General features: G+C 56.1%; 69 protein-coding genes, 1 tRNA gene and 5 pseudogenes (1 of these 75 cut by a window edge). 21 read left to right on the top strand and 54 right to left on the bottom strand.

The window, feature by feature from the left end; translation table 11 throughout:
- Positions 1–470 precede the first annotated feature (470 nt).
- The 24 genes from RYC18_RS18400 to RYC18_RS18285 form a co-directional block, all read right to left on the bottom strand.
- A complete protein-coding gene (locus RYC18_RS18400) occupies positions 471–1,352 on the bottom strand; it encodes a T6SS immunity protein Tli4 family protein (protein ID WP_003349576.1) in 882 nt (293 codons plus the stop codon).
- Between the two features lie 118 nt (positions 1,353–1,470).
- Positions 1,471–3,171 (bottom strand): alpha/beta hydrolase, encoded by a 1,701-nt coding sequence (locus RYC18_RS18395; protein ID WP_316886574.1) that lies wholly within the window; start codon positions 3,169–3,171, stop codon positions 1,471–1,473.
- A 54-nt stretch (positions 3,172–3,225) separates the two neighbouring features.
- Complete coding sequence (locus RYC18_RS18390; protein ID WP_316886573.1) at positions 3,226–5,925, bottom strand: type VI secretion system Vgr family protein; 2,700 nt, start codon at positions 5,923–5,925, stop codon at positions 3,226–3,228.
- 47 nt (positions 5,926–5,972) lie between these two features.
- The gene (locus RYC18_RS18385; protein WP_003372352.1) at positions 5,973–6,839 is read right to left on the bottom strand and encodes a hypothetical protein; all 867 of its coding nucleotides are present in this window, start codon (positions 6,837–6,839) and stop codon (positions 5,973–5,975) included.
- Positions 6,823–7,815, bottom strand: coding sequence for a DUF2515 family protein (locus tag RYC18_RS18380; protein WP_316886572.1), 993 nt, complete (start codon positions 7,813–7,815; stop codon positions 6,823–6,825). The genes RYC18_RS18385 and RYC18_RS18380 overlap by 17 nt, the downstream gene beginning before the upstream one ends.
- The gene (locus tag RYC18_RS18375) at positions 7,812–8,969 is read right to left on the bottom strand and encodes a hypothetical protein (RefSeq protein WP_003372348.1); all 1,158 of its coding nucleotides are present in this window, start codon (positions 8,967–8,969) and stop codon (positions 7,812–7,814) included. The genes RYC18_RS18380 and RYC18_RS18375 overlap by 4 nt, the downstream gene beginning before the upstream one ends.
- 10 nt (positions 8,970–8,979) lie before the next feature.
- On the bottom strand, positions 8,980–9,234 hold the full coding sequence (locus RYC18_RS18370) for a PAAR domain-containing protein (protein WP_005730232.1): 255 nt from the start codon (positions 9,232–9,234) through the stop codon (positions 8,980–8,982).
- A gap of 33 nt (positions 9,235–9,267) precedes the next feature.
- Positions 9,268–10,356 carry a type VI secretion system protein TssA gene (gene tssA / locus RYC18_RS18365; protein ID WP_003372345.1) on the bottom strand — a complete coding sequence of 363 codons (1,089 nt, stop codon included), beginning with the start codon at positions 10,354–10,356 and terminating at the stop codon, positions 9,268–9,270.
- A 104-nt stretch (positions 10,357–10,460) separates the two neighbouring features.
- Entirely contained in the window at positions 10,461–10,979 is a 519-nt protein-coding gene (locus RYC18_RS18360; protein WP_005730234.1) for an Hcp family type VI secretion system effector, read from the bottom strand.
- 147 nt (positions 10,980–11,126) lie between these two features.
- On the bottom strand, positions 11,127–13,622 hold the full coding sequence (tssM, locus tag RYC18_RS18355) for a type VI secretion system membrane subunit TssM (protein ID WP_316886570.1): 2,496 nt from the start codon (positions 13,620–13,622) through the stop codon (positions 11,127–11,129).
- A gap of 2 nt (positions 13,623–13,624) precedes the next feature.
- Positions 13,625–14,542 carry a type VI secretion system-associated protein TagF gene (tagF, locus tag RYC18_RS18350; RefSeq protein WP_005746631.1) on the bottom strand — a complete coding sequence of 306 codons (918 nt, stop codon included), beginning with the start codon at positions 14,540–14,542 and terminating at the stop codon, positions 13,625–13,627.
- A 34-nt stretch (positions 14,543–14,576) separates the two neighbouring features.
- Positions 14,577–18,470: a type VI secretion protein IcmF/TssM N-terminal domain-containing protein gene (locus RYC18_RS18345; RefSeq protein ID WP_316886569.1), complete on the bottom strand. Its 3,894-nt coding sequence runs from the start codon at positions 18,468–18,470 to the stop codon at positions 14,577–14,579.
- A gap of 27 nt (positions 18,471–18,497) precedes the next feature.
- Positions 18,498–19,211, bottom strand: a complete 714-nt coding sequence (gene icmH / locus RYC18_RS18340; RefSeq protein WP_005746633.1) for a type IVB secretion system protein IcmH/DotU — start codon at positions 19,209–19,211, stop codon at positions 18,498–18,500.
- Positions 19,208–20,551: a type VI secretion system baseplate subunit TssK gene (gene tssK, locus RYC18_RS18335; RefSeq protein WP_005746634.1), complete on the bottom strand. Its 1,344-nt coding sequence runs from the start codon at positions 20,549–20,551 to the stop codon at positions 19,208–19,210. Before tssK ends, icmH begins: the two co-directional genes overlap by 4 nt.
- A complete protein-coding gene (gene tssJ, locus RYC18_RS18330) occupies positions 20,548–21,258 on the bottom strand; it encodes a type VI secretion system lipoprotein TssJ (protein WP_003372332.1) in 711 nt (236 codons plus the stop codon). The genes tssK and tssJ overlap by 4 nt, the downstream gene beginning before the upstream one ends.
- A 79-nt stretch (positions 21,259–21,337) precedes the next feature.
- Positions 21,338–23,941: a type VI secretion system ATPase TssH gene (gene tssH / locus RYC18_RS18325; protein ID WP_005746635.1), complete on the bottom strand. Its 2,604-nt coding sequence runs from the start codon at positions 23,939–23,941 to the stop codon at positions 21,338–21,340.
- The gene (gene tssG / locus RYC18_RS18320; protein WP_005734093.1) at positions 23,938–25,008 is read right to left on the bottom strand and encodes a type VI secretion system baseplate subunit TssG; all 1,071 of its coding nucleotides are present in this window, start codon (positions 25,006–25,008) and stop codon (positions 23,938–23,940) included. Before tssG ends, tssH begins: the two co-directional genes overlap by 4 nt.
- Entirely contained in the window at positions 24,972–26,804 is a 1,833-nt protein-coding gene (gene tssF, locus RYC18_RS18315; protein ID WP_044299854.1) for a type VI secretion system baseplate subunit TssF, read from the bottom strand. The genes tssG and tssF overlap by 37 nt, the downstream gene beginning before the upstream one ends.
- Positions 26,804–27,286, bottom strand: coding sequence for a type VI secretion system baseplate subunit TssE (gene tssE / locus RYC18_RS18310; protein ID WP_005734095.1), 483 nt, complete (start codon positions 27,284–27,286; stop codon positions 26,804–26,806). Before tssE ends, tssF begins: the two co-directional genes overlap by 1 nt.
- Before the next feature lie 31 nt (positions 27,287–27,317).
- A complete protein-coding gene (gene tssC / locus RYC18_RS18305) occupies positions 27,318–28,820 on the bottom strand; it encodes a type VI secretion system contractile sheath large subunit (RefSeq protein WP_005746638.1) in 1,503 nt (500 codons plus the stop codon).
- 14 nt (positions 28,821–28,834) lie between these two features.
- Positions 28,835–29,368, bottom strand: coding sequence for a type VI secretion system contractile sheath small subunit (gene tssB / locus RYC18_RS18300; protein WP_005734097.1), 534 nt, complete (start codon positions 29,366–29,368; stop codon positions 28,835–28,837).
- Positions 29,369–29,436: 68 nt separating this feature from the next.
- Complete coding sequence (locus RYC18_RS18295; RefSeq protein ID WP_003401916.1) at positions 29,437–30,186, bottom strand: hypothetical protein; 750 nt, start codon at positions 30,184–30,186, stop codon at positions 29,437–29,439.
- Between the two features lie 484 nt (positions 30,187–30,670).
- Positions 30,671–30,850, bottom strand: coding sequence for a hypothetical protein (locus RYC18_RS18290; RefSeq protein ID WP_125856974.1), 180 nt, complete (start codon positions 30,848–30,850; stop codon positions 30,671–30,673).
- A 500-nt stretch (positions 30,851–31,350) separates the two neighbouring features.
- A complete protein-coding gene (locus RYC18_RS18285) occupies positions 31,351–32,172 on the bottom strand; it encodes a hypothetical protein (protein WP_005746639.1) in 822 nt (273 codons plus the stop codon).
- A 175-nt stretch (positions 32,173–32,347) separates the two neighbouring features.
- Between RYC18_RS18285 and RYC18_RS18280 the strand changes: the two genes are divergently transcribed.
- Positions 32,348–34,276, top strand: a complete 1,929-nt coding sequence (locus RYC18_RS18280) for a RecQ family ATP-dependent DNA helicase (protein ID WP_316886568.1) — start codon at positions 32,348–32,350, stop codon at positions 34,274–34,276.
- Positions 34,277–34,334: 58 nt separating this feature from the next.
- Here RYC18_RS18280 and RYC18_RS18275 read toward each other — a convergent pair whose 3' ends face one another.
- From RYC18_RS18275 to yrfG, 5 genes are all read right to left on the bottom strand, one after another.
- Positions 34,335–34,796: a glycine zipper domain-containing protein gene (locus tag RYC18_RS18275; protein ID WP_002551428.1), complete on the bottom strand. Its 462-nt coding sequence runs from the start codon at positions 34,794–34,796 to the stop codon at positions 34,335–34,337.
- A gap of 209 nt (positions 34,797–35,005) precedes the next feature.
- A complete protein-coding gene (locus RYC18_RS18270) occupies positions 35,006–37,342 on the bottom strand; it encodes an FdhF/YdeP family oxidoreductase (protein ID WP_005734100.1) in 2,337 nt (778 codons plus the stop codon).
- Positions 37,339–38,175, bottom strand: coding sequence for a formate dehydrogenase accessory sulfurtransferase FdhD (gene fdhD / locus RYC18_RS18265; RefSeq protein ID WP_002551429.1), 837 nt, complete (start codon positions 38,173–38,175; stop codon positions 37,339–37,341). Before fdhD ends, RYC18_RS18270 begins: the two co-directional genes overlap by 4 nt.
- Positions 38,176–38,278: 103 nt before the next feature.
- Entirely contained in the window at positions 38,279–39,160 is an 882-nt protein-coding gene (locus RYC18_RS18260; protein ID WP_002551430.1) for a LysR family transcriptional regulator, read from the bottom strand.
- A gap of 41 nt (positions 39,161–39,201) precedes the next feature.
- Entirely contained in the window at positions 39,202–39,879 is a 678-nt protein-coding gene (yrfG, locus tag RYC18_RS18255) for a GMP/IMP nucleotidase (RefSeq protein ID WP_316886567.1), read from the bottom strand.
- Positions 39,880–39,975: 96 nt separating this feature from the next.
- Between yrfG and nudE the strand changes: the two genes are divergently transcribed.
- Positions 39,976–40,542, top strand: coding sequence for an ADP compounds hydrolase NudE (nudE, locus tag RYC18_RS18250; protein WP_005734101.1), 567 nt, complete (start codon positions 39,976–39,978; stop codon positions 40,540–40,542).
- Complete coding sequence (gene cysQ, locus RYC18_RS18245) at positions 40,539–41,381, top strand: 3'(2'),5'-bisphosphate nucleotidase CysQ (protein WP_057404879.1); 843 nt, start codon at positions 40,539–40,541, stop codon at positions 41,379–41,381. Before nudE ends, cysQ begins: the two co-directional genes overlap by 4 nt.
- Positions 41,382–41,550: 169 nt before the next feature.
- On the opposite strand, the gene RYC18_RS18240 is transcribed toward cysQ, so the two are convergent.
- The 5 genes from RYC18_RS18240 to rfbB all read right to left on the bottom strand — a co-directional run bounded on the left by RYC18_RS18240 (position 41,551) and on the right by rfbB (position 47,083).
- The gene (locus RYC18_RS18240; RefSeq protein ID WP_005759662.1) at positions 41,551–42,024 is read right to left on the bottom strand and encodes a YiiD C-terminal domain-containing protein; all 474 of its coding nucleotides are present in this window, start codon (positions 42,022–42,024) and stop codon (positions 41,551–41,553) included.
- Positions 42,011–43,396, bottom strand: coding sequence for a sigma-54-dependent transcriptional regulator (locus RYC18_RS18235; RefSeq protein WP_005781662.1), 1,386 nt, complete (start codon positions 43,394–43,396; stop codon positions 42,011–42,013). Before RYC18_RS18235 ends, RYC18_RS18240 begins: the two co-directional genes overlap by 14 nt.
- Entirely contained in the window at positions 43,393–45,210 is a 1,818-nt protein-coding gene (locus RYC18_RS18230; RefSeq protein ID WP_054996741.1) for an ATP-binding protein, read from the bottom strand. The genes RYC18_RS18235 and RYC18_RS18230 overlap by 4 nt, the downstream gene beginning before the upstream one ends.
- A 164-nt stretch (positions 45,211–45,374) precedes the next feature.
- A complete protein-coding gene (gene rfbC / locus RYC18_RS18225) occupies positions 45,375–45,920 on the bottom strand; it encodes a dTDP-4-dehydrorhamnose 3,5-epimerase (protein ID WP_004654097.1) in 546 nt (181 codons plus the stop codon).
- 80 nt (positions 45,921–46,000) lie between these two features.
- Positions 46,001–47,083 (bottom strand): dTDP-glucose 4,6-dehydratase, encoded by a 1,083-nt coding sequence (gene rfbB / locus RYC18_RS18220; protein ID WP_054098430.1) that lies wholly within the window; start codon positions 47,081–47,083, stop codon positions 46,001–46,003.
- Between the two features lie 240 nt (positions 47,084–47,323).
- Between rfbB and RYC18_RS18215 the strand changes: the two genes are divergently transcribed.
- From RYC18_RS18215 to RYC18_RS18195, 4 genes are all read left to right on the top strand, one after another.
- A complete protein-coding gene (locus tag RYC18_RS18215; RefSeq protein WP_316886566.1) occupies positions 47,324–50,236 on the top strand; it encodes an aminotransferase in 2,913 nt (970 codons plus the stop codon).
- A gap of 424 nt (positions 50,237–50,660) precedes the next feature.
- On the top strand, positions 50,661–51,539 hold the full coding sequence (aguB, locus tag RYC18_RS18210; protein WP_004654103.1) for an N-carbamoylputrescine amidase: 879 nt from the start codon (positions 50,661–50,663) through the stop codon (positions 51,537–51,539).
- Positions 51,540–51,544: 5 nt separating this feature from the next.
- Positions 51,545–52,651 (top strand): agmatine deiminase, encoded by a 1,107-nt coding sequence (gene aguA / locus RYC18_RS18205; protein WP_316886565.1) that lies wholly within the window; start codon positions 51,545–51,547, stop codon positions 52,649–52,651.
- A gap of 671 nt (positions 52,652–53,322) precedes the next feature.
- Positions 53,323–54,597, top strand: a complete 1,275-nt coding sequence (locus RYC18_RS18195; RefSeq protein WP_004667253.1) for an OprD family porin — start codon at positions 53,323–53,325, stop codon at positions 54,595–54,597.
- Between the two features lie 33 nt (positions 54,598–54,630).
- On the opposite strand, the gene RYC18_RS18190 is transcribed toward RYC18_RS18195, so the two are convergent.
- A complete protein-coding gene (locus RYC18_RS18190; RefSeq protein ID WP_004667254.1) occupies positions 54,631–55,125 on the bottom strand; it encodes a hypothetical protein in 495 nt (164 codons plus the stop codon).
- Between the two features lie 159 nt (positions 55,126–55,284).
- Between RYC18_RS18190 and RYC18_RS18185 the strand changes: the two genes are divergently transcribed.
- From RYC18_RS18185 to RYC18_RS18170, 4 genes and pseudogenes are all read left to right on the top strand, one after another.
- Complete coding sequence (locus RYC18_RS18185) at positions 55,285–55,833, top strand: GNAT family N-acetyltransferase (RefSeq protein WP_316886564.1); 549 nt, start codon at positions 55,285–55,287, stop codon at positions 55,831–55,833.
- A gap of 101 nt (positions 55,834–55,934) precedes the next feature.
- Positions 55,935–56,408: a GNAT family N-acetyltransferase gene (locus tag RYC18_RS18180; protein WP_316886563.1), complete on the top strand. Its 474-nt coding sequence runs from the start codon at positions 55,935–55,937 to the stop codon at positions 56,406–56,408.
- 163 nt (positions 56,409–56,571) lie between these two features.
- The gene (locus tag RYC18_RS18175) at positions 56,572–56,811 is read left to right on the top strand and encodes a type II toxin-antitoxin system RelB/DinJ family antitoxin (RefSeq protein ID WP_002551444.1); all 240 of its coding nucleotides are present in this window, start codon (positions 56,572–56,574) and stop codon (positions 56,809–56,811) included.
- Positions 56,801–57,043 (top strand): annotated as a pseudogene (locus RYC18_RS18170) (type II toxin-antitoxin system RelE family toxin); the annotation flags it as partial. The gene RYC18_RS18175 and the pseudogene RYC18_RS18170, both read left to right, overlap by 11 nt.
- Before the next feature lie 44 nt (positions 57,044–57,087).
- On the opposite strand, the gene RYC18_RS18165 reads toward RYC18_RS18170, so the two are convergent.
- From RYC18_RS18165 to RYC18_RS18155, 3 genes are all read right to left on the bottom strand, one after another.
- The gene (locus tag RYC18_RS18165) at positions 57,088–57,825 is read right to left on the bottom strand and encodes a hypothetical protein (protein WP_005746662.1); all 738 of its coding nucleotides are present in this window, start codon (positions 57,823–57,825) and stop codon (positions 57,088–57,090) included.
- A gap of 143 nt (positions 57,826–57,968) precedes the next feature.
- Positions 57,969–59,054 (bottom strand): type I restriction endonuclease, encoded by a 1,086-nt coding sequence (locus RYC18_RS18160; RefSeq protein WP_005746663.1) that lies wholly within the window; start codon positions 59,052–59,054, stop codon positions 57,969–57,971.
- A 551-nt stretch (positions 59,055–59,605) separates the two neighbouring features.
- Positions 59,606–60,028: a DUF1493 family protein gene (locus RYC18_RS18155; RefSeq protein WP_005746664.1), complete on the bottom strand. Its 423-nt coding sequence runs from the start codon at positions 60,026–60,028 to the stop codon at positions 59,606–59,608.
- A gap of 189 nt (positions 60,029–60,217) precedes the next feature.
- Between RYC18_RS18155 and RYC18_RS18150 the strand changes: the two genes are divergently transcribed.
- Both RYC18_RS18150 and RYC18_RS18145 read left to right on the top strand, forming a co-directional pair.
- Positions 60,218–60,559 (top strand): DUF5713 family protein, encoded by a 342-nt coding sequence (locus RYC18_RS18150; protein WP_005746665.1) that lies wholly within the window; start codon positions 60,218–60,220, stop codon positions 60,557–60,559.
- A gap of 103 nt (positions 60,560–60,662) precedes the next feature.
- Positions 60,663–61,277 (top strand): histidine phosphatase family protein, encoded by a 615-nt coding sequence (locus RYC18_RS18145; protein WP_005746667.1) that lies wholly within the window; start codon positions 60,663–60,665, stop codon positions 61,275–61,277.
- A 229-nt stretch (positions 61,278–61,506) separates the two neighbouring features.
- On the opposite strand, the gene RYC18_RS18140 is transcribed toward RYC18_RS18145, so the two are convergent.
- Entirely contained in the window at positions 61,507–62,073 is a 567-nt protein-coding gene (locus RYC18_RS18140) for a nucleotidyltransferase family protein (RefSeq protein WP_005781643.1), read from the bottom strand.
- 1,063 nt (positions 62,074–63,136) lie between these two features.
- On the bottom strand, positions 63,137–63,883 hold the full coding sequence (locus RYC18_RS18135) for an NADPH-dependent F420 reductase (protein WP_005741056.1): 747 nt from the start codon (positions 63,881–63,883) through the stop codon (positions 63,137–63,139).
- 124 nt (positions 63,884–64,007) lie between these two features.
- Here RYC18_RS18135 and RYC18_RS18130 point away from each other — a divergent pair, with 124 nt between their 5' ends.
- Positions 64,008–64,406, top strand: coding sequence for a helix-turn-helix domain-containing protein (locus RYC18_RS18130; protein WP_316886562.1), 399 nt, complete (start codon positions 64,008–64,010; stop codon positions 64,404–64,406).
- A 403-nt stretch (positions 64,407–64,809) separates the two neighbouring features.
- Here RYC18_RS18130 and RYC18_RS18125 read toward each other — a convergent pair whose 3' ends face one another.
- Both RYC18_RS18125 and RYC18_RS18120 read right to left on the bottom strand, forming a co-directional pair.
- Positions 64,810–65,613 carry a YopT-type cysteine protease domain-containing protein gene (locus tag RYC18_RS18125; protein WP_160309133.1) on the bottom strand — a complete coding sequence of 268 codons (804 nt, stop codon included), beginning with the start codon at positions 65,611–65,613 and terminating at the stop codon, positions 64,810–64,812.
- A 239-nt stretch (positions 65,614–65,852) separates the two neighbouring features.
- Positions 65,853–65,984: pseudogene (locus RYC18_RS18120) on the bottom strand (integrase); the annotation flags it as partial.
- On the opposite strand from RYC18_RS18120, the gene RYC18_RS18115 reads away from it, so the two are divergent.
- From RYC18_RS18115 to RYC18_RS18105, 3 genes and pseudogenes are all read left to right on the top strand, one after another.
- Entirely contained in the window at positions 65,985–66,695 is a 711-nt protein-coding gene (locus RYC18_RS18115) for a hypothetical protein (RefSeq protein WP_029240923.1), read from the top strand.
- Positions 66,668–66,892: pseudogene (locus tag RYC18_RS18110) on the top strand (hypothetical protein); the annotation flags it as partial. The gene RYC18_RS18115 and the pseudogene RYC18_RS18110, both read left to right, overlap by 28 nt.
- 595 nt (positions 66,893–67,487) lie before the next feature.
- Complete coding sequence (locus RYC18_RS18105) at positions 67,488–67,967, top strand: hypothetical protein (RefSeq protein ID WP_005781639.1); 480 nt, start codon at positions 67,488–67,490, stop codon at positions 67,965–67,967.
- 116 nt (positions 67,968–68,083) lie between these two features.
- Here RYC18_RS18105 and RYC18_RS18100 read toward each other — a convergent pair.
- The 3 genes and pseudogenes from RYC18_RS18100 to RYC18_RS18090 all read right to left on the bottom strand — a co-directional run.
- Positions 68,084–68,311, bottom strand: a pseudogene (locus RYC18_RS18100) (DNA-directed DNA polymerase); the annotation flags it as partial.
- 21 nt (positions 68,312–68,332) lie between these two features.
- The gene (locus RYC18_RS18095; protein WP_316886561.1) at positions 68,333–68,731 is read right to left on the bottom strand and encodes a S24 family peptidase; all 399 of its coding nucleotides are present in this window, start codon (positions 68,729–68,731) and stop codon (positions 68,333–68,335) included.
- A 1,125-nt stretch (positions 68,732–69,856) separates the two neighbouring features.
- Positions 69,857–69,932, bottom strand: a tRNA-Thr gene (locus RYC18_RS18090).
- Positions 69,933–70,084: 152 nt separating this feature from the next.
- On the opposite strand from RYC18_RS18090, the pseudogene RYC18_RS18085 reads away from it, so the two are divergent.
- The 3 genes and pseudogenes from RYC18_RS18085 to RYC18_RS18075 all read left to right on the top strand — a co-directional run bounded on the left by RYC18_RS18085 (position 70,085) and on the right by RYC18_RS18075 (position 72,461).
- Positions 70,085–70,280, top strand: a pseudogene (locus tag RYC18_RS18085) (hypothetical protein).
- A gap of 411 nt (positions 70,281–70,691) precedes the next feature.
- On the top strand, positions 70,692–71,705 hold the full coding sequence (locus RYC18_RS18080) for a J domain-containing protein (protein WP_060404420.1): 1,014 nt from the start codon (positions 70,692–70,694) through the stop codon (positions 71,703–71,705).
- A gap of 432 nt (positions 71,706–72,137) precedes the next feature.
- Positions 72,138–72,461, top strand: a complete 324-nt coding sequence (locus RYC18_RS18075; RefSeq protein WP_016981244.1) for a DUF6124 family protein — start codon at positions 72,138–72,140, stop codon at positions 72,459–72,461.
- Positions 72,462–72,756: 295 nt separating this feature from the next.
- On the opposite strand, the gene RYC18_RS18070 is transcribed toward RYC18_RS18075, so the two are convergent.
- The 5 genes from RYC18_RS18070 to RYC18_RS18050 form a co-directional block, all read right to left on the bottom strand.
- Complete coding sequence (locus tag RYC18_RS18070) at positions 72,757–74,028, bottom strand: methyltransferase (protein WP_316886560.1); 1,272 nt, start codon at positions 74,026–74,028, stop codon at positions 72,757–72,759.
- A 1-nt stretch (position 74,029) separates the two neighbouring features.
- Positions 74,030–74,719, bottom strand: a complete 690-nt coding sequence (locus tag RYC18_RS18065; protein WP_002555785.1) for an ABC transporter permease — start codon at positions 74,717–74,719, stop codon at positions 74,030–74,032.
- Entirely contained in the window at positions 74,716–75,411 is a 696-nt protein-coding gene (locus RYC18_RS18060) for an ABC transporter permease (protein ID WP_003318319.1), read from the bottom strand. The genes RYC18_RS18065 and RYC18_RS18060 overlap by 4 nt, the downstream gene beginning before the upstream one ends.
- Positions 75,412–75,477: 66 nt before the next feature.
- A complete protein-coding gene (locus tag RYC18_RS18055) occupies positions 75,478–76,242 on the bottom strand; it encodes an ABC transporter substrate-binding protein (RefSeq protein ID WP_002555783.1) in 765 nt (254 codons plus the stop codon).
- 13 nt (positions 76,243–76,255) lie between these two features.
- Complete coding sequence (locus RYC18_RS18050; RefSeq protein WP_005745036.1) at positions 76,256–77,029, bottom strand: ABC transporter ATP-binding protein; 774 nt, start codon at positions 77,027–77,029, stop codon at positions 76,256–76,258.
- A gap of 525 nt (positions 77,030–77,554) precedes the next feature.
- Between RYC18_RS18050 and gabP the strand changes: the two genes are divergently transcribed.
- Positions 77,555–78,946, top strand: coding sequence for a GABA permease (gabP, locus tag RYC18_RS18045; protein ID WP_016981247.1), 1,392 nt, complete (start codon positions 77,555–77,557; stop codon positions 78,944–78,946).
- 47 nt (positions 78,947–78,993) lie between these two features.
- On the opposite strand, the gene RYC18_RS18040 is transcribed toward gabP, so the two are convergent.
- From RYC18_RS18040 to RYC18_RS18025, 4 genes are all read right to left on the bottom strand, one after another.
- Complete coding sequence (locus RYC18_RS18040) at positions 78,994–79,479, bottom strand: hypothetical protein (RefSeq protein WP_316886559.1); 486 nt, start codon at positions 79,477–79,479, stop codon at positions 78,994–78,996.
- Positions 79,480–79,620: 141 nt separating this feature from the next.
- Positions 79,621–80,967: a PAS domain-containing methyl-accepting chemotaxis protein gene (locus RYC18_RS18035; RefSeq protein ID WP_316886558.1), complete on the bottom strand. Its 1,347-nt coding sequence runs from the start codon at positions 80,965–80,967 to the stop codon at positions 79,621–79,623.
- Positions 80,968–81,279: 312 nt separating this feature from the next.
- Positions 81,280–81,558, bottom strand: a complete 279-nt coding sequence (locus tag RYC18_RS18030; RefSeq protein ID WP_004655093.1) for a hypothetical protein — start codon at positions 81,556–81,558, stop codon at positions 81,280–81,282.
- A gap of 179 nt (positions 81,559–81,737) precedes the next feature.
- Positions 81,738–81,880, bottom strand: the 3' end of a protein-coding gene (locus tag RYC18_RS18025) for a helix-turn-helix domain-containing protein (protein ID WP_003372222.1). The gene runs 301 nt beyond the window's last position; only the last 143 of its 444 coding nucleotides appear in the window; its start codon lies off the right edge, out of view; its stop codon occupies positions 81,738–81,740.

Genomic DNA, 81,880 nt, shown 5'->3' with positions numbered 1-81,880 from the left:
GCAGCAGGCGTCCGCTCTGGCTGAGGGCGGTACCGAATGTCAGATCCATGGTGTAGCTCCCCTACCTGGAATGGTCTCGAATCCCTGATCTAACATGGATTGTCGTCCATGTGTTTCTTTTAGATGGATGTCTTTGCCTTTATCGTCATTATAAGCATCGAAACCGCCTGGATGAAAAAGTAGCATGCCACGGGCATGAGAAAGTCGTAATTGCCACGTGTCGCCAAGTATAAGAAAAATGCGCAAAAAGCAGCGATGAAAGACAAGACGCATGAGATGAAACACTGATATCGCAAAATGTGGTTTAGTGGGTTTTTGCCGTTTACCAGAAACGTCAGTATTTTGAACGGTGCATAGCAAGCTCCGTAGAGTGGCAATGCTAGGGTTAGAGCAATTAGTATATAGCCTATAAAGTCGGGCATTAAATTGTTCCATTTATTTTATTTTTTATTGCTGTATAGATAGCCAAGTCAGGGAAGCGGTTTCAGGCTGTCTACTACCTTATCCCAAAAGGCCAAAGCTTCTTCGTCGGATTTAAAGTCGCTTCCAACTTCATGTGTGCCCAGTCTTAGATCTATAAATGGACGAATATTTGATTTTATCTGTCCCTCGTATTCGATCTGAAAAGTGTAAAATCGTTTTCCATCTATTAATGTTGTTACAGCGACTTCTTCTGCTTTAAAATCACCAATCATACGTGTCCTTTTCCTAAGCGTTTTTGTTTTACTCAATAGTTCTGCCATACCTGGAATAAGGCCGCCGCTTTCATTTTCAAAACGTTTTATTAACGTGTCATCATGTTCAACGATTCGTTGGGTCAGTAGACTAACAAACGTTCCTGGGTGCGTTGAGATTTGTGCTCCCATGTAAATACCTTCCAAGGATTGGGTTGTCCCTAGTGTGGTATAACCTGCTTCTAAAGCAAAAGCGCCTTGGGGTGGAGCGTCTTGTGGTCGCCTAAAAAATATGGATTCACTTATTAACCGGGTTTTATTGATGGCGCCATCTATTCCTTTAGCTGAAATTGACTTTACTAGCATCCGATAAAGTGTGTTCTTTGATGTAAGTAGATAGGCATGAAACGTATAGAGCTTATCTAGTTTGGAAAGTATTAACACGCTACCATTACTAAGGGGTATGGTTTTTTCATATCTGCTTGATGTCCCATAAGCAGTTCCTTTTTTTAGTTCTTCAATTGTTTGATCGACAAACGAGCTCAAATCAGACTTTCCATTTTTGCTAACAAGCTCTACTTTTTCGTTGTAGAGCTTGTAGTCAGCAACAATTTCAGAACTCGTTGGTAGATCTAGTTGGAATCTGCCAAAATAATGGGTAGTCAGCTTGTTGTTCATTTCCTTTCCTTCAATGGGTAGTGCCAAGGATAGTGGAGAGTAAAGTGCGAAAATTGTTAGGGCATAAGTTAGCGCTTTTGTTAAGGTTGGAATGTTTTTCATGATCTGCCTTAGATGCTTAACTATTTTCTGATAGCCTGACTAAACTATATAGGGTTGCATAAAGTGTTCTGCCCTTCTCGTCGGTATAAGCATCTTGATGCTTGTACCCAACGGAGTTATTGTATTTACCTTTTTTGCAATAATTGATGAGTTTTCCTGCATTTTCTGCATTTTGTCCATGAGCGAAGGCTCCTTTTACCCCCGGCTTTCCACGTGGTGCAGCGCCAGAGTAAACCGGCACTGTTCCATCCCCAGGGTGGTATTTTTCTCCTACGGTTAACACATATTTTCCATTTAGCTGTAGTTCGGAGTCTAGATTGTCACTGGTCAGACTTGCGGTTTCAGGGTCTAATCCTTCGACGCTTTTGGAGGACCATTCAAGATTGCCCCATGTAAAAAACTTCTCCGATTTTGCCTCTACGCAATAGTGTACGTATGTTTTATCGTAATACTTATTCTCTATATCTTCGTGAAAATTTTTGACCGAATCTATTATTCCAAAAAAAGTATTTTTAAGTGAGTTCTCTTCGCTACTTTCCATCGAAACATCATCGTCGGTTTTAGTGCCGATTATTTTCGCAGGATCAAGCAGTTTGTCATTGGTATCTGGGATGAGAGCCCACCACTTATCGGATTTGTAGATCTCGGTATAAGGGCAGGTTTTCGGAAGAGTAAATACTTTTTTCCCAGTAGTACGATCTCTTAAAAAAAGCCACGGTTGTGCGTCGTTATAGTCTCTTGATGGCAGTAGTTCTAGCAGTCCCTGCGCAAAGGCCATAACTGCTACAGCGTCAGCCGCATCCCTGCTTAATATTTTCTTTTCGCCAAAATCTTCAAAGCCACCCCTTACACGCTTATAGCTCGCAGGGGCGCCAGTTGCAGGCATTGCGCCGTGTACAATACCGTACAATTTGCTAAACCCACGGCAAGCAACCATAGCTCTTCCTACAAGTCCTCCCATGGAATGGGTGACAATTATTACTTTTTCTGCTTTGCCGTTGTAGTGAGGTATTACAGTTTTATTGATGTAATTTATTATGTCGGCGGCAGAGTCTTTGTTTGATTGCAACCAATTATAGCCAGCTGGCCAAACTTCGTATTGAATATCTGCTGCTTTCATTAAGCCGCTTGCATCTCCAAGTGCTGATAAGCTTGGATTTTCTTCCCAGTCACCCCAGTCCGCAGGTGCTTGTTGTACACGTTCTTTCCATTCTCCTTGAGGATTGCCAGCTATCATGATGCTGTTCATTTGGCGTTGCATTTCGTTCATAATTGGGTGATATGAGGTTCGCATGATGGAGCCCCACTTTCGAGTACGTAACTCTTCCTTGGAAAGTCCGCTCTCGCCGCCATCAATTTCTCCGTCTTCATAGATGCCTACAGCGCCAGGCCTAGGATCAAGCTCAAGTTGACGTCGTTTGGGTGACTTGAACCAGCTTCCGAGAAGGAGTCCTACCGTTTTTAATACTGGAAATACTCCATCCATGTTTGGCGCCGCCCAAGCCCGTTCTCTGGTTTTCATATTCATCAGGTTAGTACCCATCACCCCTGGTATGAAAATAATCGGCACAACTTTCCCGCTTTTACACGGAACAGACTTTTCCACTGGGTCGTTTGACCGTGACATGGTCGTAGTGGCCATTAGCTCGCCGTCTGCATCATGTTCCTGAGCCAGATGGAGCGTATTGTCAGTTGAGTGTGAGCTGTTATTGCCCATGGTTGGCCTCCATGCATTGGTTTGTCTGGGCGACGAAGAAAGAGGAATCAGGCATTAGGCTTCTCCCAGCACTTTGATTTTTACAAATTCTGCAATCTGACTTTGCTGAAGCGGTATCTTCCCAGCGGCATCAGAAACGTACTGCATGACACTCCCATCCGCGCGGGTCACTTCGACTTTCATACCAGCAGCAGGTTCTCCAGTGCTCTGTTTGCGAACCACATAAGGGTCCGCGAAGTCGGTCTTGGGCATCTCGTTATAGCTGTGCGACAGACTGGTCGGCCCGCTAAACGTCTTCTTCGCCCCTTTGACATCAATCGTCCCCGGCGCATGAATCTCGATATTCCCGTCCTTGATGCGGATGTAGCCGCCACCGCTGGTAAGGAGGATGCCTTCCTGGGCGGCGATTTCTATTCCGGCAGCGGTTGAGGTAATCATCACCTTCTGCTGCGCCGTTAGCTCCATCGCATCACTTTGCGCCTGTAGCTCAATCTTGCCCTTGGCAGCAAACAACTTGGCCCCGGCGTTCTGCGCAAACAGGCTGATGCTTTGCGCGACGCTGGCCAGCAGGGATTTGCCGCTGGCGATGCTGACGTCTTCGCCAGTGCTCAGGGTCAGGTGTTTGCCGCTGTGCAGGTGCGTGCTTTTCGGCGTGGCAGTGGCGATGTCGGCAGGGGAGGAGGCGATCAGCAGAGGTTGCTGGTAACCCGGTGTCTTGCCGCGTCCGCCGCTGCGGATTGCCCAGGCGGTGTCGCCGCCGTTGCGTTGTTGCTCGCCGGGGCCTTGGCTCGGGGTACCGTCGTCGCTGCCGTAAGTGACGTCGGCATCGCTGTTGAGCTGGGTGAGGCTATCCAGGCCTTCCTGCATGGGCAGGGCATTGTGCTGTTGCGCGGTGTCGGACAAGGTCTTGACGCGCTGTTCGCTATTTTTCAGTTGCTGCTGCGCTTCGCTGGCATCGATCTGTGCGCCCTGGGCGCCGCTGCGTTTCCAGGTGCTGAGGTACAAACCCTGCTGGGCGCGCAAAGCACCGTAAGCATCGGTGCGCAATTCAAACCCGGTACCGCGCAGGCCGCCACGGTTGTTGCCGCGCTGGTCGATCAGGTAACCAAGGTTGAGCTGGGTATGCCCGTGACTGCTGTGGATCTGGGTGCGGACCTGGCCGGTCGAGTCGTCCATCACCCACTGGTTGAAACCACCGCCGCCGACTTCCTTGCTTTTGTAGCCTGCCATCAGACCGCTGGAGTGCCAGGCGGGTTTGTGACCGCCGTAGACCTGGCCCATGACCAGTGGCCGATCAATGTCGTTATCCAGGAAGGTGATAACCACCTCTTCACCGGCACGCGGCACATGTACGCTGCCCCAGTCCGGTCCGCTGCTCGGTTGCATCATGCGCAGCCAGCAGGAACCCAGTTCGCCCTCTTGGGAAAGCCGGTCCCAGTGGAAGCGTACGCATACCCGGTTCAGAGTGTCGGTAAACACCTCATGACCGTTGGGCGTGACCACCACGGCGGTCTGCGGGCCGGGATTATTCGGCTTGAAATGCTCGGCCGGGCTGCGGAACGGCACGCTGTGCAACTGGCCTTCAAAGCGATTGAGGAAGAAACCGTGGCTGCCCACGCCCAGTGAATCGGCCACACCGGTCAACGCTGATGGCTCAGGACGAACAGATCTGAACAGCGCCGCCAAGCTCCCCGGCACTTCGCGTCTCTCCTTGGCCAGCGGCAGGTTGCTCTCGGCGAACATTTCGACTTCGATCAGCAAAAACTGGCGCTCTTCAGCCGCCTTGCGTTCGTACAGCGGATGCTGGGTCAGCTCGAACCAGCGTCCGGCTTCCATCTGCCGCACGCCGCTTTGACCTTGCACGCGACGAGCCTGCGACTCACGCTGTTCGATCTGTACGCGGCTCAGCCACTCGCCCCGGTCCTGCTTCTGCCAGCCGTACTGGCCCTGATACTCGTAACGCTCCAGCGCCTGCGGGGCCGAAGCGGCCTGTAGGGCAGGCATCACGGTTTCGCGTGGCTGGCCGTGGGCCAAGTAATCGACGCTGCGCCAATGCAGCTTGCCGCTGAGCAACTGCGAGCCACTGCTCCACTGGGTAATGCCGTCCTGTTTCTCTGTGGCGTTCTGGGTGTGAAAGCGAATGCTCTGCGGTGCCAGCGTGGGCAGGGTGTCGACGGTGTCAGTGAAGACGATGCAATGCTTGTCCGCCGTGTGCTCGACGTACCAGAAAAGACCTTCCTGCTCGCACCAGCGCTGCACGAAGTTGGCATCACTTTCATTGAACTGGGTAACGTAGGACAGCGGGGCGTATTCACGTCGCAGGTCCAGGCGATAATTGCCCTTGGCCTGCTCGTACATCGAGAAAACGGCTTCCAGAATTGTCGGCAGATTCTTGTCCTGCCAGATGCGGCAGTCGAGTCGGTATTCGAGCAGGCTGAACCAGGGCGCGAAGACCAGTTGCCAGTCATGCAGACCGCCGTCATTGCCCAGATAGCGCACGCTCTCGACCAGGCCATGACGTTGCGCGGGAGAACCGTCATCGCAGAGAATCGCCAGGCTGACCGGCTGGCCGATGAGTTTTTCAGGATCGTATTCGGTGTCCTGCACCACCGCGTCGAGGGTGTAGCGAGGAACGCGCCCGATGCGCTCGACCCCATGCATGCGCAGGGCCTGAAGCTGATGCTCGCCCAGCGGCGTGGTGAGTTGCAGCAGGCGTCCGCTCTGGCTGAGGGCGGTACCGAATGTCAGATCCATGGTGTAACTCCTTTACCGCTTGAATCGGTTTGCGACGTATCTTTGGTTTAACCCGCTTCTACGGGAGGTTTGGCATCTTTATAGTTTTCATCGATCTTTATGCCCATTTTTTTCAGTTGCGCCTCTGTCTTCTGCCGCTCTTTCCCCATTCGGGTTAATTCGGCAGGCAGAAGTTCTCTCCAGCGTGCGCGATCTTCGCCTCTCACGAATTCGGCGTAGAACTCACTTTCTGATTTGAACGTCCATGTAAACAAGTAAGATCCACGGTTCTGCGGGTCGTCTTTGCTGTTCTCGCGCTGTACCATCAGATCAAGATACTCGTGACCGCTGTAGAACATCCACGTGTTGATCATAGGCAATGAGACCCATACCTGCTTCGTAAGCTTGAGATTTGGGTCCATCCAGGGACCTGTACCAACATTTTTACCTAGCACTTCATTTAAGTTGGTAAATTTGTCGGCTTCTGTACCGGGTATTCTCGCTTCATTAGGGAAAATGTAACGCTGCCATCCCGCAGCGTCTAGATTCTGTACTTGTTGATAAAAGTACGCCATTGCGTCTTCATGTTTCGCATGGGTTGATACTCCTGCTACATACACGTCTATATCTGTAATAAGCCCTAGGGGATTGGTGACGATAGTGGTTGAGCTAACGTTCTCAATCGCTAATATGGTGGATGCTGAGCGTACCTTTACAGTGATCAGTTCAGAGGATTTTGACGGCACTATAAATTGGTAGAGACACATCGTATCATCGCAGTCTTTTCGCAGTTTTACAGATGTTGAAGCCAAGACAGTATCAATTGATACTCCAAGAGAGAGTTCGATCTCACGATTTTTTGTATTCATATCCGAATCCTCACAACCGGTCAGCAGTATGAAAGCCGCTATCATATATTTAAGTAGTGCGTTCATTCCACGTCCCTATCGTCATAATTGCCTTTTCCATCTCAACATTTTTTCTTTGCATTCTCCGATGATACGTAGAGGCAATTGTTGTAATAAAAATCATTCTGTCCTCGGCGTCGTACAGCTCGCCATCGGACATGATGACATCCTGCTCCGGGTCGCCTGTATCGCATTCAACACTCAGGGACGCCAGTCGGCGCGGAACATCTCCGTACCCCTCAACCCACGTTTGCATGTACAACAGTGCCCTGAAGCTTTTATCCTCGTATATCAACGGTTGCAATATCATCAGTTGTTCATGTTTGGCAATTGCCAGGAGGGACTGAAATTTGTATTTTTCACGCAGTGTACCTGCCGGCTCCTTCTCTACAGCCGATATCAACTTGAAGCCGCTTACCAGATAATCAGTTACCTTCAGGTTGTTTATTTTGGGCAGTGCATCATCAATCCATGGCAGTTGCGCAAAGCTTTGCTTGAATCGTGGGTCATGCGTACTAAAGTCCCGAGTCTTTATGCACTCATTGAACTGCTGTGGATAATTAATATAAAACCAGTGCCAGACGAAGATGTCCTGGAATAACCAGAAGTTTCCCTTGCCCAAAAATATCTTGGTAATCTCCAAGGGCGGTACGGCGGGTGGCAAATAGCGCATCTTTGTGTTACTGGAATAATCCAATGCACACATGACCTGTTTGCTTGCAAACGCCGCTAACCCTGTCCAGTAAAACCGTCCTTTTTGTTCGGGCTGGCCGTTGTGCTCTTGCTCCAGGTAAATACGTGCGTAATTGCCTGCGATACGCGCAGCCCGCGTACTGAAGTCCTTGAGCAGTTCATACCTGGCCGGTTGCTTGTATTCGGCGCGGGTCTTCACGCACAAGCGCCTGATAGCCACTTGCTGGCCAAGTGTCCACATTTCGACACAGCCCGGATTCAGATCATTGATCGAGCAGGATTTTGGATTGAAATCAAAATTTTCCTTCATGAGTCTTTGCTCTGTCCGTCGTGTTCAAGCCCGCGGTGTTCGGCTACCTCATCGCCAGCTTGCGCAGTCGTCTTGCCGGTACTCAGCAACCAGGCTTGAGTCTGAGTAGAGGCGTGTCTATCAAATATCAGCACCGATCCCTGCCTCGCCCTGCCTGCGTGAAAAGCAAGTGCGAGTGACGTTAGTTGAGTCGCGCTCCTTCCTCGCTCGCCTGCCAGTAATGCCTGCCCAGCGACATGCTCCGCTACCACCAGGTTTGGCAGTTGGGTACTTGCGTAATGAGAGAGCTGCTCTAGACGTCTGTCATGAAGATGACCGTCGATGACGAGTGCCTGGATGTCGTTCGGTTGAATACCCCTCTGCTCGCAAAGGGCCTCTGCCAGCTGTTGCAGATCGGCGCTGCTTTGCCTTGGCTGCGATGCACGCGGAGAGTGTTCGCGGGTCATGGCTGGATAGAGTTGCCAGGTATTTTCCTCGTCGGGGTTGGCGTGGTCTACACGCCGCAGGTGCACGATCGAGATGCTTTCACCGACCATGGCGTCGCTGGGCAGAGCGCCAGCCCGGTCTTTCGTTGCCCAGGTGTCTATGCTGACGCACAGCAGGCAAGACGCTTCCGTATCGTTTTGAAGCGCCCAGGGCAACCATTCATCAAAGTTCAGCGAAGGAGTGTCGAAGCCCTCGCCGGGGAGGTAATCAAACGGCCAGATCGGCAAAGCATGATTCTCCCATGCTGATGGGGCGATGCCCGACGGCGCAAACAGTACTACCTTCGTGTTTTCCCAATCGACGCTGGCTGCGAAATCAGCCCATTGTGCGAGCATGGCCTCAAGCAGTTGAAGCGTACGTGGCAACGTATCGATTTCCGGTTTGTGCTGGGGCAGGCGAATGCGACGCAGGTTATAACGGTGGCCCGATGGACTGACCAATCTTGGATCGTGTTCAAAATCTCCGTTAACGGCTCCAAGCCATGTCCCTGACGCAGCTTGAGCAGGTTCGAGGTTCGGCAGCCACAGCCAGGCGTTGTCAATTTTGACGCGTGTGAGGTCATAGTCTGCTGGCTGACGTGCCGGAGTAGCCTGACGTTGTTCCTGTTCGCGTCGCTCACCAATGACATCCCATAAAGAGCGATGACCTTGGCCATAGGGCTTCAACATGCTGTCGTCCTTAAAATATGCCACAGTCACTGTTGGTGGCGATGAGACTGGAGCCACACGCAGTCTTGTCGCCATGGCGGGCAACCGGCCGGCCATCTACCAACGTTGACGTGTCACCTGTCGCGATTGCACAGACCCCATGCGGGCACATGACTTTATCGCCGACTCTGGCCACCAGTCGACCATTGACCAGAGTGGTCGGAGATCCTTCGACAACAACCCCGGCCCTGTCGGTCGGATCGTTCAGCAAAATGATCGGGCGCATGTTGATACTCCTTGTGGTTGGCTGTCAGAGCTTTTAATCGCGCTGCGGCAGAGTGCCCAGCAGATCGCGAATGCCATCGACGACGCTACCGTCCTTGATCACGTCGCTCAGCCAGCTTTCCAGCGGCATATTGCCCCATTTGATGGCGCGCTCTACCAGATAGGGCACCGGACTATGGGGTTCGGTCTGCTTGAAAAATTGTGCTACGCCTTGCAGCAGGGCAAACGCTTCGTCCCGGGTCAGTGGCACGGTGCGCATGGGCGCGCTGGCTGCCGGGTTGTCGACTCGAGTTACAGGCCGCTCGCTGACTGGTTCGACTTCAGCTTCATCTTTTGGTTGGTTAGCGGGTGCTGCCACCTCGACACCCCGGTCCTTGAGCAATCGCTCAACCAACTGCCGGGCGTGGGTAAGTACGTCATTGAGTGCGAGGAAGCTGGGTACGTCGCGCTCAAAGACGCTGTCGATGGTCGACTGCAATTGTTTGCAGGCAACCAGGCACTCACTCATCTCCGCGTATTTACGGTTCAGGTGATCGGTATCGGTAAGCACGACCGAGCGCTGGAACAATTCAGCGTTGATCTTGCCTTCTTCGAGAGCCTGGTTCATTGCCGACGAGTTCTGTCGAGCCAGGTTTTCAACTTGTCGAGATTCATCATATTTGAACAGGCTGTAGCCCTGTCCCTGGGTAATCGGTAGCGTACGGACCACTTCGGCCAAGGTTGTATTCAACCACCCCAAGCGAGCAGAACGCTCTTCGGTGCCGTCTTCCAGAGAAGGGAACAGGGTGTCCCAGAAATCTTCCAGCATGGCTTGAGCCACTGCCAGCGCGAAACGGATACCGCGGAAATGATATTTGTGCGCCAGACCTTCACCTAGCCATGCGACCAGCATTAAGTCTTTACTCTGTTCTGCAATCCCGGCGCTGGCCAGTTGCACAACCTGCTCCCAGTCGGCCTGTTTCAGATCGGTTTGCCAGTCGCCCTGAGTCAGATAGTCGACATCGGCGCGGCGTGCCTCCTTGATCTGATCGAACAGGCTGGAAAAACTCAGGTCGTCGCCCGCGCCACCCTGAATGGGAGTACGCAATGTAGCCAGCGAAAGGTCTTCGAGGATGTCAGACATGGACGGCTCTGCATTCAAAGGTGAAAAGAGAAGGCCTCCGCGCCCATACAGGCGCGGGACCCTCGGTTGAGCGGCCGAACAACGTCAGTCGCCCTAGGCCTTACTCAGGAGTAGACCTTGTTCAACGAGCGGTCCCAGCCGCCTGCAACCTTACCGCCGCCTGCGCCATCAGAACGCTTCTGCTGGGTATAGGCGATTTTGATGCGAGAGAAGTTGAACTTGATCTCTTCCAATGGCAGATCGCTCTCCGCCTTGGTTTCGCCAGCCACAGGCATGTTGCCCAGGAAGGTGACAGAAGAGATGACCACTTCTTCCAGCGTGATGGTCATGTAGGTCAGCTTGTCGCCGCCGGCACGGTTAAGGTTGAGGACAACTTCCTTGATGTGCTGGCCTTTGCAGCATGACTCGAAGGCTTTGGGAGAAGCCTTGTCGACATACTTGATAACCGTGAAGTCGCTCAGGTTAACGCGCTCGGAAGAAGCGCCTCCAGACGAACTGGCAGTCGCCGAAGTCGCCTGTGTAGCGCCGTGCGTGTAGCTCAGGATTTCGATCCAGTCCTTGAACTTGTCGTCCAGACTTTCACCCGGGATGCCGTCAATTTTGAGGAATGCGTCAAATGCCATTTTTCATTTCTCCTTAAAAGGGCTTTCATGTGATCCACATGTTGGATCGCCCCGTGTTTGACCCTGCCACATAGTGGCTGGGCCGTTCTAAAGCCATGCATGCCGAAGCAGGCCACACATGGCGATCGTTTTTACCTCGGGCGCGACTCAGTTAAGCGCGCGCACCTCGATTTCCACTCGTCTGTTGGGCTCAAGGCAGTGAATCAGCTCGGCGCGCGGCATCTGCATGTCGCAATGCACCAGTGGCTTATTGCTGCCCTCGCCGACCGCGTCGACCAATTCGCTTGGTAGGCCTTTACCCACCAGGTAGGTTTTGATGGTCTGAGCACGCTGTTTGGAAACCTGCAGGTTGCTCTGCGCATCGCCAATCTGGTCGGCGTGGCCAGTGATCACGATCTTGCCCACGTTTGGTGTGTTCAGCAGTTTTCCGGCGATGGCGCTCAACTGACGTTGTCCGGCAAGCTCAAGACTTTGAAAGTCAGCGCGGCCAAACGCGAACAAGGTGTCGGACTCCAAAGTGATGGTTTCGATAGCGCGCAGGGACTGCGAAAGCAGGCTGTTTATGTAATTGCGTGAACTGGAGATCAGAAACGCGTTGTTGAGGATGCGGGGTACGTCAAGCTCGCGAATCTGATCGCTGTAGAACGCTATCTGACGCCCGGCAAACTGATAGTCATCAACCTCGCCAGCGGCTTGAGCGGACATGCCTGTGTCGTGTGGAACCTGCTTGTAGATCGCTGGATACCAGTAATCTGGTATTCGTGCCTTGAGCACCGCAGGGTCGGCTTGCTCACGTTGCGCCTTGGACAGCATCAAGTAAGTGTCCAGGGTAGTCTTGCCAAAGGTCGCAACTGACTGGGCGCGGTTATCCACAGGCAACGCGCGCGGTTCTACGCTATCTATTCCTGTGACGGTTGTCAGTGTCGGCGCGTTGCGCTGGTATATCTTGATGCTGCTCAGCAGGTAGAGCGAGCGAGTCAGGTTATCTGCAGTCGGCTTGAGCATTACGCTTTCAAGGCGTGTGAAATAACGTTGACGTACATAGGGCTCCACGTCATAGCCTTTGTACAGACCCAAACGCATGCTCAGCGGTACGCCGCCGCCGTGGTGGCGAGCATAAAGGTCTGCTGAAGTCTGCCGCAGTTGGTCCAGAGTCTGCCATTGCGTGTACTGGCCGCTGGTTTGTTGGTCTTTCTGCTGCGCAGCAGCTAAGCCGCTGGAAATTGCCTGGATAGCTGCCTTGTTATTGCCGTAGGAAACTACCCATCCTACACAGAGCAACAAGCCTGCCAATGCGGCAGCGCCAATCCATATCCCTTTGCGTCGGGTTTCGCTGCGATTACTGGTATACAGCGCCACAAGATGTTGGTCAGGGATAATGACTTTCTGGAACAGGCTGTTGATAAACATCGGCTGAGCCTGCTCTACAACTGGCAACCCGGTTGACGAATCAGCCAGCGCGAAGCGCTCGGTGACATGTCGGGCGTACAATCCCTGCGTGGCTTTGTCAGCGTCGAGCGCGCTGGTGAAATAGAATCCGCGGAGTAATTCTGCGCTCTGGTAGGGATTGGCTCGAAGCAAGTCGGTGACGAAATTCTCCAGCAATGGTTTGAGTGCTATCAGTTCGAGTGGAAAATGATAAACAGCCGGATCCTGCCTCGTTAGCTGGATATCCTGCTGCACCAATTGCTGATCGGCAATTTGCTGCCAGTGGTCTACCAGTTCGCCCATCGCTACAGTGAAGCGCTTACCCCAATCGGACTGCCTGAAACCTTCGTGCGCAAACGTCTTGCCCATCACTTCGCCACGAGTCTGGTTATCGAGCTGGCGATAGAAGTGAGTGAAACCCGGTATAAGGTCGCACTTGGTGAACACCAGATAGATAGGCAGGCGTAGCTCAAGCAGATCATGCGCTTCCTGAATGCGTTCGCGCAGGCGCTTGGCAAGGCGCTCAAGACTATCGGGCGTTGACTTCAGAACGTCCTCTACGCTTACTGCCACGATCAGACCGTTAAGCGGGCGCCGCTGCCTGTGTTGTCGAAGCAGACTTAAAAACGCACGCCATTTGCCAGCCTCTTCCTGGTTATCCATATAACGGCCAGCGGTGTCCAGTAACACTGCTTCGGAACTGAAAAACCAGTCACAGTTACGTGTACCGCCCAATCCTGCGACTCTTGCGCCTTCACGCTCTGCATACGGAAAATTCAGTCCCGACTGATACAGCATGGTGCTCTTGCCGGACGCAGGCTGGCCGATCACCAAGTACCAGGGGAGGGCATAGAGTGCGTCTTTATTGGATGCGTTTTTCCCTGCATTGCCCTGCAGACGCTCGATGCTTTGCAGCAAGCGCTCACGTAGCAAGCTGACTTCCTCACGGTCCTGTGGACTGGAGTTCAACACCGCCTGATCGGCATCATCACGTAGCAGGGCTTCCAGATCGTGGCGCGGAGCATTGCTTCGCCCCATGAAAAGGACATAGCCAGCCGACAGCAAGAGGAAAAGCCCTATTCCCATCAGCAGGCTATGAAGGGATGAAAAGCCTATCGCCACACCTATCGACCAGACCAGAAAAATGGCCAGGAAGAACGCAACCCCCAGAACATATGGCTGGTACTTGAGAAAGTAATATTTGAGCCTGTTCATCACTACTGTTCATCCCGAGCGCTTACAAAACGCTCAATAAAGTCGTTCAATGCGAGGTGGTCGGCAGGCAGCACGAGCGAGGCGGCAGACGTGGGTTCCAATAACGGATCCAGCAGGTTGTAGCGGTCCTCGGGTGCAGCGATACCTGTCAGCATCCGGTACATTTCACTATTTCCTCGCGACGGAAAGCACAGCAGTCCCGGTCGCATAAAGCTGTCTACCAGCACGCTGACATCCGGCATGCCCGTTTTGCCGCGAAGACGTGAAAGCAATGTGCACCACAAATCAGCCATCGGGCGTTTCAGGCCGCTCTCTGCCGGCAGAGGAAGGCTTATTGCGGCCGGCTCATTGTCGCTCATGGCCTTGCGCAGCTTGTAAAGACTCGCCAGCCCAGACTGAGTGCCGAACTCCGGGTAGCTGTGGCGCAACGGGCGCGACACGTCGCGCAGGTTGAAGTCCATCAAAAACTTTTCATGCACACGCCGATAAAGGTCCAGATCCTTGGAGGTCCACAGGCGCATGGTTCTGAGTCGAGCAAAAATCTGCTCTATGTCAGCTCCTTGTGCGCCTTGCATGAGAAGTGGCTTGATTTGTCCGGCGAACAACTCGCACAGCGTGTGCGGATTGATGAACGGATCGCTGGAACCCACTTTTATGCTTTGGAACACCATAAATGGATAACGTCTGCCACTGGCATCCCGCGAGCTTATGAATCCCCCCAGCAGCCATTGTCCATTGCGGCTGCGGTACGAGAAAAAACACACGGGCAACTCATCAAACAGTTCGCGCCAGTCTTCACGCATCTGCATGCGCCCAAGGCTGGTTTGTAACCACAGGTCGAACTCACATACCTCCGGCATGGCTCCGTTCAAACTGATGAAGTCGGCACTCGCGGGCACTTTGCCAAAACATCCAATCATCAGCCTGTGCCCCCTCTGTGATGGCTTCCCATAATCAGTTTTTCTGCCCGGAGTCGTTAAGCACGCTTAATGATTTGACCTGTGCGAGATCTGTCATCTTGACGCCGCCATAGTTACGAACGACCAGACTTACCGGCCCGGCAGCCGACTGCCAGGCGAAACGTTGCTGAACCGTGTCCAGGTCGGTGACGCGAGCACTGTCGTTCATCTTCAGCAGGCCCCAACGGCCTGGGTAGTCGAAAACAGTGATGCGTTGGCCTTCCAGAGTCACTACGTCCAGGCGTGCCCCCGGTGCGTTGGAGGTACCCGGCCAGGAGAACCGATTCCAACTGGTACGACCGTTTCGATAATGCTGTTCCTGTCCATCGAGCGTGAAAATGATGTCGGTGTAGCGAGCCGATGGCTCCAACATGATTTCGAAGCCGTTTTCACGATCCGACAAACTGGCGATGACTTGTCCTACCGAGCTGGCCTTGTCGATGCTGTCAATCATTCGTGTATTGACCAGAGGCGCAGCATTACCGCCTGTACCCATGCCCAATCCTTCGCCGCCGGCGAGGTTGCCGATTTCGTTGCGTTTGAACGCGGGCAGCAAACCTGTTTCAGGATCGACGAAACGCTGCAAATCCTTGACCGATGCCTCGTTTTCACTGCCTGCCACAATGGGATAACGGTAAGCCATGACCTGTTTCCAGGGTCTGGCGACATCCTGTGACCAGGCTTTTGCGATTTGTTGGCCAGCCGGGTCGCGAAGTGTTTCCCAGGCATACTGCAGTGGCGAGTTGAACAGGCGTTGCAAGGAGTTCGAGAGCCCTCCTTCGCTGGTATCGACGCTGGTCTCGATGTAGTTGCGTACCTGTGTAACTTCAGAAGGCTGTCCTTCCAGTGTTTCGCTGATCAACAGCTTGCTGTTCTTGCCGACATCCTGCGATCGCTGAATATTGGTCAAACGCACTTTGAGCTTGCGTAACGCTGCCAGATATCGATCCATCACCGTGCTGTCCGCGCCCTCTGCATTTTGCGTGGCGAACAGGCGTGCGACGGGTTCGAAGCGTTTTGCCAGACTCCCATCGTCAACACGTGGCAATGTCACTACCAGGCTTTCGGCTTGCTCGCTCTGGGTACTGAAAGTGCCTTTGATGCCGCTCCAGAACCCGTCGTCCGCTTTATTCGGAGACGCCGCAGAATTGACTTTGGGCAAGTCCCACGACGTGTTCTGGTTCACGGCGTGCAACAGACTCTTGACGGGGGAGTTCTGCACGTCGCTAAGCACTGATAGGCGCTCGGTAGCATTGGCCATGTCGGTGAAATGACGTACACCTACGCCTCTGAGCATCCTGAACCAGGCATCTGCGTAGTCGGCTTTGTAGCGAGCCATCAGCTCACGCACGAAGTTGGCTTTCTGAACCATGGCATTGCTGCCTTCGCTATCGAGTACCCAGTCACTGTCGTTGCGCAGATTGCCTGACAGCAACTTGATCAGTTCGGGCTGCAGGAACTCTTCCCAACCTTGTCGGGTGTAAATGGCAGGTACTGCTTCCGCCGAAAATAACTGATCACGTCCGGCTGCGGGCACCATGTCCGATAGCGTAAGCGACGGGAACTGACGGCTCGACTCCAGCTGAAGGCGCAGATACTCACGATCAACCAGAGAGCTGGCAATCATGAAGGAGCGCAGACTTTGCCGTGTTTCGTTGACCAGTTGTTCATTGCGTCGCAGCGCTGGCGCGGTGCCTTGTTGCAGGTAGCGCACATACATCGCGGTATTGGCTTCAATCAGTGCCGGACTGATTTCCTGGCCCTCGGCCTGCGCCGCCAGTGCCCAGGCTTGAGGAAGTTCGTCAGCGACGAATTCGGCATCGCGGTGCTCATCCGGACGCGACAGAATCAGATAAAGCTTAAGGGCACTGTAAGCCTTGATCACGGACGACACTTGTTGCTCCGTCAACCGGCTGAGACTGTCTTCCGACAGTGACAACCCGGCAGTCAGTGCGGTGTCTTCGGCTAGATCCGTGGTTGATTCGGATTTGGCGTTATCGCGAAGAGCATCCAGCGTTCTGCGGCGTCCAGCCTCGCTTGCTTCGTTGACAACCGAGCGTAGCTGGCCGGTCAGGTCTGTACCATTACGCGGCAAACTGACCGTTGCTTTCAGCGCACCGATGTTCTGTGTTTTTGCAGATGTCCTCGCCGGAGACTTGGTCGAGCGACGTTTATCAGTCGGTGCCAGCGGGCTTCGATCCACCGTCTGAGCAAACTGGTTCAGCTCGCGAAGTTGCACTTGCAAGTACTTGCCAATGGGCTCAAGCGCTTGGGTGCGTAGCTGCTGCAGGTAAGCCTCACGCAGCGGGATAAGTAGGTCATCGCCGCTGTATAGTCCGGCTCCCAAAGCAAAGGGCACACCGTGGCTGCCGTAGCCCTCGAACTCGGTAAGGTAAACACGCAATGTTTCCATCGCCTGTCCTGACCGCAAGCGTTCTGCCTGATCGGGTGCAGTTTCAAGCTGCGTTAATTCGTTTGCGATGCCCGCAAGCATTTCACGGTTTTTGTTATAAGAAACCGCCTCCCAGGCTATCAGGGATATTCCCGCTAATGCAGCCACTGCAATCAACGTAGGGGTCAACGACCGGGTGCGACCCAAGCGTGAGTAGTAAAGGCTCAGGTTGCGATCCGGGAACACTACCTGGCGAAATGTCTCAGTAATGAAATAGCTTTTGTCGCCTATCTTTTTGCTTGTAGCGCTTTGTGCGGGATGCTCTTTAGGTTCAAGCGCGTAGTAGCTCCCAAGAGCGTCCTCATAAACAGGTGGCAACTGCTCATCTGTCTGCAGGGCGCTGGTGAAGTAGACCCCTCGCACAATGGGGGGCGTATGCCCTTGCGCCGAGCGTTCAAACTGATCCAGAAAATCGGAGATAACGGTCGACAGCTCGGCAAAGTAATTTGGAAATTGCAGCAGTTCGGCGCTGTCGGTTTTGCCCCCGATAATGAGCTGAGTGTCTACATGGTGTCTTACGCTCTCCAGCAAATGGGCAAACTTGTTTTCCACAACGGCGCGCAGGCCTTTAGTCCGTACATCCGACAAGGCAAACGTCATGCCCAGAGGCTGCTGGCGTTGTGCAGTGTCCATACCTTCAAAGGCTTGGTTGAAGCCTGGCAACAGATCGGTTTTGCTGAGCATCAGGTAAAGAGGAGGGTTGACGCCCAGGCATTCACTGTATTCGTCGATCCGAGATACCAGGCGTGCAGCCAGAGCTTCGCGCTCGGCCAGTGTGGCGGAGACGATCTCTGGCAGGCTTACCACCAGAATCAATCCATTCACGGCAGGCTTGGCTCGTTGCTTGCGCAGTAGCTTGAGGAAGGAGGCGAACTCGCTGGCTGATTGATCATCCCGCAAATAACGGCCCGCAGTATCAATCAATACTGCATCGGGGCTGAAATACCAGTCGCAGTGCTGGGTCCCGCTGTCCATGCCACTGGCCTGAGCTCCCGCGATGGTCGCTGACAGGCCTGAACGTGTCAGCAGTGAGGTTTTTCCCGACGCTGACATGCCTATGACCAGATACCATGGCAGATCAGAAAGCGCAGACGCGCCACCCCCGCCTGCTGAGCGAGAGGAGCGCAGCATCGAGATCGCGTGCTTGAGGCGCTCGCGCAATACGTGTTGGTCGCGGAACTCGCTCTCGGCCCCTAGCGATCGGTCTACCTCCAGTTGCACCAGGCTTTCGATATTTTGTTCGGCGCGAATTCTGCGGTACTGACGCAGGACAATAAGCAGCAGGCAGAAAGCACTGATCAGCGCCATTGCCACATAGATGTTCTCCCGCGTGAAATTCCAGCGCGGGAGTGCCAGCCAGCAGGCCAGCAGACCGACGGTCCACAGCAGGGCCAGTGCAAACCAGAAATTTTTCAAACAACGCAATAATGCTTTCATGTCTTCCTGACCGGATCCGTAACTGAATTAAACGCCGAACAGCTGACGGACCTGTTCGGCCAGTGCTGCTACCTCTTTGCCCAGAAGCCAGTCCAGGGTCAGATAAACGGCACCGCATATCAGTGCAATGAGTACCAGATAAAGCCATAGGGGGACTTCATAACGGAACATCTGAGACACTTGATCAGGCAGCGCCCAGTCAGGGGAAAGCGCCTTGCGCGGAGTTCGATAACGAGCGATGTCCTGGCCAAGGGTATTGGCGATGTAACGAAGTTGATCTTTTTTCTCAAGGCTGTATTTGCCTTCAAAGCCCAATGCCAGGCACAGGTGATAAACCTCGAGTACATCAAGGTTGCGCTTCACGTCGGTACGCAATGCTTCAAGTTTCTCGAAGAAACCCTGGCCAGCCAGGTGCACACCAAAGTACTGAAATTGCAACGGATTGACTTCAATCTGATTGCGGATTTCACTCTGCCCGGCGTTCAGGACACTTTCATCCAGAAACGCGCACAGAGCGTATTGCGCATCCCGGACTTGTTCGACGCTGTAGTTGGCGCGACGCGCATCCCGCTCAAGCGCGGGAAAGAACTGGTCCACGCTAGCACGCAGACGGCTGACGTCACGTACTTTGTTGCCGCGGCGAATCATCAACGCCATGGTCATGAAATCCTTGACCATATCCTTAAGTGTCAGTGTTTGCACCGGGGCACTAACGCCGCCTTGCATCACGGCATCATTCATTTGAGCACCGCCATCAGTTCAAGCTTGAGATTTTTAAATGCGCTGGGTACATAGAACGCGATGGCGTTAGCTTTCATCATGCGTTCGTAGACCCGGCCATGGGGTTCGATCGAGAAGTATTGGTTGTCCAGGCGTACGGGAATAGCATTTGGTGTTCGCACGCAGTGGCTGAGTGCCGCCCCCGGCATTGCCGTATTGACCACTACTTCAATGTCTTCCGGCGAGCCAACCTTGAAGGCTCGTGGTACCAGTTCAAGAACCTGAGCACCTGGCATGTCTGCATGAACCGCAATGTAAAAGTCAGCCTCACTCAAGCGTGGATCGTTCAGGCGGCCAACAAAATAGGACGTGCGAGTCTGTTCCAGGCTGATCGGAATATATTGGTTAGGCACAACACTGTTGAGCAGTTCGCGAACCAGCCTGTCGAGCTTGATCATGGCAGTGGCCGGGTCATGATGATCATAGGCAGGAATGTCATTGAGCTGTGCGCTCAGGGAAAAAGTCAGCAGGCTGCCCGCCAGCTCAGCCAGAAAACGATACAGTTGTTCTGGATGCAGCCTCGGGTGCTGAAGCAGGTGAGCAAGTCCCGGATACGCGCGATTGACGGTATATAACAACCAGAACAGGCTGACATCGCTCGACCCGAATTCAGCGATCTGATCTGCTCTTTCCCTGCGGCGGCCAGACAGTGTTTCGCTCTTGCTCTGCAGAAGCGCGAGCAGGCGCTGGGCAATTTTCAGCAAGGTTTCATGCGACCCTATGTGCAGGGCGGGATGAATGAACTGATTGTCCAGGCTAAATCCATTAATGTTATTGCGCTGTAGCAGGGTCAGAGGGCAGTAGCTGTAGCCATCGAGTGAATCACCATCGATAAGCAGCACCACATTCAGACGCAAACTGGTAATTTCGTTTTCCAGCTCGCCCTCATTGATATCAGGCAACATATCGAAGGCTTTGCGATACCGACGCGCGCCTTTGCGCTCTTCACCTTCGTCGAGGTAATTGGCGCTGTACGGTTCAGCCAATTTCAACGCCGCATATACTTTCAGCTCCGAACCGTGCTGCACATCTTTCAAATCGCGCGCAGCAGGCAGAGGGTCGTGTTGCGGTGCGTCAAAAAGCGAGCCGTCAGGAAAAACTATCTGTAGCCGCTTGAGCTGCAGCACTCCATTTATCAAGGCTTGCTCATCCACTTCCAGAAGCTGCACGCCCCAATGAAATGGTGACGAGCGCAGCGTTGCCTGAGCCAGCTGGTTCTGGTGGAACTCATCCTGATACTGGAAGTGCTGTGGCAGAAGGAACATGCCCTCTGACCACATCACACGGCTCTTTTTACTCATTTAGCACCTTCCAGAGCTGAATCAAATGTATTGCTCAGCGACTTCTTAATAGAATTGTTGGCAGCGTCTTCGGCAGATTCGGCGGCCTTTGACTGCATGCGCTCCATAAGCCCAGGCTCTGTATGCTCTGGCTGGGCTGGCTGTAATGGCGCGATGATTTGTTCTTCGGGCATCTGCAGCACATCTTGCCCTCGCTCGGCACTGATGCGGTTCACGTCCAGAAGCACGCGGCCGCCTTCGGATGAAAACAGAATGCCGTCCTTGCGAAACGCGTCGGCATTGAATGCCATTTTCCAGCGGCCGCCGCTGTCATCACGAAAGAAGGCCGCTACTGCGATGTACCGTGCTTCCTTGGCCAGTGGCCAGGTCTGGACCTGACCCATCCCGGGTAAAACCACGAGTTCGCGGGTATCGAGCACGGTGTTGCCGAGCACCTGTTCGGGGTGGTCCAGCAGCGTGTTTGAGTCCGCGCTGTTGAACTTGTCCAGTGAGGTCAACTGATAAACCCTGGTCACGACGGACAAAGGCATGCCGGAGGTATTGGGGTTCAACTGGTTGCCGCCGTCCACGGTCAGAACGATCTTTTCATCGCTGCTGAACAGCATGTCGCCTGCCCATGTGTCATCGACTCGCTTGCCTACGCGGTCAGTGATGCCGCAGGCGGTCAGCCCTAGCAACATAATCAAAACACCCAAATACCTGCCCATTCTGCTGCTCCTGAAACACTTCCTATCGACACCCGGCAATTCGGGCGACGCTGAATCTCATCCGGCTTCCGGTAGTCGTTTACGCCACGGTGTACGAAAAGCCTCCGGCCTCATCAAGGCCGATGCTCATGCTATTGACGGGTTTGTCTTCTGCCATACGTGCCAACACGTGCTCTGCCAATTCAGGCATCAATGTGCCGGACAGGATGTTGTCTATGTTCCGGGCTCCGCTGTCGACTTCCGTGCAGCGCGCGGCAATCGTGGGCACCAGCTCCGGACTGAACTCTAAAGAGGCCTGATGATTTCGTTCGAAACGCTCACGGATACGCGCTAGCTTCAGACCGACAATGCGCTCGAGCACGGCGTCCTGTACCGGGTAATACGGAACAATACTCAAGCGCCCGAGAAATGCAGGTTTGAAAACGTTGTTGAGCTGGTCGCGCAGGTCTTCGACGATCTGGGCGGGGGCGGGTAGCTCGCTGACTCCGAGACACGTCTGCATGATGTGCTCGGTGCCGACATTGGACGTGAGGATAATCACCGTGTTGCGGAAGTTGATTTCGCGTCCTTCGCCGTCATCCAATACGCCTTTGTCGAATACCTGGAAAAACAGTTCGAGCACGTCCGGATGGGCCTTTTCGACTTCATCCAGTAATACGACGCTGTAGGGTTTGCGACGCACAGCTTCAGTCAGTACGCCGCCTTCGCCGTATCCGACGTAGCCTGGCGGTGAGCCCTTGAGACTGGAGACAGTATGGGCTTCCTGATACTCGGACATATTGATCGTGATGACATTGCGTTCACCGCCGTACAGCGTATCGGCCAATGCCAGCGCGGTTTCCGTTTTGCCAACGCCGCTGGGGCCAAGCAATAGAAATACGCCGATTGGCTTATTGGGGTCTTCCATGCGCGCACGGGAAATCTTGATGCGTTTGCCTATTTCATGCAGAGCATGGTCCTGACCAAGAACGCGCTCGGCCAGCAGTGCAGGTAAGCGCTGGACGGTATCAATCTCGTCGCGCAGCATTTTGCCCAGTGGGATACCTGTCCAGCCGGAGATCACTTCACCAATGGTGGCCCCGTCTACCAGCGCATGCACCAATGGCTGCTCACCCTGAACTTTTGCAAGCTCGGCCCGGAGGTCGGCAAGCTCGGTTCGGTGGTCCTGCCCTGTGGTCTGTTCGCTAAGTTCGTGCAACTGTTTGACCAGTTCCAATTCGCGTTGCCACTGTGTGACCAGTTCCTGTTCGCGTTTCTCGGCGTCGGTCAGTTCTGCACTGAGTTGAGCAAGTCGGCGCTGATGGTCGCTGCCTTTGATCTGTTCCTTTTCCAGCAGAGATATTTCAGTGCGCAGGTTGTCAATCATGCGCCGGCAATCTTCGAGCATGCCGGGCTGTGATGTCTGGCCCAGTGCGACACGCGCGCAGGCGGTATCCAGTACGCTGACGGCCTTGTCCGGCAATTGCCTGCCTGTGATGTATCGATTGGACAGGCGGACGGCCGTTACGAGCGCTTCGTCCATGACCGCTACTCGATGGTGCTCTTGCATTTTTTCCAAGAGGCCACGCAACATGTAAATTGCCTGATCTTCTTCCGGCTCCTCTACTTTTACGACCTGAAAGCGGCGGGCGAGGGCGGCATCCTTCTCGAAGTATTTTTTGTACTCGGCCCACGTAGTGGCGGCAATAGTCCGCAGTTCGCCGCGCGCCAAGGCTGGTTTGAGGAGGTTGGCCGCATCGTTCTGTCCTGCCTGGCCACCTGAGCCAATCAGCGTATGGGCTTCATCGATAAAAAGAATGATTGGATGCACGCTGCGCTTAGTTTCTTCAATCACTGATTTGAGACGGTTCTCGAATTCGCCCTTAATCCCGGCTCCTGCCTGTAGCAGGCCCAGATCGAGTGTATGAATAGCGACATCCTTGAGTGGCGTTGGCACATCGCCCAGAGCAATACGTAATGCCAGGCCCTCAACTACCGCGGTTTTACCGACACCGGCTTCCCCCGTCAGAATCGGATTGTTCTGCCTCCGACGGGTGAGGATATCAACCATCTGGCGCACTTCGAATTCGCGTCCCAGTACCGGATCGATACGTCCTTCCCGCGCGCTGCGTGTCAGGTCCACGGTGTATTGATCCAGGGCAGGAGTCTTGCCGTTGCCCTTGGTTGCCGGTCGTTGAGTATCGTTTCCGGCTGGCAAAGACGCGCTTTGCTGTGACTCGCTGCTGGCTGAAATGAAGTCCTCGAGATTGGCTTTCAAATCGTCAACATTGATCTTTTCCAATTCGGGCGCTGAAGCCGCTATAACCCGACGCAGCTCCTTGTCGTCGAGCAAAGCCTGTAACAGAAAGCCACTGCGGATAAGGCTTTGGCCGTATTCGATCGAAGCCAATACCCAAGCTCGTTCGATCAGTTGGGTTATGTGCGGGGATAGGGCGGGGGTGCGAGTATTCCCGGTTTTGAAGTCACTCATGGCACTGGCCAACTGAGACTGCAAGCGCTCTATCACTACATCGTAGTGACGTAATATCGGTAGCAGGTCGTTGTCGTCGCCTTCAAGAAGCTGCAGCAATACATGCTCGATATCGACTTCGTAGTGACGTTCCGCGAGGCACAACGCAGCAGCGCTTTCAGTCGCGTTGCGGCAGGTGTCATTGAGCTTGGCAAAGAGTGACTTAAGGTTCACAGGGCGACCCCATCAAAAGGAATACGGAAAACAGCGCAACGTGACGGATTTACTTTTTCGCCAGGCCGCTTCAGCCAGCCAAGCCAGCCCAGCGCTGTGTTTGTGTTACGACCCAGACGCGCCAAAGGGATCGCCTCAGGCATGAGCTGCGGAGCAAGTTCAAAGTCCACAGAGGGGCCCAGGTAGAAGCGCACCACATCAACCAGTTTTCGGTAGTCGTCAGCACCTGGTTGAAAGCGCTGATAGTCAGCAAGTGCCAAGGGACCGATGTCGATGCGCACGCAGGACTGGTAGTCCCATACGCGATTGCCAGCCACCGCGCTTTCACCGAGAGTTGCATTGGCACGTCCCAGTTGCGAGCACTGCTCCGGCTCAAGTTTCAACCAGCGTCCGGCAAAGGGGCGCAGTGAAAAGGGGTGTCCGAAGTAGAAGCTCAACATCACTTCCAGGTTGTGCGGATTACGAGGCCGCTGGGTGAACAATCCCGAGAAGTAGGTGAATAACTCCTGGCGAACAGGTGAGCCGCTCGCGCCAAATTTTCGCTTCTGACTTTGCTTGCCGAAACCCACCAGATTGAGCATATAGCGCTCGAAATCCGATGAACCCTTGCGCTCATGTTCGATGTGAAACTTGTATTTCTGCCATGACTGATAGAAGAGAGCGATCATGCGATGAGAGAACACATCCAGAAACGCATGGGCACCATCGTCCCTCTGCTGAATATGCCGGTTCATGAGCATTTCAGTGTAAGGACGGGGCAGTACTCCTGAGGGCCCTATCAACCCCATGAACGTTACCTGCACTTCGGTCAATGCCTGCTCAGCAGCAGTCGAATCCTCGAAACGCTCGAATTTGAGATCGCTGACTTCGCTCACGGGAAAGTTCAGCGACAGCTGCGTACGAAAACGCAGCGGGTCCTCATGCGGGCGCGCTTCGGGATCAATACGTCCTGCTCTGCTGTAATGCAGACGCAGCAACCTGACCAGTTGGAAAAACTCAAACCGGTAAGGCTCTGCGCGTGCCTGATCGATCAGACCAGAGGTTGATCGCCCGTTCTGGGTGGCCATTGCACAATTCTCTTTTCCCGCTGGCGGGTACGAAGGGTAAGTTGGGTAAAACTGTTGACGGTGCAGTACTGTCCGAAAAAGTGATCAAGGACTTTGCCGAACAGGAATACGCCGCTGCCGATGTATTGGCTTTCGTCTAGTTCCAGGGTGATGCCTACCCCACGCACGAAGTTGGGACGGGGGTGGCCGATACGCACGACAACAGCCTCACTCTTGATCGACAGGATTCCGCTGATCTGCTTTCTAACTGCCAGTCCGCGTCGATAGTTGTAGAGGCTCAACATTTCCTGAAGCACTTCCTTGCCCTGGGACACCAGCGACATGTGATTCAGGGACAAGTGAGAAATAAGGCGCCAGATCAAGCCGTCGCCCAGAGGCACGCGTGCTGTCACTGTAGGTTTGCGCAGTAGCCGGATACCGTCGACCACCCCATCATTCTCAAATATGAAGTCACTCTGGCTGCCTCCGTAACTGAGCAGTTGCGGTAAGTCCCGGTTACTGCAAGTCAGGGATATGCTCAACGAATCACTGCCAGCATCGACGAGGTCGAGCTCGCGATCCACGACTCGTATAACCATTTCTGTGCCGCCCTGCTTGCCGTGTCTGGAGGGGCGCCGCCGGCCGATCCAATAGCAGGCGTCTGGCCCCAGGTCACCTCTAGGCTCGAAAAACGGGTTGCACTCGCTGACGGTGTCAGTACCGGCTATTTTTTTGACCCGCTGTACGCGGTCGATGGAGACTACTTCTGCATGTCCCTGCAGCCTGACATCGGGGGTAACGGCGTATTCGTGCCGTGTATGAGTGAGCTTGACCGGCTCGGCCTGTTGTTTGAACAGGTTGATGATTGGAGTGCATCCAAGTTTGAAATTATTACGCCCCAGATTTTGTGCAAGCCGCGCAAGCCGATCGCCCATTTCGTAATGAGCAAAATAGAAGTTGATCTCGATATCCTTGAGGTCTCGATCAGCCAGGCTTCTCTTGAGTCCTCCAATGTCGACGAACATGAATTTGTCCGGAAACGTAAAGTAGTCGTGCAGCAGTCTGTACCCGAGGAACGAGCGTTCCGAGTAATCCACCAGACCTTCATCGCGCTCAAAACCAACCGCTTTCAACGCACCCTGTGGCAGACCGATTTCCCGACGTTTTCCCTGCTCTGTAAAACTGACAGTGGCCTTAGCCAAATTGTTGAATAGCAGCTCGTACAATTGCAGCATCAGCGTGCTTTCGCCGTCGAGGAAAAAGCGCAGGGTCTCGATGTCCAGTTGGCCGAAGTGGAGATGGGTGGTGGCGGTCAGGCCAATTTTCAAGCAGGCCACCAGATCCGCACTGTGCCCATTGAAAGCAGAGCGCTCCAGTTCGACAAACGATGCATCGCGCACCGCGATAGGCCACAGGTCGACGGGATAGCAGGTTCTGAACTTACAAGCCACGCCCTCTATGGTCTTGGAACTTATCTCCGTGTGCCGCTCGATGGTGTAGCAAGCGGCCAGCGTTGAGGCTGTTCCGCTACTGAATTCCGCGATGGATAATGCAGGCGTTGGGCGCAGGTAGTGCGGATAGAGTACTTCAAGAAAGGCTTCGACAATCTCGGGAAACTCGTCATCAAGCTTCTTGTGTATCCGAGCTGCCAGAAATGAGAAGCCCTCAATTAAGCGCTCGGCATGCGGGTCCTCGCAGTTATCACCTTCGATGAGTAACCGGGACGCAATTTTCGGGTACTCACGCGCGAACTCCTGCCCGAGAAAGCGTAGGTGCGAGAGTTCCTTTTCGTAATAGGGCAGCAGATCGTCGAGAATCAATTGAGGTTCTGCACTTTGTATTCCTGGGTATTGACTTGCAACACCGCGTCAAAAGAAACCTGACGAGTTGCATCTTGAAGATGCAGCACTGCGTCAACCCGAAAGGTAAGCATGCGGTGGCCAATCTGCTGATTGAGCAGTTGTACTTTAACCGCTCGAAAACGTGGATCGCCGACGGTGATTGCCCGCTCCAACTGGGCCTGTATAAGGCGTCGGTCTTCAGGGTTGAGCACGCCCTTGCTGGTAAAGTCGGGCATGCCGTATTCGAGAATTGTTCCCGCCAACTCTGGATAGCCATCAAGTCTTGATGCGACGAGGCACTGACGTGTATTGACCAGTGTCTCGAGATCTCTGATCAGGCTGGCCTTGTATTCACCCAGCGAGCAAAGCCGTTTGGAGACCGCCTCGCTTGCCTGATGAGGTGCATCATCAAGCAAGCGATCAAGTAACGTCGGTACTAACTGAGGGGAACGACTCATTCAGCTATGCCTCCCTGGCTAATGGATAGGATTAACTACGCGTCGACTGTGGCAGTTCTGCCACTAGGCGTAGCGAGGCTGTCAGCTCATCCAACTGATAATGAGGGCGCAAAAATGCGACCGCCTTATAAGCGCCTGGTTTGCCTGGCACCTCAACGACTTCTACGCTTGCTTCACGCAGTGGAAACTTGGCTTTGGCTTCCTGGCTCGCGGTGTCATCAAGCAGGACATAGTCGGACAGCCATTCATTAAGGAACGACTCGACATCCTTGCGCGATGCAAAACTGCCGATCTTGTCGCGCATGATCGCTTTCATGTAGTGAGCGATACGCGAGGTCGCGAAGATGTATTGCAGTTGCGCCGACAGACGCGCGTTGGCGTTGGCAATGTCGGTGTTGTACTGCTTCTGCTTCTGGGTCGACTGAGTGCCGAAGAATGCGGCGTAGTCGGTGCCTTTGCAGTGCACCAGAGGAATGAACCCCAGGTCCGACAGCTCTTTTTCGCGACGGTCGGTGATGGCAATTTCAGTCGGGCATTTCAGCGCGATTTCGCCGTCATCGGTCTTGAAGGTGTGGGTCGGCAGGCCTTCGACCAGACCGCCGCCTTCCACGCCGCGGATCGCCACACACCAGCCGTAGCGGGAGAATGCATCGGTCACCCGGGTCCCCAGTGCGTAGGCAGCGTTCATCCACAAGTATTTGTTGTGGTCACGGCCGTCGACGCTTTCGACAAAGTTGAATTCTTCGACTGGCGTGGTATCCGGGCCATATGGCAGGCGACCCAGCACGTGCGGCAGGGTCAGGCCGACATAGCGGGAGTCTTCAGAGGCGCGGAACGACTTCCATTTGGCGTATTCGACGGTATCGAAGATTTTCGCCAGATCGCGAGGGCCGGCCATGTCGGTGAACGAGTCCCAACCGAACAGCTCAGGCGATGCAGCCGAGATGAACGGTGCGTGGGCGGCGGCTGCCACGTGGGAGATCTCTTCCAGCAGGTACATGTCTTCCGGATTGCGGTTGAACTCGTAGTCACCCAGCAACATGCCGAACGGCGCACCACCGAAGGTGCCGTACTCTTCTTCGTAGATCTTCTTGAACAGTGCGCTCTGGTCGAATTCGGACGACGCCTTGAGGTCTCGCACAAGGTCTTTTTTCGACGCGTTGAGCAGGTGAATTTTTAGCGTGGTGCTCGTCTCGGTCTGGTCAACCTGATACTTCAGACCGCGCCAGGACGCTTCCAGTTGCTGAAACTCACTGGCGTGCATGATTTCGTTCATTTGCTCGGAGAGCATCGAATCGATCTCGGCGATGCGCGCGTCGAGCACGGCAATCAGGTCCTTGCTTGGCGTCATCTCGCCTTCAAGTACCTGAGCTACCAGCTCACCGATCAGATCGCGGGTACGGGTGCGCTCGGTTTCGGAGCGTGCAACGCGGCTTTCGGAAATGATGCTGTCGAGCAGGGAAGATTGCGGGGCGAAGTTTTCAACTTCAACCAGAGCGCTGTCCTGCTGAGTCACGGTTTGCTTATCGGTCATCGTCAGGCTCCTCCTTACTCTTTACTGTCGGTGGCTGGAACGGCGGCTTCACGGCCGAATTCCTTGCCCAGGGTTTTCAGCTTTTCAGTGTTCTGCAACACGTCCATCAACAGCTCTTCGAGCTTGTCGTTGCCACCCATCTTGTTACGCAGGTCAGCCAGCTTGTTGCGTACTTCCAGCAGCTTGCGCAGCGGTTCGACCTGACGCACGACGTTCTGCGGCTCGAAGTCTTCCAGCGCATTGAAGTTCAGCTCCACACCGAGTTGGGTGCCGTCTTTTGCCAGGGTGTTGTCGACGCGATACGCCAGGCGCGGCTTGATGCCTTTCAGGACGCCGTTGAAGTTGTCGCGGTCGATGAAGATGAACTTGCGATCCTTGAGTTTGGGCAGCGGCTCCAGCGGGTTGCCGGAGAAATCGCCCATAACGCCTACAACGAATGGCAGCTCTTTCTTTTCCTGAGCATCACCAATTTCCACGTCGTAAGTGATATGAACCCGAGGCGCGCGAACGCGGTCAAGTTTGTGCTGGGTACTTTCCTTCTTCGCCATCGTCATCTCCTGTGCGAGCAACTCGCTGCAAGTCGTTTGCGTACCGGGCCTGGACAGGCCAGGCGCGATTAGAGTCCTTCAATCGTCAGCAAAAGGCGCTGACGAATTTCATCGTTCATTTCCAGAATGTTTTCGTATCCGACCAATTCTTCGAAGCTGGTATTGCCTGCGATCTGCGTGCTGTTGCGAATGACCGACTCATCCGGCAGCTCGGAGCGCACCGGTGAGCTGATCACGCAGAACGGCAGATCGCCGAAGTCTTTCAAGCGCTCGAAACTGACCGGGAAGCGCAACCCTTCGAAAAGGCGGCTCATGCCCGGTGACTTGCTCAGGCAATAGAACAGGACCAGATAATGCACAACGTAGCGATACAGCTCGGCGCTACTGCGATTCGGGTCCTTGATTACCTTGCGAAACTGCGCCAGATCGAAGGAGTTGAAGCCCACCACCCAACGCACCGGGCTGGTGATGCGTATGGTCTGCCCGCTTTGTGACAGCACCATGTCGTATTCGAGCGGGAACAGCTCGGGCGTCGTACTGATCAGGTTGAGCGGCACTTCCAGTTCATTGACCAGCTTGAACGGCTCTGCCGATGCAATGCGGTCATAGAGCTCCTTGAGCTCCTTGAAATGGTGCTGAGTTTCTCGACCGCTGCTGCGTTGCGCGCCCTGCAGGTATTCACCGAAGAATGTCTGCGGGCGTATCAGCAACGCGAGGGTCGACAGGTAGTCGGACGCCTGCACCTTGAGCGCGTCGGAAATAGCGCGCGTCTGCTTGCGCAGCTTGATCAATGCTTCTATATCGAACGTCTGAGTCATCGGTACATCGTCCTTGAACCCTTCACGACCGCTTCCCGGATCAGACCGGGGACGGGGAAGAGTTGCGAATTTCTCGACTGCACACCTGCTCATGAAGTGGTTTTGCCATGTGCGTAAAGCAAAACGCACCGCCACTATGAGGAAGGATTTGGTGCTGGCATATAGATGTCGTCTAGCCAGCAGTGTGGTCTATGGCACTATTTTCAGTAGGAAAGTTCCTACAGACGGTGGATATTTTCTCGGTTTTGTTACAGTAAGCAATGATTGCTATGAGCCACTACTGGTCAATATTGCAGCAGTAATATAGCCGTAAGCCTTGATTTATAAGGGCTTTGGAGCGTTATCTGGATCCGATTTCGAACGCAATTAAGCTTAAAAAGATGAACTTATTTGCCCGCTGTTTGCGTCTTCAAGACGATAAAATCACGATGCCGTCTTGTGAGCGGATATTTCTCGGATGAGGGATGATGGCACCACGAGTGGTTCAGGTGGCAACAGGAGAGTGAGTGAAACGCACACCGATTCTTGCCGAGCGCAAGGAGGAAGGTGCTTGCTGATAAACGTCCCCGGATTTTCTTGCAGCAAATAAAAAACCCGCCGAAGCGGGTTTTTCCAAGACCATCCCGACTTCCTGTCGGACGCCTCCCAGGCGATGGTCGATCATCCTTGATCCTGGTGAACTCCCTGTTCACCACTTGATGGATCCAATCTTATGCGCCGCGTTCAGGTTCGGAAATAGCCAAGTTCCCCCGCCGCTTGTAAGCCTTTCGCTATACCTCACGTGTTCATGCTCAAACAGCGGGGTGAGGGGCAGGAATTCTGGCGTCAGGAAAGATTTTGCATCTGCAGGTTCGCCGACAGCAAAAATCGCAGGCAATAAAAAACCCGCCGAAGCGGGTTTGTACCAAGACCATTCCAACTCCCTGTCGGCTGCCTTCCCGGCGATGGTCGATCGTCCCTGATCCTGGCGAACTCCTTGTTCGCCAGTTGTTGGATCCAATCTTACGGCGCTGATAGCAGGTGAAAAATAGCCAACCTTCCCTATTGCGTGTAAGCCTTTGGCTATACATGTGTAAGGTTTTGTGTGTGGATGGCCGTGAACGCACGCATCAAAAAACCGGTTTTAGCGGCGAAACAGTTGCTCCAGAGGGGTTCAATGTGTTGCTAAGGCGAGAAAGTCGCCGCCACTTCACAATAACGCTGCTCGGCATTTTTACTGTCCTCGTCGCGATTTCGGGCAGCACGTTTGGTCCACTCCCGGCATTCCTCCTTGAAGTTGACCTGCGCAGCCTTGCGACACTCGCGCCGTTCGAATGAGCGAATGGCGAAGTTTTCGCAGACGCTGTCGCCGTCGATGCTGTTGCCGTAAACCCGCCACTGCGCCCGATAGCGGTTTCTGCCGTCCCATTCACGGATGGAGGCCGTCGCGACGCTGTAGGGCCGGGCCGAGCGATTGGGGTTGCGAGCAGTGTTGGCTTTGAAGTCAGCCATGTAGTCTGCGGACACCATGCCTTTCGCCGGTTCTGCCTGAGCGGGTCGAGGAACCTGGCCAAAGCGACAGTTCAATACGCTCTCATCGATGACATTGCCGCTTTTCATGCAGTTATCCAGCGGCTGCACGGCGGCTGGCTGTTCCCGGGTTGCGGCGACAGGTAACAGGTCAGGTGCATGGATCGACGGCGCGGGTGCGGGGCTTGCCACCATTGTCGGTTCGCTGTCGATCACGGTGGTCTCTGGTTCAGGTGCAGGTCGCTCGACAGGTGGTGCCAGTGCCAACTTCGGGCTTCGCCCATGAGACACGACCAGCCCGGCCAGGCAACCCGCAACGATAAGGCCTGCCAACCATAGCCAGTAGGGCCGCAACTTGCCCGGTCGAGCGCTAAGTTTACGGCTTGGATGCGCGCCCAGAACGACATCGACCTGGCCCGGCACAAGGCGCTGAATGCGGATGATCCCGTCGTCTTCGGGTTGCTGTGTGGAATCCATTCCTGCTCCAGATCAAGCGGTATGAAGGTGAGCGCCGCGCCTGCTGACGCAGTAGGCATGAAATCTCAACGTTATCGGCCACGCGCCGTGTTTCTGTAACGCTTTGGTGGTGTATGCATTTGGCCTGTCGCGCTAAGGTTGGGACCGTTTTGTTTGACTGATGGATGAACCGCGAATGCACCAGCGTCTTGAGCAGGTTTTTGGTTACACGCAGTTCCGGCCAGGCCAGGAGGCAGCGATCAGCGCCGTGCTGGCCGGACGCTCGGCTGCGGCAATTTTCCCGACGGGCTCAGGCAAGTCGCTATGTTACCAATTGCCTGCGCTACTGCTGCCCAATCTGACGCTGGTGGTTTCGCCGTTGCTGGCGCTGATCCAGGATCAGCTTGCCTTTTTGCACCGCCACGGCATTGCCGCAGCAAGCATTGATTCGGCGCAAAGCCGCGATGATGTCGCCGACGTCATGGCTCGCGCGCGTTCCGGAGAGCTGAAGATCCTGATGATCTCGGTCGAGCGCCTGAAGAACGAACGTTTCCGCAACTTCATCGCCCAGGTGCCGATTTCATTGCTGGTGGTCGACGAGGCGCACTGTATTTCGGAGTGGGGGCATAACTTCCGGCCTGATTATCTGAAGCTGCCGGACTACCAGCGCGAATTCAACATCCCTCAGGCACTGCTGCTGACGGCGACCGCGACACCGCAGGTCATTACTGACATGCAGGACAAATTCGCCATTACCCCGGAGGATGTCATCACCACCGGCTTCTACCGCGCCAACCTGCACCTGTGGGTCAAGCCGGTCAGCGGGCGTGACAAAAGGCGGCTGCTGGTCGAGTGGCTCAATGAGCGGCGCGGGCAACCGACAATCGTATACGTGACGCTGCAAAAGACCGCCGAGCATGTCGCGGTGCACCTTGAACAGAATGGTCTGCCTGCCAGTGCTTACCATGCCGGGCTGCCTAATGATCAGCGCGAGTCGATTCAGAAGCGTTTCATGGGCGGCAGCCTGAACTGCATCGTGGCGACCATTGCGTTCGGAATGGGTATCGACAAAAGCGACATCCGTAATGTGGTGCATTTCGACCTGCCCAAATCCATCGAGAACTACAGCCAGGAAATCGGCCGGGCAGGGCGCGATGGTGGTGCCTCGGATTGTCTGGTGCTGGCCAACCGCGACAGCCTCAATGTGCTGGAAAATTTTGTGTATGGCGACACGCCGGAGCGCGAGGGGATTGCCCGTGTGCTGGAGGATTTGCTCGATGCACGCCATGACGGGCAGTGGGAGTTTCTGCTCGGGCCGCTGGCTGATCTCAGCAATATCCGTCAGCTACCGTTGAAGACCCTGCTGGTGCAGCTGGAACTGCGCGGAATCATCGCACCGCGTTACGCTTACTTCGCCGAGTACCGCTTCAAGTTTCTGCTTCAACCGCACGACCTGATGGCGCGTTTCGAGGGTGAGCGGCGCGAATTCGTTCAGGCGTTGATCGATACGTCCAGCCGGGCGCGTACCTGGGCCACGGTCAACTTCGACGCGATGTACCAGCAATACGGTGCCGAGCGTGGGCGGGTGGTCAAGGCGCTGGATTACCTTCAGGAAAAGGGCTGGATCGAGCTGGAAAGTAAGCAGATGACCGAGGTCTACAGCGTGTTGCGCAGTAACTTTGACCCGCAGGCGCTGAGCGTCGAGCTGCACGATTATTTCGCCCACCACGAGGCCACTGAAGTTGCGCGCATTCATGCAATGCTTGAGGTGTTCTCCAGTGATCAGTGCCTGACTCATCGGTTGGCACGCTACTTCGGCGATTACAACGCGCCCGAGCAATGCGGCCATTGCTCGGTCTGCCACGGCCAGATCGCCCATCTTCCACAGCCACCTGCGCTGGAACCTCTGGATAACCGGGACTTTCAGCAGGTGTGCGGTGATTTTATCCACAAGCACCAGGACTTCACTGGTCAGCCGCCCAGCGCCGAATGCCTGACGCGCTTTCTGTGCGGCATCAGCGTGCCTTTGTTCACCAAACTCAAGGCTCGCGCCACCAGCGGTTTTGCCTTGCTGGAGGATTATCCGTATGCGCAGGTGAGGGCATGGGTGCAGGCGATGCTTTAAAACAAAACCGGCCGCTCAAGAGCGGCCGGTTTTGATTCATCAGTAAATAACGGCTGTATCAGTCGCGATGACGACGATGGCCGTGGTGCTTCGGACGACGGTCATGATCGCGATAGTAGCGGCGATCATCACGGCCACCGCGATAACGACGATCATCGCTGCGGCTTTCGTTGCCCATGTAGTTGCCGAGTGCGGCACCACCGCCGCCGCCTACCGCCGAGCCGATCAGGCTGCCGGTGCTGCCGCCAACGCTGCGGCCTACAACGTTACCGCCTGCTGCGCCCAGACCGCCGCCAATGGCTGCTTCTGTACGGTTGCGACGGTCTGCACCGACCGCACCGCCGGCTGCGCCACCCAGGCCAGCGCCAATCGCTGAACCGGTGCTGCCGCCGAGCTGTTGACCGACGACCGAGCCGAGTACCCCACCCAATGCTCCGCCTGCGCCTGATTCGAGGTTGCCTGCAGAGGCTGCACCGCTGATCAAGGCAAGAGACAACAACAGTATCGAGGAATACTTCATGTATGGAATCTCATAGGGATGACGGCGCGATCTTGGTGTCAAGTGAAGAATGTAGCAATGCAATTCCGACGAGTAACACGATTGCCACACAAACTGCTAAGTTATTGTTTTGGCTAAGGAACTTAAGTCGGAAAAGAGAGTCTGAGGTTACTTGTGAAAGGCCCGTTTCCAGCGAAACGGGCCTTTTTTGTGGGCGTCTTTTATGAACGTCAGATGATGCGGGCCGACTCTGCCGATCGCTCGAGACGAATGGCCACGAACTTCGACGTCGGCGTGCTGCTGCCATCGCCAACGCTTTCCAGCGGTACCAGCGGGTTGACCTCTGGGTAGTAGGCCGCAGCCTGACCGGCCGGAATGTCGAACGCCAGCAGGGTGAAGCCTTTGACGCGGCGCTCGCGGTTGTCGCTCCAGATTGAGATCACGTCAGCTTTCTGACCCGGCTGAAAGCCCAGACGAATGATGTCGGCTTCGTTGACGAACAGCACATCACGCTGGCCTTTGACACCGCGATAACGGTCGTCCAGGCCATAGATTGTGGTGTTGTACTGATCGTGCGAGCGCATCGATTGCATGATCAGGTCCGGAATCTGCCCGGTCGAGCTGATGTCTTCATGGATCAGGCTCAGCGGCAACGCGTTGGATTTGAAGTTGGCGCGCGTCGAGGCTGTGTTCCAGCGGCGGGCACCGGCGGCGTTGCCCAAGTAGAAACCACCGGGGTGTTTAACGCGCTCGTTGAAGTCCTTGAAACCGGGGATGGTGTCGGCGATCAGGTCGCGAATGCGGTCGTAGTCTTCGACCAGCCACAACCAGTCCACAGGTGCCTTGCCCAGTGTTGCGTTGGCGATACCGGCGATGATCGCAGGCTCGGAACGCATCTGCTTCGACGACGGCTTCAACTGTCCGTTGGACGCGTGGACCATGCTGAACGAATCTTCCACGGTCACGGCTTGTGGGCCGTTGGCCTGGATGTCGATGTCGGTACGGCCGAAGCACGGCAGGATCAGCGCGTCCTTGCCGTGGAACAGGTGGCTGCGGTTCAGTTTGGTGCTGATCTGCACGGTCAGGTCGCAGTTGCTGAGGGCTTCTGCAGTGCGATGGCTGTCCGGTGTTGCCTGGGCGAAGTTGCCGCCCAGCGCGATGAACACCTTGGCGCGACCTTCGGCCATGGCGTGAATGGCTTCGACCACGTTGTGGCCATTTTCGCGGGGCACTTTGAACTGGAAGCGTTTTTCCAGAGCATCGAGCAGGAACACCGGTGGGCGCTCGTTGATGCCCATGGTGCGGTCACCCTGCACGTTACTGTGACCGCGCACCGGGCACAGGCCTGCGCCTGGACGGCCAATGTTGCCGCGCAGCAGCATCAGGTTGGCGATTTCCTGAATGGTCGCAACCGAATGGCGGTGCTGGGTGATACCCATTGCCCAGCACATGATGACGTTCTTGCCCTTGGCGTACATGCGTGCTGACTGTTCGATGTCAGTAAGCGGCAGGCCGGACTGCTCGACAATCTCGTCCCAGGACGTGTCATCGATGGCGGCCAGGTATTCAAGCACGCCTTCGGTGTGTTCGTTGAGGAACGCGTGATCAAAGACCGACGGCTCATTCGCCAGCTGTGCATCACGCTCCCATTGCAGCAGGAACTTGGCCATGCCGCGCAATAGCGCCATGTCGCCGCCCAGGGCAGGGCGGAAGTAGGCGGTGTTGGTCGGACGGTCACCGTTGGTGAGCATTTCGACCGGGTGCTGAGGGTGCTGGAAACGCTCCAGACCACGCTCTTTCAACGGGTTGACGCACACCACCTGCGCGCCGCGTTGTACCGCTTCACGCAGGGGTTCCAGCATGCGCGGGTGGTTGGTGCCGGGGTTCTGGCCGAGGACGAAGATGGCGTCGGCGTGTTCGAAGTCTTCGAACGTCACGGTGCCCTTGCCCACGCCGACGCTTTGCGACAGCGCTACACCACTGGCTTCGTGGCACATGTTCGAGCAGTCCGGGAAGTTGTTGGTGCCATAGGCACGCACGAACAACTGATACAGGTACGCTGCTTCGTTGCTGGCGCGACCCGAGGTGTAGAACTCGGCCATGTTCGGGCTGGGCAGGTTCTTCAGGTGCTTGGCGATCAGCGCGAATGCGTTGTCCCAGCTGATCGGCTTGTAACGGTCGGTTTCGGCATCGTAGGCCAGAGGCTCGGTCAGGCGGCCCTGATACTCAAGCCAGTAGTCGCTCTGCTCCAGCAATGCACTGACGCTGTAGCGGGCGAAGAAGGCCGGATCGACACGGCGTTTGGTGGCTTCCCAGTTGACCGCCTTGGCGCCGTTCTCGCAGAACTTGACCATGCCGCTTTCCGGCGAATCGCCCCACGCGCAGCCAGGGCAGTCAAAGCCGCCATTCTGGTTGGTCTTGAGCATCATGCGCAGGTTCTTCAGCGCGTTGTCACTGCCCAGCCAGTGTTGCGTCACGCTGATCAGTGCGCCCCAGCCGCCTGCCGCACCTTTGTATGGCTTGTAGCGGGGGATAGGTGTCTTGTCGGCTTGATGATGAGTGCTCACGCTTGAATCTCCATCGCAGGGCTATAGACCCGCGGCGCACTGTGCTGCGGCAGGTGAATTAAATTGAGGTTGTGGCGGCGGGCCCATTGCAGGGCCAGGCCGGTGGGCGACGACAGGCTGACCAGGGTCTGGATGCCGGCGCGCAATACTTTCTGAATCAGTTCCAGGCTGCAGCGGCTGGTCACGATGGCGACGCCGCCTGCCAAGGGGATGTCCTGACGGATCAATGCGCCGATCAGCTTGTCCAGCGCGTTGTGGCGGCCAATGTCTTCACGTCCCAGCAACAGCTGGCCGTTACCGTCCATGAACACCGCAGCATGCACAGCGCCACAATGGCGGCCAAGCGGCTGGAACTCACCGATGCGCTGACGCAGGCCTTCCAGCCACTCAATCGGCGGCAAGGGTGCGCCGGGCAACACGTTCAGTTCTGGCAGAGCCTGCTCTACCGCTTCAACGCCACAGAGCCCGCAACCGCTGGTGCCTGCCAGTTGCCGACGCTGTTGCTTGAGTTCCCAGAAGGCACGGCTGGCGATTTCGACTTCGGCCTGCATCGCCGAGCCGCAACCGCTGATTTTGAAGTCGTAGATTTCGTCGTGCGAGGCAATGATGCCGCTGCCCAGGCTGAAGCCGACGATAAAGTCTTCCAGATCGGTGGGGCTGACCAGCATGACTGCCTGGCTGATGCCGTTGTAGGCAATCGCCAGTGCCACTTCTTCGGCAAGTTCGTTACGTGCAGAGTCCGTGCCCTCGAGGTTCGAGTAGCTGTAAGACTGGCTTGCTTCGGGGGCTGGCGTAGCAAAGGACGCCGAGCTGACCTTGCGCGTAACGGGCATGGGCTGAAATACCGGCAGAATGACATCTGCAAGACTAGGCCCGTTCTGGTAAATCGTCTAATCGCTAGTGCTGATGTGCCGATAGATGACGTCGATCAACGCTCTAGCGCGGCATTTCTGCTACCAGCGCAAAGCAGGCTTCAGCCAGTGCCGAGCGCGGTGCACTGCGGCGCATGATCAGCCCCAGCCGGGCCAGCGTACGGGCGTCGGCGATCGGGTGCAGGCGCAAATGCTCGGTGAGCGTTTCCAGGCCGCCATCCAGCGGCATGATCGCGCAGCAAAAACCGCCATGGACGGCCTGCAGCAACTGATGAACGGCATCGGTCTGGATCAACGGATTGGGCTGAAGGCCACGGCTGTGGAAGTTGTGATCGATCGATTGGCGAAAATGCATGCCGCTGGTCAGAGTGCCCAGCGGCAATTCGACCAGATCGGCCCAGCTCAACGGTTCGTCACCAAAGGTAAAGTGCCGACGGTCATACAGCAGCCCCATGCGCGTGTCGTCCAGGGTCAGCGAGTCGAAGCGTTCGGTGTCCAGCCGTTCCAGGTACGAAACGCCCAGATCGATACGATTGCTCGCCAGTTGTTCCAGTACCTGCTCGGAACTCAGTGACGACAGCTCGAAGCGCAGGTTGGGGTGCATCTGGTGCAGCCGGTGCAGCAATGGCAGCGGATCGAAGCTCGACAGCGGCACTACACCCAAGCGCAGTGTGCCGACCAAGTGCCCCCGGCAGGCAGCCGCTTCAGCCTGCAGGCCGTCGTAGGCTGCCAGTACCGTGCGTGCCCAGGCCAACACGCGTTCGCCTGGCGCAGTGAAGCCTTCAAAACGCTGGCCCCGATTGACCAGGGGCAAACCGAGTTCTTCTTCCAGATTGCGCAGACGCATCGACAAGGTGGGCTGGGTGATATTGCAACGCGCAGCCGCATGGCCGAAGTGCCTCGTTTCATCGAGGGCGATCAGAAACTTAAGTTGCTTGATGTCCATATTCACTCCGCTGGGCCGTCCAGACAGCCGATTCTACGCGTTCAGGCTGAAGGATGGAGCACGCCCTTGATCAGCTCCCGATAATCGTCCACCGCAGCGAACTCTTCGGTGTCTTTCGGGCCTTTCTGGCTGTTGGGCTGGCTGACGGCCAGCAAATGGGCTACACCAAAGTGGCGGGCGCTGCGCAGGATCGGCAAGGTGTCGTCGATAAACAGGCTGCGTGCCGGGTCAAACGCAGTGTCGGCCTTCAAGGCGTCCCAGAAATGCTGGCTCTCTTTGGGGAAGCCGTAATCGTGAGAGCTGATCAGGCGCTCAAAATAAGGCGCCAGCTCGATTCGCTCCATCTTCAGCGACAACGAATCGCGGTGCGCGTTGGTGACCATGATCACACGTTTGCCTGCTTGCTTGATGGCGGCGAGAAAGGTCTCGGCGTCCGGGCGCAGTGCAATCATGTGCGCAATTTCGCGTTTCAGGTCGCGAACCGACAGTTTAAGCTCGGCACTCCAGAAATCCAGGCAGTACCAATTGAGCGTGCCCGCGTTGTTTTCGAACAGCGGCTTTAACTCCAGCCAGGCCATGGCGAAACTGACGCCGTGCAGTTCGGCGTAGCGCTGCGGCAGGTGCTGCATCCAGAAGTGTTCGTCGTAATGCAGGTCGAGCAGCGTGCCGTCCATATCCAGCAGGACGGTATCGATTTCGCTCCAGGGCATGGAAAGCATTCAGGCCTCGTCAGGGGTTGAGAGCGGGTAAGCATATCCGACACAGACATCGGGAAAAGCTCGGTATAGTACCTCGTTCATGTAAAGGAGCCTGTCATGCGTCAGAAACCTACCGTACTTGCCCGTGCAATTGTCGCCAGTAGTCGTCTGTTCCGCGTTGAAGAGCTGCAACTGCGCTTTGCCAATGGCGTCGAGCGGACCTACGAGCGTCTGGCCAGCCGGGGGACGGGGCCCGGCGCGGTGATGATCGTGGCCATGCTCGATGCCGACCACGCGGTGTTGATCGAAGAATATTGCGGTGGTACCGATGCCTACGAGCTGTCCCTGCCCAAGGGGCTGATCGAGCCCGGCGAAGACGTGCTGGCGGCCGCCAACCGCGAACTCAAGGAAGAAGCCGGTTTTGGTGCCCGGCAACTGGAATTGTTGACTGAACTGTCGCTGTCCCCCGGTTACATGAGCCAGAAAATTCAGGTGGTCCTCGCCACTGACCTTTATGAAGAGCGGCTGGAAGGCGACGAGCCCGAGCCAATCCGGGTCGACCGGATCAACCTGCGCGAGCTGTCGAGTCTTGCGCAGAATGCCCAGTTCAGTGAAGGCAGGGCGCTTGCTGCGCTGTACCTGACCCGTGACCTGCTAACCCAGCGTGGATTGTTCCAGCCATGACCGATTCGTTACAAAACCTGCCACATCCGCTGCTCGCCCCGGTGATTGAACTGGTCCGCCTGGCGGGCGAGGTGATCCTGCCGTTCTGGCGAGCCAATGTCACCGTCACCACCAAGACCGACGACTCGCCAGTGACCGCCGCCGACCTGGCAGCCCACCAGGTTTTGGTCGAGGGCTTGCAGGCGCTTGATCCGAGCATTCATGTGCTCTCTGAAGAAGACGCCGACATCCCGTTCAGCGAGCGAGCGAAATGGGAGCGCTGGTGGCTGGTCGATCCGCTGGATGGTACCAAGGAGTTTATCTCCGGCAGTGAGGAGTTCACCGTCAACGTCGCGCTGATTGAACACGGTCGTGTGGTGTTTGGTGTGGTGTCGATGCCCACCAACAACCGTTGTTACTTCGGCGGTGCAGGGCTGGGTGCCTGGCGCAGCGATGACATCGACCACCTCCAGCCGATTGCCGTGCGCACTCAGCCGGGCGAAGGGCAGACCTTTACCGTAGTCGCCAGCCGCCGTCATTCCAGTCCGGAGCAGGAGCATTTGCTGGCTGGCCTGTCGAGCGGGCTTGGGCATTTGCAGCTGACCAATATCGGCAGCTCATTGAAATTCTGCCTGCTGGCCGAAGGTGCTGCCGATTGCTACCCGCGACTGGCCCCGACTTCGCAATGGGACACCGCTGCGGCGCAAGGCGTGCTTGAAGGCGCTGGTGGCGAAGTGCTGCAACTGGACGGCAAACCGTTCAGCTACCCGGCACGCGAATCGCTGCTCAACCCGTTCTTCCTGGCGTTGCCTGCCAACGCCGAATGGCGCGACAAACTGCTGGTGCTTGCGCAGTCCTGAGGCCGGCTTCAAGGCCTCTGCCCGGCGAGCGTAGAAGCGAACCGGGCGACGCTTCGCTTGCTCGCGAAAGGGCCGGTGAATCCACAGCAAATCCAGTGCTTGAAACGACGCCTTCGCGAACAAGTTCGCTCCCACAGGTCTGCGTCCAGTGCATCCACTGCGCGCAGCTTCACCGGTGCAATACAAACTGCCCGACAAAACGAACAGCCTGTTCTTCGCTGTCCTGCGCGGTAATGCTGGTGTGCAGGGTCATGCGGGCGCGGCCTCGGCGTTGGTAGGTGGTGATGAACTTGTCCCACAGCGCCAGCTCTGGCGCATCACAGCGGGCGATGGCGTCGGTGCGTACCGGCAGTGGATAACTGATCTGCCCGTCCTGAATCACGATATGCCCATCGCTGATCCCGGCCTCGCGTAGCCGCAGGTGCAGCCAGCCCCAGCCCGCCAGCACTGCGCCGCAATACAGGCTGCCGCCGAACAGCGTGTTCTTGTGATTGACGTTGGGTGCCAGTGGCAGGTGCAGGCGCAGTGTCTGGTTGTGCCAGTCAATCACGCGCATGCCCATTTCGCGGGTCAGCGGAATGTCGTGGTGCAGCACCTGCTCAAGTTCGCGGGCTGCGTCATGTTCAGGCTCAATCGTGGTCATCGGAAGCTCCGCTGCTGTCGCCAAACGTCAGGCCGTGTTTACGCAGTTTGTCGTGCAGGGTTTTGCGCGGCACACCCAGCGCTTCCGCCAGGCTGCGAACCGAGCTGTGCGGGCGAGCCAGCTCGGCGGCGATCAAGGCCCGTTCGAAGCTTTCCACCTGATCACTCAAGCCGCCGCCCGGCGGTGGCGCCTGCTCTGCATCGCCGCCCTCCAGCTCCAGCTCGAGACCCAGCGCAAAGCGTTCGGCGGCGTTTTGCAGTTCCCGGACGTTGCCCGGCCAGTTATGACGCAGCAACAGCGCGCGCTGGCCGGGCTTGAGTTCGTGCTTGGGAATGCCGTGGCGCATGCTCGCAGCATCGGCGTAATGCTCGAACAGCATCAGCGCGTCTTCGCCACGTTCGCGCAACGGCGGGATACGCAGCGAGGCCACGTTCAACCGGTAATACAAGTCCGCCCGGAAGCGGCCCTGATCAGCTGCCTGACGCAGGTCCTCCTTGGTCGCCGCAATGATGCGGATATCCAGCGGGATCTGCTGATTGCTGCCCATTCGCTCGACCACGCGTTCCTGCAACAGGCGCAGCAGTTTGACCTGGACATCCAGGCTCATGCTTTCAATTTCATCGAGGAACAGCGTGCCGCCGTTGGCAAACTCGAACTTGCCGATACGTCGCTTCTGCGCGCCGGTAAAGGCACCGGGTTCATGACCGAACAACTCGCTTTCCACCACCGATTCAGCCAGCGCGCCGGCGTTGATCGCCACGAACGGGCCGCTGCGACGGTTGGACAGATCGTGCAGAGCGCGCGCCACCACTTCTTTGCCCGCACCGGTTTCGCCGAGGATCAACACATCAGCGCGAGTCCCGGCCAAGGCTCCGATCTGTTCACGCAGACGCAGGATCGACGGTGACTGACCGATCAGACGTGTGCTCAATTGCTGGCGATCGCTCAGGGCCAGGCGCAGGCTGCGGTTATCCAGTACCAGACGGCGCAGCGCCAGAGCCCGGCGCACGCTGTCGAGCATGGCATCGCTGGCGAAGGGCTTTTCCAGAAAATCATAGGCTCCGGCGCGCATGGCTTTGACCGCCAGCGGCACATCGCCGTGACCGGTGATCAGCAGCACTGGAAGGTCGGGGTCCTGCGCGTGAAGCTGGTCGAGCAGTTCCAGGCCATCCATGCCCTGCATGCGGATATCGCTGACCACCACGCCTGGCCAGTCGCGGCCGATGCGTTCGGCCAGCCCGGTTGCCTCGGACAGCGACAGAACGTTCAGTCCAGCCAGGTCCAGCGTCTGGCGAAGCGCCTGACGCAGGTGCGAGTCGTCGTCGATCAGCACCACTTGAATCTGGCTGTCGATGGCTGTGTCCGAACTCATGCGGAAAGGTCCTCTGGCGGTTGAAGATTGGCCCCGGAAGCGCCGGCACGCAGGCGCAGGGTAAGCACTGCGCCGCCGCTCGGATGGTTGGCGAACAGCAATTCGCCGCCCAGCGCGCGCATCAGCGTATCGCAGATGGCCAGACCCAGGCCAAGGCCCTGGGTACGGGTCTTGGTCGTGAAGAATGGCTCGCGGGCCCGCGCCAGTGCTTCCTGAGAAAATCCGGGGCCGTTGTCACGAATGTACAGATTGACGCCCTCGGCAGTTTGCTCGGCACTTATCCACAGCCTGCGCGGCGGGCCTTTTTCGGTGAGTGCGTCCAGCGCGTTGGCGATCAGATTGCCGAGCACCTGACGCAGACGGGTTTCACCGGCCTGTACCCACAGCGTTGCGTCCGGCAGGTCTCGGATCAGCTCGACTTCCATGGCGCGCCGCCGCTTGGCCAGCAACGCCAGCGCATCGTCCAGCGCCGGTTGTAGCGCCACGCTTTCAGGGGCGTGCCGGTCACGGCGGGCGAATGCGCGCAAGTGAGCAATGATCGAGGCCATGCGCCCGGTCAGCTCGCTGATCAGCTTGAGGTTGCCGCGCGCGTCTTCGGTGCGCTGATGATCAAGCAGCACTTCGGCGTTTTCGGCGTAACTGCGAATGGCGGCCAAGGGCTGATTCAATTCGTGGCTGATGCTCGCCGACATGGTGCCCAGCGCGGTCAGCTTGCTGGTCTGCACCAGTTCGTCCTGCGCCTGCACCAGTTCCTGCTGCGCCTGTTCGCGCTCCAGCACTTCCTGGCGCAGACGACTGTTGAGCCCTTCCAGATCGCTGGTGCGCTCGATAACCCGCATTTCCAGCTCGCGACGTGCCTTGGCTTCGAAGGCGATTCGGTCCAGATAATGACGGCGACGCTGCATCATCAGCCCCAGCAACAACATCAGCACCAGAAGCGCTGCGCCGCCAATCGCCACCACCGTGCGTACCTGGCGGTCGACAAGGGCGCGAGGCGCGAGAATGTTCACGTTCCAGCCGGTTTCTTCGATGGCCTGGGTCTGGGTCAGCCAGGCGTGCTCATCAATCCTCAGAGGCCGCGGATCGCGGGTCGGGTAGGACTGGATCGCGACAATGGCCTTTTTCTCGTCATCGGTCAGGTCGCGGGTCGCCCGAAAGCGCCACTCCGGGTTGGAGGTCAGGATTACCACGCCGTTCTGATCGGTCAGCAGCAGTTGCTCGGGCGTCTTGCCCCACAGTGTTTCGGTGTGGTCCAGGTCGACCTTGATCACCAGCACGCCGATCACCCGATCACCGTCGCGCACCGGGCCTGCGAAGAAGTAGCCACGCTTGGCCGACGTGGTGCCAAGGCCGAAGAAGCGCCCGGTTCTGCCTGCCAGCGCATCGATGAAATAGGGTCTGAAGGAAAAGTTTCGGCCGATGAAGCTGTCCTTCTGCTCCGAGTTCGAAGCGGCCAGGGTCAGGCCGTTGGCGTCCATCAGGTACATGACGTCGGCACCGGTCTGGCGCGTTATCTCGCTGAGCAGACGATTGGCGTTTTTCAGGGTGGTGACGTCGCTCGGTGCGGCCAGTGCGCCGCGCAAGGCGGGCAGGTCGCCGAGAATCTGCGGCAGGGTTTCATAACGGTGCAGGGTGCCGAGCAGGTTGGCGACGTACAGGTCCAGGGTCTGGCGGTTCTGGTTGGCCAGCACGCTGCGGTAATAACGTTCGGCCAGATGCTCCAGCGGCCACAGCAGCGGTGCCAGGCACAGTGCCAGAAGGGCAAGGCTGCGCCAGCGAGGGCGGGGCGGCAGAGCAGCAGAAGTCATGGTCATCGATTGGCCGTCGCCGAAGGGTTGGCGATGCCTGCCGGCGACAAGGCCGGTACAGGCAACAGAAACACCCGGTCGATCCTGACGTGGGCATCAGGCGCGTATTATGCCCGCCGCCGACTCGTCAGGCACCCGGACATTGCGCCGGGTGGCCTGTGATCATGTGTTCAGGGAAACAGATCGGCTTCTTTCAGGCGTTTGCCTTGCTGGTCTTTGGCCGACAGATTGGGCTGGCCGTCGAATTGCCAGTCGATGGCCAGGTCCGGGTCGTTCCAGGCGATGCAACGCTCAGCTGACGGCGTGTAGTAGTCGGTGGTCTTGTAGAGAAACTCGGCATGCTCGCTGAGTACTACGAAGCCATGCGCAAAACCTTCCGGCACCCACAGCTGCCTGGCGTTTTCAGCGGACAGCTCGACGCCGACCCACTGACCGAAGTTCGGCGAACTGCGGCGAATGTCTACGGCCACATCCAGCACCTTGCCAACGGTGACGCGCACCAGTTTGCCCTGGGCGTTTTCGATCTGGTAGTGCAGGCCGCGCAGCACGCCTTGCTGCGAACGCGAGTGGTTGTCCTGCACGAACTCACGGGTCAGGCCAGTAGCAGCCTGAAAAGCCCTGGCGTTGAAGCTTTCATAGAAGAAGCCTCGTTCATCACCGAATACCTTGGGTTCCAGAATCAGGACTTCCGGTAATTTTGTCGCTACTACGTTCACGTGGCTTCCCCTGCAATCTTCAATAAATGGTGGCAGCTCGACAGTCTGCACTCACGCGCGTCTGCCGAAAAGTAGGGTGATCAGGCAATCAGGTCCTTTGGGTCGGTGAAACCCAGTCGTTCGCCCTGATAACTGCCGTCCTGAACCCTGCGGCACCAGTCCAGGTTGTCCAGATACCACTGCACCGTCTTGCGCAGCCCGGACTCGAAGGTCTCTTCGGGCGTCCAGCCCAGGTCGTTGTCGATTTTGCTGGCATCGATGGCATAGCGCTGGTCGTGGCCCGGACGGTCAACCACGTAGGTGATCAGGTCGCTGTATTGCGCGACGCCCGTCGGGTGCTGCGGGGCCAGCTCATCGAGCAGCGCACAGATACCGCGGACGACGTCGATGTTTTTCTGCTCGTTATGACCGCCGATGTTGTACGTCTCGCCGACTTTGCCTTCGGTCACGACCTTGAGCAGTGCTCGTGCGTGATCCTCGACATACAGCCAGTCGCGCACTTGCAGGCCATTGCCGTACACCGGCAGCGGCTTGCCCGCCAGGGCGTTGAGAATCACCAGCGGGATGAGCTTTTCGGGAAAGTGGAACGGCCCGTAGTTGTTGGAACAGTTGGTTACCACGACAGGCAGGCCGTAGGTGCGATGCCAGGCGCGCACCAGATGATCCGACGCCGCCTTGCTCGCCGAGTAGGGCGAGCTGGGCGCATAGGGCGTGGTTTCGGTAAACAGATCATCGACGCCGTGCAGGTCGCCATACACCTCATCGGTAGAGATATGGTGAAAACGGAACGCCTGACGTTCAGCTTCCGGCAGTTTCAGCCAGTAAGCGCGCGTGGCTTCCAGCAGGCTGTAGGTGCCGACGATGTTGGTCTGGATGAACTCGGCCGGGCCATCAATGGAACGGTCGACGTGGGACTCGGCCGCCAGGTGCATGATCGCCTGTGGTGCAAACCGTTCCAGCACCGCGCTGACGCTGGCCTGATCGCAGATATCGGCCTGAACGAACTCATAGCGCGTGTCGGTCGCAATTGACTGCAGCGATTCAAGATTGCCCGCGTAAGTCAGCTTGTCGAAGTTCAGCACTTCGTGTTCGGTGTTGTTTATCAGGTGGCGGATCAGTGCAGAGCCAATGAAACCTGCGCCCCCGGTAACGAGTATTCGCATTAACTGACCTTCTTGTGTGTTTTGACGTAATAGCAGCATAGCGCTTGAGCGCATATGGCGAGATAAGGCCATTAAACCCGAGCAGGCGGTTGAATAAAACTCTGGCGGGCTTTCAACACTGAAGTACTCGTGCTGATGGGGAGTGCAGAGCAATCCCCCGTCAATGCCCTTATAGTTGCGCGACTGCCCATGACGCCTTGCTCGTCGAGCCCGGGCCTTCCAACAAGATCGAGGTTCTCCATGCCGCTTGCCACGCTCATCCGCCGGTCCAGTCTGCCTTGTCCCGAGGTGAGCGTGGATCAGGCGCTGCAATTGCTCGCGCAGCATTACGGCTTGAGCGGCACGCTGAAAGCGCTGGGCAGCCAACAGGATCGCAACTTTCTGCTTGAAACCGACACGCGGCGTTATGTGCTGAAAACCTGCCACGGGGCCTATTCGATCACCGAACTGAACGCCCAGCACGCGGCGCTGCAACACCTGAGCAGCCACAGCGCCGTTGGCGTGCCCGGCGTGGTTGGCGCCAATGACGGCGGGCAATTGTTATCCATCAGGATCGACGGGCAGGCGGTGCACGTGCGCTTGCTTGAATTCATTGATGGGCAGTCACTGGGGCACGCCGGGCATCTGGGCCATGAGGTGGTGGTCGGGTTGGGCGAACTGTGTGCCCGTGTAGACCTGGCACTGGCAGGCTTCGAGCATCCTGGCCTGGAGCGCATTCTGCAATGGGATCCGCGCCACGCTCATGCGCTGATCAAGCACCTGCTGCCGGTGATCAAGGACGCCGACGCTCGCGCCTGTGTCATCGAGGCTGGTGAACAGGCTCATCGTCGTTTGTTGCCATTGATAGCAGCGCTGCCGATACAGGCGGTGCATCTGGACATCACCGAGCACAACGTGGTCTGGCTGCGTGATGCACAGCGCCAATGGCAATTGCAGGGGTTGATCGACTTCGGCGATCTGGTCAGCACTTGGCGAGTGGCCGACCTGTCGGTGACCTGCGCGGCGCTGCTGCACCATGCCGACGGCGACCCGCTGTACATCCTGCCAGCCATTCGCGCCTACCACGCCCTCAATCCGCTGAAGACCGAAGAATTGCAGGCGCTCTGGCCGCTGATTGTCGCTCGATCCGCAGTGCTGGTGCTCAGCAGCGAACAGCAGGCCAGCATCGAGCCGGACAACGCGTACATCCAGGCCAACCTTGCCGGGGAATGGAACATCTTCGACGTCGCCACTTCGGTGCCGATGGCGCTGATGGAAGCGGCGATTCTGCAGGCCGTGGGTGTGGAATTTCCGCCTGCCGGTCAGCCCGCTTACCAGCCGATGCTGCCCGTTCTACAAGGGCTCAAGCCGACAGTGGTGGATCTGGGTGTGCTCAGTGAGCACTTTGTGGCAGGCAACTGGGAGCAAAGTGGCATTGACGAATACCTGCTCTCCCAGGCTGCGGGTGATGATGGCCTGGCAGCCAGCCGCTTTGGGGAATACCGTCTGTCGCGCACCTTGCCTGACAGCGCTAAGGAGCCCGAAACTTTTGCCCTGCACGTTGAATTGCATGTGCCCGCCGAAACGGCGCTGCATGCACCGTTCAACGGCACTCTGCGGCTGACCGCGGATGCGGCATTGCTGCTGGTCGGCGAGGGCATAAGTTTGAAGCTGTGGGGCGTGCTGCCGGATGCTTCACTGGCTGATCAAGTGTCAGCAGGCGCGCTGATCGGGCAGGGCGGTGGTTCGCTGTTGCTGCAACTGTGCACCACGGCAGACCTTAGCCCGCCGCTGTTCACCACACCTGCCTGGGCGGCAGCCTGGCGCACCGTGTGCCCGTCGCCGTCGACCTTGCTCGGTTTTGATTGTGACGCTCCAGCGCTCGCAGACGCCGCGCAATTGCTGGCGCGGCGTGATGCCAGCTTCGCCCGTTCGCAAAAACACTACTATCAGGCTCCGCCGCAGATCGAGCGTGGCTGGCGCAATCACCTGATCGACATGCAGGGCCGTTCCTATCTGGACATGCTCAATAACGTCGCGGTCCTCGGCCACGGCCACCCGCGCATGGCCCATGAAGCGGCTCGTCAGTGGTCGCTGCTCAACACCAACTCGCGCTTTCATTACGCGGCGATTGCCGAGTTCTCTGAGCGCTTGCTCGAGCTTGCACCCGAGGGCATGGACCGCGTGTTTCTGGTCAACAGCGGCACCGAGGCCAACGACCTGGCAATCAGGCTGGCCTGGGCCTACAGCGGCGGACGCGACATGCTGAGTGTGCTGGAGGCGTATCACGGCTGGTCGGTGGCGACCGACGCCATTTCCACCTCGATTGCCGACAACCCGCAGGCACTCAGTACCCGCCCGGACTGGGTGCATCCGGTCACCGCACCCAATACCTATCGCGGGCCGTTTCGTGGCGCTGACAGTGCGCCGGAGTATGTGCGCAGTATCGATCAGGTACTCGTCACGCTGGCAGAGCAGCAACGGCAGGTGGCGGGCTTCATCTGCGAGCCGGTGTATGGCAATGCGGGCGGGATTTCCTTGCCTGCCGGCTATCTGCAACAGGTGTATCAGAAGATTCGCGCTGCGGGTGGTGTATGCATTGCCGATGAGGTGCAGGTGGGTTATGGCCGTCTGGGTCATTACTTTTGGGGCTTCGAAGAGCAGGGCGTGGTGCCGGATATCATCAGCATGGCCAAGGGCATGGGCAACGGCCATCCGTTGGGCGCGGTCATCACCCGTCGTGAGATCGCCGAGGCGCTGGAGGCCGAGGGCTATTTCTTCTCCTCATCCGGTGGCAGCCCGGTCAGTTGCCGGATCGGCATGGCAGTGCTGGACGTCATGGAGGAGGAAAGGCTCTGGGACAATGCCCGGCTCGTGGGCGATCACTTCAAGGCGCGCCTGCAGGCTCTGGACGATAAACATCCGCTGGTAGGCGCGGTGCATGGCATGGGTTTTTATCTGGGCATGGAGTTGGTCCGCGACCGCCAGACCCTGGAACCTGCCACAGAAGAAACCGCGCAGCTTTGCGAGCGCCTGCGTGAACTGGGCATCTTCATGCAGCCGACCGGCGACTACCTGAACATCCTCAAAATCAAACCCCCGATGTGCACCACCCGGCAAAGCGTGGATTTTTTCGTCGATAACGTATCGAAAGTCCTCCACGAACTGGAATAGAGGACGCAGAGCGTCCAGAGCGGCATACCCACGCGGAGCATGGGCACGATAGGTGGCGCCTGGGGGCCCATCGTTCCGCACGCACCAGCGGGGGAATGGCCACGATAGGTGGTGCCCGGGGCCCATCGTTCCGCATGCACCAGCGAGGGAATGGGTACGATAGGTGGTGCCCGGGGGGCCATCGTTCCGCACGCTCCAGCGTGGGAATGCCGTTCGTGACGCTCCGCGTCACACCCAGCTTGGGGAATGGGCACTGTGATGGATTTTAAGTCGATTAATATCGGCAAAAATAACAAAATATAGTGATCGTAACAAAATTTTAGCTTTTAATACCGATTTATATCCGCTATAAAGGCATTCATAATCGTCACCGCTCGTCTGCTATGGTGATAAGTCCTTTGCATCCGCCCCTGGAGATATTTTCATGAGCCGTATCGTTTCTGTCGCTGCTACCCAGATGGCCTGTTCCTGGGATCTGGAAGCCAACATCGAGACCGCTGAAAAGCTGGTGCGTGAAGCTGCCGCCAAGGGCGCACAGATCATCCTGATTCAGGAACTGTTTGAAACCCCGTACTTCTGCCAGAAGCCGAACCCGGACTATCTGCAGTTGGCGACTACTATCGAATCCAACGTCGCAATCAAGCATTTCCAGAAGCTCGCCAAAGAGCTGCAAGTTGTACTGCCGATCAGCTTCTTCGAGCTGGCCGGCCGTGCACGTTTCAATACCATTGCGATCATCGACGCAGACGGCACCAACCTGGGCATCTACCGCAAGAGCCACATCCCGGACGGCCCCGGCTACCACGAAAAGTACTACTTCAACCCGGGCGACACCGGCTTCAAGGTCTGGCAGACCCGCTACGCGAAAATCGGCGTTGGCATCTGCTGGGACCAGTGGTTCCCGGAGTGCGCACGCAGCATGGCGTTGCAGGGCGCAGAAATTCTGTTCTACCCGACCGCCATCGGCAGCGAGCCACACGACAAAACCATCAGCTCGCGCGATCACTGGCAGCGCGTGCAGCAAGGCCATGCCGGCGCGAACCTGATGCCGCTGATCGCCAGCAACCGTATCGGCAACGAAGAGCAGGATGGCTACGACATCACCTTCTACGGCTCGTCGTTCATTGCCAACCAGTTCGGTGAGAAAGTCGCCGAGCTTAACGAAACCGAAGAAGGCGTGCTGGTCCATAGCTTCGACCTTGACGAGCTGGAGCACATCCGTAGCGCGTGGGGTACGTTCCGTGATCGCCGCCCTAACCTGTACGGCGCGGTGAAGACCCTCGACGGTTCGCTGGAGTCCTGATCGCCATGACCACGCTCAATAGCACGCCACGCGCCGACGGTTTCCACATGCCGGCCGAATGGGCACCGCAAACCCAGGTCTGGATGGTCTGGCCCGAGCGCCCGGACAACTGGCGCCTGGGCGGCAAGCCCGCCCAGGCCGCCCACGTTGCGATCGCCAAGGCCATCGCCCGCTTTGAGCCGGTTACCGTGGCCGTGTCTGCCGCGCAGTACGACAACGCTCGTGCGCGGTTGGACATGCCGAACATCCGGGTTGTGGAAATGAGCAGCAACGACGCCTGGGTGCGCGATAGCGGCCCGACGTTCGTCATCAACGAGCGTGGCGAAGTGCGCGGTGTGAACTGGGAATTCAATGCCTGGGGTGGCTTCGACGGCGGGTTGTATGCGCCGTGGAACCTGGACTCTCAGCTGGGCAGCAAGGTACTGGAAATCGAGCGCTGCCCGCGTTACGTCACCGAAGGCTTCGTGCTGGAAGGCGGCTCGATTCACGTCGACGGCGAAGGCACGCTGATTACCACCGAAGAGTGCCTGCTCAATCGCAACCGCAACCCGCACCTGACCCGCGAACAGATCGAAGCAATCCTCGGTGATTATCTGGCTGTGGATAAAGTTGTCTGGCTGCCAGATGGTCTGTTCAACGATGAAACCAATGGGCATGTGGATAACTTCTGTTGCTACATTCGTCCGGGTGAGGTGTTACTGGCCTGGACCGATGATCCCGAAGACCCCAACTATTCACGTTGTCATGCGGCGCTGGGTATTTTGGAAAACACACTGGATGCAAAGGGGCGCGCGTTTATCGTTCATAAAATGCCGATTCCCGGACCATTGTTCGCCACAGAAGAAGAATGTGCAGGCGTCGATCAGGTGCACGGCAGTCAGGAACGCAACCCTTCAGTGCGTTTGGCCGGGTCCTATGTGAACTTCCTGATCGTCAATGGCGGCATCATTGCGCCGAGTTTCGACGATCCGATGGACGAAAAGGCCCGTGAGCTCCTGCAAACACTGTTTCCAGAGCACGAAGTGGTGATGGCACCTGGCCGCGAATTACTGCTCGGTGGCGGCAATATTCACTGCCTGACGCAGCAGCAACCGGCCCCTCACAAGGCCTAGTTAGAAATAACTAGTAACATCCGATAAGGGGCAACTGGTCCCGTTCTTGCTGTATCAAGCCCATCACCCGATGGGCTTTTTGTTTTTACCTGTCGAGTAACATCCTGTAACAGATGCGCAGAGCGCTACCTCTGAAGCAGGTTGGTAAACGTTCGTTTTCTTAGCTTGACTGTCATATGGCGTGATTAGATTTAGCCCCTCATGAAATCAAGAGGTTTTCGTTATGAACGCAGGTATGAACCAGCAGCGTGCTCGTGGTTTTTCTGCTTCTCTCAGTAACGAGGCCCGCCAGCTAGTGGCGGATTGGTTAAGGACGACCAGGCCCGCGAAATCCAGACCGGATGTTCGCGCAATGTTGTTACAGCGTTACCCGGCAGGCCTGTTCAACGAGGCCGAGCTCGAAGCGTTGCTCCGCGTGTTGACCGAGCGTGTTGATTGCTCCGGCAAACTTGGCTGAGCCGCTCTAGGCCGGCCATCTGCGTGTTTGACACCCCCATGCGTCGGGACTAGGATTCGCGTCCCACCGTCTGCGGCTCAATCCTGTACGTGCATCAGCAGTCCACTGCGATGAATTCGTGTCGCCTTCTATACTGCTTGTTCAGAGGCTGGAGGCCCCGATAGCCATTGGCTGTCGCTGCAGCGCGTGTCAATTCGCAGAAAAGGAAGACAAGATGCTTAACAAACGTATGGGCATGCTCGCTTTGGGCATCATCAGCGCCAGTCAGGCCATGGCCGAAGGGCAGGCAGACTCAAAGGGGTTCGTCGAAGACAGCAGGCTGATCGTCAATCTGCGTAACGCCTACATCAATCGCGACTACAAGAACGACCGTGAAGACAAGTCCGAATGGGGCCAGGCTTTCATGGGCAACTTCGCGTCCGGTTTCACTCAGGGCACTGTGGGCGTCGGCGTTGATGCCTTTGCCCTGTACGGCATCCGTCTGGATGGCGGCAAGGGTCGCAGCGGCAATGGCGGCATCGACTTTTTCAAGCAAGGTGACAGCGGCGCTGCTGCCGATGACCTGTCCCGTGCAGGTGCGGCGGTAAAGGCCCGTATCTCCAATACTGTTATCAAGTACGGCGACCAGATGCCTCAGTTGCCGGTGCTCAGTTATGACAATTCCCGTCTGCTGCCGGAAAGCTACACCGGCACCATGATCACCTCCAAAGAGATCGACGGGCTTGAAGTGGTTGCCGGGCGTTTCACCCAGGAGGCGCGTAAAAGTGCTGAGGGTCGCGACAGCGGTGATCTGAAAAGCATCAACGTCTACGGTGCCAGCTACAAGTTCACAGATGCATTCAGTGCAGCTTTCTACGCCTCCGACAACGAAGACGTGCTCAAGAAGCAGTACGTCAACCTGAACTACGTCTTTGCTCTGCCGCAAGATCAGTCGCTGACCTTCGACTTCAACGGCTACAAGACCAAGCTGGACAAGGACTTCACCACCAGCGATGCGCGTGACAACAAAATCTGGAGCCTGGCCGCGACCTGGGCTGTGGGCATCCACTCCTTCACCCTCGCACACCAGCGCAGCACCGGCGACATGGGCTACGCCTACGGTGGCTATCGCAACGATGGCGGCTTTGGTGATGGCGGCAACACCATCTACCTCGCCAACTCCTACTGGTCCGACTTCAACGGCAAGGACGAGCGCTCCTGGCAGGCTGCCTACGGCGTCGACCTGTCCGGCCTGGTCCTGCCCGGTCTGAGCTACAAAGCGGCTTATGTACGCGGCGACAATATCGACGACGGCACGCCTGGAAGCGGCGATGGCACCGAACGCGAGATCTTCAGTCAGCTGACCTACGTGGTTCAGAGCGGCCCGGCCAAGGACCTCTCGATCCGCCTGCGCAACTCATTCCTGCGTGTCTCGGATGATGCGTTGGCGTATAACAGCGAAGGCAACGAGACGCGTATCTTCGTCGACTACCCGATCAACGTTTTTTGATGTGAGGGAGGCGGCCTGGCAAAAAAGGCCGCCTCAATCCGCAATCAACTGCACAAACACCGCGAAGCCGCCGAGGAATATCCAGAAAAAGCTGAACAGCCAAGGACTGCGCTTGGAGAACAGCAAGGACTTTTTCGGCCCTGTTTCGCTGGATTCCCAGTCGCTGAACAGCGGTGAGTCGTCATAGGTCAGCCCGATGACGGGCTCGCTGAGCAGCAACTGAGATTGTTTGTGATGCCAGTGCTGGATGATGTCGCAAGCCGCCCGAATACCCGGCCAGGCGAACAGCGTGCTGAGCAGCCCCAGCAAGGCCAGCATCGGCGGCACCACCAGCGTGAACATCGCGCCCCATTCAGTGTTCATGTTCGCCATGGACGACGCGTAAGCAATCACCAGAAACGACTGTGCTGATAAATAGGCGTTGGTGCGGTTGGACAGATTGGTGGTTTCGTAATGAATTTCGCGTCGATAGAAATCCAGCCGTTCCTTGGGCGAGCCAAACAATTTGACCTGCTGCTCATCCACCACGCTTTGGGGTGTCTGATCCGTAATGATTCTGGGCACTGGCGTTACCGATTTGTAAAAGATGCTGGATAGACTCCCTTGTGCATCAAGCAGTTCGACTTAATCCCCGGCATACGGGACCGTTCATCCTGTGAGCACTGTTCGACGGAGAGGGACATAGTCATGACTAACACCCCCACGCTGTACACAGACCGCCTACTGCTGACGCCCCTCAAGCTAGAGGATGCGCCAGCTGTCCAGCAGCGTTTCCCGCTATGGGAAATCGTGCAGTACCTGAACAACCGTGTTCCCTGGCCTTACCCTGAGGACGGTGCGCTGCGCTACATTCAGGACGTTGCGCTGCCAGCCATCGCAAGCGGCACCGAGTGGCACTGGATGATCCGCCTGCACAGCGCGCCCCAGGAGATCATCGGCAGCATTACCCTCATGACCCACCGCGGCAACAACCGCGGCTTCTGGCTACACCCGGACTGGCAAGGCAATGGCTACATGAAAGACGCCTGCCGTGTGGTCAATCGACAGTGGTTCGAAGTAATGGGCATGCCCGTGATGCAGGTACCCAAAGCCGCCCCGAATGAGGCCTCGCGGCGTATTTCGATCAACGAAGGCATGCGCATAGTGAGCACGCACGAGGGTGAGTTCGTCAGCGGGCGGTTCGAAGTGGAAGTCTGGGAGATGACGCGGGAGGAGTGGTCGGTGCGGGGGCTGTAAACAGCCACTTCGAACATCTGACGTAGAGGCCGACCGGGCACTAATCTGTTGCCCAAAACCATGAGCCCAGTGATATTCCCGATAAACAGAGGGCGACCCAAATGCCGTTGACCCGCAAGACCGAGCCCGACATTACCCTGGTAATGGTCCAACCCGAAGACTTCGAAACCTTGGTGGCCATACGTATCGAAGCCATGCGCGAAAGCCTCGAGCGCGTTGGCCGGTTCGATCCGGTGCGCGCCCGAGAGCGTTTTCGTGAAGGGTTTTCTGCGCCGTGTACACACTACATCCAGGTCGCCGGCAGTAAGGTCGGCTTTATGGTTGTCAAGCCGACCAACGATGGCCTTTTGCTGGATCACCTGTACATCAAGCCCGCCTTTCAAGGGCAGGGCATTGGGTCTGCCGTGCTTCGGCAGGTGTTCGCACAAGCAGACGCAACCGCCTCGACAGTACGGGTAGGCGCCTTGAAAGACAGCGACTCAAACCGCTTCTACATTCGCCACGGTTTTCAGCTCGTTGAGAGCGGCGAGTTCGACAACTACTACCTCCGCCCGCAACGTCTGCCGATGTGCTGACGGGTTGGAATATTAATCCGCAGTTGTCACGTTTTTGGCTGTGCGCGCAGCTCGAGCTGATCAGCGAGAGCGTAGGGACCTAAATGATCTTTACAGCTGCTTGCAAAAATGGCCACTTTGCCTCACTGTAAATACAAATGTCATTACACTGGAGGATGCCCACATGGCGTCTATCAACGTTCGTATCGACGACGATCTCAAAGCGCGTGCTTACCTCGAGCTGGAAAAGCTTGGCGTCACCCCCTCGGAGTTGCTGCGCCAAACCCTGCAGTACGTAGCTGAGCGTGGTCAGCTGCCCTTCAAGACGGTTCTGATGACAGAGGAAGACGAAGCGCTGTTGGCAACTGTGCGCGAGCGCCTTGCAGCTCCGCAGCGGGTCAAGGTTTCACTGGATGACCTATAACCTCGAATTCGATGCGCGGGCTCTAAAGGAATGGCACAAATTAGGAGATACCGTGCGTCAGCAGCTCAAGAAAAAGCTGGCTACGATTCTGGTTGCTCCGCGTGTTGAAGCCAATCGTCTGCATGCATTGCCTGACTGCTACAAAATCAAACTGCGCAGTAGCGGCTATCGGCTGGTTTATCAGGTTATTGACCAAGAGGTTGTGGTCTTCGTGGTTGCGGTAGACAAGCGTGGATGTCCGCCCGCAACGGCTGACGAGTCGCTGACTGGTGTTGATCAACCCTCAGTGGCGGCCTTTTTGGCCGCACGTGCAGCGAGCATCGCCGCTTCCGTTTCCTGGGTGTGCAGCTCACCTTTGTACGCCAGTTGATTGAAGAACATGCCGTCGATCTGATCTTTCGATGGCGTCGACGTCTTGGGAATAAACAACGCGCCCAGATCCAGCGAGCTGGCGAAGTTCTCTTTGGTCAGGTTGTACCGTCCCAGATAACTGCCGCTCCACGGTGAATCGGCATCGACCATATCGATAGCCGTCTCCCGGTAGGTGGCGGCTGCAGCTTTCAGCCCACTGGACGCATTCAGCAGCGTGTTTAATTGCTGAGTGTCCGCATCGCTCAACTCACCGGAACTGTTGGTCGCCTTCAGATTGCCGTTTGCCTCAATCGTGAAGCCAAACTTCTTGCTTGCCAGATCCGGATAGACAGACGCCAGCGTCGACTTGAACGCTTCATACGAAGTCTTCAACGCCTCTGTAGAGTTACTGTGCTGCGCCGCCTTCTGCGGGAAGTCAGGCGACTGCGAACGGCCTATCCAGGTATCGACTGCTTCCATCGGCTCAGTGGTTGCAGGCACTTCGGTACTCGGGTGGTAAACAACGGCAGGCGTGTTGGCGGCAGCGTTCTTCAGCGCTTCTTTCTGCGCATCGGTGAGCGGCTGCGGCGTGAGCGTGATGCCGGAATTGGGCAGGGTGATGGTGGGAGAGGTGTTGTTGCCGGGTGTTAGTGAGATAACCATTTCATCGATCCATGATTGCGGGGTGTAAGGAGGGTATCGACGGGGAGGGGGAGAGCTTGAGGGGAGGTCGGGGGGCGTAAATATTCCGACGTACTTGCAAGGCGCGCATTGCCGCGCGCGCCCTTAACGGTATTAATGCTTCTTCAGGACTCTGCGTAGCTCAATACAGTGTCCTTTAGGGCATCGGCAAAACCGTAAATATCGTCCAGGGAAGCGATCGGGTGGCGGGTCTCGCCCTTGTCCTTTTCAAAAATACCGATGTATTTCTGAGCGCGATTGAAATGCAGGCGAGTGATGGGTTTTCGGTTGTTGTCATCCAGAAGAATGCCGAAATAACTTTGTGTATCACGATGAGCAATACGTTTCGCTTCAACCACAGTGCGGATAATCGACTTGACGATATGGAAGCCTTCCATTTCTTCCACCGTCGTTACGATCCGGTCGTCTAACGGCTCTTCCTTTTCAGGCTGAGTGTTATTTTCGATGATGGTTTCGGCCACCGTGGGTGCCTGAACTCCGCTCATTGCCAGCTTCAACCGGTCGTTGACCTGATCGTTCAGAAATTGCGAGGTGGCCTTTTTGGTCAGAATCGTGAACTGCTCACGTACCTTCTGAGTGATTGCGCCCTCATAAATGCGTGACGCGAAATAACGGACGAAATCATCGTCCGGCTGACTGAACTGGGCCGCAATCACACGCTTGATCTGACCTACGTACTTCAACTCACCAGCGGCATTGAGAATTGACTCAACGTCGAAGGACGACTTGGTCAGCTTCTGTAATTCCGGAATGGCATGGTCATCAATCGCCAACAGGTCCAGTTCAAGAAATGGTTTTTCATCCATCTTGTTAGGCGCGTCCAGGTCTGTAAAAAACTTGTAGACCCGGCCATTGGTGAGGATCGAAATCCTTGCAGTTGTCACATGGAAATAACGGAACAGCTGGCTGGCATGATTGATGTTCAGCGGCTCGCCGATTTTCTTGGTCTCTATGAGGATCTGAATATTGCCCTCTTTAACGATGGCATAGTCAATCTTCTCGCCTTTCTTGGTGCCTACATCGCACGTGTATTCCGGCACAACCTCAGAAGGATCGAATACATCGTAGCCCAGCACGGTATGGATAAACGGCATGACCAGAGCCGTTTTGGTAGCCTCTTCGGTGCGTATGGACGCAGCTTGCTGGCGGACTTTTGCGGAAAGGGAATTGAGTGCTTCAAGAAAATCCATTTTTATTGCTCCGTGCCGGGCTCGTGAGCCCTCAGTCCTATCGATAGTCAATAGAGGCGCAACGCTACTACGAGGGGCTGCGAAATAGCTATAGGATTTTGAGACGTGAGCGGAGATATCTGAGGAAATCGGAAACTTCTTACGCGTGGCGGGGCATAGCGGGAGGAGTGGTCTGTTTTGGTTCGTTCGTAATGAAGATCTAAATGTGCGTTGCTAAATCTGATGCGAAAAAAGGGCTTGTAGGCTGAAAGCACTTATTTTGTATGGTGCCGGCACCAATAGTCGAGCTTCTCGAATTGGTCCAGTCGTTGTTGATGCTACTGGTCGACACCTGCTTTTATGCCCAATGCCAGAGCTGCCTTATGAGCTTTGCCTCGGGAGCTTGGTAGGTCGCGGCCTGCTCAAGGCCACGCGTACGGGAAACCTCCGTCACGCTGAAAGGAGGTTTGAATTATGTGGATTGCTGCAATCTGACGTCATCACCGAGCGCATCCACTTTTCGTAAGGCCTTGGGGTATGACATGCATACCAAGCGGATCACGTAGGCAAGATCAACGGCTCTTTATCTTGTAGCCATCAATCGGAATATCTTCTGTGCGCTCATACAGTGGAGCATCGCTGAATGTGGCTTGTTCAAATGCTTGTGTATCCCAACGTCTCGCTTTCAAGGCTAAATACAACATGCCCACTCTCAGCGGTATGTTTCCGCGTCTGTCTTTGGCGCGCCTGAAGGAAAAGAAGTTGAAACCTTCTTCCAAAAAGTACCGATAAGGGTCGTAATCGTTAAGATCGATAGAGAACCTTTCGAAGAACTCGACCATCAGATCATTTGAATCGTCGCCATCTACACCCATGTCCCTCGCGACATCGGTCGCCAAGCTGAAGCTTTCAAATGCCTTCCTTCCAAAGCCTGCGGTATCGTGGATACAGACGACGATGCTATCCATTATTTTGTAATCAAGGGGTTCGTGCATGGCTAAAAAACCTGATCTTCGCTGCTCACAACGGAGTTATAAGTGACCACTGTCTTGTAGGCTATCAGTCCTGGCTCCGCCGCCGTATACGCCCAGCCCGCAGAGTGGGCAATAATCTTGTAATGCATCTCAGATTGTCACCTCAATTGGACTCACTGAGCGCTCACTGTACATCGACGAGGGACACCCATGCAGTTGACCAATGAAACCATGGCCAAACACACCTTCTTGAAAGGCATGTATCAGGACGAGTATTTCCCCGATGCCGTTGTGAAAATGTGCGAAGACGTGCTGGTCAACCTGTGTCACGAAATCGAGCGGCAAAAGCCTTCCGACCTGGATGCGCTGTATGCTCTGACTCACAAAGCGACAGAGCAAATCAACGAGCTGGAGGAGGTGTTCGAAGAGAACGGCAGTGAGATCGAAACCTTCGCCCGCGAAACCATTGCTGAGGATTTCGTACGGATAGCAGACGCTTATGGTTTCACCGACGCAGACATTGAGGAAATGATTGCGCCGCGCGAGTGGTAATCCGCCCCATGTATGCGGCGCCCCTGATGTTGATGGTTTTTGCCAGAAGAGGGCGTACGCTGGAATGAGCTCAGTCTCTACCCCTCACACGAGTCTCTGATTAATGAAGCAGGTCAGACTAATTCGTCACGGACAAAGCGCTGCCAACGCAGGCGAAGCCAGTGTGGATCACGCGACTATTCCCCTCACACTGAAGGGTGTAGAACAAGCGCAACTAGTGGCCCGATCATTCACACATGCGCCGGACCTGATTATCGCTTCGCCGTTTTCCCGAGCGCAGGCAACCGCGATGGCGACCGTAGCTACCTACCCTGACACCCCTTTTGAAACCTGGCCTATTCAGGAATTCACCTACCTCGAACCCGCGCGGTGTGCCAACACGACCGTTGCTCAGAGAAAGGATTGGGTAGACGCTTATTGGGTCAGGTCAGACCCGGCGTTTACGGATGGCGCAGGCGCTGAGTCTTTTTCAGAATTTATAACCAGAGCCCAGACTTTCCTGGCTCGACTCACAGACCATCCCGCCCAGAACATCGCAGTGTTTTCGCATGGGCAATTCATCAATGCCGTCGCCTGGTTGATCGAGTGCAGGCCGCAGGTCATTTGTGAGCGGGCTATGGCTGAGTTGCGTGAGTATGAAATCGCGAACCATGTGCTTAATGGTTGTGGATATGTGCTCTCCAGGCGCGCAGGCGACGCTGGATGGGGGTTAGGCTGATATCGCTGACATAGTCGTCGAGGCTTTCCGGAAGCAAAGTGCTCTGACGTCAATGTTCGCCTTGGGTGAAGCGCTTCATGGGTAATCCTTGCGATGAACTCCTCATAAATCACAAATGTTCGCTGTTGTGCTTTTACAAACCCGATGCCGTTTGCAGCCATAGGGATAGACAGCAATCGGCTCTCATCCCCCATAAATGCCTTCATCGGCATACTCCGCGCGTTTCGATTCAACCTTGGGGGTCTACGATGCTGAGCCAGGGCCAGCGAGCTTGATAACTTTTCGCCTTCTGATAGAACAGATCTGGCTTGGGATTCTTTGGATTGATACGAAGTAGCCCTTGCTCGGTGTCGGCCAAGCCATTGGGAGCATAGACTTCGCTAGTTTCAACATCCAAACCTATGCAGGTACCGGCAATCAGGTAGCGATCAATCCCGTCTTTAGCCGACTGAAGCTGGGGGTAATTCCCGCCAAACCGCTTGCTGTACCACAAATGAACGCGAGCCTGATTTTTGATCTCAATGTTAACTTCGAGGTCTTGGAAGAGACACCGAACAGAGTTGATGACCTCATTCTCTGCCTCCCAAGACAGATCATTGTCGAAGTAAAAAACGTCGTAATCCTTCACCCCCCAGGCTGACGGCAGGTGAGACTGATGATTCCAGACGGCTTGGAACAGGCAGCCGGCAGTGAGCATGCATTGATTCAAGCCGAGTGAAGGTAAGCGTAAGATGAGTTCAGCGTTTAATGGATTGGCCATTGCTATCCTGGCCAACCTCTCGACAGTCAACGTCATTTTCATCCTCTTGGAATCGATCCAGTCCTAGTGTCCGACAATACACCATAGCCTTGTAAAGCTTCGCCAAGGCCAGCGTTTTTAAACACTTCGAACCCACAGCGGACACTTGATATCTTGGGCGCTTAGCCGCCCATCGATCGCTTATGAATGGGTAGCTCCGACTTCAAGCTTCACTTGTTACCAAATGCGGCACTGGTACTTTTAAGGATCGGAGATGTTTTTTCACAGGTAAGGAAAATTTTCTGACCCTTGAGCTGGGAGAAATCCTTCCTGGTTACGATGCCCATACCAAGTACGAGATTTACTTCAACGTCAGAAAAGACGATCACAAGAATACGGTCAAGTTATTCATCGAAAGCGTCTACGTGCGTGATGAGCACGCCGAAAATGAGCCGGTGAATTTCAAGAAAGAAGACAAGATAACGGCTTGGAAGCTGTTTTTGAAACGAGCGAGGGGGCAGCCCGTCAGAGGGCATAAGGGGAACAACTTGAAGCTTGGCAAGCGCTGAAAAAACAAACCCCCCAGTGAAGGGGGGGCACGGATGCCCTTAGGGTAAACCCATCAACCGGCACGGCCGGAACCATTGGCGGCATCTGAACACCCGTAAATCAAGACGAATCGAGAAAGCTTTCGAATCACCTGAGATACGGACTCCGTATATATCCAGACACCGGTGGGCTACTCAAATCTGAGCAATCGGTCAATGTGTGCATGGAGATGCCCGATCTGCCTCATCCCGCGTTTCCCCAGCTATAGCTCTGCGAGGCAAAAAGTAACTGATGTGCGGGTATTCAGGGAGGGGCGAGCAATTTAGTTATATATGCAGCACAAAAAAGGGCCTGCATCGCTGCAAGCCCTTCTTTTATATGGTGCCGGCACCAGGAGTCGAACCCGGGACCTACTGATTACAACGAAGATGCTTTTAGCAGTAATATCAATCGGTTAGAGATTTTCTTATTACGTGGCAACGTGGTAGAAACGCTGTACTGCATAGGGTTTCTAGTCCTTATTACGTGATGGAAAGCCGCGTTCGGCAGGTTCCGATAGCTGCAATATCACTCAGATGTTGATAGCACGTACTAGGCGTACACCCCAGTCTTCATCAGGGTTAGCAGTCCCATCGCCAAGCCTTTCTTGCATTACGGCAACACCCAGATCTCGGCGCTTGGGCAACCTCTCTCGCTCTGCCGACTCGAGGGCTGTTGCGATTTCGCCATAGGTTAAATCAGTGCAGTAAACTGGAGCTCCAGGTTGCTGGCGCCAGCTTTGTGCTAGCGAGCCTGCGTCGAACGCGTCTAAACCGGTGTCGTTAACCAGAATCTTCACAAACTCTTTGTCGTGATCACGGTCGGCTGCAATTGGAATGGCTATGCGATCGGGTGCACCGGCAGGCTTACCCTTCTTGGCGAGGGATGCAGAACCAATGGCATTCCAAGCTTTGGCAATTGGGCGATCAAGTTGCTCGGCAACCCACAGACTCTCCACCTGTCCATTTTCAATCGCTTCGATTTTATTGTCTCGAAACGGGTAATAGTTCGAGGTGTCTACGATCACTGTACTTTCTGGAAGGCGGCCGATTTGCGTTGCGACATCGGGGATACGATTGAGGGGGATCGATAATATGACGCACTCTACATCGGTCAAAGCTTCGTCTGTTGTCACTGCCCGCGCTCCCCAAGACAGTAAGTCAGCTTCGATCGTGTCCGGGCCGCGCGAGTTGGCCACCTTCACAATGTGTCCAGCCTGGCTTAGTTTTTTGACGAGAGATTTACCAATGTTGCCTGTGCCGAGAATTCCGATCTTCATAAGTTCGCCTATCTGATATCTATTGCTCGGTAGCCAGAATGTTGATATATAAACTAGTCGTCAAGTACCTACTGAAAAGTGGGTAGGTAACCAAAAAGTAAGTATTGATTGAGCAGGGCACCCTATGGCAGAGCGCGATTGGCAATGCGACAACCCTAGACAGCAGCTTATTTGGGCAGCAGCGACTGGGGAAGCGCTACGGATTTTGGAAGGTAAGTGGAAAATCGCAATAATCGTCCAACTTTTCGCTGCCAAAGAGCCACTGCGCTTTTCTGAGCTAGGTAGACGTGTCGAGGGGGTGAATCAGAAGATGCTTATTCAGCAACTGAAAGAGCTTGAAAAAGATGGCATCCTCACGCGCATCATTTACCCGCAAGTGCCGCCACGCGTCGAGTATGCGCTTAGCGACTTGGGATTGGCGCTCGGCCCAACGATTGAATCCCTAATTGATTGGACATTACTGCGCCGGGAATCGATAAGCCCGGCAGTCGCGGAGTCGCAACCCGACACAATCCAGCCGTGACGCCAAGGGCGGATAAGCGCTCATCCCCATGGCGTTCGTTGGATGAACCACAGCGCATGACGCAGAGTTGTTTACCTACACATTAAGCTCGCGCCGTTAAGTTCTCATAACAGGTCTTATGTTCAATCGATCTCACAAGAAAGCCCGCTCTGGCGGGCTTTTTTTTGGCGTCTGCTGGACGCCAGAGGTACCACTGGGCAAAGTGACGGGATAGGGCACAACGAGTCTGCAGCTCCTATTAGCGTGTGTGCTGTCGGGCATCATCCCTTTTTTGAAATACTGATTAGGGATCAATCGAAAGCAACTAGTAGTATCTGATGCTGTTCAATTTTCGACTGAAAACGGTTCCACTGACCAGCATAGCTTTGCCCGTAGATCAGGACGAAAATCTACTAACTCAACGCTACGAAACTCTAAACTCGTTTACGCAATATACATCGTAATTCAAGTTGTTATAGTGATCGATCAAAGCTTTAAGCATCTGTGGGGCTTCACTACGAGATGATTGAAACTCACCAAGATTGGGGTCGAACAACTTGAACCTACTTCCTTCACAAGAACAAGCTATTGCATGGCCTTGAACGCTCGCAAAGCGTAAGCTTAGCAAATGCTTTCTACCTGTCTGAGCCAAATCGTTTGCTAATGTTTGGGCTAATTGCGCACTACCACCTGATGCTCGAGCAGTTTTAGGTTCTCTGCGCAATGAGAAACCTGCATCCTCGATGACAGCGGTGCTGGCCGTGAAAAACGGGGCTTCGTCATCATTTGAAAGTGCCGAGGCTAATGCATTGTCATAAACCTGATGCCTCTGTGCTCCGTTACTTTGCCCTTCTCCATTATGGTCAAGGTGGTCCATGCGCGATTGAGCGTCGCCGCTGTTGCTCATTACAAGCCATTCGGTAGAAAGACCTGCGCAGATATTGTTTCGATTAACATCTCTGGATGCTACTGCAAAATCTTCTAAGTTAACCTGTGTCGTAGAATCATCTTCTAGATTTACATTTGAAGAAGATACGCAGCCTTTGTCACCCAGCATCAGGGCTAGAAACGGATGTATCCCGCGTGTCTTAGGCCTTAAAGCTAAGTCCAAAGGCATCTGTTGATTTGTTTGCGCATGCTCAGGTTGAGGCGCGCTTGATGCCTTTGGAGCATGGTTTTCCTGATGATGTAAAATAGCTATCGATGATGTTGCTATATTTATCTTCATATGTGCCTCAGATTGCTTTCGACGTGGCTCTTCGACCAAGAAACTGGCCAAGTACCCTAAAATCGATATGTGGGTGTCCGGATGAGCCATTCGGTTCCATAACATGCAGGCAGGCGCTATTCCTCCCGACATTCCGTCTTACTCAGTCTTCAAAATAGACGGCAGCAACTGATCAATCTCGCTCGTTCGGCGCGTCGGCAAGCGCATGAGAACATCCTTCAGGTACGCATACAGTAGGTCTACGTCCGTGAGGCGTTAACAAGTGGGATGCTGAGATCGTAGACATCCATCATCGCTCCGTCCCTGTGACCGCTCGCCTCTTGCTTATCTGCCCTAGTACCTGCCGTGTCGGTGATGCCCCTACGCTTGAGGTGAGCATGAAGCTGCACAAGGTGCTGACGATCGGCGGCACGGTCATGCCGTTGGTCAACGACGATGTCCGTCTTGACCTCAAGAGTCCGGGCCGCGCCACGTTCACGATCAAGGCGGGCGTTACCGTCAAAGGTTTGGTCACGTTCGATATCGGCTACAACGAAGCCGTTCTGCAGCGTCATTTCATTGGCTACGTCGAACGCTGCACCGCCACCAATGGCATCGAGCAGGTGGTGCTTTGCAGCGAGTTAGCCGCGGTGCTGGCCAACCCGTTGCCCATGAACCTGCGCCACGTGGATCTGCGCGCTGTGCTGGCCGATATCGGCGGCAAGACCGGGCTGCGCTTTCAGGTACCGGATCAGGCTTATACACGCACCAAGACGCCGTTTTTCTACAACCTGGCCGCTGGTTACCAGGCACTGGACAGCATGGCGCGGGTGTTTGGCATCAAGGACTTTATCTGGCAGCAACAGGGCGACGGCGAGATCTACGTTGGTGCCTGGGCTGACAGTTTCTACGGCGCTCGGTCGCCGTTGCAGTTGCCGGTTAACCTTTTCGACGGTTACCAGGGCAGCCAGAGCGCAATGATCGCGGCCCTACCGGGCTTGCGACCAGGCGTATCAATCAATCAGGGCGAGCGGATCACGAACGTGACGCTGGCCGGCACGCAGATGGCTATCAAATGGACGACGCAATCAAGCGCAGCGTAGAGCGGCAATTCCCTGAACTCACTGGTGGCTATCACTTGCCGCGCTTCGCCAAGGTCGTAGCCGTGGCGGATGCGCCGGCCAGCGCCGGTCTGTGTGACGACTTCCGACCGCGCTTCTCGGTCGACCTGCAGGTGATGGGGCCAGACGGCGAGATCGACACGACGTTGCCGGTATTGGCCGGTGTGCCGCTGCCGTTGTTTTTTCACCTGTCAACTCGCATCAAAAATCTGATTATGGATACTTTCTTTCTTACGACGGTGTCGATTTTAAAATTAATGATTGGTGGGGTCGTGCTGAAGATTTTTTAAAAGTAGTAAAAAATGCGCCGAAACCCATAGTTACTATTTATGAATATATCTCGGTTGATCCGGCACCTGTTCGAGCACGCGGTGAGCTGCATATAAAAATCTGAATGCGCCGCTCTTGGCCCAGCTGGTTGCTCTCCACCATCCACTTCAATGGAAAGTCAACCCTTTACGCCATGCCACTAACAAGTGTTCTAGATGCGGAACAGTCAACCAGCTTCCCAGCCAATTTGGGAACCATTCTTTTCCAGGGTACAACCTGACCCCATCTCAATCAGGAGAAGCTTGACTTTTCCTGGCGTATCCAGCGAAGGCGAAGGACATGTATCGTAAAACCGACCGCTAAGCTACATCAGGCGGGTATTGTACCAACCCTAGGTTTTTTAGAGTCCCTTACGAGAGTTGGATAGGACAGTGGAACCGAATGCACCTCAAGCGCCACTCACTAGCAGTCGACCATGCTTTCATCTTAAGAGGCTTTATATAAATGGGAAATATGTGTGTACGTGGGTCCAGTATGGCTAATCAGGTACATTCTCCAGATCGAGCCAACAGCAGCTCTGGCGATAATAATGGCATAACGCCCGATCAATTAATTAATGCAAGGCATGAACTGAGTGAAGTGGCAGGCCTGCCCAGAGAAGTACACAGCTTCATTAGTAGCAACAGTGCACCTGCAGATCTAAGAGATCGCCATAACACCCTCTTTCGAAATACACAGACGGTGCTCGACGCGGTAGATATTCATGATAGGAGCGTGAGGGGAGACATATCAGCCATATCAAGCACAACCTCAGATCAACTTATGAGTAGCATTCAGAGCCTGAAATCTAAATGGGATGGATTTCGTAGAGAATTACAGCAGGCCATGCCAGCGCGTGCCTCCTCAGAACACTATCGCATAGCGGAACAACCAGGCGGATCAATGCAGTTGTCGTCACTTACCCCTAGTCCTTATAGGAATTAACTATAACACGGAGCTATGGCCATTGACCGTGCGCATACGATTTCGTCAAGGCCATGGCCCCCAGAACGTCGACAGAATCAGGGTGGCTCAGAAGCATTCCGCCTAAGCTACTAAAATGCGTAGTTGCTGCTAAAGGCCATGATCCCTTTCTGTCGAAGCGAGTGCTTGATCTGATAATACGGTGCACCCATTTTGACGTGCTTCTTGGCGTCGTAGCTTCGAGCGACGACGCAGCAATCGTTGTCGCTTAAACCTCTGGCCAGATCTGGGCGAAAAACTCGTTCACAGCTCGCATAGAAGCTGCAATTGATCAACCAAAAGATAGGTTCGGGCTGGGTTTTCAAAGGTGCGTACCCTATGTCGTACTACCCCCCCCAAAACATCAACTCTTCACCTTTCAGAATGTACCTGGCGGCATAGCTCGGGTTCTCCGACTGCAGACTGACGTCTTCACCCTTGATGCACAAACGCTTGCACATTGGCTCACCATTCACGGCAGCAATGACGATGCTTTTGTGACCAGCTTTTAGCGACCTATCAACAGCGATCAAGTCGGCATCAAATATTCCGATTCCCCTCATGCTGTCGCTGTCGATCTGCGCCACATAGATATATGGTGCCCTGACGTCCATCAGCCTATCTGACGAGAAATCTTGTTCGATATGAGCAACTGCTGGATTAGAGAATCCCGCGGGGATCCTGAATGAGTAAAACGGTAGCAGTAGCCCCGACTCAGAGAGGCGGCCAAGGATTCGGACGTTCATTATGCACGCCTGAGCAAAATTTTTGTATGAATGCCCAGTAATCGTCGAAAGCAGGAGAGTGGCAATTTCGGGTGTAAAAATTTGCGATTGGTGGCCCTGATCAGCCTGGCCGGAAATCGTATTAGAAATAAAAAAATTGAAGGAAAAGCACTTATCCCCCTCCCGCCGACGGGCTCCACGTCCGTTTTTTGTGCGAATCCAGATGCGATGAAAGCACTACCCCAGCCCAGGCCAGCCGTGTGGTTGCGCAGGGGAGCGGCAATTGCACAACGTGCAAGCTTATGCAGAAAAATGTCAGCGCCTTACACAGTGAGCGACGGAGCGGTACAGATGGTGGCAAACCTCAGGGGCCCGGCCCGCTTGGGTGAAAAGTTGGAAAACCGAGGAGGAGGGTGGTTTTCCAAATCGACACCAGTCCTGAAGCGGCGCATCAGGGCATCGATAGCCAGATCACGTCAAACCTCTACAACGCACGCAGGACGGGGGCTATAGCCGCACTCAGGATGCTTTGGACGTTGCACACGGTTACACGTGCTGGTGACGACCTGAAGACCTTAGTCCGCTGCAGTCGGCGTTTTGAAAAAAAGCCGTTTTAAATGAGATCGAAGCTCAGGTATGGGAGGGTGTTTTCAAAAAGAGCGATATTAGCTATATGACCCACGAACCTAGGCTGGAGGCCACGGTTTTACTGGGCTGCGCGTATTACATCGAAAGGTAATATGAAGCAATATGAAAGGTAATATTTTCCTGAAACCCCCGGATTCATTGGGTTTTAGGAAATGAAAATATAGCTTTAGTAAAAGGTAATATTATCGCCTTTGTATCGCTTCAATATTACCTTTGCCCGAAAACGCTGAAAGCCACGGCCTGCAAGGGCTGCAGCCAATTTTCCCGAGACGTATTACTAATATTACCTTTTTTCTGACCCCCCTCAGATTTTGAGCGGGGCCCCCTGTACCGAGCGGTTGGCCAGGGTCTCGCGCTACTGCTCATGAGCGTCTGTAGCTGCGGTTGGAGCTCGACGTGGAGCGCGTAAGACAGGCCCGATCTGTGGCCTTGTTACGTGGCTTATTACGTCTGGGGAAAAAAACAAGGGCCTGCATCGCTGCAAGCCCTTGATTTATATGGTGCCGGCACCAGGAGTCGAACCCGGGACCTACTGATTACAAGTCAGTTGCTCTACCAACTGAGCTATACCGGCGTAATGGGCTGCGAGTATATAGCTTCTGATGCGCTTGTAAAGCCTAGCTGTCTGATTCAGTTGAAAAAAATCGACCATTGGCGCTCTGGGTGGGATGCGGACGGGTAGTGGTGCAGGACGTTTCTGTTGGTTTTGGCGGAATGGTCTGCTTGATGTGTGCGAGCACTGCGCATTTGAACGTTGATTTCGCCTCTGGCACGCGCAGCTTGTGCCTGACAGAACGCTCGATTTTTAACCTGTTCGTGCAAACCGATGCGTCCAGCGTTGATGGCTATCTGGTGCGTGAACAGGCACCCATCCGACCCCCGCCATTTTTGGGCAGTTGCAGGGCAGGAGGGCTTTGCATAGGCTTGCTCTCAACGGCCCGGGCTACTGAGTCAGCAGCATGGGACGTTAGCTTTTCAGCCAGCAGATAAAGGACTATCTGATGAGTAATGCGATGGATCGTAACCGGGTTTGGGGTGTTGTTTGCCGCAGGCTGGTCATTCGCTGAGGAGTTGTTGAAGGATATTTGTAGTTGCGTCTGGCCTGTCGGGTCTTGCGCAAGGTGGGGCTGAGGATTGCTGTCTGAATCGCATGAATGTGCGTCTGGACGCTCACGAAGGCTTCATCGATGTTTCAAGAAATGCCCGGATCCTCTGGATTCGGGCATTTTCTTGTGGGCTGGTTCTTGTTGCGTTGCATTTTCACTGGAGATATGGGCTTTTTGGCCGATAGATCTGTATCAAAAATGGCAGTCAGCCATGGACAGCAAGTGCAATGCAGAGAACGCCCACGCATTACGAGCTGCTGAGTGTTGCTCGCGATGCCTCTCCTGAGCAGATCAAGAAGGCTTATCGCAAGCTGGCGCAGAAGCTGCACCCGGACAGGAATTCCGACCCTTATGCCTCGGACATGATGGGCGTGGTCAACGCGTCTCATGATGTGCTGGCGGACCCTTCGCGGCGTGCGGCTTATGATGCGCAGCTTGCTGCCGATGAGCACAAGGCTCGTATGGACGCGTTGCGGCGCAAGCAGGCGCGTGCGGCGGGTGGGCAGGCGGTGCATGTGTATGCCGCAAACTCTGCTACTGCCACTGCAACGCCCTCTCGGGCCGCTCGGACGGGCCCGGCTCCCAAGGCTTCTCCTTCCTCTTCATCGCCTTCCAGTGACAAGCGGCGCCGCAGTGCGTGGCGTTGGGCGCTGGTGTTTGTGGTGTTTTGCGCAGCCGGGGCGTGGATGGGTTATGACCGGGATGCTGGCAAGGCGTTTGTGCCAGCCGAGCCGGTGCCTGTTGCGCAGACGTGGGTCAAGCCAGCGCCCGCCGCACCGGTTGAAGAGCCTGTGGCCAGTCCAGCCAAGCCGGTTGATGCGGTAACGTCCGAGTGTGAGGTGCCCGCGCTGGATCCGATGGGCGCGCCCTGGCCGGAAAAGGCGGGTTACGTGAAAGATATGCCGTTGCTCAAGGACAACGGCTGGTCGCAGATCACTGTGGATAACTCGGCCGGCGAGTCGGCGGTGTATGCCAAGGTCACGGATGCGGTGGGGCGCAGGGCGTTTCGGCATGCGTTTGTGCCGGCCGGTGCGGTGTTTACGTTCGCCAAGATGGACCCGGGGCTGTATCTGCTCAAGTACAAGATGATGAGCACGGGCTGTGCCTTTGCGTCGGGCCGGATCTTGCTGGAGGAGACGCCGATGGGCAGTCAGATCAAGTCCAGTGCGTACAAGCTGACGTTGCGCAAGTTGCAGAACCGTAGCGTGCCGTTTGCGCGGTTGAAGGATGATCAGTTTTAGCGGTTGGGCTGTGACGTGAGTGCGGCGTCGTCTGTTAAGTCTTCGCGGACAAGTCCGCTCCTACGGGCTTCGGCAATTGTGTGCAGAGATCATCTTTTGCAACGCTTTCAGGCCGGTTTTTGCAGGCTTGGTCTCTTTCTTTTGAAGGACATTTCCGAGAGAATCCCCGACCGCTTGCGCCTCTCGATGTGTGCTTCTAATCTCCGCCCGTCGCTGCATATCAGCGATCGGGTTTAGTCGCCCGGATTTGAGTTAAGGCGTATCGCGTCGCTGTTTTGGTCAGGTCTTCTTCCTGCACTTTATGGCGGCTGTGCGCGAGGGCACCTTCGGGTGCGCCGGTCTTAGCTCCCGGTCGACTAACCTTCGCACAGCTGCCACCTCACTCGTTTAGTCGCGACCCCAGTGGCAGTTCCATTGAGGAGAGAGCTAAGCATGGTCAAAATAACCCCCGACCCACCCAAACAGTCCAGCACCGCGCCAATCTTCGACAAGGCGGTCGTCAAGCGCGCCATGGCGTGTTACCTGCCAATCCCCCGCACTGACAAAGAACCCCACGACAGCAAGTTCGACTTCATCAGCCTGGAAGCAACCTTGGTGCATGCGCTGGATTTCCTGCGCTGCGCATCGGCTACTGCCCACGAACTGGGCGATGAATTGACCGGTGCGCAACGCGACCTGGCGTTTGCCTCCATGCACATGCTGGAAATGGCCAAAGTCATGGTCGAGCGCTCGCTGGAGTGTGTCGAAGAGGTCTGAAACCTCGCACTAAACAAGTCGTGCACAGGCACTTGCGTGTGCACGATTGAGCCAGGTAAAAGGCTTGTTCCAGAGCCTTTACCAAATCTTTATGCACAATTGCTTGATAAAAAAATACGCGCGTTACCAGATGTGCGCACATTGGTCTGATGCGCCGCAAGGCATTGTTTTTGCGGGATACGGAAAGGATTGCGGGAAAAAATAAGGGGCTTTAGTAACTGGCGCGCCAAGCTTTAACGCACTCATCCACATTTTCATCAACAGACTTATCCACAGGTTGCTCAATCGATTTAGGTCACGATTTTCGGGCCAGAATCAGCAGGTTGCGTGGTGTAATCCGGCTGTCACAGAAAGTGCCAACCCTGACGCTGTAACCCTGCTCGTGGACATACATTGCCCTGTCGAGCACCAGCCACATCTCCAGCGGACGCCGAAACAGGTCGCGGACCAGTTCCAGGTTGCGCACTTCGGCCAGCCTTTTCCAGCCAGCGGCTTCCAGAGAAGCCCAGTCCTGCTGGCCCGGTGCCGGTAGATTCTTCAGTCGCGCCAGATGATTGCAGTAGTCCGCGTAGGACGCATCCAGCCAGGATGTCGGCAGCGAAGGCGTGGGCAAGTAATCGTCAATGCCGCGCAAGCTGCGCTGCAGCAGGTCGAAGCCCAGGCGGCGGGCCATCGAGGTGTCGCGTTGACGACGCACACGAGCGCCAGCCGTCACGGTTTCGCTGAGTGGCAGGCCGAGTTCGTCTCGTGACAGCTTCAAGCCCGATGCCTTGCCGTCGCTGGACAGCGGCCGATACAGGTCGTGCCGGGTGCGGTTGTAGCAGCATGGCGCGATTGCCATGTACCGGCAGCCGGTCTGGCTGGCCAGCTCCATCAGCTGAATGTGCAGGTCGCCGCAGGCATGCAGCGCCACCGGCGTGTGCTCGGGTTGCAGGCAGCGCCAGGCGTCGTCGGCCATTACATCCTGCTGCACATGCCTGGCGTCGATGCCTTGCCGCGTACTCAGTGCCAGGCCTGCTTCGATCAGCGCCGGGTCGTGCTCCAGGCAGGTCAGACGCTGACCGCGCCCGGTCAGGCGACGCCCCAGGTGGCCTTTGCCTGCGCACCAGTCCAGCCAGTGAGTGGTGGTATCACGCCTGTCCAGATGGCTGGCGAAGGCTTCGATCTGTTGCCATTTGCGCCCCGGCACGTCGACACTCATGCGCGCATCGACTGGCTCCAGAGGATGTGAAGGCAGTTCAGAGACGTGGCTCAGGGTGACGGCTTCGGCGGCCAGTTGCGGGAACGGAAACGGCGCGTCGAGTTGTTCCGGGTGGTTATGCGCGGCCTCGGCCTGTTCCAGCGTGCGTTGCCGCAGCCAGTTTGCGAGGTCCGGGTATTTGTCTTCCCACGGCAGACGCAGGTGCGTGAACGGCTTGGGCCGCCACAAGGCCTGATGCGCGAACAGAAAGCTGTCCAGCGCACGAAAGTGGCTGCCGAGGTGTTCATCCTGCAAGCAAGGTTCAGAGGGCATGGTGGCGGCCTCGTGTGGCAAGGTGCTGACTGGATCGACGCCAGCACCCTTCATATCAGCGCCCCTGACTGGCGTCTACACGCAATAGCTTTTCCAGCAGGCGGAAGCCTTGTACCAGCACGAACGTCATCACGAGGTAGAACATACCGGCGGCGAAGAAAATTTCTACCGGCAGGTAGGTGCGGGCGATGATCGTGCGGGCCATGCCGGTCAACTCCAGCAGGGTAACGGTGCTGGCCAGGGCACTGGCCTTGAGCATCAGGATGACTTCGTTGCTGTACGCAGGCAGACCGATACGTGCCGCGCGGGGCAGGACGATGTAGAACAATGCTTTCCATTTCGACATGCCCAGCGCCCGCGCAGCCTCGACTTCACCGACCGGCACGGCCTGAATGGCGCCACGCAGGATTTCTGCGATGTAGGCGGCGGTGTGCAGGGTCATGGTGACAACCGCACACCAGAAAGGGTCACGCAGGTATGGCCACAGCGGCCCCTGACGCACCACGTCGAACTGCGCCAGGCCGTAGTAGACCAGAAACAGTTGCACCAGCAGCGGTGTGCCGCGGAAGAAAAAGATGTAGGCGTAGGGCAGGGCGCGTACCGGCCAGTGACGCGATGCACGGGCGATGCCCATCGGGATGGCGAGGATCAGCCCGGCGATGACGGCAATCGCCACCAGCTCAAGGGTCAGGGTCGCGCCCTGTGCCAGGCGTGGCAGCCACTTGATGATGACTTCCCAATTCATGACGCGCTCCTCAGAAAGCCGCGACTGGCACGCTTCTCAAGGAAGTACATGCCGGCCATGGCCAGCACGGTCAGCCCCAGGTACATGAAGGCCGCGACCATGTAGAAGGTGAACGCTTGCTTGGTGAAGCCCACGGCGATCTGCGCGTGGCGCATGATTTCTTCCAGGCCGATCACCGAGACCAGCGCGGTGTCTTTCATCAGAATCATGAACAGATTGCCCAGGCCGGGCAGGGCGATGCGCCACATCTGCGGCAGCACCAGCTTGAAGAGGATGCGCGAGCGTGACATGCCCAGCGCCAGCCCGGCTTCACGATGGCCTTTGGGGATGGCCAGAATCGCGCCGCGAAACACTTCGGTCGCGTAGGCACCAAAGCAAATGCCCAGGGCAATGACCCCGGCAGCGAAGGCGCTCAGGGCCAGGTCAGGAATGTCGAACAGTTTGCCCAGAGCGCGCATGCCGTTGACGGTGCCGAAGTAAATCAGCAACACCCAAAGCAGTTCGGGAATGCCGCGTACCAGGGTCGAGTAGGTACTGCCCAGCCATTGCAGCGGCTTGTAGGGCGAGGTCTTGGCCAAGGCGCCGAGCAGTCCGAGTATCAGCCCCAGGCACAGGGCCGAGAGTGCAAGCTGGACCGTCATCAGCGCGCCAGCCGCAAGGGCCGGGCCGAATCCGTGGAGATCAATGTTCATGGGCAGGCTTTGTCAGGGCCGGTCGCCGCGCTTCGACAGGAAGCGGCGGCGACGCGGTCAGGTGAATCAGAGGATGCTGAAAGGGAAATACTTGTCGTTGATCTTCTTGTAGGTGCCATCAGCGATGATTTCTTTCAGGGCCGCGTTCAAGCGCTCGCGCAGGGCATCATCACCCTTGCGCACGGCGATGCCGATCTTGTCGTCTTCAACGACAGGCTCGCCCTTGAACTCGAAGTTCTGACCCGCTTCGCTTTTCAGCCACTCAAAGCTGACGTATTTGTCGGCCAGCATGGCGTCGACGCGACCGGAGGACAGGTCGAGGAAGGCGTTTTCCTGAGTGTCATAGAGCTTGGCGTCCATGATCCCGAGCTTGTCTTCCAGCCAGGTGGCGGCCAGTGTTGATCGCTGTGCACCCACTGACTTGCCGGCAAGGCTTTCTTTGGCTTTTTCAGTGCTCGATACGTCGATCGAGGAAGTTTTCGGCGCGATGAATTGCAGCTTGTTCGAGTAATACGGGTTGGTGAAATCGACCACCTGCTTGCGCTCTTCGGTGATCGACAGCGACGAGATCAGGAAGTCGAACTTGTTGGCCATCAACGCCGGGATGATGCCGTCCCAGTCTGACGTCACCGCTTCGCACTCGACCTTCATCCTGGCGCACAGGGCCTGGCCGATTTCATAGTCAAAGCCCACCACCTGGCCACTCGCGTCCTTGTTGTTGAACGGCGGGTAGGCACCTTCGATGCCCATTTTCATTGTTTCAGCAAAGGCACTGCCGCTGAAGGCAAGGGTGGCCGCTGCGATCAGCAAGATCTTTTTGTACGACTGCATGGGTGTTGCTCCGTTAGCGGTGACTCGACATGAATTGTTTGCACCTTGCCGACAGCGGGTTTTCGAATACTTGCTGCGGTGTGCCCTGTTCTTCGACCATTCCCTGATGCAAAAACACCACTTCAGTTGATACCTGACGTGCAAAATTCATTTCGTGGGTCACCAGCAGCATGGTCCGGCCTTCTTCAGCCAGTGCGCGGATGACGCCGAGTACTTCCTGAACCATCTCCGGGTCGAGGGCCGAGGTCGGCTCGTCGAACAGGATAACCTTTGGTTGCATGGCCAGCGTACGCGCAATGGCTGCGCGCTGCTGTTGCCCACCGGAAAGCTGCGCAGGGTAGGCATGGCGCTTATCGGCGATGCCCACTTTGGCCAGCAGCTCTTCAGCCACCTCGATGGCTTCGGCCTTGCTCTGGCCCAGAACGCGACGCGGCGCTTCGATGATGTTATCGAGCACGCTCATGTGCGGCCACAGGTTGAAGTTCTGGAACACGAAACCGATCTGGCTGCGCAAGCGGTTGATCTGCCGGTTATCGGCGGCCATCAGGTCGCCGTTGCGCGCAGCCTTGAGCTTCAACTCTTCACCGGCCACTAGAATCTGCCCCTGATGCGGGTTTTCCAGCAGGTTGATGCAGCGCAGCAACGTGGACTTGCCGGAACCGGAGGAGCCGAGGATCGATATGACGTCGCCGTCGCGAGCCGTCAGCGAGATGCCTTTGAGCACCTCAAGCTGATCGTAGCGCTTGTGCAGGTTGCGGATTTCCAGGGCGGGCGTGGCCTCGGCCATGTGGGGTCCTCGTTGAAGTGTGCGCGCTGGCTGCCAGCGAACGCCAAGCTAGCACAGCGTTTAAAGGACAACCATCGACGTATTGTGTCGAGCGTGGAGGCGCTCGACGGGTTGTCTCATCCGGGCAGCGGACGGTCGCATGAAGGCAAGCGCCATGCCCTGCAAAACAGGGGCGTGCGCGAAAAAGGCGCGATGTTGCCAGCTTTGGCCTGGTGTTGGAAGTAGCATTTGCTGAGTGGTGGTCTGATTTCTGCACCATGTTTGCGCTTTGAGGAAGGTTTGGGGCATTTTTGGTGCGTGCATGTAGGCGAATCTGAGGCGTTTGGTAACAAGTCCTACGGACTGCGTATAAAAGCCATCACCCTGCATGCTTCACGGGCTAAGCCACAGGCCTCGTATTCTCTAAGCGACGTCGTTTTCGAAATATTTTGGCGCAATTCTTGCGTCAATAATAAAGAACGGCACCGTAGCTTTCTTTTTACGTAACGCTTCGGTGTGCCTCGCTCGTCTTGCACAGGTGGTTTTATGAGCAGTACCGCTAACTCTTCCGAGCTCGAACAAGGGCTGAAACCGCGACACATTACGATGCTGTCGATTGCCGGCGTGATTGGTGCCGGTCTATTCGTCGGCTCCGGCCACGCGATTGCCGAGGCAGGCCCTGCCGTGCTGCTGGCCTATGCCGCTGCGGGTACGCTGGTGGTGCTGGTGATGCGTATGCTGGCCGAAATGGCCGTTGCCTCGCCAGACACCGGTTCGTTCTCAACCTATGCCGACCGCGCTATCGGGCACTGGGCCGGCTTCACCATCGGCTGGTTGTACTGGTGGTTCTGGGTGCTGGTGATCCCGCTGGAGGCCAACGCCGCCGCAACCATTTTGCATGCCTGGTTCCCGAACATCGCGATCTGGATGTTCACGCTGGTCATCACATTGCTGCTGACCGCGACCAACCTGTTCAGTGTGAAGAATTACGGCGAATTCGAGTTCTGGTTTGCGCTGATCAAGGTTGTGGCGATCATCGCGTTCGTGGTGCTGGGTGTTGCGGCGATTTTTGGTCTGCTGCCCACCAGTAATGTCAGTGGCGTGAGTCATCTGTTTGATACCGGTGGCTTCCTGCCAAACGGCATGGGCGCGGTGCTGGCGGCGATGTTGACCACCATGTTCTCGTTCATGGGCACCGAAATTGTGACCATCGCTGCGGCGGAGTCCAAGAACCCTGGCAAGCAGATCACCAAGGCCACCAACTCGGTGATCTGGCGGATCTTCCTGTTCTATCTGGTTTCGATCTTCATCGTTGTGTCACTAGTGCCGTGGAACGACCCGCGCCTGGCCGAGGTGGGTTCGTATCAGACCGTGCTTGATGCGATGGGCATTCCGAACGCCAAGCTGATTGTTGACCTGGTGGTATTGGTTGCTGTGACCAGCTGCCTGAACTCGGCCCTGTACACCGCTTCGCGCATGCTGTTCTCGCTGGGCAAGCGCGGCGATGCACCTGCCGTGTCGAAGCGCACCAGCAAGGGCGGCACGCCTTACTGGGCGGTGATCATGTCGACTGCCGCGGCGTTCCTGACCGTGTTCGCCAACTACATCGCACCGGCTGCCGTATTTGATTTCCTGCTGGCCAGCTCTGGTGCCATTGCCCTGCTGGTGTATCTGGTGATTGCCGTGTCGCAACTGCGGATGCGCCAGAAGCGCATTGCTGCAGGCGAGGCTATCGACTTCAAGATGTGGCTGTTCCCATGGCTGACGTGGGCGGTGATCGCGTTCATCGTTGCAGTGCTGACGATCATGTTGATCCAGGAAGAGCACCGTGTCGAAATCATCGCCACCGGCCTGCTAAGCCTGCTGGTGATCAGTGCTGGCCTGCTGGTTTCGCGCCGCCGCAAAGCCGGGCGTGTAGGCGCTGCTGCGCTGGGTTGATTGGCCGCTGACTATCGTGCTGACGCTCTGCGTCGGCACGGTCTCGATCAGCGTGTGGCCTTGGTGTCTCGCTTCATCAGCAGATCGGATGCCAGGGTGTAATCCTTCTGGAAGGCAGGGCTTTCGATCCATTCGATGGCTGTGTCTTCGTCTTCATCGTGGTACATGGCGCGGTACACGATCAGCAGACCCATCATGAAGTCCGTGGCAGGGTCTTCGTCCTCTTCGGAAACGACCAGTGCCAGCACCGGGTACTGCAGGAAGACGACGCACAGCGCCAGTTGGCTGATGGCTTCGGCGGCTTTCATGGCCACGAAGAGATCATCATAGTCGGCCGGGTCGAAGCCGTTCTCTACGATGTCTTTGAAGTCGAACGTGTTTAGATCAAGTTCGACGTCATCAAACGGCAGATTGACCAGCTCAGAGGCAAACACCGGGTGGACGAGGCTGGTTGTGCCCTTGCCCGAACGGTTCTGCTTGGCCTTGATTTTTGCGCGCTTGGCACGTTTTTGCTGCTTGTCTGGCGAGGCCATGAGCGGTCCTTTGGCTGGCGTGAAATGCGATGGCCGCTATTGAAGCGCAGACGGGCTGGATAACCAAGGCTTGGCCGTAATCTCTGGACAATAAAAAACCCGCAGGACGCGGGTTTTGATGTGCTGGGTGTTACACGATCGTCATCGCTTGCCCGGCTTTGCAAACGCTTCGGCTTCATCCATGCGCGTGGCGAACATGTTCACGGCCTCGACCGCATCGCTTGCGCCGTCGCGGATCTGCACGATGACCTGTCCGGCCTGATCGGCCAGTGTCACACCTCGAATGGCGCCTTCCTGCGTGGCATCCATGCTCGCCACCGCTTCACGTGTTTCGGCGAGAATCTTGCCTATCATTTCGGCAATCTCGGTGGTCGAGCCGCTGGTACGTCCGGCCAGTTGCCGCACTTCGTCGGCGACCACGGCAAACCCGCGACCCTGATCACCCGCCCGTGCCGCTTCGATGGCAGCGTTGAGCGCCAGCAGGTTGGTCTGATCGGCGATGCCGCGGATGGTGTTGACGATGGCGGTGATCTGCTCGGAGCGATCGCCCAGCTGGCTCACCAGCTTCGCCGACGCGCCGATGTTTTCGGCAATCTGGCGCATTTCCCGAGCGGTTTCCTGAATGACCAGGGTTCCTTGTTCGGCCACTTTCTCGGTTTCTGCCGAGATATGGTAAGCACGCGACGCACCATGCGCATCGGCTTCCTGCTTTTCGACACGCTGGGTAATGTCACTGGCGAACTTGACGATCTTGTAGAGCTTGCCGTCGACATCAAAAACCGGGTTATACGTTGCTTCCAGCCAGACAACCCGGCCATGTTTGCCGAGGCGTTTGAACTGATCGCCAATGAACTCGCCCTGATTCAACTTGCGCCAGAATTCGGCATATTCCGGGCTGTTGGTCAGTGCCGGTTCGCAGAATGATCTGTGGTGTTTACCTTTGATCTCGTTCAGTGCGTAACCCATGACGTTCAGGAAATTACTGTTGGCGGTTATCACATTGCCATTGGGCTCGAATTCGCAAACAGCCATGGCCCGGTCTACTGCTGCCAGCTTGCTGTTGGTCTCGTTTTCGAGCATTACGCGTTTGGTGACGTCCAGAGCATATTTGACCACCTTGAAGACTTTGCCCTGCGTATCGGTCACCGGGTTGTAGCTTGCCTCCAGCCAGACGCTACGGCCACTCTTATCGATGCGCTTGAAGGTGCCGGAGATGAACTTGCCAGCCTTCAGAGACGCCCACAGGTCCGCGTATTCACGGCTGCGGAGCATCTCCGGCTCGCAAAAGTCGCGGTGCGTCTTGCTGGCCAGCTCATCGGCCCGGTAGCCCATCGCTGCAAGGAAGTTATCGTTGGCACGAAGGATCTTGCCGTCGAGACCCAGCTCGACCACCGCCATTGATTTTTCCAGTGCGCTTGTCAGTCCTTTGAGTCCATCTACCTCGGCCTTCATGGCTGTCAGTTCAGCTTTGTTCTTGTTTCCGAACATAACCTGCCCCTTGGTGTGTTTGTGGACTTGCTGTGATTAGAGTATCGGCTCGAAAAGCGGCGACATGAACGGTTCATCGCAACAATCGACTGGATAAATGAAGAGATTTATTGGCGTCAAAAAAGTGCAGTTTTTGGTCAAAGAAAAATACATTGACTATAAGTGCACAGATATCTGGAAAAGCGGTCTGCCCGTCAAATTCCGGACAAAGAAAAGCCCGCGATGGGGGAGCGGGCTTAAGGATTCACACTTGGGAGCAGCTCTACAATGACGCGGCCGCTGTGAAAACTTTGTGAAGAGTATTCACTGTTTTCACTTTTTTTCCGGCTGGATGGTGTTGGTCACTTCGGACGTCGGCACGAAGGTCTTCGATTCTTCGGCAGCCGCTTCCTTGGACGCAGCTTTATCCTTGGCCGCTTCGGTGTTCTCTTTGGCAGCCTCGTTCACTTTGTCCTGGGCAGACTCCATCTTCTCCTGGGATTTCTCCTGATGAGCCTGAGCGTCCTGTGCTTTCTGTTCGGATTTGCTGTCGCAGGCAGCCAGACCCAGAGTGGCGGCGATGATGAGGGCGGAGGCAGTAAACTTGAGCACGTAATTTTCCTTGTGGAAGCAAATGTATGGCTTCGATGGTGGGGAGGGAAAATTAGTTCAACGGGATGGGTTGGCAGGGCTCTGGATGGCTGGTATGAGTAGCAGAAGGCCGTTGTGATCTTCTCAAGTGTTGCCTTGAACGGCACCTTTACATGCCGCCAGACTAATCACCCTCTGAGTCAAGCGACTTTCAGCTCGGACTCTTTCCACTGTGTTCCGTCCAATTCGAACGCGGCTCCTTCGTGGGGTTGTGCATTTCGTTCGAAGATGATCGGACCAAAATTGGCGTGGATATAGGCAGCGTAAAAAGCCCTCATGGCAA

The sequence above is a fragment of the Pseudomonas syringae group sp. 247E2 genome (assembly GCF_032587795.1).
Taxonomy (GTDB): Bacteria; Pseudomonadota; Gammaproteobacteria; order Pseudomonadales; family Pseudomonadaceae; genus Aquipseudomonas; species Aquipseudomonas amygdali.
This window is presented reverse-complemented; position numbering and strand designations above follow the sequence as displayed.

Bases quoted from the DNA above. Each gene is read 5' to 3' on its own strand.
- RYC18_RS18345 (WP_316886569.1), bottom strand. From the start codon at position 18,470: ATGAAAGCATTATTGCGTTGTTTGAAAAATTTCTGGTTTGCACTGGCC.
- RYC18_RS18060 (WP_003318319.1), bottom strand. From the start codon at position 75,411: ATGAACATTGATCTCCACGGATTCGGCCCGGCCCTTGCGGCTGGCGCG.
- RYC18_RS18275 (WP_002551428.1), bottom strand. From the start codon at position 34,796: ATGAAGTATTCCTCGATACTGTTGTTGTCTCTTGCCTTGATCAGCGGT.
- RYC18_RS18360 (WP_005730234.1), bottom strand. From the start codon at position 10,979: ATGGCATTTGACGCATTCCTCAAAATTGACGGCATCCCGGGTGAAAGT.
- cysQ (WP_057404879.1), top strand. From the start codon at position 40,539: ATGACCGATTCGTTACAAAACCTGCCACATCCGCTGCTCGCCCCGGTG.
- RYC18_RS18130 (WP_316886562.1), top strand. From the start codon at position 64,008: ATGGCAGAGCGCGATTGGCAATGCGACAACCCTAGACAGCAGCTTATT.
- tssE (WP_005734095.1), bottom strand. From the start codon at position 27,286: ATGAGTCGTTCCCCTCAGTTAGTACCGACGTTACTTGATCGCTTGCTT.
- tagF (WP_005746631.1), bottom strand. From the start codon at position 14,542: ATGATTGGATGTTTTGGCAAAGTGCCCGCGAGTGCCGACTTCATCAGT.
- RYC18_RS18395 (WP_316886574.1), bottom strand. From the start codon at position 3,171: ATGGGCAATAACAGCTCACACTCAACTGACAATACGCTCCATCTGGCT.
- aguA (WP_316886565.1), top strand. From the start codon at position 51,545: ATGACCACGCTCAATAGCACGCCACGCGCCGACGGTTTCCACATGCCG.
- tssM (WP_316886570.1), bottom strand. From the start codon at position 13,622: ATGAACAGGCTCAAATATTACTTTCTCAAGTACCAGCCATATGTTCTG.
- RYC18_RS18230 (WP_054996741.1), bottom strand. From the start codon at position 45,210: ATGACCATGACTTCTGCTGCTCTGCCGCCCCGCCCTCGCTGGCGCAGC.
- RYC18_RS18165 (WP_005746662.1), bottom strand. From the start codon at position 57,825: ATGGTTATCTCACTAACACCCGGCAACAACACCTCTCCCACCATCACC.
- RYC18_RS18065 (WP_002555785.1), bottom strand. From the start codon at position 74,719: ATGAATTGGGAAGTCATCATCAAGTGGCTGCCACGCCTGGCACAGGGC.
- RYC18_RS18290 (WP_125856974.1), bottom strand. From the start codon at position 30,850: ATGATCGACCATCGCCTGGGAGGCGTCCGACAGGAAGTCGGGATGGTC.
- rfbB (WP_054098430.1), bottom strand. From the start codon at position 47,083: ATGCGAATACTCGTTACCGGGGGCGCAGGTTTCATTGGCTCTGCACTG.
- RYC18_RS18160 (WP_005746663.1), bottom strand. From the start codon at position 59,054: ATGGATTTTCTTGAAGCACTCAATTCCCTTTCCGCAAAAGTCCGCCAG.
- tssC (WP_005746638.1), bottom strand. From the start codon at position 28,820: ATGACCGATAAGCAAACCGTGACTCAGCAGGACAGCGCTCTGGTTGAA.
- nudE (WP_005734101.1), top strand. From the start codon at position 39,976: ATGCGTCAGAAACCTACCGTACTTGCCCGTGCAATTGTCGCCAGTAGT.
- RYC18_RS18240 (WP_005759662.1), bottom strand. From the start codon at position 42,024: ATGACCACGATTGAGCCTGAACATGACGCAGCCCGCGAACTTGAGCAG.
- RYC18_RS18390 (WP_316886573.1), bottom strand. From the start codon at position 5,925: ATGGATCTGACATTCGGTACCGCCCTCAGCCAGAGCGGACGCCTGCTG.
- RYC18_RS18075 (WP_016981244.1), top strand. From the start codon at position 72,138: ATGGTCAAAATAACCCCCGACCCACCCAAACAGTCCAGCACCGCGCCA.
- tssA (WP_003372345.1), bottom strand. From the start codon at position 10,356: ATGTCTGACATCCTCGAAGACCTTTCGCTGGCTACATTGCGTACTCCC.
- RYC18_RS18285 (WP_005746639.1), bottom strand. From the start codon at position 32,172: ATGGATTCCACACAGCAACCCGAAGACGACGGGATCATCCGCATTCAG.
- RYC18_RS18400 (WP_003349576.1), bottom strand. From the start codon at position 1,352: ATGAACAACAAGCTGACTACCCATTATTTTGGCAGATTCCAACTAGAT.
- aguB (WP_004654103.1), top strand. From the start codon at position 50,661: ATGAGCCGTATCGTTTCTGTCGCTGCTACCCAGATGGCCTGTTCCTGG.
- fdhD (WP_002551429.1), bottom strand. From the start codon at position 38,175: ATGCCCGTTACGCGCAAGGTCAGCTCGGCGTCCTTTGCTACGCCAGCC.
- RYC18_RS18185 (WP_316886564.1), top strand. From the start codon at position 55,285: ATGACTAACACCCCCACGCTGTACACAGACCGCCTACTGCTGACGCCC.
- tssG (WP_005734093.1), bottom strand. From the start codon at position 25,008: ATGGCCACCCAGAACGGGCGATCAACCTCTGGTCTGATCGATCAGGCA.
- tssB (WP_005734097.1), bottom strand. From the start codon at position 29,368: ATGGCGAAGAAGGAAAGTACCCAGCACAAACTTGACCGCGTTCGCGCG.
- RYC18_RS18385 (WP_003372352.1), bottom strand. From the start codon at position 6,839: ATGAACGCACTACTTAAATATATGATAGCGGCTTTCATACTGCTGACC.
- RYC18_RS18375 (WP_003372348.1), bottom strand. From the start codon at position 8,969: ATGTTGAAGCCCTATGGCCAAGGTCATCGCTCTTTATGGGATGTCATT.
- RYC18_RS18280 (WP_316886568.1), top strand. From the start codon at position 32,348: ATGCACCAGCGTCTTGAGCAGGTTTTTGGTTACACGCAGTTCCGGCCA.
- RYC18_RS18155 (WP_005746664.1), bottom strand. From the start codon at position 60,028: ATGCACGAACCCCTTGATTACAAAATAATGGATAGCATCGTCGTCTGT.
- RYC18_RS18295 (WP_003401916.1), bottom strand. From the start codon at position 30,186: ATGACTCAGACGTTCGATATAGAAGCATTGATCAAGCTGCGCAAGCAG.
- RYC18_RS18095 (WP_316886561.1), bottom strand. From the start codon at position 68,731: ATGAACGTCCGAATCCTTGGCCGCCTCTCTGAGTCGGGGCTACTGCTA.
- RYC18_RS18140 (WP_005781643.1), bottom strand. From the start codon at position 62,073: ATGACGTTGACTGTCGAGAGGTTGGCCAGGATAGCAATGGCCAATCCA.
- gabP (WP_016981247.1), top strand. From the start codon at position 77,555: ATGAGCAGTACCGCTAACTCTTCCGAGCTCGAACAAGGGCTGAAACCG.
- RYC18_RS18070 (WP_316886560.1), bottom strand. From the start codon at position 74,028: ATGAAGGGTGCTGGCGTCGATCCAGTCAGCACCTTGCCACACGAGGCC.
- tssJ (WP_003372332.1), bottom strand. From the start codon at position 21,258: ATGGGCAGGTATTTGGGTGTTTTGATTATGTTGCTAGGGCTGACCGCC.
- RYC18_RS18175 (WP_002551444.1), top strand. From the start codon at position 56,572: ATGGCGTCTATCAACGTTCGTATCGACGACGATCTCAAAGCGCGTGCT.
- RYC18_RS18380 (WP_316886572.1), bottom strand. From the start codon at position 7,815: ATGAAGGAAAATTTTGATTTCAATCCAAAATCCTGCTCGATCAATGAT.
- RYC18_RS18150 (WP_005746665.1), top strand. From the start codon at position 60,218: ATGCAGTTGACCAATGAAACCATGGCCAAACACACCTTCTTGAAAGGC.
- RYC18_RS18055 (WP_002555783.1), bottom strand. From the start codon at position 76,242: ATGCAGTCGTACAAAAAGATCTTGCTGATCGCAGCGGCCACCCTTGCC.
- RYC18_RS18050 (WP_005745036.1), bottom strand. From the start codon at position 77,029: ATGGCCGAGGCCACGCCCGCCCTGGAAATCCGCAACCTGCACAAGCGC.
- RYC18_RS18035 (WP_316886558.1), bottom strand. From the start codon at position 80,967: ATGTTCGGAAACAAGAACAAAGCTGAACTGACAGCCATGAAGGCCGAG.
- RYC18_RS18040 (WP_316886559.1), bottom strand. From the start codon at position 79,479: ATGGCCTCGCCAGACAAGCAGCAAAAACGTGCCAAGCGCGCAAAAATC.
- RYC18_RS18180 (WP_316886563.1), top strand. From the start codon at position 55,935: ATGCCGTTGACCCGCAAGACCGAGCCCGACATTACCCTGGTAATGGTC.
- RYC18_RS18145 (WP_005746667.1), top strand. From the start codon at position 60,663: ATGAAGCAGGTCAGACTAATTCGTCACGGACAAAGCGCTGCCAACGCA.
- RYC18_RS18105 (WP_005781639.1), top strand. From the start codon at position 67,488: ATGGGAAATATGTGTGTACGTGGGTCCAGTATGGCTAATCAGGTACAT.
- RYC18_RS18080 (WP_060404420.1), top strand. From the start codon at position 70,692: ATGCAGAGAACGCCCACGCATTACGAGCTGCTGAGTGTTGCTCGCGAT.
- RYC18_RS18260 (WP_002551430.1), bottom strand. From the start codon at position 39,160: ATGGACATCAAGCAACTTAAGTTTCTGATCGCCCTCGATGAAACGAGG.
- RYC18_RS18125 (WP_160309133.1), bottom strand. From the start codon at position 65,613: ATGAAGATAAATATAGCAACATCATCGATAGCTATTTTACATCATCAG.
- RYC18_RS18135 (WP_005741056.1), bottom strand. From the start codon at position 63,883: ATGAAGATCGGAATTCTCGGCACAGGCAACATTGGTAAATCTCTCGTC.
- RYC18_RS18235 (WP_005781662.1), bottom strand. From the start codon at position 43,396: ATGAGTTCGGACACAGCCATCGACAGCCAGATTCAAGTGGTGCTGATC.
- RYC18_RS18215 (WP_316886566.1), top strand. From the start codon at position 47,324: ATGCCGCTTGCCACGCTCATCCGCCGGTCCAGTCTGCCTTGTCCCGAG.
- yrfG (WP_316886567.1), bottom strand. From the start codon at position 39,879: ATGCTTTCCATGCCCTGGAGCGAAATCGATACCGTCCTGCTGGATATG.
- tssK (WP_005746634.1), bottom strand. From the start codon at position 20,551: ATGAGTAAAAAGAGCCGTGTGATGTGGTCAGAGGGCATGTTCCTTCTG.
- icmH (WP_005746633.1), bottom strand. From the start codon at position 19,211: ATGAATGATGCCGTGATGCAAGGCGGCGTTAGTGCCCCGGTGCAAACA.
- RYC18_RS18370 (WP_005730232.1), bottom strand. From the start codon at position 9,234: ATGCGCCCGATCATTTTGCTGAACGATCCGACCGACAGGGCCGGGGTT.
- RYC18_RS18195 (WP_004667253.1), top strand. From the start codon at position 53,323: ATGCTTAACAAACGTATGGGCATGCTCGCTTTGGGCATCATCAGCGCC.